This is a genomic window from Phenylobacterium sp., from assembly GCF_965229015.1.
Classification (GTDB): Bacteria; Pseudomonadota; Alphaproteobacteria; order Caulobacterales; family Caulobacteraceae; genus Phenylobacterium.
Genome location: NZ_CBDDIM010000002.1, coordinates 492,502 through 600,591 on the forward strand (window position 1 = coordinate 492,502; position 108,090 = coordinate 600,591).

115 protein-coding genes, 1 other RNA gene and 1 pseudogene (2 of these 117 cut by a window edge) are annotated in these 108,090 nt (G+C 69.8%); 61 read left to right on the top strand and 56 right to left on the bottom strand.

The window, feature by feature from the left end; genetic code table 11:
• From ACO06I_RS18635 to ACO06I_RS18645, 3 genes are all read left to right on the top strand, one after another.
• Positions 1–174: the end of a ribonucleoside-diphosphate reductase subunit alpha gene (locus ACO06I_RS18635; RefSeq protein WP_421934119.1), read on the top strand. 1,692 nt of this gene lie to the left of the window's left edge; 174 of the gene's 1,866 nt are visible here — the last part of the coding sequence; its start codon lies off the left edge, out of view; the stop codon is at positions 172–174.
• 74 nt (positions 175–248) lie between these two features.
• Complete coding sequence (locus tag ACO06I_RS18640; RefSeq protein ID WP_421934120.1) at positions 249–1,208, top strand: lipid A-modifier LpxR family protein; 960 nt, start codon at positions 249–251, stop codon at positions 1,206–1,208.
• A gap of 137 nt (positions 1,209–1,345) precedes the next feature.
• Positions 1,346–2,194, top strand: a complete 849-nt coding sequence (locus ACO06I_RS18645) for a DUF2219 domain-containing protein (RefSeq protein ID WP_421934121.1) — start codon at positions 1,346–1,348, stop codon at positions 2,192–2,194.
• 2 nt (positions 2,195–2,196) lie between these two features.
• Here ACO06I_RS18645 and ACO06I_RS18650 read toward each other — a convergent pair whose 3' ends face one another.
• Complete coding sequence (locus tag ACO06I_RS18650) at positions 2,197–2,856, bottom strand: glutathione S-transferase family protein (protein ID WP_421934122.1); 660 nt, start codon at positions 2,854–2,856, stop codon at positions 2,197–2,199.
• A gap of 135 nt (positions 2,857–2,991) precedes the next feature.
• On the opposite strand from ACO06I_RS18650, the gene ACO06I_RS18655 reads away from it, so the two are divergent.
• Entirely contained in the window at positions 2,992–4,032 is a 1,041-nt protein-coding gene (locus tag ACO06I_RS18655) for a ribonucleotide-diphosphate reductase subunit beta (RefSeq protein ID WP_421934123.1), read from the top strand.
• 3 nt (positions 4,033–4,035) lie between these two features.
• Here ACO06I_RS18655 and ACO06I_RS18660 read toward each other — a convergent pair whose 3' ends face one another.
• Positions 4,036–4,644 (bottom strand): class I SAM-dependent methyltransferase, encoded by a 609-nt coding sequence (locus ACO06I_RS18660; protein WP_421934124.1) that lies wholly within the window; start codon positions 4,642–4,644, stop codon positions 4,036–4,038.
• A gap of 79 nt (positions 4,645–4,723) precedes the next feature.
• Here ACO06I_RS18660 and ACO06I_RS18665 point away from each other — a divergent pair, with 79 nt between their 5' ends.
• The gene (locus tag ACO06I_RS18665) at positions 4,724–4,963 is read left to right on the top strand and encodes a DUF2188 domain-containing protein (RefSeq protein WP_421934125.1); all 240 of its coding nucleotides are present in this window, start codon (positions 4,724–4,726) and stop codon (positions 4,961–4,963) included.
• Here the strand turns inward: ACO06I_RS18665 and htpX are convergent.
• The 3 genes from htpX to ACO06I_RS18680 all read right to left on the bottom strand — a co-directional run bounded on the left by htpX (position 4,960) and on the right by ACO06I_RS18680 (position 8,791).
• The gene (gene htpX / locus ACO06I_RS18670; RefSeq protein ID WP_421934126.1) at positions 4,960–5,895 is read right to left on the bottom strand and encodes a zinc metalloprotease HtpX; all 936 of its coding nucleotides are present in this window, start codon (positions 5,893–5,895) and stop codon (positions 4,960–4,962) included. The genes ACO06I_RS18665 and htpX overlap by 4 nt on opposite strands.
• Before the next feature lie 61 nt (positions 5,896–5,956).
• Positions 5,957–7,471, bottom strand: a complete 1,515-nt coding sequence (locus tag ACO06I_RS18675; protein WP_421934127.1) for a putative bifunctional diguanylate cyclase/phosphodiesterase — start codon at positions 7,469–7,471, stop codon at positions 5,957–5,959.
• A gap of 72 nt (positions 7,472–7,543) precedes the next feature.
• A complete protein-coding gene (locus tag ACO06I_RS18680) occupies positions 7,544–8,791 on the bottom strand; it encodes a dicarboxylate/amino acid:cation symporter (protein ID WP_421934128.1) in 1,248 nt (415 codons plus the stop codon).
• A gap of 114 nt (positions 8,792–8,905) precedes the next feature.
• On the opposite strand from ACO06I_RS18680, the gene ACO06I_RS18685 reads away from it, so the two are divergent.
• Both ACO06I_RS18685 and ACO06I_RS18690 read left to right on the top strand, forming a co-directional pair.
• Complete coding sequence (locus ACO06I_RS18685) at positions 8,906–10,360, top strand: AMP nucleosidase (protein WP_421934129.1); 1,455 nt, start codon at positions 8,906–8,908, stop codon at positions 10,358–10,360.
• A gap of 119 nt (positions 10,361–10,479) precedes the next feature.
• A complete protein-coding gene (locus tag ACO06I_RS18690) occupies positions 10,480–10,653 on the top strand; it encodes an oxidoreductase-like domain-containing protein (RefSeq protein WP_421934130.1) in 174 nt (57 codons plus the stop codon).
• Here ACO06I_RS18690 and ACO06I_RS18695 read toward each other — a convergent pair.
• A complete protein-coding gene (locus ACO06I_RS18695; RefSeq protein WP_421934131.1) occupies positions 10,650–10,874 on the bottom strand; it encodes a hypothetical protein in 225 nt (74 codons plus the stop codon). The two genes, ACO06I_RS18690 and ACO06I_RS18695, sit on opposite strands and share 4 nt — an antisense overlap.
• A gap of 118 nt (positions 10,875–10,992) precedes the next feature.
• On the opposite strand from ACO06I_RS18695, the gene ACO06I_RS18700 reads away from it, so the two are divergent.
• The 3 genes from ACO06I_RS18700 (at position 10,993) to ACO06I_RS18710 (ending at position 15,653) form a co-directional block, all read left to right on the top strand.
• Positions 10,993–11,769 carry a tyrosine-protein phosphatase gene (locus ACO06I_RS18700; RefSeq protein WP_421934132.1) on the top strand — a complete coding sequence of 259 codons (777 nt, stop codon included), beginning with the start codon at positions 10,993–10,995 and terminating at the stop codon, positions 11,767–11,769.
• Between the two features lie 224 nt (positions 11,770–11,993).
• Positions 11,994–13,169 (top strand): pyridoxal-phosphate-dependent aminotransferase family protein, encoded by a 1,176-nt coding sequence (locus tag ACO06I_RS18705; protein WP_421934133.1) that lies wholly within the window; start codon positions 11,994–11,996, stop codon positions 13,167–13,169.
• A 267-nt stretch (positions 13,170–13,436) separates the two neighbouring features.
• A complete protein-coding gene (locus tag ACO06I_RS18710) occupies positions 13,437–15,653 on the top strand; it encodes an autotransporter domain-containing protein (RefSeq protein WP_421934134.1) in 2,217 nt (738 codons plus the stop codon).
• 92 nt (positions 15,654–15,745) lie between these two features.
• Here the strand turns inward: ACO06I_RS18710 and ACO06I_RS18715 are convergent, their stop codons facing one another.
• On the bottom strand, positions 15,746–16,384 hold the full coding sequence (locus tag ACO06I_RS18715; protein ID WP_421934135.1) for a hypothetical protein: 639 nt from the start codon (positions 16,382–16,384) through the stop codon (positions 15,746–15,748).
• 17 nt (positions 16,385–16,401) lie between these two features.
• Positions 16,402–16,947, bottom strand: a complete 546-nt coding sequence (locus ACO06I_RS18720) for an endonuclease domain-containing protein (protein ID WP_421934136.1) — start codon at positions 16,945–16,947, stop codon at positions 16,402–16,404.
• 160 nt (positions 16,948–17,107) lie between these two features.
• On the opposite strand from ACO06I_RS18720, the gene ACO06I_RS18725 reads away from it, so the two are divergent.
• From ACO06I_RS18725 to ACO06I_RS18735, 3 genes are all read left to right on the top strand, one after another.
• Positions 17,108–18,541, top strand: a complete 1,434-nt coding sequence (locus ACO06I_RS18725) for an MFS transporter (RefSeq protein WP_421934137.1) — start codon at positions 17,108–17,110, stop codon at positions 18,539–18,541.
• Positions 18,542–18,768: 227 nt separating this feature from the next.
• The gene (locus ACO06I_RS18730; RefSeq protein ID WP_421934138.1) at positions 18,769–20,109 is read left to right on the top strand and encodes an anthranilate synthase component I family protein; all 1,341 of its coding nucleotides are present in this window, start codon (positions 18,769–18,771) and stop codon (positions 20,107–20,109) included.
• On the top strand, positions 20,106–20,858 hold the full coding sequence (locus tag ACO06I_RS18735; protein WP_421934139.1) for an aminotransferase class IV: 753 nt from the start codon (positions 20,106–20,108) through the stop codon (positions 20,856–20,858). Before ACO06I_RS18730 ends, ACO06I_RS18735 begins: the two co-directional genes overlap by 4 nt.
• On the opposite strand, the gene ACO06I_RS18740 is transcribed toward ACO06I_RS18735, so the two are convergent.
• From ACO06I_RS18740 to ACO06I_RS18750, 3 genes are read right to left on the bottom strand one after another with little or no spacing between them, the layout of a single operon-like run.
• On the bottom strand, positions 20,855–21,376 hold the full coding sequence (locus tag ACO06I_RS18740; RefSeq protein ID WP_421934140.1) for a TadE/TadG family type IV pilus assembly protein: 522 nt from the start codon (positions 21,374–21,376) through the stop codon (positions 20,855–20,857). The two genes, ACO06I_RS18735 and ACO06I_RS18740, sit on opposite strands and share 4 nt — an antisense overlap.
• Positions 21,367–21,957: a TadE/TadG family type IV pilus assembly protein gene (locus ACO06I_RS18745; RefSeq protein WP_421934141.1), complete on the bottom strand. Its 591-nt coding sequence runs from the start codon at positions 21,955–21,957 to the stop codon at positions 21,367–21,369. Before ACO06I_RS18745 ends, ACO06I_RS18740 begins: the two co-directional genes overlap by 10 nt.
• A 57-nt stretch (positions 21,958–22,014) precedes the next feature.
• Positions 22,015–22,518: a pilus assembly protein N-terminal domain-containing protein gene (locus tag ACO06I_RS18750; RefSeq protein WP_421934142.1), complete on the bottom strand. Its 504-nt coding sequence runs from the start codon at positions 22,516–22,518 to the stop codon at positions 22,015–22,017.
• Between the two features lie 306 nt (positions 22,519–22,824).
• Between ACO06I_RS18750 and ACO06I_RS18755 the strand changes: the two genes are divergently transcribed.
• From ACO06I_RS18755 to ACO06I_RS18805, 11 genes are all read left to right on the top strand, one after another.
• Positions 22,825–22,992: a Flp family type IVb pilin gene (locus tag ACO06I_RS18755; protein ID WP_293495417.1), complete on the top strand. Its 168-nt coding sequence runs from the start codon at positions 22,825–22,827 to the stop codon at positions 22,990–22,992.
• Positions 22,993–23,120: 128 nt separating this feature from the next.
• On the top strand, positions 23,121–23,642 hold the full coding sequence (locus tag ACO06I_RS18760) for an A24 family peptidase (protein WP_421934143.1): 522 nt from the start codon (positions 23,121–23,123) through the stop codon (positions 23,640–23,642).
• 148 nt (positions 23,643–23,790) lie between these two features.
• Positions 23,791–24,651 (top strand): Flp pilus assembly protein CpaB, encoded by an 861-nt coding sequence (gene cpaB, locus ACO06I_RS18765; RefSeq protein WP_421934144.1) that lies wholly within the window; start codon positions 23,791–23,793, stop codon positions 24,649–24,651.
• The gene (locus ACO06I_RS18770; protein WP_421934145.1) at positions 24,648–26,237 is read left to right on the top strand and encodes a type II and III secretion system protein family protein; all 1,590 of its coding nucleotides are present in this window, start codon (positions 24,648–24,650) and stop codon (positions 26,235–26,237) included. Before cpaB ends, ACO06I_RS18770 begins: the two co-directional genes overlap by 4 nt.
• 2 nt (positions 26,238–26,239) lie before the next feature.
• The gene (locus ACO06I_RS18775; protein ID WP_421934146.1) at positions 26,240–26,923 is read left to right on the top strand and encodes a CpaD family pilus assembly protein; all 684 of its coding nucleotides are present in this window, start codon (positions 26,240–26,242) and stop codon (positions 26,921–26,923) included.
• 16 nt (positions 26,924–26,939) lie between these two features.
• Positions 26,940–28,403: an AAA family ATPase gene (locus ACO06I_RS18780; protein ID WP_421934147.1), complete on the top strand. Its 1,464-nt coding sequence runs from the start codon at positions 26,940–26,942 to the stop codon at positions 28,401–28,403.
• A complete protein-coding gene (locus ACO06I_RS18785) occupies positions 28,404–29,945 on the top strand; it encodes a CpaF family protein (protein WP_421934148.1) in 1,542 nt (513 codons plus the stop codon). It abuts the gene before it with no gap.
• A 2-nt stretch (positions 29,946–29,947) separates the two neighbouring features.
• Positions 29,948–30,940, top strand: a complete 993-nt coding sequence (locus ACO06I_RS18790) for a type II secretion system F family protein (protein WP_421934149.1) — start codon at positions 29,948–29,950, stop codon at positions 30,938–30,940.
• Positions 30,941–30,945: 5 nt separating this feature from the next.
• Entirely contained in the window at positions 30,946–31,929 is a 984-nt protein-coding gene (locus tag ACO06I_RS18795; protein WP_421934150.1) for a type II secretion system F family protein, read from the top strand.
• Positions 31,930–32,056: 127 nt separating this feature from the next.
• Positions 32,057–32,800, top strand: coding sequence for a lysophospholipid acyltransferase family protein (locus tag ACO06I_RS18800; RefSeq protein WP_421934151.1), 744 nt, complete (start codon positions 32,057–32,059; stop codon positions 32,798–32,800).
• Between the two features lie 49 nt (positions 32,801–32,849).
• Entirely contained in the window at positions 32,850–33,956 is a 1,107-nt protein-coding gene (locus ACO06I_RS18805) for an acyltransferase family protein (RefSeq protein WP_421934152.1), read from the top strand.
• Between the two features lie 4 nt (positions 33,957–33,960).
• Here the strand turns inward: ACO06I_RS18805 and ACO06I_RS18810 are convergent, their stop codons facing one another.
• Positions 33,961–34,776, bottom strand: a complete 816-nt coding sequence (locus ACO06I_RS18810) for a tetratricopeptide repeat protein (RefSeq protein WP_421934153.1) — start codon at positions 34,774–34,776, stop codon at positions 33,961–33,963.
• A gap of 101 nt (positions 34,777–34,877) precedes the next feature.
• Between ACO06I_RS18810 and ACO06I_RS18815 the strand changes: the two genes are divergently transcribed.
• Both ACO06I_RS18815 and ACO06I_RS18820 read left to right on the top strand, forming a co-directional pair.
• Positions 34,878–36,263, top strand: coding sequence for a leucyl aminopeptidase family protein (locus ACO06I_RS18815; protein WP_421934154.1), 1,386 nt, complete (start codon positions 34,878–34,880; stop codon positions 36,261–36,263).
• Entirely contained in the window at positions 36,260–37,093 is an 834-nt protein-coding gene (locus ACO06I_RS18820) for an NlpC/P60 family protein (RefSeq protein ID WP_421934155.1), read from the top strand. The genes ACO06I_RS18815 and ACO06I_RS18820 overlap by 4 nt, the downstream gene beginning before the upstream one ends.
• 19 nt (positions 37,094–37,112) lie before the next feature.
• On the opposite strand, the pseudogene ACO06I_RS18825 reads toward ACO06I_RS18820, so the two are convergent.
• A pseudogene (locus ACO06I_RS18825) lies at positions 37,113–37,210 on the bottom strand (hypothetical protein); the annotation flags it as partial.
• Positions 37,211–37,295: 85 nt separating this feature from the next.
• On the bottom strand, positions 37,296–38,003 hold the full coding sequence (locus tag ACO06I_RS18830; protein WP_421934156.1) for a c-type cytochrome: 708 nt from the start codon (positions 38,001–38,003) through the stop codon (positions 37,296–37,298).
• Between the two features lie 136 nt (positions 38,004–38,139).
• Between ACO06I_RS18830 and ACO06I_RS18835 the strand changes: the two genes are divergently transcribed.
• From ACO06I_RS18835 to ACO06I_RS18845, 3 genes are read left to right on the top strand one after another with little or no spacing between them, the layout of a single operon-like run.
• On the top strand, positions 38,140–38,886 hold the full coding sequence (locus ACO06I_RS18835) for a 3-deoxy-manno-octulosonate cytidylyltransferase (RefSeq protein ID WP_421934157.1): 747 nt from the start codon (positions 38,140–38,142) through the stop codon (positions 38,884–38,886).
• Positions 38,883–39,728, top strand: coding sequence for a prephenate dehydratase (locus ACO06I_RS18840; RefSeq protein WP_421934158.1), 846 nt, complete (start codon positions 38,883–38,885; stop codon positions 39,726–39,728). Before ACO06I_RS18835 ends, ACO06I_RS18840 begins: the two co-directional genes overlap by 4 nt.
• Positions 39,728–40,033 (top strand): hypothetical protein, encoded by a 306-nt coding sequence (locus tag ACO06I_RS18845; RefSeq protein WP_421934159.1) that lies wholly within the window; start codon positions 39,728–39,730, stop codon positions 40,031–40,033. Before ACO06I_RS18840 ends, ACO06I_RS18845 begins: the two co-directional genes overlap by 1 nt.
• Positions 40,034–40,182: 149 nt before the next feature.
• Here the strand turns inward: ACO06I_RS18845 and ACO06I_RS18850 are convergent, their stop codons facing one another.
• The 3 genes from ACO06I_RS18850 to nudC all read right to left on the bottom strand — a co-directional run bounded on the left by ACO06I_RS18850 (position 40,183) and on the right by nudC (position 42,246).
• Positions 40,183–40,815, bottom strand: coding sequence for a glutathione S-transferase family protein (locus tag ACO06I_RS18850; protein WP_421934160.1), 633 nt, complete (start codon positions 40,813–40,815; stop codon positions 40,183–40,185).
• 63 nt (positions 40,816–40,878) lie between these two features.
• Complete coding sequence (locus tag ACO06I_RS18855; RefSeq protein WP_421934161.1) at positions 40,879–41,265, bottom strand: VOC family protein; 387 nt, start codon at positions 41,263–41,265, stop codon at positions 40,879–40,881.
• Between the two features lie 57 nt (positions 41,266–41,322).
• Positions 41,323–42,246 carry an NAD(+) diphosphatase gene (gene nudC, locus ACO06I_RS18860; protein ID WP_421934162.1) on the bottom strand — a complete coding sequence of 308 codons (924 nt, stop codon included), beginning with the start codon at positions 42,244–42,246 and terminating at the stop codon, positions 41,323–41,325.
• Between the two features lie 60 nt (positions 42,247–42,306).
• Between nudC and ffs the strand changes: the two genes are divergently transcribed.
• The 3 genes from ffs to ACO06I_RS18875 all read left to right on the top strand — a co-directional run bounded on the left by ffs (position 42,307) and on the right by ACO06I_RS18875 (position 44,601).
• Positions 42,307–42,405: signal recognition particle sRNA small type (gene ffs / locus ACO06I_RS18865), an RNA gene on the top strand.
• 39 nt (positions 42,406–42,444) lie between these two features.
• Entirely contained in the window at positions 42,445–44,247 is a 1,803-nt protein-coding gene (locus ACO06I_RS18870; RefSeq protein WP_421934163.1) for a DNA polymerase III subunit gamma/tau, read from the top strand.
• Positions 44,248–44,274: 27 nt separating this feature from the next.
• On the top strand, positions 44,275–44,601 hold the full coding sequence (locus ACO06I_RS18875) for a YbaB/EbfC family nucleoid-associated protein (RefSeq protein WP_304701198.1): 327 nt from the start codon (positions 44,275–44,277) through the stop codon (positions 44,599–44,601).
• Here the strand turns inward: ACO06I_RS18875 and ACO06I_RS18880 are convergent.
• A complete protein-coding gene (locus ACO06I_RS18880; protein WP_421934164.1) occupies positions 44,598–45,116 on the bottom strand; it encodes a GNAT family N-acetyltransferase in 519 nt (172 codons plus the stop codon). The genes ACO06I_RS18875 and ACO06I_RS18880 overlap by 4 nt on opposite strands.
• Positions 45,117–45,193: 77 nt before the next feature.
• On the opposite strand from ACO06I_RS18880, the gene recR reads away from it, so the two are divergent.
• Positions 45,194–45,796, top strand: a complete 603-nt coding sequence (recR, locus tag ACO06I_RS18885; RefSeq protein ID WP_421934165.1) for a recombination mediator RecR — start codon at positions 45,194–45,196, stop codon at positions 45,794–45,796.
• Here the strand turns inward: recR and ACO06I_RS18890 are convergent.
• Positions 45,793–46,311 (bottom strand): GNAT family N-acetyltransferase, encoded by a 519-nt coding sequence (locus tag ACO06I_RS18890; protein WP_421934166.1) that lies wholly within the window; start codon positions 46,309–46,311, stop codon positions 45,793–45,795. The two genes, recR and ACO06I_RS18890, sit on opposite strands and share 4 nt — an antisense overlap.
• A gap of 57 nt (positions 46,312–46,368) precedes the next feature.
• Here ACO06I_RS18890 and mtnN point away from each other — a divergent pair, with 57 nt between their 5' ends.
• The 4 genes from mtnN (at position 46,369) to ACO06I_RS18910 (ending at position 50,079) form a co-directional block, all read left to right on the top strand.
• On the top strand, positions 46,369–47,103 hold the full coding sequence (gene mtnN, locus ACO06I_RS18895; protein ID WP_421934167.1) for a 5'-methylthioadenosine/S-adenosylhomocysteine nucleosidase: 735 nt from the start codon (positions 46,369–46,371) through the stop codon (positions 47,101–47,103).
• 10 nt (positions 47,104–47,113) lie between these two features.
• A complete protein-coding gene (rmuC, locus tag ACO06I_RS18900) occupies positions 47,114–48,370 on the top strand; it encodes a DNA recombination protein RmuC (protein WP_421934168.1) in 1,257 nt (418 codons plus the stop codon).
• A 15-nt stretch (positions 48,371–48,385) separates the two neighbouring features.
• Positions 48,386–48,895, top strand: a complete 510-nt coding sequence (gene def, locus ACO06I_RS18905; RefSeq protein WP_421934169.1) for a peptide deformylase — start codon at positions 48,386–48,388, stop codon at positions 48,893–48,895.
• A 302-nt stretch (positions 48,896–49,197) separates the two neighbouring features.
• Complete coding sequence (locus ACO06I_RS18910; protein ID WP_421934170.1) at positions 49,198–50,079, top strand: hypothetical protein; 882 nt, start codon at positions 49,198–49,200, stop codon at positions 50,077–50,079.
• A gap of 39 nt (positions 50,080–50,118) precedes the next feature.
• Here the strand turns inward: ACO06I_RS18910 and ACO06I_RS18915 are convergent, their stop codons facing one another.
• Positions 50,119–50,454, bottom strand: coding sequence for a hypothetical protein (locus ACO06I_RS18915; RefSeq protein ID WP_421934171.1), 336 nt, complete (start codon positions 50,452–50,454; stop codon positions 50,119–50,121).
• Positions 50,455–50,540: 86 nt separating this feature from the next.
• On the opposite strand from ACO06I_RS18915, the gene fmt reads away from it, so the two are divergent.
• Entirely contained in the window at positions 50,541–51,467 is a 927-nt protein-coding gene (fmt, locus tag ACO06I_RS18920) for a methionyl-tRNA formyltransferase (protein ID WP_421934172.1), read from the top strand.
• On the top strand, positions 51,467–52,204 hold the full coding sequence (truA, locus tag ACO06I_RS18925) for a tRNA pseudouridine(38-40) synthase TruA (RefSeq protein ID WP_421934173.1): 738 nt from the start codon (positions 51,467–51,469) through the stop codon (positions 52,202–52,204). The genes fmt and truA overlap by 1 nt, the downstream gene beginning before the upstream one ends.
• 12 nt (positions 52,205–52,216) lie before the next feature.
• Here the strand turns inward: truA and dapE are convergent, their stop codons facing one another.
• The gene (dapE, locus tag ACO06I_RS18930; RefSeq protein ID WP_421934174.1) at positions 52,217–53,362 is read right to left on the bottom strand and encodes a succinyl-diaminopimelate desuccinylase; all 1,146 of its coding nucleotides are present in this window, start codon (positions 53,360–53,362) and stop codon (positions 52,217–52,219) included.
• Between the two features lie 303 nt (positions 53,363–53,665).
• Between dapE and ACO06I_RS18935 the strand changes: the two genes are divergently transcribed.
• Positions 53,666–54,172: a hypothetical protein gene (locus ACO06I_RS18935; RefSeq protein ID WP_421934175.1), complete on the top strand. Its 507-nt coding sequence runs from the start codon at positions 53,666–53,668 to the stop codon at positions 54,170–54,172.
• Positions 54,173–54,235: 63 nt separating this feature from the next.
• Here ACO06I_RS18935 and ACO06I_RS18940 read toward each other — a convergent pair whose 3' ends face one another.
• The 5 genes from ACO06I_RS18940 to argB form a co-directional block, all read right to left on the bottom strand.
• A complete protein-coding gene (locus ACO06I_RS18940) occupies positions 54,236–54,733 on the bottom strand; it encodes a hypothetical protein (RefSeq protein WP_421934176.1) in 498 nt (165 codons plus the stop codon).
• 325 nt (positions 54,734–55,058) lie between these two features.
• Positions 55,059–55,556, bottom strand: a complete 498-nt coding sequence (locus tag ACO06I_RS18945; protein WP_421934177.1) for a hypothetical protein — start codon at positions 55,554–55,556, stop codon at positions 55,059–55,061.
• Between the two features lie 300 nt (positions 55,557–55,856).
• Positions 55,857–56,687, bottom strand: a complete 831-nt coding sequence (dapD, locus tag ACO06I_RS18950) for a 2,3,4,5-tetrahydropyridine-2,6-dicarboxylate N-succinyltransferase (RefSeq protein WP_421934178.1) — start codon at positions 56,685–56,687, stop codon at positions 55,857–55,859.
• Complete coding sequence (locus ACO06I_RS18955) at positions 56,687–57,349, bottom strand: pyrimidine 5'-nucleotidase (protein WP_421934179.1); 663 nt, start codon at positions 57,347–57,349, stop codon at positions 56,687–56,689. The genes dapD and ACO06I_RS18955 overlap by 1 nt, the downstream gene beginning before the upstream one ends.
• Positions 57,346–58,260, bottom strand: a complete 915-nt coding sequence (gene argB / locus ACO06I_RS18960) for an acetylglutamate kinase (RefSeq protein WP_421934180.1) — start codon at positions 58,258–58,260, stop codon at positions 57,346–57,348. The genes ACO06I_RS18955 and argB overlap by 4 nt, the downstream gene beginning before the upstream one ends.
• Before the next feature lie 135 nt (positions 58,261–58,395).
• Between argB and ACO06I_RS18965 the strand changes: the two genes are divergently transcribed.
• Positions 58,396–59,667 carry an amidohydrolase family protein gene (locus ACO06I_RS18965; protein ID WP_421934181.1) on the top strand — a complete coding sequence of 424 codons (1,272 nt, stop codon included), beginning with the start codon at positions 58,396–58,398 and terminating at the stop codon, positions 59,665–59,667.
• Between the two features lie 9 nt (positions 59,668–59,676).
• On the opposite strand, the gene ACO06I_RS18970 is transcribed toward ACO06I_RS18965, so the two are convergent.
• The 6 genes from ACO06I_RS18970 to rpmH all read right to left on the bottom strand — a co-directional run bounded on the left by ACO06I_RS18970 (position 59,677) and on the right by rpmH (position 64,120).
• Complete coding sequence (locus ACO06I_RS18970; RefSeq protein ID WP_421934182.1) at positions 59,677–60,432, bottom strand: Crp/Fnr family transcriptional regulator; 756 nt, start codon at positions 60,430–60,432, stop codon at positions 59,677–59,679.
• A 93-nt stretch (positions 60,433–60,525) separates the two neighbouring features.
• Positions 60,526–61,020, bottom strand: a complete 495-nt coding sequence (locus ACO06I_RS18975) for a hypothetical protein (protein WP_421934183.1) — start codon at positions 61,018–61,020, stop codon at positions 60,526–60,528.
• Positions 61,021–61,085: 65 nt separating this feature from the next.
• Positions 61,086–61,763, bottom strand: coding sequence for a ribosome biogenesis GTP-binding protein YihA/YsxC (gene yihA / locus ACO06I_RS18980; RefSeq protein WP_421934184.1), 678 nt, complete (start codon positions 61,761–61,763; stop codon positions 61,086–61,088).
• A complete protein-coding gene (gene yidC / locus ACO06I_RS18985; RefSeq protein ID WP_421934185.1) occupies positions 61,760–63,556 on the bottom strand; it encodes a membrane protein insertase YidC in 1,797 nt (598 codons plus the stop codon). The genes yihA and yidC overlap by 4 nt, the downstream gene beginning before the upstream one ends.
• A gap of 13 nt (positions 63,557–63,569) precedes the next feature.
• Entirely contained in the window at positions 63,570–63,962 is a 393-nt protein-coding gene (rnpA, locus tag ACO06I_RS18990) for a ribonuclease P protein component (RefSeq protein WP_421934186.1), read from the bottom strand.
• 23 nt (positions 63,963–63,985) lie between these two features.
• Positions 63,986–64,120, bottom strand: a complete 135-nt coding sequence (rpmH, locus tag ACO06I_RS18995) for a 50S ribosomal protein L34 (RefSeq protein WP_215343146.1) — start codon at positions 64,118–64,120, stop codon at positions 63,986–63,988.
• A 96-nt stretch (positions 64,121–64,216) separates the two neighbouring features.
• Between rpmH and ACO06I_RS19000 the strand changes: the two genes are divergently transcribed.
• A complete protein-coding gene (locus tag ACO06I_RS19000; RefSeq protein ID WP_421934187.1) occupies positions 64,217–64,894 on the top strand; it encodes a hypothetical protein in 678 nt (225 codons plus the stop codon).
• Here the strand turns inward: ACO06I_RS19000 and ACO06I_RS19005 are convergent.
• Entirely contained in the window at positions 64,891–65,673 is a 783-nt protein-coding gene (locus tag ACO06I_RS19005; RefSeq protein ID WP_421934188.1) for a M15 family metallopeptidase, read from the bottom strand. The two genes, ACO06I_RS19000 and ACO06I_RS19005, sit on opposite strands and share 4 nt — an antisense overlap.
• 4 nt (positions 65,674–65,677) lie before the next feature.
• Positions 65,678–66,424 carry a type I methionyl aminopeptidase gene (gene map, locus ACO06I_RS19010; RefSeq protein WP_421934189.1) on the bottom strand — a complete coding sequence of 249 codons (747 nt, stop codon included), beginning with the start codon at positions 66,422–66,424 and terminating at the stop codon, positions 65,678–65,680.
• A gap of 116 nt (positions 66,425–66,540) precedes the next feature.
• On the opposite strand from map, the gene ACO06I_RS19015 reads away from it, so the two are divergent.
• Complete coding sequence (locus tag ACO06I_RS19015; protein WP_421934190.1) at positions 66,541–67,779, top strand: hypothetical protein; 1,239 nt, start codon at positions 66,541–66,543, stop codon at positions 67,777–67,779.
• Here the strand turns inward: ACO06I_RS19015 and ACO06I_RS19020 are convergent.
• The 8 genes from ACO06I_RS19020 to ACO06I_RS19055 form a co-directional block, all read right to left on the bottom strand.
• The gene (locus ACO06I_RS19020) at positions 67,776–68,246 is read right to left on the bottom strand and encodes a DUF6882 domain-containing protein (protein ID WP_421934191.1); all 471 of its coding nucleotides are present in this window, start codon (positions 68,244–68,246) and stop codon (positions 67,776–67,778) included. The genes ACO06I_RS19015 and ACO06I_RS19020 overlap by 4 nt on opposite strands.
• 4 nt (positions 68,247–68,250) lie before the next feature.
• Positions 68,251–69,234: an NADPH:quinone oxidoreductase family protein gene (locus ACO06I_RS19025; RefSeq protein WP_421934192.1), complete on the bottom strand. Its 984-nt coding sequence runs from the start codon at positions 69,232–69,234 to the stop codon at positions 68,251–68,253.
• Positions 69,234–70,280, bottom strand: a complete 1,047-nt coding sequence (locus ACO06I_RS19030) for an alpha/beta hydrolase (protein ID WP_421934193.1) — start codon at positions 70,278–70,280, stop codon at positions 69,234–69,236. Before ACO06I_RS19030 ends, ACO06I_RS19025 begins: the two co-directional genes overlap by 1 nt.
• Position 70,281: 1 nt before the next feature.
• Positions 70,282–70,905, bottom strand: a complete 624-nt coding sequence (locus ACO06I_RS19035; RefSeq protein WP_421934194.1) for a TetR/AcrR family transcriptional regulator — start codon at positions 70,903–70,905, stop codon at positions 70,282–70,284.
• Between the two features lie 81 nt (positions 70,906–70,986).
• Complete coding sequence (locus tag ACO06I_RS19040; RefSeq protein ID WP_421934195.1) at positions 70,987–71,397, bottom strand: hypothetical protein; 411 nt, start codon at positions 71,395–71,397, stop codon at positions 70,987–70,989.
• Positions 71,398–71,431: 34 nt separating this feature from the next.
• Positions 71,432–71,776: a hypothetical protein gene (locus ACO06I_RS19045; protein WP_421934196.1), complete on the bottom strand. Its 345-nt coding sequence runs from the start codon at positions 71,774–71,776 to the stop codon at positions 71,432–71,434.
• A 43-nt stretch (positions 71,777–71,819) separates the two neighbouring features.
• Positions 71,820–72,731, bottom strand: coding sequence for an SDR family oxidoreductase (locus ACO06I_RS19050; protein WP_421934197.1), 912 nt, complete (start codon positions 72,729–72,731; stop codon positions 71,820–71,822).
• A gap of 121 nt (positions 72,732–72,852) precedes the next feature.
• Positions 72,853–74,814: a methyl-accepting chemotaxis protein gene (locus ACO06I_RS19055; RefSeq protein WP_421934198.1), complete on the bottom strand. Its 1,962-nt coding sequence runs from the start codon at positions 74,812–74,814 to the stop codon at positions 72,853–72,855.
• 236 nt (positions 74,815–75,050) lie between these two features.
• On the opposite strand from ACO06I_RS19055, the gene ACO06I_RS19060 reads away from it, so the two are divergent.
• A complete protein-coding gene (locus ACO06I_RS19060) occupies positions 75,051–75,359 on the top strand; it encodes a hypothetical protein (RefSeq protein ID WP_421934199.1) in 309 nt (102 codons plus the stop codon).
• A 145-nt stretch (positions 75,360–75,504) separates the two neighbouring features.
• On the opposite strand, the gene ACO06I_RS19065 is transcribed toward ACO06I_RS19060, so the two are convergent.
• Both ACO06I_RS19065 and ACO06I_RS19070 read right to left on the bottom strand, forming a co-directional pair.
• Positions 75,505–76,308, bottom strand: a complete 804-nt coding sequence (locus tag ACO06I_RS19065; RefSeq protein WP_421934200.1) for a DUF72 domain-containing protein — start codon at positions 76,306–76,308, stop codon at positions 75,505–75,507.
• Between the two features lie 13 nt (positions 76,309–76,321).
• The gene (locus ACO06I_RS19070; RefSeq protein ID WP_421934201.1) at positions 76,322–77,980 is read right to left on the bottom strand and encodes a M28 family metallopeptidase; all 1,659 of its coding nucleotides are present in this window, start codon (positions 77,978–77,980) and stop codon (positions 76,322–76,324) included.
• A gap of 304 nt (positions 77,981–78,284) precedes the next feature.
• Here ACO06I_RS19070 and ACO06I_RS19075 point away from each other — a divergent pair, with 304 nt between their 5' ends.
• The 4 genes from ACO06I_RS19075 to ACO06I_RS19090 are packed head-to-tail and all read left to right on the top strand — an operon-like array spanning position 78,285 to position 84,984.
• Positions 78,285–79,715 (top strand): efflux transporter outer membrane subunit, encoded by a 1,431-nt coding sequence (locus ACO06I_RS19075; RefSeq protein WP_421934202.1) that lies wholly within the window; start codon positions 78,285–78,287, stop codon positions 79,713–79,715.
• Between the two features lie 2 nt (positions 79,716–79,717).
• On the top strand, positions 79,718–80,833 hold the full coding sequence (locus ACO06I_RS19080; RefSeq protein WP_421934203.1) for an efflux RND transporter periplasmic adaptor subunit: 1,116 nt from the start codon (positions 79,718–79,720) through the stop codon (positions 80,831–80,833).
• The gene (locus ACO06I_RS19085) at positions 80,830–83,970 is read left to right on the top strand and encodes an efflux RND transporter permease subunit (RefSeq protein WP_421934204.1); all 3,141 of its coding nucleotides are present in this window, start codon (positions 80,830–80,832) and stop codon (positions 83,968–83,970) included. The genes ACO06I_RS19080 and ACO06I_RS19085 overlap by 4 nt, the downstream gene beginning before the upstream one ends.
• A gap of 60 nt (positions 83,971–84,030) precedes the next feature.
• Positions 84,031–84,984, top strand: a complete 954-nt coding sequence (locus ACO06I_RS19090; RefSeq protein WP_421934205.1) for a hypothetical protein — start codon at positions 84,031–84,033, stop codon at positions 84,982–84,984.
• On the opposite strand, the gene ACO06I_RS19095 is transcribed toward ACO06I_RS19090, so the two are convergent.
• From ACO06I_RS19095 to ACO06I_RS19105, 3 genes are all read right to left on the bottom strand, one after another.
• Positions 84,981–87,011, bottom strand: a complete 2,031-nt coding sequence (locus tag ACO06I_RS19095; protein ID WP_421934206.1) for an ATP-binding protein — start codon at positions 87,009–87,011, stop codon at positions 84,981–84,983. The two genes, ACO06I_RS19090 and ACO06I_RS19095, sit on opposite strands and share 4 nt — an antisense overlap.
• Before the next feature lie 148 nt (positions 87,012–87,159).
• Positions 87,160–88,137 carry a threonine ammonia-lyase gene (locus tag ACO06I_RS19100; protein WP_421934207.1) on the bottom strand — a complete coding sequence of 326 codons (978 nt, stop codon included), beginning with the start codon at positions 88,135–88,137 and terminating at the stop codon, positions 87,160–87,162.
• On the bottom strand, positions 88,134–88,553 hold the full coding sequence (locus ACO06I_RS19105) for a VOC family protein (RefSeq protein WP_421934208.1): 420 nt from the start codon (positions 88,551–88,553) through the stop codon (positions 88,134–88,136). The genes ACO06I_RS19100 and ACO06I_RS19105 overlap by 4 nt, the downstream gene beginning before the upstream one ends.
• Before the next feature lie 217 nt (positions 88,554–88,770).
• Between ACO06I_RS19105 and ACO06I_RS19110 the strand changes: the two genes are divergently transcribed.
• Both ACO06I_RS19110 and ACO06I_RS19115 read left to right on the top strand, forming a co-directional pair.
• Entirely contained in the window at positions 88,771–90,057 is a 1,287-nt protein-coding gene (locus ACO06I_RS19110; protein ID WP_421934209.1) for an adenylosuccinate synthase, read from the top strand.
• Between the two features lie 115 nt (positions 90,058–90,172).
• The gene (locus tag ACO06I_RS19115; RefSeq protein WP_421934210.1) at positions 90,173–91,006 is read left to right on the top strand and encodes a response regulator; all 834 of its coding nucleotides are present in this window, start codon (positions 90,173–90,175) and stop codon (positions 91,004–91,006) included.
• A gap of 42 nt (positions 91,007–91,048) precedes the next feature.
• Here ACO06I_RS19115 and rpoH read toward each other — a convergent pair whose 3' ends face one another.
• From rpoH to ACO06I_RS19130, 3 genes are all read right to left on the bottom strand, one after another.
• Positions 91,049–91,936 (bottom strand): RNA polymerase sigma factor RpoH, encoded by an 888-nt coding sequence (gene rpoH, locus ACO06I_RS19120; RefSeq protein WP_421934211.1) that lies wholly within the window; start codon positions 91,934–91,936, stop codon positions 91,049–91,051.
• Between the two features lie 204 nt (positions 91,937–92,140).
• On the bottom strand, positions 92,141–93,133 hold the full coding sequence (locus tag ACO06I_RS19125; RefSeq protein ID WP_421934212.1) for an RluA family pseudouridine synthase: 993 nt from the start codon (positions 93,131–93,133) through the stop codon (positions 92,141–92,143).
• Between the two features lie 19 nt (positions 93,134–93,152).
• Positions 93,153–93,470 carry a ferritin gene (locus ACO06I_RS19130; protein ID WP_421934213.1) on the bottom strand — a complete coding sequence of 106 codons (318 nt, stop codon included), beginning with the start codon at positions 93,468–93,470 and terminating at the stop codon, positions 93,153–93,155.
• 69 nt (positions 93,471–93,539) lie between these two features.
• Between ACO06I_RS19130 and ACO06I_RS19135 the strand changes: the two genes are divergently transcribed.
• Positions 93,540–95,222, top strand: coding sequence for an alkaline phosphatase D family protein (locus ACO06I_RS19135; protein WP_421934214.1), 1,683 nt, complete (start codon positions 93,540–93,542; stop codon positions 95,220–95,222).
• Here the strand turns inward: ACO06I_RS19135 and ACO06I_RS19140 are convergent.
• On the bottom strand, positions 95,219–95,845 hold the full coding sequence (locus ACO06I_RS19140) for a LysE family translocator (protein WP_421934215.1): 627 nt from the start codon (positions 95,843–95,845) through the stop codon (positions 95,219–95,221). The genes ACO06I_RS19135 and ACO06I_RS19140 overlap by 4 nt on opposite strands.
• Entirely contained in the window at positions 95,842–96,243 is a 402-nt protein-coding gene (gene hisI / locus ACO06I_RS19145) for a phosphoribosyl-AMP cyclohydrolase (protein WP_421934216.1), read from the bottom strand. Before hisI ends, ACO06I_RS19140 begins: the two co-directional genes overlap by 4 nt.
• 45 nt (positions 96,244–96,288) lie before the next feature.
• On the opposite strand from hisI, the gene ACO06I_RS19150 reads away from it, so the two are divergent.
• Positions 96,289–97,167 carry a DUF817 domain-containing protein gene (locus ACO06I_RS19150; RefSeq protein WP_421934217.1) on the top strand — a complete coding sequence of 293 codons (879 nt, stop codon included), beginning with the start codon at positions 96,289–96,291 and terminating at the stop codon, positions 97,165–97,167.
• Here the strand turns inward: ACO06I_RS19150 and folE are convergent.
• Entirely contained in the window at positions 97,164–97,793 is a 630-nt protein-coding gene (gene folE / locus ACO06I_RS19155; protein ID WP_304698303.1) for a GTP cyclohydrolase I FolE, read from the bottom strand. The two genes, ACO06I_RS19150 and folE, sit on opposite strands and share 4 nt — an antisense overlap.
• Before the next feature lie 179 nt (positions 97,794–97,972).
• Between folE and cysS the strand changes: the two genes are divergently transcribed.
• Genes cysS through ACO06I_RS19185 form a run of 6 tightly spaced genes read left to right on the top strand, consistent with a single transcriptional unit; the run spans position 97,973 to position 103,610 of the window.
• On the top strand, positions 97,973–99,367 hold the full coding sequence (gene cysS / locus ACO06I_RS19160) for a cysteine--tRNA ligase (RefSeq protein ID WP_421934218.1): 1,395 nt from the start codon (positions 97,973–97,975) through the stop codon (positions 99,365–99,367).
• A complete protein-coding gene (locus tag ACO06I_RS19165) occupies positions 99,367–99,918 on the top strand; it encodes an SRPBCC family protein (RefSeq protein ID WP_421934219.1) in 552 nt (183 codons plus the stop codon). The genes cysS and ACO06I_RS19165 overlap by 1 nt, the downstream gene beginning before the upstream one ends.
• On the top strand, positions 99,915–100,364 hold the full coding sequence (locus ACO06I_RS19170) for an iron-sulfur cluster assembly scaffold protein (protein WP_421934220.1): 450 nt from the start codon (positions 99,915–99,917) through the stop codon (positions 100,362–100,364). The genes ACO06I_RS19165 and ACO06I_RS19170 overlap by 4 nt, the downstream gene beginning before the upstream one ends.
• Positions 100,365–100,423: 59 nt before the next feature.
• Positions 100,424–100,693: a membrane protein insertion efficiency factor YidD gene (gene yidD / locus ACO06I_RS19175; protein WP_421934221.1), complete on the top strand. Its 270-nt coding sequence runs from the start codon at positions 100,424–100,426 to the stop codon at positions 100,691–100,693.
• Positions 100,690–102,675, top strand: a complete 1,986-nt coding sequence (thrS, locus tag ACO06I_RS19180) for a threonine--tRNA ligase (protein ID WP_421934222.1) — start codon at positions 100,690–100,692, stop codon at positions 102,673–102,675. Before yidD ends, thrS begins: the two co-directional genes overlap by 4 nt.
• Positions 102,672–103,610 carry a glycosyltransferase family 2 protein gene (locus ACO06I_RS19185; protein ID WP_421934223.1) on the top strand — a complete coding sequence of 313 codons (939 nt, stop codon included), beginning with the start codon at positions 102,672–102,674 and terminating at the stop codon, positions 103,608–103,610. Before thrS ends, ACO06I_RS19185 begins: the two co-directional genes overlap by 4 nt.
• A 6-nt stretch (positions 103,611–103,616) precedes the next feature.
• Here the strand turns inward: ACO06I_RS19185 and ACO06I_RS19190 are convergent, their stop codons facing one another.
• Together ACO06I_RS19190 and ACO06I_RS19195 are read right to left on the bottom strand one after the other, a co-directional pair.
• On the bottom strand, positions 103,617–104,516 hold the full coding sequence (locus ACO06I_RS19190) for a hydroxymethylglutaryl-CoA lyase (protein WP_421934224.1): 900 nt from the start codon (positions 104,514–104,516) through the stop codon (positions 103,617–103,619).
• A complete protein-coding gene (locus ACO06I_RS19195) occupies positions 104,513–106,192 on the bottom strand; it encodes an ArnT family glycosyltransferase (RefSeq protein WP_421934225.1) in 1,680 nt (559 codons plus the stop codon). The genes ACO06I_RS19190 and ACO06I_RS19195 overlap by 4 nt, the downstream gene beginning before the upstream one ends.
• Positions 106,193–106,247: 55 nt before the next feature.
• On the opposite strand from ACO06I_RS19195, the gene ACO06I_RS19200 reads away from it, so the two are divergent.
• The 3 genes from ACO06I_RS19200 to ACO06I_RS19210 all read left to right on the top strand — a co-directional run bounded on the left by ACO06I_RS19200 (position 106,248) and on the right by ACO06I_RS19210 (position 107,959).
• Positions 106,248–106,985 (top strand): glycosyltransferase family 2 protein, encoded by a 738-nt coding sequence (locus ACO06I_RS19200; RefSeq protein ID WP_421934226.1) that lies wholly within the window; start codon positions 106,248–106,250, stop codon positions 106,983–106,985.
• A gap of 96 nt (positions 106,986–107,081) precedes the next feature.
• Positions 107,082–107,510: a hypothetical protein gene (locus tag ACO06I_RS19205; protein WP_421934227.1), complete on the top strand. Its 429-nt coding sequence runs from the start codon at positions 107,082–107,084 to the stop codon at positions 107,508–107,510.
• Between the two features lie 140 nt (positions 107,511–107,650).
• Positions 107,651–107,959, top strand: a complete 309-nt coding sequence (locus ACO06I_RS19210) for a DNA-binding protein (RefSeq protein ID WP_421934228.1) — start codon at positions 107,651–107,653, stop codon at positions 107,957–107,959.
• On the opposite strand, the gene ACO06I_RS19215 is transcribed toward ACO06I_RS19210, so the two are convergent.
• Positions 107,956–108,090, bottom strand: partial view of a hypothetical protein gene (locus ACO06I_RS19215; RefSeq protein ID WP_421934229.1) — the 3' end only. 198 nt of this gene lie beyond the right edge of the window; the window shows 135 of its 333 coding nt (coding positions 199–333); its start codon lies off the right edge, out of view — the gene reads right to left on this strand; its stop codon occupies positions 107,956–107,958. The two genes, ACO06I_RS19210 and ACO06I_RS19215, sit on opposite strands and share 4 nt — an antisense overlap.

Genomic DNA, 108,090 nt, shown 5'->3' on the forward strand with positions numbered 1-108,090 from the left:
TGGGACCTGCACATGCTGCACTGGCAGGCGTGGGAGCGCGGCTGCAAGTCGCTCTACTACCTGCGTTCCAAGTCGGTGCAGCGCGCCGCCCACGCCGGCGGCGAGGGCCTGGTGATGATGGACCAGGGGCCCAGCGAAAAGACCGACTACGACGAGTGCCTCGCCTGCCAGTAGAACCCAGCCGCCAAGTCGCTCGGCCTGCGTTACAAGGTTAATCGACCTAACGGCGCAGGTCTTTCGGAGAGGCTATGCGACTGCTCGCGGCGACGGCTTTGACGATCGGATGCGCGGCCACCACGGCCGCGGTCGGCGCCGCCGTCTTCCCCGCGCCCGCGGTCCAGACCTCCCCGGGCGACCGGGTCGTCCAGCAGGAGTGGAGCAGCCTGAAGGCTGCGGTCTTCGCCCCGGCCGCGACGGCCGCGGCCGACTTCGTGCGGCCCCCCACCCCCGAGTTCGCCGGCGGCGCGGCGGCGGAGGCGGGGATCGAGCCCGACTTCCGCCAGCCGGCCGTCACCGGCACGCCCCTGGACGCCCCCACCGCCTTCGCCACCGAGACCTACGTTCCCGGCGAGGGTGTGGCCCGCTGGAAGGTGAGCGAAATGGCCATTGCCCGGCCCGCCGCCCGCGCCGTGGACGCCGTGCGGATCTCCATCGGCCAGATCGCTCGCACGCCGGGCGCCCTGCCGCCGCGCCCCGGCCAGGCGGTCTCGGCCGACACCGAGGCCTATGAGGTCAGCTACACCCGTGGCTGGCCGGCCCTGGTGGCGCTGGACGCCGGCCCGTACGACCTGGACCTGACCCCCCACGCCGGGGTCGGCATCTCCAACGCCGGTGGCGAGGCCGAGGCCGGGGCCATGGTCCGCCTGCGCCGCAAGGCCGAGGGCCTGGCGGACCGCCTGGGGGTCAGCGACGGCGCGCGGTTCGGCGACCGCGGCCGCTGGTACCTGTTCGCCGCGGCCAGCGGCCGGGCCGTGGGCCTCAACGTCCAGCGCTCCAACGGCGACTGGTCCAACCGCGGCCTCTCCACCGACGCCGCCAGCGCCCTGGTCAGCGACGTCCAGGCCGGGGTCGGCTGGCGCAAGGGCTCGGTCCAGGCCTCGCTGGCCTGGATGCGGCGCAAGGTGAAGGCCGCCCAGACCCTCATGGGCTGGGACCATCGCGACGATTCGATGGTGGCCTTGACCATTTCCATCAAGCCGCGCCGCTGATCTTGCAGGGAAATCTCCAACAGCGACGGGTGCGGCGGTTAAGCACGGGAACCGAATTTCCCGTTGCGTCCTTCTCAGGGCGTGGAAGGATGTCGTCGGGCCGCTCGCCAGACGACGCGGCAAGGGGAGATCGCCTCATGAGGTCGATGGCTGGGCTGGCCACCGCCTTGGGCATTACCGGTATGTGCGTGGCGACGAACGCCGCGGCGCAGTCGACACCGCTCACCCTTGAATCCGGCGCCGCGCAACTGATGAACGCGGCCTTCGATCCCAAGGCCTATTCGCCCCGCGACGACGACCTCATCGCCCACCTGCTGGACCGGGAAACCTACAGCCCCGGGGTCGGCCCGGTGCGCTGGGACAACAGCAATGTGCTGCTGGGCGACAACGGCGTGGCCGTCGACTCCCTGCGGCTCTCGGTGGGCGGGACTGTTCGCGCGCCTGGCGGCCTGCCGGTCAATTTCGACCGCGCCGAGTTCGAGGCCCAGGCCTACGAGATCTCGCTCACCCGCAACTGGCCCGATGCGGTCAGCTTCGCCACCGATCGCTACGACGTCTCGCTGACGCCCCACGCGGGTCTGGGCATGTCCAGCGCCGGCGGTTCGGCCGAGGCCGGCGCCATGCTCACCCTGGGCCAGAAGGCCTCAGACGGCTTGAAGTCGCGGCTGGGCGCCCTGGGCGTCCGCGACGGGGCGGCCTTCGGCAATGAAGGGCGCTGGTATCTGTTCGCCGCCGCCAGCGGCCGCGCCGTGGGCCTGAACATGCAGCGCAACAATGGCGACTGGAACGGCGCCGGCTGGTCCACCGACCCCTCCAGCGCCCTGATCGGCGACGCCCAGCTCGGCGTCGGCTGGCGCAAGGGCGCCATGCAGACCTCGCTCGGCTACATTCACCGCGAGGTGAAGGGCCAGCACATGGTCTGGGGCCAGGAGACCAAGGACGACTCGATGGTCGCCTTCTCGCTCTCCATCAAACCCCGGCATTAGGCCTAGCCTTCCCACCCCTCGTGGAAGCCCATGCGCTCGGCCCACAGGGCGTGCAGGCGCGGGTCGTCGTCCACCCGGCGCACCACCTCGCCCATCCTCGGCGCCACCTCGTAGAACCGCTTCCGGCGCGGCCGGAACCGCGAGACGGCGGCGACATAGAGGTCCAGCACGGTGAGGTCGTCGCCCAGGACATAGCGGCCGGGCGTGACCTGGCGCTCCATCATGCCCCAGCAGTCGGCGATGCGGTCCAGCACGCGGGTCTCCAGGGCGGCGTGACCCGCCGGGTCGGGGACGAGGCGCGAAGGGTCGTCCTTGACCCAGTAGAGCGAATAGACGGCCGAGGAGACGAAGCTCATCCAGCGCAGGAACTGGGCCCGCTTCGGATCTCCCGGCGCCGGCGCCAGCCCGGCCTTCGGATAGGTCTCGGCCAGCCAGATCAGGATCGCCGCGCTCTCGGTGACCACCTCGCCGGAGGCCAGCACCAGGGCGGGAACCTGGCGCATGGGATTGGCCTTCAACACCTGGTCGCCGCTGGCCGGGTCGTCATGGTCCCAGGTGTAGGCGTCGATCAGGGTGTAGGGGACCTCCAGCAGGGTCAGGGCCGCCTCGACGGGAACCGCCCCGGAGCCCCGTGCGCCATAGAGGGTGAGGCCTGCGGCCATTGGTCCGTCCCCATGCAATTCACAACATCTTGGGGGCCTGCGTTAACTCGCCGCTAGATGTTGTCGTGGATCGATGGCTAAAGTTAACCCGCTAACGCGTCGTTCGTCGATTCCGCCTTGCTGGAAAGTCCGCCCGTGACCGCCTCGAAAATCGCCCTGCCCGGCCTGCTCACCCCGTCCTACGCCTACAAGCCCTTCCGCTATCCGTGGGCCTACGAGTTCTGGAAGAAGCAGCAGCAGGTCCACTGGATGCCCGAGGAGGTTCCGCTCGGCGAGGACTGCAAGGACTGGGCGACCAAGCTCAACGACCGCGAGCGCAACCTGCTCACCCAGATCTTCCGCTTCTTCACCCAGTCGGACGTCGAGGTGAACGACAACTACATGGAGCGCTATTCCCGCGTCTTCAAACCGACCGAAGTGAAGATGATGATGTCGGCCTTCTCCAACATGGAGACGATCCACATCGCGGCCTACGCCCTGCTGCTCGAAACCATCGGCATGCCCGACTCTGAGTTCACCGCCTTCCTGGATTACCAGGAGATGCGCGACAAGCACGACTACATGCAGAAGTTCGGGGTCGACACCAACGCCGACATCGCCCGCACCTTGGCCATGTTCGGCGGCTTCACCGAGGGCCTGCAGCTGTTCGCCAGCTTCGCCATGCTGATGAACTTCCCGCGCCACAACAAGATGAAGGGCATGGGCCAGATCGTCTCCTGGTCGGTGCGTGACGAGAGCCTGCACTGCGAGGGCATCATCAAGCTCTACCACGCCTTCAACGCCGAGACCGGCGTGGTCACCAAGAGCGTCGCCGACGACATCATCGACTGCTGCAAGACGGTGGTGGGCCTGGAGGACAAGTTCATCGACCTGGCCTTCTCGGCCGGCGAGGTCCAGGGCATGACGCCTGAGGACATCAAGGCCTATATCCGGTTCATCGCCGACTGGCGCCTGCGTCAGCTTCACCTGCCCGAGGTGTTCGGCGGGGTGAAGGAAAATCCGCTGCCCTGGCTGCAGTCCATGCTGTCGGGGGTCGAGCACGCCAACTTCTTCGAGGCCCGCTCCACCGAATATTCCAAGGCCGCCACCAAGGGCCAATGGCACGGGGAAGCCGGCGTCTGGGCCGAGTTCGACCGGTCCCTGTCGCGCCGCAGCGAGAACGTGCCCGCCGAATAGGACTCAGGCGGGCCTGACCACGGCGACGTGCAGCCAGGTCCGCGCCTCCTGCTCATAGCTGTGGCCGGCGGCCTGGCCGATCGTGAGGTCCGTCCAGGATCCCGCCTGGCCATAGGCGGCCCTCAGCTCGGCCTCCGACGGGAAGTTGAAATAGCGTCCCAGGGTGTCGCGGCCGCCGCCCTCGCCGGCCTTGTAGCTGGCATGGAAGAGACCGCCCGGCTTCAGGGCGCGGCGCACCCGGCCCAGCACCAGCGGCAGCGCCGGCGTGGGCACATGCAGCAGGGAGGCGTTGGCCCAGACCCCGTCGAAGGCCATCTCGTCCTCAATATCCTCGAACAATTGCACCCGGACCGGTCGTCCCAGCCGCGCCTGGGCGATCCGGGCGAGGCCCGCCGATCCGTCCAGGGACGTCACCTCGAACCCCCGGGCCAGCATCACCTCGCTGTCCTGCCCGCCGCCGCAGCCGAGGTCGAGAACCGCGCCGCCGGCCGGCAGGGCGGCCAGGAAGTCCGACAGCCTCTGCGAGGCCTTGGGCAGCCGACGCCCGGCATAGGCCGCGGCCTCCCGGTCATAGAAGGCCAGGGTCTGGGGATCGTGGGTTTCGTCGGCCATCGCTTGCGCTTCTCACCCTATGGATCGACCTTGCCACCTTGGCCGTTCAGGCGGCGGGATCAATCCATCGGAGCGGGTCATGAGCAAGGTTGTCTACGAGATCGTCCAGCATGACGGCGGCTGGGCCTATCGGTCCGACGGGGTCTATTCGGAGACCTTCCCCAGCCACGACGCCGCCCGCGCCGCGGCCATCCGGGTGGCCCGCGAGCAGAAGGTCCCCGGGACCGACGCGGCCATCTCCTTCGAGACCCCGGACGGCAAGTGGCATGAGGAACAGGTGGACGGCCATGACCGGCCCACCACCGAGGTGAAGGGCTAGCTCCAGGGCCCGCGCGCGGCTGGGGTCACCGGAACCGCCGTGCCCGCCCGGCGCGGACCGCTGACGGCGGCCCCGCCGCCCTCGGCCAGCTTCATCAGGGCCGCCACCCGGTTCCGGGTCGCCGGGTGGGTGGAGAACAGATTGTCCGCTCCCTGGCCCGACAGCGGATTGATGATGAACATGTGGCTGGTGGCCGGATTGCGCTCGGCCTGGTGGTTGATCATGCCGCCGCGGGCATAGGCCTCGATCTTCTGCAGGGCCGAGGCGAGCGCCTGGGGATCGCCGCTGATCTCCGCCCCACCCGCGTCGGCGCCGTATTCGCGGTGGCGGCTGATGGCCATCTGCACCAGGGCCGCGGCGATTGGGGCGAGGATGGCGAGCGCGATGGTCCCGATCACGCCGCCGGGCCGGTCGCGATCGTTTCCGCCGAAGAAGAAGGCGAAGTTGGCGAGCGCCGAGATGGCCCCGGCGATGGTGGCCGTCACCGTCATGGTGAGCGTGTCGCGGTTCTTCACATGGGCCAGCTCGTGGGCCATCACGCCGCGGATCTCGCGGCGGTCCAGCATGCGCAGCAGGCCCAGGTTCGCGGCGACCGCGGCGTGCTCGGGGTCGCGGCCGGTGGCGAAGGCGTTGGGCTGCTCGGAATTGATCAGATAGACCCTGGGGCGCGGCAGGCCGGCGCGATCCGACAGCTCGTGGACGTCGGCGGCGAAGTTGGCGATGAGGCGGTCGGGGTGGCTCTCGTCCACCTCGGTCGCGCCGTACATCCGCAGCACGATCTTGTCGGCGTTCCAGTAGCTGATGGCGTTGAGGGTCACCGCCATCAGGAAGGCGATGGCCATCCCGCTCGGCCCGGCGATCAGATAGCCGACGCCGACGAAGAGCGCGGTCAGGGCCGCGAGCAGCACGAAGGTTCGAAGGTGGTTGCGCATGGGTCCTGTGGCGGCCTGGAAGGTCGACACGGATATGGGGATCGCGCCCCGCCCCGCCAAGCTATCTCGAGTTGCGCAAGGGGATGGGGGTGACCGCCGGCCCCAATGGGACCCGCGCCGCGGCGCTCTCCAGCAGGCGGGCCTCCACCGCCTCGGCGGGCATGGGACGGGCGAACAGGTAGCCCTGCAGGCGGTCGCAGCCGGCGGCGCGCAGGAACAGGGCCTGACCCTCGTCCTCGACGCCCTCGGCGACGATGCGGCAGTCGAGGGAGGTGGCGGCCTGCAGCATGGAGCGCACCAGCTTGGAGACCCGGGGATCGCGGCCCACGTCGCCGATCAGGGACTGGTCCAGCTTCACCGTGTGGATCGGCAGCTGCATCAGGGCGCGCAGGTTGGAATAGCCGGTCCCGAAGTCGTCCAGGGCCACGCGCACCCCACAGGCCGCCAGCCGCTCGATATGGCGCCGCGCCAGGTCCAGGTCGTCCACCAGGAAGGTCTCGGTGATCTCCACGGTGAGCGCCGTGGCCGGCAGGTCGGTCGCCCGCAGGCGGCGGATCAGGTTGCGGGAGAAGGCCGGGTCCAGCAGTTCGCGGGGTGAGACGTTGCAGGAGACGGTGTCGATCAGCCCCTGGGCCACCCAGGGGGCGGCGCGCTGGCAGGCGGCGGCGAACACCGCGGCGTCCATCTGGCCGATCAGGCCCAGCTCCTCGGCCAGGGGCACGAAGACGCCGGGCAGCAACAGGCCCTGCTCGGGATGGTTCCAGCGGGCCAGCACCTCGACGCCGACGATGCGGCTGTCCTGGGCGTCCACCACCGGCTGGAACCAGGGGACGATCTCCCCCTGCGGGATGGCGCGGCGCAGGTCGCCTTCCAGGCTGTTGCGCCGGTCGCTGGCCTCCCGCATTTCGCGGTCGAAGATCGAGAACCGGCGTCCGCCCCCGGCCTTGGCGCGGTAGAGGGCCATGTCGGCGAAGCGTTGCAGATCGGTGGCGTCCACCGCGTTGTCGGGGAAGACCGCGACCCCCACCGAGGCGCTGGGGGCGACGGTGCGGCCATAGATCCAGTAGGCCTGGGCCAGGGCGGTGGTGAGTTGCTCGGCGCGCGCCGCCACGTCGGGGGCGGCGGTGATCAGGGCGAACTCGTCGCCCCCCAGGCGGGCCACCAGGTCGCCATGGCGGGCTTGGCCGCGCAGACGCGTGCCCATCTCGTTGAGCAGCAGGTCCCCGGCGTGGTGCCCCAGGGTGTCGTTGAGGTGCTTGAAGTGGTCCAGGTCGATGACGAAGAGGGCCACCCGCTCCCCCGACTCGTGGGCGTCCTCCAGCCGTTCGATCAGCGCCGAGGTGAAGGCGCCGCGGTTGAGCAGGCCGGTCAGGCCGTCGGTGCGGGCCAGGTGCAGGGTGAGGGCCCGTTCGGCCTCCAGCTCGTCGACCCGCCGCCCCAGGGCGGCGCTCAGGCGCTCGAACTCCTCGGTGGCGCGGCGCAGGTCCTCGGTCTTGGCGGCCAGCAGGGTCTCGGCCTCAAGGCGCGCCAGGCGGGCGCCTCCGAACTGGCGTGTGTGCGCCCTGGCCTCCGACATCTCGTCCCCCGCTATCCTCATTTCGGGGAGATATTGGCCGACGAGGCCGGAATCGACCGTTAACGGCCAAGCTTAGGCGGCCTGGGGCTCGGCCTCGGGGTTTTCGATCTGGCGCTCCCACTTGGCGACCACGGCGGCGGCCACGGAATTGCCCACCACGTTGGTGGCCGAGCGGCCCATGTCCAGCAGGTGGTCGACCGCCAGGATCAGGATCAGACCGGCCTCCGGCAGCTTGAAATAGGCCAGGGTGGCGGCGATCACCACCAGGGAGGCCCGCGGCACGCCGGCCATGCCCTTGGAGGTCACCATCAGCAGGGCCAGCATGGTGATCTGCTGGCCGATGGAGAGGTCGATCCCGTAGGCCTGGGCGATGAACAGGGTGGCGAAGGTGCAGTACATCATCGACCCGTCCAGATTGAACGAGTAGCCCAGCGGCAGGACGAAGCTGGCCACCTTGCGCGACACGCCCCACTTCTGCAGCTCCTCCAGGGTGCGCGGATAGGCGGCCTCCGAGGAGGCGGTGGAGAAGGCCAGCAGGGCGGGCTGGCGGATGCCGGCCACGAGCTTCAGGCCGCGGGGGCCGACGATCAGGACCAGCACCCCGATCAGCAGGGCCCAGAGGATGCCCAGGGACAGGTAGAAGCCGCCGACGAACTCGGCATAGGTGGCCAGGATGTCCAGGCCCTGGACGGCGATGGTGGCGGCCAGGGCGGCGAAGATGGCCAGGGGCGCGGTCTTCATCACATAGCCGGTGACCTTCAGCATGATGGCGGCGATCTGCTCCACCAGGGCCAGAACCGCCGGGGCCCGGTCGTCGATGGCCGCCACGGCGGTGCCGACGAAGACTGAGAAGATGACGATCTGCAGGATCTCGTTGTTGGCCATGGCCTCGACGATGGACTTGGGCACCAGGTGGGTGACGAACTCCCGCAGGGTGAACTTCGACATGTCCACCGCCGCGCCGGCCGCCAGGTCGGGGTTGGGCAGGGCCAGGCCCGAGCCCGGATGCAGCAGGTGGGACATGATCAGCCCGATGGTGAGCGAGACGATCGAGGCGGTGATGAACCAGCCCAGCGCCTTGACGCCGACCCGGCCGATGGTGGCGGCGTCCTCCATGTGGGCGATGCCGGCCACCAGGGTCGAGAAGACCAGGGGGGCGATGATCATCTTGATCAGGCGCAGGAAGACGTCGGTGATGATGGACAGGTTGTCGGCCACCGCCTTGGCCTGATCGGGGCTGGCGTACTGGTTCACGGCCCAGCCGACGGCGACGCCCAGGACCATGGCGCCGACGATGAAGGCGGTGAACAGGCGATTCATGGCAAACCCTTGCGAAGGACCGATAGCCGACCTTTGTCGCCGGGATGGGGCCCCGCGTCCATACCGGCGCGTGCGGTGTCTCGAAACCTTGGCCGGGCTGCGCTAGGTTGGGTCATGAACCCTGACACCGAGGCGGCCGCGATCGTCGCGAAGCTGAACGCCGAATACCAGCGGAGCGTCGACGCTCTGCGCGACGCCCTGAAGATCTTCCTGGCCGGCGGCCCGCCGCCCGACCCCGCGGTCCGCGCCGACGGCGCCTTCGTCTATCCCGAGCTGCGCCTGACCTGGCCGCCGGGCCAGAGCTTCCCCCGGCTCAGCCGCGCCTACGCCCGGCTCTCAGCGCCCGGCAAGTACGCAGTGACGGTGACCCGGCCCGACCTGTTCGGCGACTACCTGATCGAGCAGATCACCCTGCTGCTGACCGACTTCAAGGTGGAGATCAGCGTCGGCCGCTCCACCCAGGAGATGCCCTTCCCCTATGTGCTGGACGGGGCCGTGGACATCGCCATGGCCGACATCGGCTCGGCCGATATCGCCCGGCACTTCCCCACAACCGAGCTGTCGGCCATCGGGGACGAGATCGCCGACGGCTTCTGGAGCCCGGCCCTGGAGGACGCCCGGCCACTGGCCCTGTTCGACGGCCTGAGGACCGACTTCTCGCTGGCCCGCCTGACCCACTACACCGGGGCGCCGGCCGAGCACGTGCAGCAGTACATCCTGTTCACCAACTACCACCGCTATGTGGACGAGTTCGTCCGCTGGGGCTGCGAGCAGCTGAAGGTTCCGGGCGGGCCGTTCACGGCGCTCTCGGCCTCGGGCCGGGTGCTGGTGACCGCGCAGAGCGAGAACCCCGAGCAGCAGATCGCCGACGGGCCCTGGCGCCGCCACCAGATGCCGGCCTACCACCTGATGGCCGAGGGCCGCGCCGGGATCACCCTGGTGAACATCGGGGTCGGGCCCTCCAACGCCAAGACCATCACCGACCACCTGGCGGTGCTGCGGCCCCAGGCCTGGCTGATGATCGGCCACTGCGGGGGCCTGAGGGGCTCACAGACCATCGGCGACTATGTGCTCGCCCACGCCTATCTGCGGGACGACCACGTGCTGGACGACGTCCTGCCGCCGGCCATCCCGATCCCCCCCATCGCCGAGGTCCAGGTGGCCCTGGGCAAGGCCGCCGAGCAGGTCACCGGGGAGACCGGGGAGGTGCTGAAGAAGCGGCTGCGGACCGGGACGGTGGTCACCACCGACGACCGCAACTGGGAGCTCCGGTTCTCGGTCAGCGCCCTGCGGTTCAACCAGTCCCGGGCCGTGGCCATCGACATGGAGAGCGCCACCATCGCCGCGCAAGGCTACCGGTTCCGGGTGCCCTACGGGACCCTGCTGTGCGTCTCCGACAAGCCGCTGCACGGGGAGATCAAGCTGCCGGGCCAGGCCAACGCCTTCTATGAGCGGGCCATCGGCCAGCACCTGCAGATCGGCATCGCCACCATGGCGCTGCTGCGCAAGGAGGGGGCGCGGCTGCATTCGCGCAAGCTGCGGAGCTTCGACGAGCCGCCGTTCCGCTGAACATGTCGGTGGTCGCGGATGGAGGAAAACGGGTTTGGCCGCGCTTGGCCGCGACCCCTTGGCCGACAAGGCTTTCCGGCCCGCCAAGCCGACCGACACGCGCCAATATCTGACCGACCATGACCGACCAGACCCCCGTGCCCAAGCGGCCCAAGACCCCCGACCCGATGGAGTGCTGCCGGCGCGGCTGTTCTCCCTGCATCTTCGACTATCACGACACGGCGATGGAACGCTGGGCGGCGCGGGTGCGGGCCCTGGGCCTCGATCCGGACGAGATCCCCGCCGACGACTAGGGCCGCCAGCGCCAGCCGCCGTCGGTGGTCTTGGCGCAGATCACCACCAGGACGCAGACCAGGGCGGCGATGGCCAGGGGACGGGCGGGGCCGTGGAGGTAGGCCAGGCAAAGCGCCAGGCCCGCGAAGAATCCCACCAGCACCGCCCAGCCCTGCCAGGCGATCGGCCAGCCGGCGCCGTAACCAAGGACCTTGGGGGCGAACCAGGGGCGTCTGGGCATGGCGGGCTCCTTCCGTGGGCCGAAATCTAGCGCCGTGCGACCGCCCGGCCAACGGGTGAAGATTGATCGGCGCCGCTCAAGATTGCCTTCCGTGGGGCTGCGGCGTTAGAGGGTTCGGATGACCCGACACATCGCCTTCGAAGGCATCGAGAACTTCCGCGACTTCGGCGGCTACGACACCGTCTGCGGGCGGGGCCTGAAGCCCGGCGTCCTCTACCGCTCGGCCAATCACGGCCAAGCCACCGACGCTGACCTGGCCAAGATGGCCGAGCTCGGCATCACCACCATCGTCGACCTGCGCCGCCGCCGGGAGCGCGACCGGGAGCCGTCGCGGCGCTGGCCGGGCTTTTCCGGCCAGGTGATCGAGAACGACATCGAAGGCGTGGAGACCGACTGGGCCGAGGGCATCGCCGCCGCCGAGCGGGTGGACGCCGAGTGGTTCCGCCAGGACAGTCTCGGCTTCTACCGTGAGGCCCCCCACGCCCCGCGCCACGTCGACCTTTTCCGCCGCTACTTCCGGGCCATCGCGGAGACGGACGGCGCCCTGGTGGTGCACTGCGCGGCGGGCAAGGACCGCACCGGCCTGATCTGCGCGCTCACCCACCACATCGCCGGGGTCCACCGCGACGACACGCTGGCCGACTACCTGGCCACCAACAACGAGGAACGGATGGCCGCGCGGATGGACTTCCTGCGCACCTACATCCTCGACCTGACGGGCAAGCTGGTGGACGACGACGGCCTGCGGCAGGCGGCGAGCGTGCACCCGGACTATCTCGACCACGGCCTGTCGGTGATCGAGGCCAGCCACGGCGGCATCGATCAGTATCTGGAGGAGGTGCTGGAGGTGGACAGCGTGCTGCGCGGCAAGATCGAGGCGCGGATCTTGCGGTAGGGCGGAGGTCTCGCGGCCGCTCCTCCTCTCCCGCTTGCGGGAGAGGGTAGGGTGAGGGCTCTTTCTGAAGCTCCGTTGTTGCTCCGGCGTCGTGACGCGCAGCCTTGCTGCGCGCCCCCTCACCCATCCTCTCCCCCTGAAGGGGGCGAGGAGGTGGCCGTCCCGACATTGCGCTGACGCCCCTCGCGGCCTAATCGTCCCCCGCCAGTTTCGAGGGGAATTCCATGCAGAGCTTCCAGCCGCCGCGCCGCATCCTGATGGGGCCCGGCCCCTCCGACGTCAGCCCCCGCGTGCTGGCGGCCTGCGCGCGACCCACCATCGGGCACCTGGATCCGGCCTTCCAGGACCTGATGGAGGAGATCAAGGCGGGGCTGTCGCGGCTGTTCAATGCGGGCGGCTATGCCTGCGTGCCGCTGCCGGCGCCGGGCACCGCCGGGATGGAGGCGGCCATCATGAACCTGCTGGAGCCCGGCGACCGGGCGGTGATCGCCATCAACGGCGCCTTCGGCGGCCGCATGGCCGACATGGCCGACCGGGCCGGGGCCGAGGTGATCAAGGTCGAGTTCGAATGGGGCCAGCCCGTCGATCCGGCCAAGGTGGAGGCGGCCATGGCCGGCGGCCCGGTCAAGGTCCTGGCCTTCGTTCACGCCGAGACGTCGACCGGCGCGAAGAGCGACGCCGCCGCCCTCTGCGCCCTCGCCCGCAAGTACGGCGCCCTGTCGGTGGTGGACTGCGTGACGTCGCTCGGCGGCATCGTGGTGGACGCCGCGGCCTGGGACGCCGACGTCATCTATTCCGGCACCCAGAAGTGCCTCTCGGCGCCGCCCGGCCTGTCGCCCATCTGCCTGTCGCCGCGGGCCCAGGCGGCGATCACCGGCCGCAAGACCAAGGTCCGCAACTGGCTCTTGGATTTCAATCTGCTGATGGCCTACTGGGGCGGCGAGGGCGGCCGCACCTATCACCACACGGCCCCCATAAACGCATTGTATGGGCTCCATGAAAGCCTGGTGGCCCTGTTCGAGGAGGGCCAGCAGGCTGTGCTGGTCCGCCACGCCCGCAGCCACGAGGCCCTGGCCGCCGGGATCGAGGCGGCGGGCCTGAAATTCCTGGTGGACCCCGCCCACCGTCTGCCGCAGCTCAACGCCGTGATCGTGCCCGAGGGAATCGACGAGGCCGCCGTGCGCGCCCACGTCCTGGCCAAGTGGGACCTGGAGCTGGGGGCGGGCCTCGGCCCCCTGAAGGGCAAGATCTGGCGCATCGGCCTGATGGGCGCCTCGGCCACCCCCTGGCACGTGCGGGTCTGCCTGACGGCGCTCTGCGAGGCGTTGAACGCGCAAGGCTTCAAGGCCGATGGGGCCGCGGCGGTGGCCGCGGCGGAGCATAGGCTCACGTCAGCCTAGCGGTTCGACGGCCCCCTCACCCATCCTCTCCCCCGCAAGAGGGGGAGAGGAGGAGGAGGAAGCCTAGCGTGTGTTCGTGTTATGTTCCCGGTCGCGGAGCGTGCTGGAGGACGCCATGGAACCGACGTGGGCGCGGGGCGCTTAGGAAGCGCCACGTTTCCGCCTTCTGGCGAACAGCGAGGCTCCGGCGGTGCTTTTCAGGCAGCCCGCGCGACCCAGCGGCAAGACCTCATCGAAGACTGCCTACGGACCCTGGAGGGGCCCGCCATGAAAAACATGTTCCTGATTCCGCCGCTGAGCCTGGCGCTCGCGGCCCTTTCGACGATGGCCGTGGCGCGCGAGGTGGTGGTGCTGCCCGGGGTGGTCAGCCCGGTGGGGGTGCTGAGCGGGGTCGACACCCAGGGGCCGGGGACGCTGACCGTCGGGAACCAGGACATCAACACCAGCAATGACGCCGGCGGCGCCATCACCAGCTCGGCGGCCAACACGGCCAATATCCGCTTCAACAACAGCTCCACCGTGACCGGCTTCGTCGGCTCGACGGGCACGACCTTCCTCAACATCGCCGCCGGCGCGGGCGGCAATACGGTGACCTTCAACGGTCCGGTCTACGCCACCACCTTCACCGTGACGGGCAGCGGCACGGTCAACTTCAACCGCGGCTTCACCAGCAACACCGGCTCGACCCTGGACTTCGCCGGCGACGGATTCCTGAATGTCGGGGCCGGTCAGACCGTCAAGGCGGCGCTGACCAACACCGCCGGCGCCAACACCGGCACCCTGACCCTCAACAACGGCAGCATCTTCGACGGCGCGGTGGGCGCGGCCAGCGGCCTGAAACTGGTGCGGGTCACCGGCGGCAACGCCCTGATCACCGGGCAGGTGAAGGCGGGGACCTACACCCTCGACACCAACACCTTGAACGTGGCCGGCGCCTTCGCCATTCCGGTCGCCGGCACCATCAACACCACCATCTTCAGCCCCTCCCTCTACGGCAAGATCGTTCCGGTGGGCGCGGCCACCATCGGCGACGGCCTGAAGGTGCTGGTGACGGTCACCGGACCGATCGCCAACGGCACCAGCTTCAACATCGTCGACGCCACCAGCGGCACCACGGGCAGCACGGTGACGGCCACCAGCAACACCCTGCGCTACGCCTTCTCGGCGGCGCCCACCACGGCGGGCCTGGTGCGGATCACCACCACCCAGATCCCCCTGGTGGACGTGGTGGCCCCGGTGGTGACGCCTCCCGTGGTCCCCGGCGTGCCCGCGGTTCCCGTCCCGCCGGCGGTCAACCCGGCGCTGCCCATCGTCATCGCCCCGGTGATCGACGCCCTGCCGGTGACCCCGACCAATCTGGGCGTCCTGACGGCCATCACCCTGCTGCCCAACGCCCCGGCGATCGCCGCGGCCCTGGCCCAGCTCGGCCCGGGCACCGCCAGCCTGGCCTCGCCCCAGGTGGCCTTCCGGGCGACTCAGCGGTTCCAGGATCTTTGGGCCTCCCACCTCGAGGGCCAGCAGTCCTGCAGCCAGGACAGCCAGATGCGCGACCGGGAGATCCGCCGCGCCGCCGACGCCTCGGCCTGCCAGGTGGACGACGACCGCCGTCCGCACCTGTGGATGACCGGATTCGGATATGAGCGGTCCCCCTTCAGCTCCGACCGCCAGGGCGACGTCGCCGGCTACGAGGGCAACGAGTCCCGCATCGCCGGGGCCATGGCCGCCTATGACGCGCCGATCGGCGAGAACGCCCGGGCCGGCCTCGGCCTGCGCTACGCCCTGTCGTCCATCGACGGCAACAACGGCGACGCCGGGGTCAATCCGGCCCGCAGCCACGGGAACATCAGCTCCTACCAGGCGACGGCCTATGTCGGTTACGCCCCGGGCCCCTGGTTCGTGAACGGCTCCATCGCCTATGGCTTCGACAACTATTCGGGCTTCCGCCACGTGGCCTTCACCGGCGTCGACAGCACGGCGGTCGCCGACTACAGCGGCAGCCAGTTCACCGCCTTCGGGACGACGGGCTATCACCTGCGCCTCGGCGACGGGCGGACGGTCGTCACCCCCTATGCGACGCTGCAGTACACCGACCTGCGGACCGAAGCTTATACCGAGACCGGCGACCCCGCGCTCAACCTGAAGGTCGCCGCCCAGCAGTACGACTTCCTGCAGACGGGCCTGGGGGTGAAGGTCTCCCGCGACATTCCGCTTTCCGGCTCGCGGGTCTTCCGGCCCGAGGTCCACGGCAAGTGGCTGCATTCGCTGAGCGAGGAGATGATGACCAACACCTCGGCCTTCGAGGGCGGCGGCCCGGCCTTCACCATCAGCGGCCTGAAGGCCGATCCCGACACCTTCAATGTCGGGGCGGGCTTCACCTACAAGAGCCCCGGCGCCTGGTCGGTGGGCGGCGGCTACGACTATCTGTGGCGCGACCAGAACTATTCGGCCCACCAGCTGATGGTGAGCTTCCTGCTGCGGCTCTAGGGCCAGACGGAGGGCTCCGCGGCGCGGGGCCCTCCAGTCCCTGGAGTTTGGGCGTGACGGAAGCCAGAGCCGGCGTCCGCCCCCAGGCTATCCTACATCGGCGGCGCCTTGCCCTTTTCGCCGGTGGAGATGGCGTTGGTGACCAGGCCCTTGGCGCTCGACTGGGCGACCAGGAAGACCGAGACCCCGGCCTTGATCATGGTCCGGTCGCCCGGCGTGATCTGGACGATGGGGACGTTCTTGGGCACCACGATGTGGCGGGTCCCGTAGGAATAGGTGACGTCCAGCTCCTGGCCGTTCTTGCTGGCCACCACCTTGCCCACGGTGCCGTTGGTCATCATCGAGCCCTTCTTCAGGTCCCAGGCGTAGTGGCCCTCGCCCATCTTCACGCCGGGCGGGAAGATGTGGACCTCCAGGGATTTCCCGCGGCCGTCCTTCTGGGGCATCTCGGCGGTGCCGATGAAGCTGCCGGGCTGGATGGCGGCGACGGTGATGGGCTTCATCACCGAGACGGTCCAGCTGGGCGCCAGGTTCACGGTGACCTCCTTGCCCTCCTTGGTCTTCAGCACCAGGGCGTCGACCTTGGCCACCTTGACCACGCCGCGCACGATCTGCGGGGCGATCTGGGCGGCGGGCATCTGGCGCACGATGGCCGGCGACGGCTGGGCCAGGGCGGGGCCGGCGGCCAGGGCGAGGGCGGCGGCGAGGGCGGCCCGGCGGGGATGCGTCATGGAGCGGGTCTTTCGGTTCAGGGTTCGGCGACGGTAGCAGCCTGGGGGCGCGAGTCACGGGGCGGCGAGGATGACGTTGGGGCCGCTGACCCTCGGCGCGTTGCGGTTCGACGGCCCCTCACCCATCCTCTCCCCCGCAAGAGGGGGAGAGGAGGAGGTCGCTGGAGATTGGCCCTGGAGTCCTCCTCTCCCCCCCTGGGGGAGAGGTCGGGTGAGGGGGTCTCGCCGCCGCAGGCGGCGAGGATGACCTCGCAGGCGTCGGTGCGGAACTCCAGGATGTACGAATTCCAGAAGCGGATCACCCGGAATCCCTGGGCCTGGAGATAGGCGGTCCGGCGCGCGTCATAGGCGGTGGTTTCTGAATGCTGGCCGCCGTCGAGTTCGACGATCAGGGCGGCCTCGATGCAGAGAAAGTCGGCGAAGTAGGGTCCGACCGGGACTTGGCGGCGCCACTTCCAGCCGCCGAGCCGCCGCGCGCGCAGGACGTGCCAGAGGCGGGCCTCAGCGCGGGTTTGAGTGGCGCGCAGGCTGCGGGCCCTGGCTGTCGGCGCGCCGCGGCTCATCGGCCCCCTCACCCATCCTCTCCCCCGCAAGAGGGGGAGAGGAGGAGGAATGTTAGCTGAAGTTCTTGTTATGTTCCATCGAGAACTTTCGACTCTACATCGCCGTCCAAGGGGCTAACCTCGGACCCAGCCGCCGTCAGAGCGGGCTGGGAGGACGCTGGTGAGTGAGACGCACGGGGCCTCGGCCATTCTCGATCCGCCGGCGATCGCCGGCGTCGGCGGGGACGCGCCGCTGAGCAAGGGCGGGGCCGCCTGGGCGGTCTTCGAGGGGGCGCGGAACCCCTATGTGGTGCTGATCACCATCTATGTCTTCATGCCCTATGTGTCCTCGACCATGGTGGGCGATCCCGTTCGGGGCCAGCAGATCATCTCGTCCTGGAGCCAGTACGCGGGCTGGATCGTGATGGCGACGGCGCCGTTCCTGGGCGCCTCCATCGACAAGCTGGGGCGGCGCAAGGGCTGGCTGGCCCTGGTGGTGATGACCATGGTCCCGGCCATCTTCGCCCTGTGGTGGGGCAGGCCGGACGGGTCGGGCCTGTCGGTCACCGCCGTCATGGCGCTGTCGCTGCTGATCGGGGTGCTGTTCTCCTATTCGGAGGTGCTGCACAATTCGCTGCTGGTGCGGGCCGCGGGGCTGGAGGGCGCGCACAAGGCCTCCGGCCTGGCGCTCGCCCTGGGCAATCTCGGCTCGGTGAGCGCCCTGATCTTCTGCGCCTGGGCCTTCGCCCTGCCGGGCCATGTGGATTGGGGCTTCGTGCCGGCCAAGCCGCTGTTCGGCCTCGACGTCGTGATGCACGAGCACGAGCGGATCGTGGCGCCCATCGCCGCGGTGATGTTCGCGCTCGGGGCCATTCCGCTCTTCCTGTTCACGCCGGACGCGCCGCGCAGCGACATCCCGGCCCTGAAGGCCTTCTCCAGCGGGGCGTCGGAGCTCTGGCGGATGATCAAGGCGATGGGCGGCTACCGGGAGGCGGCGATCTACCTGGCCTCGCGCATGTTCTATTACGACGGCATGACCGCGCTGCTGATCTACTTCGGCATCTATTCGGCCGGGGTGATGAAGTGGGGGGCGCTGGAACTGCTGATGCTGGGGATCATCCTCAGCGTGCTGGCGGTGCTGGGGGGCTTTGTCGGCCGCTGGCTCGACGCGGGGTTCGGCCCCAAGCGGGCGGTGCAGATCGAGATCGGCATGTCGCTGATTGGCATCGTCGCCCTGCTGGGGATGGCGCCGGACCGCATCCTCTACCTGTGGACCTTCGACCCCTCCGTACGGCTGTGGGAGGGGATGTTCGGGACCTGGCCGCAGGTGGTCTACATCCTGATCGGCTTCTCCAACGCCATCTTCGTCACCGCCCAGTACGCCTCGAGCCGCACCCTGCTGACCCGGCTGACCCCGCCCGAGCAGACCGGGACCTTCTTCGGGGTCTATGCGCTCTCGGGCACGGCCACGGTGTGGCTGGGGTCGTTCCTGGTCAATCTGGGGACCCAGGTGTTCAAGACCCAGCAGGGGGGCTTCGCGGCCATCGCCCTGCTGCTCTTGGTGGGGTTCGTGGGGCTGCTGTTCGTCAAGGGCGGGGATCGGCGGGTGGTCTGACGGTCAGGCTTGCGCGGTTCGGGAGCCCCCTCACCCACCCTCTCCCCCGCATAGGGAGAGGAGGTGGTCGCTGGAAGTTCGCCGTTGACGCTCCTCTCCCCCCTGGGGGAGAGGGTAGGGTGAGGGGGGCGCTCCGCCGCAGGGGCGCCTCCGATTCAATTCCAAGCGAGGGCGCCAAGCTCACCGACTCCTTTCCTTCGACCCTCCAGGCGGGTAAGGCCCGGCCCATGCGCGTCGCAGCCCAGCTTCGGACGTCCTGGCGCGAGCCGCTCCAGGTGCTGTCGGCCTTCGCCGGGGAGCCGTGGGCGATCGGCTTCCTGTCCGGGGGCGAGGGGCCGCGGGCGCGGTGGTCCTATCTGGCGCGCAAGCCCGAGGCCGTCCTGACCCTGTCCGCCAGCGACGCGGCCGACCCCTTCGCGTCGCTTTCCCAACTGCTGGGTCCGCCTGGCGAGACCGCCCGGGGCGGGCCGCCGTTCCAGGGGGGGCTGGCGGGCCTGGCGTCCTATGAACTGGGAGACCGGGTGGAGGCGCTCGGCCTGGCGCGGAATCCCGACTGGCCCGACCTGGCGGTGGGGCTCTATGCCAGCGTGCTCGCCTTCGACCACCAGGACCGCCAGGTGGTGGCCATCGGCCGCGGCTTCGACGAGGCCGACAGCGAGCAGGCCGCCTTCGAGGCGATGGGCTGGCTGCAGGACCTGCCCAGGCCGGCGACGCGGGGGACCCTGACGGCGGGCCTGACGGCGTCGGACGGCGAGGCCTACGAGGCCGCCGTCGCCGAGGTGGTGGGCCGCATCCATGCGGGCGAGATCTTCCAGGCCAATGTCGCGCGGGCCTGGACGGGGCGGCTGGCGGCGGGGGCGACGCCCTTCGACTTGCTGGCGCGGCTGGCCGGGCAGAGCGCGGCGCCCTTCGCGGCCTATCTGCGGCTGGCCGGCCGGGCGGTGGTCTCCAACTCGCCGGAGCGCTTCATCGCCGTGGAGGCGGGCGGCGTCGCCGAGACCCGGCCGATCAAGGGCACCCGGCCGCGCGGCGCCACGGCGGCGCAGGACGCCGACCTGGTGGCCGAGCTGGCGGCCAGCCTGAAGGACCGGGCCGAGAACCTGATGATCGTGGACCTGATGCGCAACGACCTGGCCCGAGTCTGCGACCCCGGCAGCGTGAGGGTGCCCGGCCTGTGCGCGCCCGAGACCTTCGCCAACGTGCACCACCTGGTCTCCACGGTGACCGGGCGGCTGGCGGCGGGGCGGACGGCGATCGACCTCTTGAAGGCGGCCTTCCCGCCGGGCTCCATCACCGGAGCGCCCAAGGTCCAGGCCATGAAGGTGATCTCGGGCCTGGAGACGCCGCGCGGGCCCTATTGCGGCTCGCTGTTCTGGGCGGGCGCCGACGGGGCTTTCGATTCCAGCGTGCTGATCCGCACGGCGGCCTGCGTGCAGGACGCGGACGGCTGGCGGGTCGAGGCCCGGGCGGGGGCCGGCATCGTCGCCGACAGCGATCCGCGCGCCGAGCGGCGGGAGACGGAGGCGAAGATCGCGGCCCTGCTCCGCGCGATGGAGGCGGGCGCGTGATCCCCCTCGACGATCGCGGCCTGCTGCTGGGGGACGGGCTGTTCGAGACCCTGCTGGCGACGGACGGGCGGCTGGTGGAGGCCCCGGCCCACCTGGATCGGCTGGCGGCGGGCTGCGCGGCGCTGGGCCTGCCGGCGCCGGAGGCGGGGGAGGCCGAGGCGCTGATGGTCCGGGCGCTGGCCGAGGCCGGGCTTACCCGGGGACGGGCGGCGGTGCGGCTGACCTATACGGCCGGATCGGGCGGGCGGGGGCTGGAGCGGCCCGCCGCCCTGTCGCCCCGGCTGCTGGCCACCGCGGCGGCCTCGAAGGTTCCGACGACGCCCGCGCGACTGATGGTGAGCACGGTGGCGCGCAACGCCGGCTCGCCGGCCTCGCGGCTGAAGACCCTGTCCTATCTCGACAATGTGCTGGCCCGGCGCGAGGCCCTGGCGGCGGGCGCCGACGAGGCGGTGATGCTGAACGGGGCCGGCGAGGTGGCCTGCGCGGCGGCGGCCAACCTGTTCTGGGTGAGGGGCGGCCAGGTCTTCACCCCGGCCCTGGCCTGCGGGGTGCTGGAGGGCATCGTGCGCCGCCAGGTGATGGCGGCGGTCCCGGTGATCGAGGTCGCGGCCGGCGTCGAGGTCCTGCGGGCGGCGCAGGCGGTGTTCCTCACCAACAGCCTGATCGGCGTGCGGGCCGCCGCCAGCCTGGACGGCCAGCCCCTGGCGGGCTCGGACCTCGTCGCGGAGATCGCCCGCGCCGTGCGCTAGGGGGTGAAGGTCACCTGGCTGGTCTTGCGCGGCTTGAGGTAATATTTCTGGCTGAAGGTCATGGGGGCCGGCAGGGCCTTCTGCACCGGGGAGGTGTAGACATAGCTGGCCTCGGCCAGGATGACGCTCTCATTGGCGGCCACCAGGCCGGCGGGCAGGGTGGGCGCCGATGTGGCCGCCGCCATGCTTCCATAGCCCTTCGACCACATCACCTGGGCGACGCCGCCGGCGTCCTTGCGGATGCTGGTGACCCGCATGGAGAGGGCCGAGGACGGGAAGGGGGCGACGATCGCCTTTCCGACATTGAAGATGTCGGTCATCTCGGTGGAGGTGATGTCGGTGTCCTGGGCCACCAGGTCGCCGATGGCCGAGGCCACGTGGCTGGCCCGGCGGTCGGCCATCATGCCCTGGGTCAGCTCGGCCATGCCGTAATAGATCAGGATCATCACCGGGGCGACGAAGGCGAACTCGACGGCCGCGGCGCCGCGGCGGTCGCCGATCAGGTTTCTCAGGAACATTTGGCGCCCACCGGAGTCTGCGAGGAGTAGGGCTCGTTGCGGAAGGTGGCGACGGTGGAGATCAGCCGCTTGCCCGAGCCGGTTCCCATGTTCACCAGGGCGGCGTTCAGCAGCGGGGTGAAGACGTCCCACTGGTAGTAGGACCGCACCAGGACGATGTCGCCGGGGGCGCCGGTGGAGAAGCAGGTGGCGTCGGCCGCGGCCTGGGTGAAGGCCGTGCCGGCCGTGGGGCTGGAGCCGCTGGCGGCGGTGAAGTTGGCGAAGGTCTCGACGGCCACGGTGAGCTTGTTGCCGCAGGAGCTCTGCAGCCAGGACATGCGGTCGCAGACCAGGGTCTTGAAGTCGCCCTTGGCGTTGGAGCCGCTGCTCTGGAACTGGCCGGTGCGGATCTGGCGGGCGGCGTTGTCGGTGGCGTTCTGCAGGGTCACCGAGACCATGAACACCAGGCCCAGCTCGATGATGCCGAACATCAGGGCGCAGAAGGGCAGGGCGACGATGGCGAACTCGACCGCGGTGGCGCCGCGGGTGGCGCGGGAAAACCGCGTCAGCCGGTCGGAGAGGCGGAGAAGGCGGCGGCGCATGGCGTCCTCGAAGGGCGATCGAGGCGCCAGCATAGCCAAGTCTGCTGAATCGAAGGTTTAGGGGCTGGGCGCCGCGCCGCCCATGGCCCGGCGGGCCTCGGCCGCGCGCATGGCGTAGGCGTTGAAGCCGATGCTGTAGCGATTGTACTCGATCTCGGTCTCGCCCGGCATCGGGGTGCGCTCGCAGCGGCCGGCGCAGGCGTAGTTGTCGACGTGAGGCACCTCGTTGCCGCCGCTGGGGCCGCGATAGACCGAGATGCGGTTCACGTCCGGCGCCGAGACCGTCACCTGGCGGTCGAGGATCGTGCGGCCGCGGGCGTCCACCACGATGAGGTTGGTGACGCCATAGGCGCGGCCCTGGACCACCGCGGTGCGGCTGTCGACCACGTTGATGTCGGCGATGGCCGGGTTGCCGATCATCACGTCGCGGGCTCCGGCCGGCAGGCTGATGCGGACGCCCTGGTCGATCGGGGCCGAGATCGCGCCCGCCGCGGCGGCGGCCGAGACGCCGAGGAAGGCGCTCAGGACGGCGAGGAGGGCGGCGAGCAGGGGACGGCGCATGGGGGACCCGAAAAAAAACCTGATCCGAACCTGGCCTCGAATGGTCAAGAAACGCTGAACAAAAGACCGACTCACGCGCGCGCGAGAATCATTATGCAAAAACCCCGATTCCGGGCCGAATCCGGGTGCATGGTTAACCGATGTTCACAGTAAACGAAAGTAAACCATAGAAAGTTCTCGTCGAATACTTCCGTGTTTACTCAGCATTAAGCGCGGTGGGCGAAATTGATCCTGCAATTCGGGGCGAGCAAGTCGGTGACTTGATCCCTCACTCACCAACTGGTTCGCAAACTCAAGGAGACCACCATGTCCAAGTTCGTCACCCGCTTCCTGAAGGATGAATCCGGCGCCACGGCCATCGAGTATGGCCTGATCGCGGCTCTGATCGCCGTCGTGCTCATCACCGCGATGAACACCCTGTCGGGCAAGATCGCCGGCACCTTCACCAAGATCGGGACCGCGATGCCGCAATAAGCGGCCTCGCTCCGAAACATTGCGGGGGCCGCGGTGCGAAAGCGCCGCGGCCCTTTCGCTGTCTGAAACCCTCCGTTCATCCGATGGCGCCAGGATCGCCCGGCACGCCGCTTCCGATGGTTCCTCCCATGCTCCCGATCCTGCAGGCCGCCCTGCTCTGCATCTTCCCCGCCCTGGTGATCGTCGGCGCCCTGCGCGACGCGGTGAGCTACACCATCCCCAACTGGATCTCCGGCGCCCTGATCCTCGCCTTCTTCCCCGCCGCCCTGGCGCTGGGGGTGGACGCCGGCGCCATCGGCCTGCACGCCGGGGTGGGCCTCATCGCCCTGGTCATGGGCATGGTGATGTTCTCCCTGGGCTGGATCGGCGGCGGCGACGCCAAGCTGTTCGCCGCGGCCGGTCTCTGGCTCGGCTGGCCGGCGGCCGCCACCTACCTGCTGGTGACCGGCGTGGCCGGCGGCGCCCTGGCGCTGGCCCTGCTGGCTCTGCGTTCGATGTGGGTGCGGCCTTATGTCCAGAGCGGCCCGGCCTGGGTCGGCCGCCTGGCCACTCCGGGGGAGAATGTCCCTTATGGCGTGGCGATCGCGGCCGGCGCGCTCGCCGCCTTCCCGGCCTCGACCCTGGCGCTGGCCTTTCCCGGGCTCTTCTGAAGCCATTCCTTTAGCCCGCGTTAACCATGCGGGCCCCAAAAGCGAGGCGCCGGCAGAAGGTCGGGAGTTTCGAATCGTGCGCGCCACTCGCGGATCGCGGGGCCGCCGGCCAGCCACCTGCTCACGCGGGAGCCTCGAGTAGTCGTTCATGGGCGCCGTCCGCATCGCCATCTTCGCCGTCGCCGCGATCGTCGCCATTGTGCTGGCGTTCCTCGTGCGCGGCATGGTGGCCCCGAAGAAGCCGCCGGCCCCGGTCGCCGTGGCCGCCGCGCCGGCCAAGCCCATGGCCAATGTCCTGGTGGCCAGCCGCGACCTGCCGGTGGGCGCCCGGCTCTCGGCCACCGACATGAGCTGGCAGCCCTGGCCCGTCGAGGCCCTGAACCCCCAATTCGTCACCGACGGCGCAGCGCCGGCCGCCCCCGTCCAGGGCGCCGCCCAGGTCGCCCAGAAAGCCGCCCAGACCACCAACGCCATGATGTCCCAGGGCCCGATGGCCGCCTTCGACGGCTCCATCGTCAAGGAGGCCATGCTGAAGGGCGAGCCGGTGGTGGCTCGCAAGGTCGTCCGCGGCGGCCAGAGCGGCTACATGGCCGTGGTGCTGGCGCCGGGCATGCGGGCCATGAGCGTGCCCATCAACGCCGAGACCGCGGCCGGCGGCTTCATCCTGCCCGGCGACCGGGTCGACGTGCTACAGAGCCGCCAGGCCCCCGACGGCCGCGCCTTCATCACCGAGACCCTGATGCGCAACCTGCGCGTCCTGGCCATCGACCAGAAGACCGATCCCGAGAAGGACGCCCGCACCATCGTCGGCGCCGTGGCCGTCTTGGAGGTTCCGGCCTCCGACATGGAGGTGCTGGCCCGCGGCAAGGCCCAGGGCGAGATGCAACTGGCCCTGCGCTCCTATGCCGACCTCGGCGGCTCGGCCTCGCGCGGCGTCGCCCGCCGCGGGACCAACCCCGGCCTGCGCGTCTTCCGTGGCGGCGCCGCCAGCGAGGTGCTCGTCAAATGACCCGTCTCGCCAGCCTCCTTCTCGGCGTCACCGTCGGCCTCGCCGCGGCCACCGGCGCCCTGGCCCAGGGCCAGCCCGGACTGGTCACCGGCTCGGCGGTGGTCCGCGTGGACCTCAACGCCCTGGGCGGCGCGACCCAGGCCCTGTCCCTGCCCATGGGCAAGTCGGCGATCATCGAACTGCCGGTGGACGCCCGCGACGTGCTGGTGACCAAGCCCGGCGTGGCCGACGCCGTGCTGCGCTCGCCGCGCCGGATCTTCATCCTGGGGATGAAGGCGGGCCAGACCGACGCCGTGTTCTTCGACGGGACCGGCCGCCGGATCCTGTCCCTCGACATCCGCGTCGACCAGGACACCTCGGCCATCGCCCAGACCATCAACCGCATCCTGCCGGGGGCGCGGGTGCAGGTGGACGGCATCAATTCCAGCGTCATCCTGTCGGGCCAGGTGGCCAATCTGGGCGACGCCGACAAGGCCATGCAGATCGCCCGGGCCTCGGTGGACAAGCCCGAGCAGGTCCTCAACATGATGACCATCGCCGGCAAGGACCAGGTGATGCTGAAGGTGCGCATCGTCGAGATGCAGCGCAACGTCATCAAGCAGCTCGGCTTCAATCTCAGCGCGGTGATGAACCAGCTGGGGGAGCCGCAGTACCTGCTGGGCACGGCGGCCAGCTTCGCGGTCAACGGCGCCCTGCTGGGGGGCATCTCCACCGGCTACAAGCTCAACACCACCCAGCAGCCGGTGGTGAACCGCAGCGTCGTGGTGCCGACCCAGGTCTATGACTCCAACACCGGCACCTATCACACCGAATATCCGCGCCAGAACTTCGACTTCGTCGACCGCAACGACCCGCTGTCGGCGAACAAGACCACGGCCGGCGACCCGGGCCTGAACCAGGCCGAGAGCACCCTGAAGGCCTTCGAGCGGGTGGGCCTGGTGCGCATGCTGGCCGAGCCGAACCTGACGGCGGTGTCGGGCGAGTCGGCCAAGTTCCTGGCCGGCGGCGAGTACCCCGTGCCCGTGGCCCAGGACGACACCGGCAAGATCACCATCGAGTTCAAGCCCTTCGGCGTGGGCCTCGGCTTCACCCCGGTGGTGATGTCCTCCGGCCGCATCGCGCTGAAGATCTCCACCGAGGTCTCCGAGCTCACCAGCCAGGGCTCCTTCAGCGTCACCAGCGCCTCCACCGGCACCGCCCTGACCATCCCGGCCCTCAATGTCCGCCGCGCCGAGACCAGCGTGGAGATGTCCTCGGGCGGCTCGATGATGATCGCGGGCCTACTGCAGGAGAAGACCAAGCAGAACCTCGACGGACTGCCGGGCATGACCACCCTGCCGGTGCTGGGATCGCTGTTCCGGAGCCGCGACTATCTGAGCGGCGAGACCGAGCTGGTGGTGATCGTCACCCCCTATATCGTCACCCCCACCAGCCCCGACCGGATGCAGACCCCGGTGGACGGGATGAAGGTGGCCAACGACGCCTCGACCCTGCTGCTGGGTCAGCTGACCAAGGCCTACAAGGCCAAGCCCGAGGCCCAGGCGGGCCGCGCCTACCAGGGGCCGTACGGCTACGTGATCGAATGAACATGCTGCTGAGATCCTCCCTGTCCCTGGCGGCCCTGGCGTTCAGCCTGAGCGCCTGCGCCAGTCCCAACGTCCCCGACCGCATCGCCGAGGCCCGCACCCCCACCGAGCACTTCGCCGCCACCGCCACCGGCATGGAGGAGGAGATCGCCCTGGCGATCCACGCCCAGGGCCTGTCCCCCAATCAGGCGACCGCCCTGCTGGACTTCCTGGACGGCTGGCGCGAGGCCGCCACCGGCGGGGCCATCACCGTGCAGGTCCCGGCCGGCGGCGCCGACTCTGGCTCCGCCTACCACTCTGGCGAGGCCGTGCGCAGCTTCCTGCAGGCCCACGGGGTCGCCGAGGCGATGATCCGCACGGCCGGCTACGACGCCGCCGCCGAGGCCGGCGCCCCGGTGCGGGTCGGCTACACCCGCTATCAGGTGACCCTGCCGCGCTGCGGCCGGGAATGGACCAATATCGCCCACTCGGCCAACAACGAGGTGCAGCCCAATTTCGGCTGCGCGGTGACCGCCAACATGGCCGCCCAGATCGCCAATCCGGCCGACCTGGTGCGTCCCGCCGAGATGGGTCCCTCCGACGCCCAGCGCCGCATCAACGTGCTGGAAAAGTACCGCAAGGGCGAGAACACCTCCTCGGCCGAGGACAAGCAGGCCAAGGGCGCCATCTCCTCGGTGGCGCCATGACCGGGACCTTCCGCGCATGAAGCCGCAGGCTGATCCCTTCGATCTGGAGTTCGAGGCCGACGACGAGTTCACCTCGCCGTCCAGCGACGCCTGGCGCGAGACGCCGATGGCGCCCGCCGGCTCGGCCGCCGATCCCTTCGCCGACTTCCCCCCGGCCCGCGAGCCCGACGCCCGCGATCCGCGCGGCGACGCCCTGGCCGACGACCTGCACCAGCCCGATCCGCCGCGCCCCCAGATCCCCAACCCCGTCCACGAGATGATCGCCGGGGCCGAGGCGGCGCTGGGCGAGCACACCCTGCCGCGCATCACCATCCACGTCTTCTGCGCCCAGCCCGAGACCGCCGACCTGGTGGAGCGGGCCGCCGCCGACCGCCGGATGGAGCGCGCCGCCGTGGTGGTGCGCATGGGCGGCCTGACCGGCGCCTTCGAGACCTATCAGAACCAGCCCACCCCCTCGCTCGTGATGGTGGAGAGCCTGGATCCCGCGCCGCAGCTGATCGCCCAGCTCGACCAGCTGGCCGAGGTCTGCGATCCCGGCACCAAGGTGGTGGTGATCGGGGCGGCCAACGACATCGCCCTCTATCGCGAGCTGATGCGCCGCGGGGTCAGCGAGTACCTGGTCCCGCCGCTGAACCCGCTGCAGGTGGTGCGCACGGTCACCAGCCTCTACGCCGACCCGTCCGCCCCCTTCGTCGGCCGCCAGATCGCCTTCTGCGGCGCCAAGGGCGGGGCTGGCGCCTCCACCGTGGCCCACAACGTGGCCTATTCCATCACCGAGCGCCTGCACACCGGCGCGGTGCTGGTGGACCTGGACCTTGCCTTCGGCACCGCCGGCCTCGACTTCAACCAGGACCCCCTGCAGGGGGTGGCCGACGCGCTCAGCCAGCCCGACCGCCTGGACCCGGTGCTGATGGACCGGATGATGGCCCGCTGCACCGAGCGGCTGTCGCTGTTCGCCGCCCCGGCCACCCTGGACACCGACTACGACATCGGCCCGGAGGCCTATGAGGAGGTCACCCAGAAGATCCGCTCGGCCGCCCCCTTCGTGGTGCTGGACCTGCCCCATCTGTGGACCGCCTGGACGCGCAAGATCCTGCTGTCCTCCGACGACCTGGTGATCGTGGCGACGCCGGACCTGGCCTCCCTGCGCAACGCCAAGAACATGATCGACCTGGTGCGCCGGGCCCGGCCCAACGACGCCCCGCCGCGCCTGGTGTTGAACCAGGTCGGCGTGCCGGGCCGCCCGGAGATCCCGGTGAAGGACTTCGGCGAGGCGCTCGGCCTGACCCCGTCGCTGAGCCTGCCCTTCGATCCCAAGCTGTTCGGCCAGGCGGCCAACAACGGCCAGATGCTGAGCGAGGTGGCGCCCAGGTCGCGGTCCGCAGAGGGCCTGGACTTCCTGGCCCAGCAGATCGCCCGCCGCGACCCGCCGCCGGTGCAGAAGACCTCCCTGTTCGGCAGTCTGTTCAAGCGCAAGTAGATGTTCGGCAAGCGTCCCACCGACGGCGATGCCTCCGCGGCCCGCAAGGCCCCGCCTCCGGCCGCGGCCGAGGGCGTGGCGATCGCCACCCGTCCCCAGAGGATCGAGCCCTCCGCCGCGCCGGCCCCCTCCGTCGCCCCGGTCAAGGGCGCCCCGGAGACGCAGCGGGCCGGGGGCCAGCCCACGGCCGGTCCCAAGGCGACCCTGGCCTTCGAGCAACTGCGCGCCGCCCAGGGCCCCGCGCCGGCCACCCAGGTCGTGCGCGAGCAGACCGACTACTACCACGCCACCAAGACCACGATCTTCAACGCCCTGATCAACACCATCGACCTGGCCCAGCTGGCCCAGCTGGACGTCAAGCAGGCCGGGGAGGAGATCCGCGACATCGTCGCCGAGCTGGTGGCGATCAAGAACGTGTCGATGTCGGTGGCCGAGCAGGACATGCTCGTCCAGGACATCATCAACGACGTCCTGGGCTACGGGCCGCTGGAGCCGCTGCTGGCTCGCGACGACATCGCCGACATCATGGTCAACGGCGCCGGCCGGGTGTTCATCGAAGTGGCCGGCAAGGTGCAGCTGACCAATGTCCGGTTCCGCGACAACGCCCAGCTGATGAACATCTGCCAGCGGATCGTCAGCCAGGTGGGCCGCCGGGTCGATGAGAGCTCGCCGATCTGCGACGCCCGCCTGCCGGACGGCTCCCGGGTCAACGTCATCGCCCCGCCGCTGTCGCTGGACGGGCCGACCCTGACGATCCGGAAGTTCAAGAAAGACAAGCTGACCATGAAGAACCTGGTGGACTATCAGTCCATCAGCCCCGAGGGGGCCCGGGTTCTCGGCGTGATCGGCGCCTGCCGCTGCAACCTGATCATCTCGGGGGGCACCGGCTCGGGCAAGACCACACTGCTCAACACGCTGACGGCCTTCATCGACCCCACCGAGCGGGTGGTGACCTGCGAGGACGCCGCCGAACTGCAGCTGCAGCAGCCCCACGTGGTGCGGCTGGAGACCCGGCCCCCCAACCTGGAGGGCCAGGGCCAGATCACCATGCGCGACCTGGTGAAGAACTGCCTGCGGATGCGGCCGGAAAGGATCATCGTCGGCGAAGTCCGTGGCCCGGAAGCCTTCGACCTGCTGCAGGCCATGAACACCGGCCATGACGGCTCCATGGGCACCCTGCACGCCAACTCGCCCCGCGAGGCCATCAGCCGGGTGGAATCGATGATCACCATGGGGGGCTACGGCCTGCCCTCGCGAACCATCCGCGAGATGATCGTCGGCTCGGTGGACGTCATCGTCCAGGCCGCCCGCCTGCGGGACGGCTCGCGTCGCATCACCCACATCACCGAGGTGGTGGGGCTGGAGGGCGACGTGATCATCACCCAGGACCTGTTCGTCTACGAGATCACCGGCGAGGACGCCGACGGCAATGTGGTGGGCCGCCACCGCTCCACCGGCATCGCCCGGCCGCGGTTCTGGGACCGCGCCCGCTATTACGGGCTGGAGCGCGAGCTGGCCGAAGCCCTCGACGCGTCGGAATAGGGATGGGCGCGACCCTCATCACCGCCATGGCCGCCCTGCTGGGCTTCCTGGTGATCGCCGGGCTGGGCCTGGCGCTGTCGGGCCCGGGGACCGGTCAGGCGCGGACCCTGAAGCGGGCCCAGGCCATCGTCGGCGGCCGCGACGCCCCGTCCCAGCGCGGCGGCCGGCGGCCGGCCGTCACCGCCCAGGACCAGCGTCGGCGCCAGATCCTCAAGACCCTGCGCGAGCAGGAGAAACAGCAGAAGAAGGCCACCCTGACCGTGGCCGCCAAGCTGCAGCAGGCCGGGCTGGCGGACAATGTCCGCGGCTTCTGGATCATCTGCGGCATCGTCGGCCTGGTGGTGATGGCGCTGGCCATGCTGCTGGGCCAGAAGCCTCTGATCGGCCTGGGCCTGGGCTTCGCCGCGGGCTTCGGCGCGCCGCGCTGGGTGCTCAGCTTCCTGGGGGCCCGGCGCACCAAGAAGTTCACCGAGGCCTTTCCCGACGCCATGGACATCATCACCCGCGGCATCCGCTCGGGCCTGCCGGTGCATGACAGCCTGCGCGTGATCGGCCAGGAGACCCAGGAACCCCTGGCCGGCGAGTTCAAGCGGCTGGTGGAGGCCATCGGCATGGGGGTCTCCGTCGACCAGGCCCTGGACAAGATGTACGCCCGCATGCCGACCCCGGAGGTGCGATTCTTCGCCATCGTGCTGGCCATCCAGGCCAAGACCGGGGGCAACCTGGCCGAGGCCCTGGGCAACCTCTCCAGCGTGATCCGGGCGCGCAAGCTGATGCGCGAGAAGATCAAGGCCATGTCCGGCGAGGCGGTGGCCTCGGCCATCATCATCGGCTCCCTGCCGCCCGGCGTGGTGGCCCTGATCAGCGTCACCAGCCCGGCCTATATGAAGCCGATGTTCGACGATCCCCGCGGCCACATGATGCTGGCGGTGGGCGCGTTCTGGATGGCGCTCGGCATCTTCACGATGCGCAAGATGATCAATTTCAAGATCTAGCGGCCATGAACCTGATCGCCGCCCTCACCAATCCCGACAACCTGCTCTCGGCCTTCGTGGCCCTGGTCTGCTTTGCGACCATCGTCTCGATCGCCATGCCGATGATCAACAAGTCGACCCTGGAGACCCGGCTGAAGTCGGTCTCCTCCCGGCGCGAGGAGCTGCGGCGCAAGTCCCGCGAGGCCCTGGCGGTGAAGAGCAACGGCGGCGGCACCCTGCGCCACGCCGACGAGGGGATGTACAAGAAGGTCGTGGACCGCCTGCAGCTCTCGCGGCTGCTGGAGGACCCCAAGGTGGTGGAGAAGCTGGCCCAGGCCGGGTTCCGCGGCCCCAAGCCGGTGTCCACCTTCTACTTCTTCCGCTTCGTCCTGCCCTTCGCCTTCGCGCTGGCCGCCGCCCTCTACCTGTTCCTGGTCAACGACTTCGGCCTGAGTCCGATGAACCGGGTGGTCTGCTGCGTCGTGGGCCTGACGCTCGGCTACTACGCCCCCAACATCTACATCAGCAACGTGGCCCAGAAGCGCCGGGAGAGCATCGTCGGCGCCTTCCCCGACAGCCTCGACCTGCTGCTGATCTGCGTGGAATCGGGGATGTCCATCGAGGCGGCGATCCAGAAGGTCAGCCAGGAGATCGGCGGCACCTCCATCGAGCTGGCCGAGGAGCTGACCCTGCTGACCGCCGAGATCTCCTACCTGCCCGAGCGGCGGATGGCCTATGAGGGCCTGGCCATGCGGACCAACCATCCCGGCATCCGCTCGGTGACCACGGCCATGATCCAGGCCGAGCGCTACGGCACGCCCCTGGGCGCCGCCCTGCGGGTGATGGCCAAGGAGAACCGCGACATGCGCCTGGCCTTCGCCGAGAAGAAGGCCGCGCAGCTTCCGGCCAAGCTGACCGTGCCGATGATCCTGTTCTTCCTGCCGGTGCTGTTCATCGTCATCCTGGGTCCGGCGGTGATCAAGGTCCAGGACATGGTCGCCCAGCACTAGGCCGCCGCCTCAGGACCGGTTGAAAAGCCGGAAACCCCAGCCTAGATCCCGCGTTTCAGAGGTTCCCGCCCGCTCGTGACCCGCCACGGCGGGGGGTTTTGGGGCGGCCGACCGCGTGAAGAAGCTGTTGCGTAGACCGAGCGTCCAGGCCGTCCTCGGCTGGACGCTCTGGCTGCACCTGGCGCTGGTGCGGCGCACCACCCGCTGGCGGCACGAGGGCCTGGAGCGGATGGCCCCGGCCCTGGTCACCGGCCAGCCGGCCATAGCCCTCTTCTGGCACGGCCGCATTCCCCTCTGCCTGGGCCTGGCCCAGGTCTGGTGGCGGCGGCAGGGCCTGCGCTGCATGGTCTCCCCCTCCGGCGACGGCGAATTCATCGCCCGCGCGCTCGCCCGCGCCCGCTTCCCCGCCATCCGCACCTCCTCGGCCCGCAAGGGCGACGCGGCCAAGGCCCGGGTCATCGTGGCGGCCTTCCGCGAGGCGGTGGCCTGGGTGAAGGCCGGCGGGGTGCTGGTGGTGACCCCCGACGGCCCCCGAGGCCCCGGCGAGGTGATCGCGCTCGGCTCCCTGCAGATCGCCCGGCGGACCGGGGCGCCGATCTATCTCATGGGGGTGTCGGCGGCCCACGCCATCACCCTCGACACCTGGGACCGGCTGACCTTCGCCTGGCCCTTCGGGCGCGGGGCGACGGTGTGGGACGGGCCCTTCCACGTGCCGGCCGAGGCCGACGACGCCGCCCTGCGGACCCTGGCCGAGGAGCTGTCGCGGCGGCTGAGCGCGGTGACCCGGCGGGCCGACCTGCTGGCGGGGGCGGGCCGGGCGCGGGAGGCCGAGGCCCAGGACTTCCGCGGCCGGGAAGGGCTGCCGGGCTAGGGCCGGGGCGTTTACCCGTCCTTGAGGCGTTTGGCCGCAGGATGGGGCCATGCCGCGTCCAGAGAACCTCAAGCCGCTCACGACCCTGCGCATCTTCGCCGCGGCCTGGGTGGTGCTCTACCACTACTGGCCGCAGCTGGTGGCCGGCGCGCGGCCCAATGCGGTGGAGAAGGGCTATCTGGGGGTGGAGCTGTTCTTCGTCCTCTCGGGCTTCATCCTCTGCCACGTCTATCTGCAGAGCTTCGGGGAGAAGCGGTTCTCCTACGGGAGCTTCCTGTGGGCGCGGCTGGCGCGGATCTATCCGGTGCACCTGGCGACGCTGGGAGGCCTGGCGGCCCTGATCGCCGCGGCCTCGGCGGCCGGCTTCTCGGCCGGGGACAATGTGGTGGTCTGGAGTTCGCTGCCGGCCCAGGTGCTGCTGCTGCAGGCCTGGGGCCTGGCGCCGGACGGGGGCTGGAACCATCCCTCCTGGTCGATCTCCGCCGAATGGTTCGCCTATGTGACCTTCCCGGCCTTCGCCCTGGCCTTCTGGCCCCTGCGGGCCCGGCCGTGGTTGGCGACCCTGCTGGCCGGCCTGCTGGTGGCGGCGCTGAACCTGATCTTCCCCTTGATCTCCGGCTATCCCCTCACCGAGGCCACCACGGCCTGGGGGGCGCTGCGGATCGTGCCCTGCTTCGCCTTCGGCTGCGCCGTCTACCTGCTGTGGCGCAACCGGGTGGTGACCTCCCAGGCCGGCGCCAAGGGTCTGGCCGCGGGCCTGCTGATCGCCATCGCCGGCGGGGCGGCCTTCGAGCTGCCGGACTTCCTGATGGTGCTGATGTTCGGCGGCCTGATCCTGGCGCTCGCCAGCATGGCCAGCACGGGCTCGAAGATCATGGGCTCGCCGCTGGGGGTCTATCTCGGCGAGGTGAGCTTCTCGGTCTACATGATCTGCATCCCCTGGGAGCTGGTCTTCACCCGGGTCGCCCGCGCGGGCCTGGGCCTCGACGAGGGGCCGCTGCCCTGGCCGGTCTGGGCGGCGATGTTCGCCGGCGTGATCCCGGCGGCCATGGTCCTGCACCACCTGGTGGAGCGCCCGGCGCGCAACGCCATGCGGGCCTGGGAAGTGTCCGGCTTCCGGCTCCCCGGCGCGCGGGCCGCGGCGGAGCCGACCTAGACCCCTACTGGGCCGTCCGCACCGAGTCCCAGGAGCGGGGCGGTCCGGCCGGGTTTGGCGCCACGGCGCGCAGGAAGGCCATGTTGTTGGCCACCGCCTCCGGCGGCAGGTCCTGGCGCACCAGTTTCTCGGCCTCGTCGAAGCGGCCCTGCAGCCCCAGGACCAGGGCCAGGTTCTGACGCACCGCCATGGGGGCGCCGGGCTTGGCGGCGGCGGTGCGCAGCAGGGTCTCGGCCTGGGGGGCGTCCCCGTGGCTGGCGTAGAACAGGGCCAGGTTGCAGAGGACGGCGGGGTTCTCCGGGGCCAGGGCCGCGGCCTGGCGGTGGGCCTCCAGGGCCTCCTCCGGGCGGCCGGCCTGCTCATAGGCCACGCCGAGCAGGGAGGCCGGGCGCCAGTCGCGGGGGGCCAGGGCCTGGGCCTGGCGGGCGGGCTCGATGCCGTAGAAGCCCTGGCCGGAGCCGACCTTGGCGCGGGCGACCTCCAGCAGGGCCTCGACGTTCTTGGGATCGATCACCAGGACCCGCTGGGCGGCCTGGGCGGCGTCGTCGTACTTGCCCATGGCGCGCAGGGCCTGGGCGAGGTTCACCCCGGCCTCGGCGTCGCGGGGATCGATGTCGGTCTCCCGGCCCCAGAAGGCGGCGCGGGCCAGGGGATCGAGGCGGGCGGCCAGGCCGCGTTCCTCGGCGGTGGCGCGCTGGACGGCGGGCGCGGCGGGGGCCGGCGCGGCCTTGACCTCCGGCGGCTTGGCGGCGGCGGCCGGCAGGGCGGCGGCGAGGCTGAGGGCCAGGGCGGTTGCGGCGAGGGCCGACATGCGACACATGGACAGACAGGCTCCGGGATGATCCTCGACACCATCCCCCAGCCGCTTAAAGGAAGCGTTAAGCATAAAGCGGGCGGCGTCGCCCGCGTCAGGGCCGATCCATGACCGAAGTGATCCTTGCGACCTCCGAGCGCGCCACCGTCCCGGTGCACGCCTTGTACGACAGCGAGCTGGAGGGGTTCCTGGCGGGGCAGGCGGCCTTCGCCAGGGCCTATGCCGAGCTCTCGGAGTTCAAGGCCAAGGCGGGCCAGGTCCTAGTCCTGCCGGGCGCCGAGGGGGCGATCGAGGCGGTGCTGTTCGGCCTGGGGTCCAGCCCCGCCGATCCGATGGTGTTCCGCGGCCTGCCGGCCAAGCTGCCCACCGGCGACTACGCCATGGCCACGACCCCGGCCGGGATCAGCCTCGACCAGATCGCGCTGGCCTTCGCCTTGGGCAGCTACAGGTTCGACCGCTACAAGCAGAAGAAGACCCATGACCGGCCGCGCCTGGTGGCGCAGGGCGCCGACGTCGCCGAGGTCAATTCCATCGCCCACGCCTGCGCCCTGGCCCGCGACATGGTCAATACGCCGGCCAACGACCTGGGCCCCCTGCAGCTGGAGACCATCGCCCGCGAGATCGCCGAGCAGTACGGCGCCGCCATCACCGTGGTGACCGGGGAGGGCCTGCTGGAGGCCAACTATCCCGCCGTTCACGCCGTGGGCCGCGCCGCCGTGGAGGCCCGCGCCCCCCGCATGATCGAGATGAGCTGGGGCGAGGCCGGCAAGCCCCTGGTCTGCCTGGTGGGCAAGGGCGTCGTATTCGACACCGGCGGCCTGGACATCAAGCCCTCGGCCGGCATGCGGCAGATGAAGAAGGACATGGGGGGCGCCGCCCACGTCCTGGCCCTGGGGCGGATGATCATGGCCGCCCAGCTGCCGGTGCGGCTGTCGATCCTGGTCCCGGTGGCGGAGAACGCCATCAGCGGCGACGCCATGCGGCCCGGCGACGTGCTGGACAGCCGCAAGGGCCTGACCATCGAGGTGGGCAACACCGACGCCGAGGGCCGCCTGATCCTGGCCGACGCCCTGACGCGGGCCTGCGAGTTGGAACCGGCCCTGACGCTGGATCTCGCCACCCTGACCGGGGCGGCGCGCGCGGCGCTGGGGCCGCAATTGCCGCCCTTCTACACCGACGACGAGGAGCTGGCGGGCCAGATCGAGGCGGCCATGGCCGAGGTCTCCGACCCGATGTGGCGCATGCCGCTCTGGAAGGGCTATGTCGACAGCCTCGACAGCGACGTGGCCGATATCAAGAACGACCCGGACGGCTGGGCCCAGGCGGGCTCGGTGACGGCGGCCCTGTTCCTGCAGCGGTTCGCGCCGGCCGGCGCCTGGGCGCACTTCGACATCTTCGCCTGGAACCCGCGCAACCGGCCGGGCTGGACGGCGGGCGCGGAGGCGCAGGCCATCCGGGCGCTCTACCAGATGATCCGGACGCGGTTTGCGTGAGCCTCGACCCGCGTAACACCCTGGCCCGTCCCGACCTCGCCGCCCGGTCCCTGGAGGGGCTGGCGGCGGCCAGCGCCTATGCCGATCCGACCCCGATGACGGCGGCGGCGCCCGCCGCCGCCCTGCGCGCGGCCCCCGACGGGGACGCCGAGCAGGTGGACCAGCTGCTGTTCGGCGAGACCTTCGAGGTGCTGGAGGAGAGGGCCGGCTTCTGCTGGGGCCAGGCGCCCCGCGACGGCTATGTGGGCTATGTGGCCCGGACCGACCTCGCCCCCCTGGCGCCGGCCCCGACCCACCGGGTGGCGGCGATCCGCACCTACGCCTTCAAGGATCCCAGCATCAAGAGCCGGGCGCTGGGGCCCTATTCCCTGGGCGCCCTGGTGGCGGTGGAGGCGCGCGAAGGCCGGTTCGCCAAGGCCGCCGGGTGCGGCTGGTTCGTCGAGGCGCACCTGTCGTCCATCGGGGTCTTCGAGACCGACTTCGTGGCGGTGGCGCAGCGCTATCTCGGCGCGCCCTATCTGTGGGGCGGGCGAGAGAGCCTGGGGCTGGACTGCTCGGGCCTGGTGCAGCAGGCCCTGCTGGCCTGCGGCCGGGCCTGCCCGCGGGACACCGACCAGCAGGCGCTCATGGGACAGGCCGTGCGAGCCGAAGTCCTCTTGAGAGGCGACCTGGTGTTCTGGCGCGGTCACGTGGCGATCCTGCTGGACCCGGCCACCATCCTGCACGCCAATGCCCACCACATGGCCGTGGCCGTCGAGCCCCTGGCGGAGGCGGTGGCGCGGATCGCGGCCACCAGCACCGGCCAGCCGACGGGATATCGGCGGATCTAGGGGGCGCCCTCCGCATATTCACGACGTCATCCCGGACGGCCGACAGGCCGATCCGGGACCCAGGGCGGAGGGCTGGGCCCCTGGGTCCCGGCTCTCCGCTGCGCTGCGGCCGGGATGACGGAGCAGCGCCCATACGAAAAGACCCCCCGCGATGCGGAGGGTCCTGTCGTCCGGCCTGTCCCCGAAGGGGCGAGGCGGTGTCTTACTTGGTGGCGGTGGGAGCCGCGGCCGCGCCCGTGGTGGGGGCCTGGCCGGCGGGGCCGCCGGCGGTGGCGGGCGGCGTGGCCGTCGAGCCGGTGGCCGTGGGGGTCGCAGCCGTGGCCGCCGCGCCTTCGGCCGGGGCGGCGGGCGCCGCGGCGGCGGCCGGGTTCGGGGCCGGGAACGGGATGGTGGCGCCCTTGGTGTGCAGGTACGCCAGCAGGTTGATGCGGTCTTCCGGCTTCTTCAGGCCGACGAAGCCCATCTTGGTGCCGGGCACGTCCTTGGCGGGGTTCTTGATGAACTCCGACAGGCGCTCGAAGTCCCAGACCGGGTTCTTGGAACCGTATTCGACCATGGCGGCCGAATAGGCGAAGCCGGCGTGACTGCCGGGCTTGCGGCCGACGATGCCCCACTGGTTCGGGCCGGTGCCGTTGGCGCCGCCCTGATCGATGGTGTGGCAGGACTTGCACTTGGCGAAGACCGCCTCGCCCGCGGCGACGTCGGCGGTCGGCAGGACCGTCCCCCAGTCGATGGGGGCCTCGACGGCCGGGCCACCGGGGCCGGCTTCGGCGGCCACCTCGATGGCGTAGCCGGGCTTCTCGGCCTTTTCGGTCGAGAAGATGCCGGAGGAAAGTTCGCGAAGGCCGACAATGGCCAGACCCGTCGCCAGCACGGCGCCGGCGACTTTGTTGAACGTAAGGTCGCTCATCGTCTTGAAATCGGCCCTCTAATCGGCCGGTCCGAAGACCGGCGGAAGCGCGGGAATCCCCGCCCCTTATTGCGCCCGCGTCTCTTACACGCTACCGGCGCTGGCGCAACCGGCCAGTTGGTTGCTCCAGGATACTATGAACCCGATCGTCCTTATTCCCGCGCGTCTTGCGGCCACCCGCCTGCCCAACAAGCCCCTCGCCGACATCGAGGGCGTGCCCATGATCGTGCGGGTTCTCCGCCAGGCCCAGGCCGCGAACCTCGGTCCGGTGGCGGTGGCGGCGGGTGATTCGGCGATCGTCGAGGCGGTGAAGGCGGCCGGCGGGCGGGCGGTGCTCACCGATCCGGACCTGCCCTCGGGCTCCGACCGGCTGGTGGCGGCCCTGGCGGAGCTGGACCCGCAGGGCGCCCACGACGTGGTGATCAACCTGCAGGGCGACATGCCCTTCGTGGCGCCGGCCGACATCGCCGCCTGCGCGGCCCTGCTGGCGGACCAGCCCTCCTGCGACATCGCCACCATCGTGGAGAAGGAGTCCTCGCCGGAGGTCCGCACCAATCCCGACATGGTCAAGGCGGTGCTGGCCATGGCGGCGGACGGCAAGACCGGCCGGGCGCTCTATTTCACCCGCTCGACCCTCTATGGCGACGGGCCGGTGTGGCATCACCATGGCATCTACGCCTATCGCCGGGCGGCCCTGGAGGCCTTCACCCGGGCCCCGCCCTCGCCGCTTGAACGGCGCGAGAAGCTGGAGCAGCTGCGGGCCATGGAGCTGGGGCTCTCCATCTGGGCGACGGTGGTCGACTCCGCGCCGATCTCGGTGGACAACCCCGCCGATCTGGAGCGGGCGCGGGCCTTTGCTCGCCAGCTTAGGGACAAGTCATGAACAAGGGACGGATCGCCTTCCAGGGCGAGCTGGGGGCCAATAGCCACGAGGCCTGCCTGGCGGCCTTCCCGGACATGGAGCCGGTGGCCCATCCGACCTTCGAGGAGGCCTTCGAGGCCATCAAGACCGGCGACTGCCAGCTGGGCATGATCCCGGTGGAGAACTCCATCGCCGGGCGGGTGGCCGACGTGCACCACCTGCTGCCCAACTCGGGGCTGAAGATCATCGGCGAGCGGTTCAAGCCGATCCACTTCCAGCTGATGGCCAATCCCGGGGTGAAGCTGGAGGACCTGAAGACGGTGTCCTCCATGCCCATCGCGCTGGCCCAATGCCGCCAGGTGGTGCGCCGCCTGAAGCTGCGCGCCGAGCCGGTGGGGGACACCGCGCTCTCGGCCAAGCTGCTGGCCGAGAAGCCCGACCCCACCAAGGCCGCCATCGCCCCGGCGCTCGCCGCCGAGCTCTACGGCCTGGAGATCCTGGCCCGCGACGTCGAGGACACCCACAACAACACCACCCGCTTCCTGGTGATGACCGCCGACCGCGATCCGCCGGCGCCGCCCTTCACCAGCCCCTGCATCACCAGCTTCGTCTTCCGGGTCCGCAACATGCCAGCGGCCCTTTACAAGGCCATGGGCGGGTTCGCCACCAACGGGGTGAACATGACCAAGCTGGAGAGCTACATGGAGAACGGCGCCTTCACGGCGACCTTCTTCTACGCCGAGGTGGACGGCCGGCCCGAGGACCGCAGCCTGGCGCTGGCCTTCGAGGAGCTGCAGTTCTTCTCCGAGCGGTTCGAGATCCTGGGGGTCTATCCCGCCGATCCGTTCCGGGCCCACGTCTGATGCGCACCATCGAGATGGACGGGGCGGCCTATCCCAGCATCAAGGCCTTCTGCGAGGACCTGAAGAGCGAGATCCGCGCCCTGCCCGGGCACGGGAACAGCATCGAGTCCTTCGTGGACTCGATGATCTGGGCCAACGGCATGAGCGAGCTTCCGCCCCCCTACATGATCCGGGTGCGCGGCCTGCACGGCGGGCCGCTGGCTGAGTTCGTCAAGGACCTGTCCAATGCGCTCGGCCAGGCCCGGATGGAGGTCCGCAATCGCCGGGCCGAGGACGTCGAGGTCATCCTGACGCTGCGGCGGTAGGGGCGCTCTTCTCCTCTCCCACTTGTGGGAGAGGGTAGGGTGAGGGCTCTTTCCGAGGTTCAGAAACTCACCACGTCAGCAACGCGCAGCCCTGCTGCGCGCCCCTCACCCTACCCTCTCCCCATGAATGGGGAGAGGAGAAGAGGTTCCTAGGCCAGGGCGTGCGCCGCAGCGATCAAGGCGTCGTCGATCTCGCGAGCGCGGACGGCGGCGGGGCGGGCGGCCATGCGGTCGGCATAGGCCTTGAACACCGGCCGCGCCTCGATGGAGCCGAACTGCAGGCCCCAGCCGAGATGGGCGCCGACATAGAGATCGGCAGCGGTGAAGCTGTCGCCGGCCAGGTACTCGCGACCGGTCACGGCCTTTTCCAGGGTATCCATCACGTCGCCATAGTCGCCCCAGCCGGCGCTGCGCTTGTTGTCGGGGGTAACCTCGAAGCCCAGGCTCTTGGCGGTGACGGCGGCCTCCACGGGACCGGCGGCGTAGAACAGCCAGCGGTAATAGTCGCCGCGCGCCTTGCTCCCCACCGGCGGGGCCAGGTTCGCCTGCGGGAAGGCGTCGGCCAGATAGGCGCAGATGGCGGCGCATTCGGTGACGACGGTGTCGCCGTGGGCGATGGCCGGGACCTTGCCCATGGGATTCACGGCAAGATAGGCCGGGTCCTTGATGGTCGCCCAGTCGAGGATGCGGGTCTCGTAGGGCTGGCCCACCTCCTCCAGCATCCAGCGGATGATCCGGCCCCGGGACATGGGGTTGGTGTAGAAAACGATCTGGTCCGACATGGCTTTTTCCTCCGGTGTTGGAGGCAGCCTAGACCACCCTGCTGACAGCAGTGTGGCAGCAGACTAGGGCGCGGTCACGATCAGCTGCCCGTTCGCGTCGAGCTTGCCCTTTGACTGGTCCAGCATGACCAGGACATTGCCCTGCGGGTCCATGACGACGGCGCAGCGGCCGATGGGGATGTCGAAAGGCTGGCGAATTTCCCGGCCCCCGGCGGCGAGGAAGCGGTCAAAGGCTTCGTCGACGTCCGCGACGAGAAGGTTGGCCTCGGGACCCAGCTGGGTGTGAAGGACCAGTTCGGCGTCGGTGTCCGGCATGGCCAGGCCTGCGGCGACCGGCGAGCGCCAGATCACCCGGTGGCCCAGGGCGTCGGTGTAGAAGGCGATGCCGGCGTCGAGGTCGGCCGCCTTCAACATCAGGCAGTCGAGCTTGCGGAAAAGCGGTTCAGCCATGGGGTCCTCCCGTTGGAGAAACCCTAGCGCGGACTGCCGCCAGCGCTATGGCAACAGTCAGCTCTCCGCCCAGGCCTTGATGAGCTGGTGGGCGATGGCCATGGGGCCGGGGGCGAAGGTGTTCTCCAGCTTGCCGGCCAGTAGCAGCCGGGCCTCGGCCTTGGTGAACCAGCGGACCTCGGAGAGCTCGGTCTGGTCGGGGGTGGCGTCGTCGTCCTCCACCTGGGCGATCAGGCCGATCATCAGGGAGGACGGATAGGGCCAGGGCTGGGTGGAGTGATAGACCACCGAGGAGGTCTTCAGGCCGGCCTCCTCGTGCAGTTCGCGGGCGCAGGCCTCCTCGATGGTCTCGCCGGGCTCTAGGAATCCGGCGAGGGAGGAGAACATGCCCTTGGGCCACACTTCCTGGCGGCCCAGCATGCAGCGCTCGCCGTGGACGGCCAGCATGATCACCACCGGGTCGGTGCGCGGGAAGTGCTCGGCGTTGCAGGCCGGGCAGGCGCGCTTCCAGCCGCCCTCGGCCACCAGGGAGGGCTCGCCGCAGTTGGCGCAGTGCTTGTGGCGGCGGCGCCATTCGAACATCTGCTTGGCCGTGGCCAGGATGGCGGCGTCGGTGTGGGGCAGGCGGGTGGCCAGCGCCCGCAGGTCCTCGAACCGGCCCAGGCCCGCCAGGGGCCCGTCGCAGGGGTCGGCCCCGCCCTCGATGTCGAGGGCGAAGACCGCGGTCTCCTTCCACAGGCCCATGAACAGCAGGCGCTCGGCCCCGCCGGCCATCTCGGCCACCATCTTGGCCGGCAGGTAGGCGATCTGCACGCCGCCGTCCTTGCTGGTCTCCACCAGGGGCTTGCCGTTCCAGATGGCCAGCCCAAGGGATTCGTCGGATTTCAGCCGTTCGGCCAGCCAGGCCTCGTCCTTCCGGCGCTCGCTGGCGCGGTTCAGGGGGTTTCCGGCGAAGGTGTTCTGGAAGGAAGAAAGAGCCATGAAACGTCTCATAGCGTCGCCCAAGCTTGCGCGCGAGCCTCAAGGTCGCGATATAGGGGGTGGAGATCGGCGACGGGCGGACGCCTCGCCAACCCGGTCAGGTCCGGAAGGAAGCAGCCGCAACGAGTTTCGCTCCGGGTCGTCGTTCGGTCTCCACCCTAGCTTTCAGAATCAGTGCGCTCTCGAGGCGCGGGGCGCATGGCCGACGAAGATCTCTCGCCCGATCCCGAGCTTCCCGAGCGGGACCCCGACACGGCCGACATGTTCGGCGCGCCCGTCGCGGTGACGCCCGCCCCGGTCGCGGAAGCCTCGGCCGCCTACACCGTCATCGCCCGCAAGTACCGGCCCCGCACCTTCGACGACCTCTATGGCCAGGAGGCCATGGTGCGGACGCTGAAGAACGCCTTTTCCACCGGCCGCATCGCCCACGCCTTCATGCTCACCGGGGTGCGCGGGGTGGGCAAGACCACCACCGCCCGCCTGCTGGCGCGGGCCCTGAACTACGAGACCGACACCGTCCACGAGCCGACGCTGGATCTCCACGTCGAGGGCCGCCACTGCAAGGCGATCATCGAGGGCCGGCACATGGACGTGCTGGAGCTCGACGCCGCCAGCCGCACCAAGGTCGAGGACATGCGCGAGCTGCTGGACGGGGTGCGCTACGCCCCCGTCGAGGCGCGCTACAAGGTCTACATCATCGACGAAGTGCACATGCTCTCCACCTCGTCCTTCAACGCCCTGTTGAAGACCCTGGAAGAGCCGCCGCCGCACGTGAAGTTCATCTTCGCCACCACCGAGATCCGCAAGGTGCCGGTGACCATCCTCTCGCGCTGCCAGAGGTTCGACCTGCGCCGGGTGGAGCCCGACGTGATCGTCAAGAACCTGGAGATGATCACCGAGGCCGAGGGCGTGCGCGTCGATGCCGAGGGGATGCTGCTGATCGCCCGGGCCGCCGAGGGCTCGGTGCGCGACGCCCAGTCCATGCTGGACCAAGCCATCGTCCAGGGGGAGCCCGGCCAGACCGTGCCGGCCACCCTGATCCGCGACATGCTGGGACTGGCCGACCGGGCCCAGACCATCACCCTGTTCGAACAGACCATGCGCGGCGAGCCCGGCCCCGCCATCGAGACCTTCCGCACCCTCTACGGCTATGGCGCCGATCCCGGCCAGGTGATGATCGACCTGCTGGAGCACGCCCACGCCGCCTCGGTGGCCAAGGCCATCGGGGTCCACGCCCTGATCATGCCCCGCGAGCAGGCCGGCCGGCTGGCGGCCATCGGGGCCTCGGTCTCGGCCGGCACCCTCTCGCGCATGTGGCAGATGCTGCTGCGGGCCCATGACGAGGTGCGGCGCAGTCCCGACCCCGCCGCGGCGGTGGACATGGCCCTGATCCGCCTGGCCTACGCCGCCGACCTGCCTGGTCCGGAGGAGGCCCTGCGGCGGTTGCAGACCGGCGATCCGGTCGGCGGCGCGCCGGGACCTTCCGGCGGCGGCGGCGGGGGTGGCGGGGGAGCGAGCCAAGGCGGCGGCGGGAGCGTCACGGCCCAGGCCCGCGTCCTGGCGCCCGAACCCCAGGCGGCCGAGGCGCCGCCGGTGCTGCAGTCCTTCGCCGACGTGATCGCCCTGATCGAGAAGAAGCGCGACATCTCCCTGCGGCTGGACGTGGAGCGCTATGTGCGCCCGGTCAGCTTCCGCCCCGGGGCCATCGAGTTCGAGCCGGCCCCCGGCGCTCCGGCCAACCTGGCCCAGCGGCTGATCGGCCGCCTGCGCGAATGGACCGGCCAGCCCTGGCTGATCGCCGCCCAGGGCGGCGGCGGGGCCGAGAGCCAGTGGGAGCGCCAGAAGCGCGAGGAGCGCGAGATCCGCGCCCAGATCGAGCAGGACCCCTTCATCCTGTCGGTGATGGAGAGCTTCCCGGGCGCCGAGATCGTCAGCATCCGCAACCTGCCGACGCCGGAGGCCTCGCCGGCCGACGCGCCGCCGGAAGAGGACGAAGACTAGTCAGATGAGCGACCGAGTGAGGGTTCGATGAAGGATTTGGGCGGCCTGATGAAACAGGCCCAGGCCATGCAGCAGAAGCTGGCCGAGGCGCAGGAGCGCCTGGCGCAGCTCTCCATCGAGGGCACGTCGGGCGGCGGCATGGTCAAGGTGGTGCTGAAGGGCTCTGGCGAACTGGCCTCGGTGGAGCTGGACGAGAGCCTGTTGGCGCCCGGCGAGGGCGAGGTGATCTCCGACCTGGTGGTGGCCGCCCACGCCGACGCCAAGCGCAAGCTGGACGCCGAACAGGCCCAGCTGATGCGCGACGCCGCCGGCCCGCTGGCCGGCATGGGCCTGCCGGGCATGCCGAAGTTCTAGAGCTTCAGTTCCAGCCGGGCGACCTGGTTGGTGCGATCCATCAGCTCCTGGGCAGCCTTTCCGATCTGGACGAAGCCGTGACGCAGCCAGAAGCGCAGGGCGTCGGGATTCTGATCCTGGACCACCAGCCGGATCGCCCGGCCGCCGTGGCCGCGGATCCAGGTCTTCAGCGCTTCGAGGATGCGTTCGCCAAGTCCTGAGCCGCGCGCTTCCGGCGCGACCAGCAGCAGGCCCAGGTACCAGATGTGTTGCGCGGGGAAGTCGCGCAGCAGATCGACGGCGGCGGTCAATCCGTCCTCAGTCCAGACGCCGATGACGAATTTGTCGCGCAGCGGGTGGTCGGGCGGGACCTCCACCAGCAGGTCGGCCGCCGCGTGGGGATCGGGCGGGTGTCCGGTCACCAGCACCTCGAAGTCCTCGCAGCGCTCCAGCAGCTCCTGCAATTCGGCCACGGCGCTGCCGCCGATGAAGGCCGTGAGCGCGCCCTCGACGACGGGAAGGTCGGGGGTGGTCATGGCGCGGGCTCCCCTCGACATCTACATAGGACCTACAGACAATCCCCTGAATCGCACCCGCCTCGCCAGGAGCCAGTTTGGCCGCCTCCGCCGGACCTGAAATCGAGCGCCTGATCGCGCTGTTGTCGAAGCTGCCGGGTTTGGGGCCCAGGTCGGCGCGGCGCGCGGCGCTGGCCCTGCTGAAGCGGCGCGAGCAACTGCTGCAGCCCCTGGCCGAGGCCCTGGCGGTGGCCGCCGAGCGGGTGAAGACCTGCCGGGTCTGCGGCTCTCTGGACACCCAGGATCCCTGCGCCATCTGTTCCGACCGCTCCCGCGACCCGACCCTGGTCTGCGTGGTGGAGGAGGTCGGCGCGCTCTGGGCCATGGAGCGGGCCAGCGCCTTCCGCGGCCGCTACCACGTGCTGGGGGGCCTGCTCTCGGCCCTGGACGGGGTGGGGCCCGAGGCCCTGAGGGTCAATTCCCTGGTGACCCGGGCCATGGAGGAGGGGGTGACCGAGGTGATCCTGGCCCTGCCGGCCACGGTGGACGGCCAGACCACGGCCCACTACCTCGCCGAACGCCTCTCCAACGCCCACGTCTCGGTGACCATGCTGGCCCGCGGGGTGCCGGTGGGGGGCGAGCTTGACTGGCTGGACGACGGGACCATCGCGCAAGCGATGCGGGCGCGGCGGCCGGCCTAGGGCCGCTTCGCCACCCAGACCAGGCCCGACCAGGTGTGGCCGTCGTAGGTGCTGGTGAAGTCGCGGGTCGCGTCGCGGTCGAGGCCCAGCTTGCGCATCACTGACTGGGAGCGGTGGTTGGTGGCCTCGGTATAGCTGAGCACCTCCTCGAAGCCGCAGCGGGCGAAGCCGTCGGCGAGGCTGGCGCGGGCGGCCTCGGTGGCGATGCCGGAGCCCCAGGCGCGGCGGACCAGGCGCCAGCCGACCTCCACATTGGGGGCGCGGGGATGCCAGGCGTCGATGGGCATGATCCCCACATAGCCGAGGAAGCCGCAGTCGTGGTCGGTCACCACCCAGCGGGTGAAGCCCAGGCGGTCATGGGCGTCGCGGTAGCGGGCCATCTTGCGAGCCGCCTCGTCGCGGCCCACGGGGCCGCCGGCGTCGGCCTGGACCTCCGGGTCGGCCAGCATGTCGGCGAAGGCGTCGAGATCGTCGTCGCGCCAGGGCCGCAGGATCGTCCGGTCGGTGGTGATCATGGCGTCGGCCTCCCGGGAATCTGGTAGCACGGCGGCAGGCCGATGAACGAGGCGCCCATGTACGGAATCCTTTGCGCGACCCCCGAGGAGCTGGCGGCCCTGCAGGGGCGGCTCGGCGTCACCTCGAGGCCGGCGACCTATGGCCCGACCCAGGTCTGGATCGGCGAGCACCACGGGCAGGCCTTCGCCCTGGCCCTGGCAGGAATGGGCAAGGTCAATGCGGCGGCGGCGGCGACCCTGCTGCTGGCGGTCTTCCATGCCGATGTGCTGATCTTCGCGGGCGTCGCGGGCGGGCTGAACCCGGCCCTGGGGGTCGGTTCGGTGCTGCTGGCCGAACGCCTGGACATCCACGACTACGGCCATGTCTTCGAGGGCGCCTTCACCCCCACGCGGTCCGGCGAGATGCCCATCGGGGCGCCGCGGCTGACGGCCCTGACCCCGGTCGCGCCCAAGGTGGCCGCCGATCTCGCGAGGCTGCGGGACGCGGTGGCGGCGAAGCTTGGCCATCCTATCGCGCTGGGCGGGGTGATCACCGCCGACTACTTCCTCAACTGCGCGGTGACGCGGGACCAGCTGCACGCCGCCTTCGCCGCCGACGCCATCGACATGGAATCCGGGGCGGTGGACCAGGTGGCGCTCGCCTGGGGCCGGCCGCTCTATGTGATCCGCACCCTGTCGGACCTAGCCGGGGCGGAGAGCCATCTGAGCTATCTGGAGATGGCGCAGATGGCCGCCGACAACTCGGCCCTCTGCGTCCCGGCCCTCCTGGCGATCCTCGCCGACTCCGGCTAAAGAACGGAGCATGAACTCGCTCCTGATCCTGCTCGTCGTCGCCCTCGTGGCCGCCGCCATTGGCTTCACCTGGGCCCTGATGGAACGGGGCCGGGCCAATCGGGCCGAGGCGCGGGCCTGGGACCTGCAGGATTCCGCCTCCCGTCTGAAGCTGATCGAGGAGCAGGGGGGCCGCAACGCGGCCATCATCCAGGCCGAGGCCGCCAACGCCATCGCCGAACAGGTGCTCAAGCGCGCCGACGAGACCTTCCAGAACCGCGAGCAACTGGCCCAGGCCCGCCTGGAGGCCCAGCTCAAGCCGGTGGCCGAGAGCCTGGCCAAGTTCCAGGAGCAGGTGGTGGCGGTGGAGAAGACCCGCGCCGAGGAGACCGGCGGGCTGAAGGCCCAGATTAGCCAGCTGCTGCTGGCCTCGACGGCGACCCAGGAAGAGGCCCGCAAGCTGTCGGCCGCCCTGCGCCGCGGGGCCGGGGTCCAGGGCCGCTGGGGCGAGCAGACCCTGCGCAACGTCCTGGAGGCCGCGGGCCTGCACAACCGCTACGACTTCGACGAACAGACCTCCACCGACACCGAGGAGGGTCGCCGGCGGCCCGACGTCACCGTGCGCCTGCCCGGCGGGGCGGTGTTCGTCATCGACGCCAAGTGCTCGCTGAACGCCTTCCTCGACGCCCAGGACGCTACCGACGAGGCGATCCGCGAGGCCTGCTATGTCCGCCACGCCCAGAGCGTGCGGGCCCACATGATCGGCCTGTCGGCCAAGACCTACTGGGACCAGTTCAACCAGGGCTCGCCGGACTTCGTGGCCATGTTCATCCCCGGCGACAGCTTCCTCGCCGCGGCCCTGGAACGGGCGCCCGAGCTGATGACCGAGGCCATGGACAAGCGGGTGCTGGTGGTGACGCCCACCACGCTCTTCGCCCTCTGCAAGGCGGTGGTCTACGGCTGGCGGGTGGAGGAGCAGGCGGCCAACGCCCAGGAGATCTCCAAGCTGGGGCGCGAGCTCTACAAGCGCCTGTCGGTGATGGGCGGCCACGCGGCCTCGGTGGGCAAGGCCCTGGAGGCGGCCGTGGGGCGCTACAATTCCTTCGTCGGCTCCCTGGAGACCCAGGTCATGACCCAGGCCCGCCGGTTCGAGGACCTGAAGGTGGACCACGAGGGCCGCGAGATGCCCGAGCTCGGCCCGGTGGAGACCGGGGTCCGGCCCCTGACCAAGCTGGCCCTGGATCCCGAGGAGGCGCCGCCCGCCGTCTTGACGCTCAAGGGCCGCTGACCTACCTGAAATCCCATGGCTCTTCGCGAAATCCTCGTTGTCCCCGACCCTGTGCTGAAACAGGTCTCCACCCCCGTCGAGGTGGTGGACGACGACCTGCGCGCCCTGATGGACGACATGCTGGAGACCATGTACGCGGCGCCCGGCATCGGCCTGGCGGCGATCCAGATCGGCGTGCCCAAGCAGGTGATCGTCATGGACCTGGCGCGCCCCGAGGAGCCGCCGCAGCCGCAGTATTTCGTGAACCCGGAGATCCTGTGGGCCTCCGAGGACACCGCCCCCTACGAGGAGGGCTGCCTGTCGGTCCCCGACATCTATGACGAGGTGGAGCGGCCGGCCCGGGTGAAGCTGAAGTACCTGAACTATCAGGGGCAGGAGGTCGTCGAGGAGGCCGAGGGCCTCTACGCCGTCTGCATCCAGCACGAGATGGACCACCTGAAGGGCGTGCTGTTCATCGACTACCTCTCGCGCCTGAAGCGCGATCGGGCGGTGGCAAAGGTGAAGAAGCAGGTCCGCGCCGCCTAAGGCCCGCGCCATTCCGATGAATTGATCCGAGGCCGAGAGCTTCCGATGGGGCCCGCCCGCGCGGGAGGGGACGATCAGGTTCTGGACGTGAACCTGTCGCCCCGACCAGACCCCCCCCGGGGCCCGGTCCCGACGATCCCGAATATCCTTTTCAGGGCCGCGGATTCGTCGGTCGCCAACGCGGACCGGTAAGCGCACCGGGCCTCGCATCCCGATAGCAGGGAGCCTAACACGGGGGCATGGCGTTTTCTGGTACGGCGCCCGCCGCGTTACCCATTCTGAGTGAGCACCCTGCGGCGATCATGACCGACGACCCGTTCCAAGGCCGCAGCTTTCCCTATGACGCCCTGGGGGCGATGCTGGCCCGGCCTGAGCTGGAGGACGCCATGCGCCGCTCCGTGCGCGGCGCCGTGGACTATTACGCCACCGCCCCGACCCTGCACCGCAACGTCAAGGACGTCAGCCGCTTCCTCCTGGGGGTGGTGGCGCTCTACCTGGACGCCAGCGGGGGGCTGACCCACCGCCGCCTGCGAGAGCTGTCGGGCAAGAGCGGCATCCTCAGCGCCGGCACCGCCACGGCCGTCCTGCTCAGGCTGCAGCTGATCGGCTACGTGACCCGGGGCGAGGCGCCCAACGGACTGCCGCGGCCCTACAAGCCCACCGCGGCCATGGCCATGGCGTTCCGCGATCGACTGCGGATCGAACTGGAGGCCGTGGCGTGTCTGGAGCCCGGCATCCAGGCCCTGCTGGACGACCTCGACGACCCGGCGACCTTCGCCGCCTTCATGGCGGTGATGGGCGAGCAGTCGATGCAGGCCGCCGCCGCGCCCAATCCCGACATCGCCCCCTTCAACGCCCTCTCCATCCGCTCGGCCGGGCTGCTGATCCTGTTTGACCTGATGATGCGCGCCGACCGCGGGGGCCCCTATCCGCCGCAGGGGGAGGTGGAGGTGTCGGTGGCCGCCCTGGCCCGGCGCTACGAGGTGTCGCGCAGCCATGTGTTGAGCGTCCTGCGGGACATCGAGGCCGCCGGCTGGATGACCAAGGGGGGCGTCGACGGGACCTGGTTGCTGACCCCGGCCCTGGGGCAGACTGTGCGGATCTTCTACGGGATCACCTATCTGGGCCTGATCCGGGCCGCCGAGATGGTGGCCGAGCGGCGGCCCGACCGGCTGGCCGGCTAGGTCGCGCGCGTGGCGGAGACCCCCGCCACGCCCGGGCGCCTATTTCTTGGCGTCGGCGGCGGCCTTGTCGATCTTGGCGTCGGCGGTGGCGGCGGCGTCCTGGGCCTTGTCGCCGGCCTTGGCCGCCCCGGCCTTGAGTTCGGCGCCGGCGGTGGTGAGCGCATCCTTGGCCACGGCGCCGGCCTCGACCGCGCCCTCCTTCACGTCGGTCCCCAGGTCCTTCATCTCCGGACTGGTGGCGACCTCCTTGGTGGCCTCGCCGATCTTGGCGGCGGCGGCCTTGGCGTGTTCGCCGGTCTGGGCCTGTTCGGACTTGGAGCAGGCGGTGAGCGCGAGGCCCGCGACGGCGAGCGAGATAACGATGGCGTGGCGCATGGAACTTTTCTCCGAATGAGGCGTGCGGGTAACGGTCACGCTTGAGGCCGGTTCCCTATCGCCCCGCGCGCCGCTAAACCCCCGCCATGCGCCTGGCCTTCCTTGGAACCCCCGACTTCGCTGTCGCCTGTCTGGCGGCCCTGGTGGAGGCCGGCCATGAGATCGCGGCGGTCTACTCCCAGCCGCAGGCCCCGCGCGGGCGCGGCCAGGACCTGAAGCCCTCGCCGGCCCATGCCTACGCCCTTGAGCGCGGCATCCCGGTGCGGACGCCTGCGTCCATGCGCGACCCCGCCGAGATCGCCGCCTTCGCCGACTTGAAGCTGGACGCCGCGGTGGTGGTGGCCTTCGGCCAGATCCTGCCCCGCGAGGTGCTGGAGGCGCCGCGGCTGGGCGCCTTCAACCTGCACGCCTCCCTGCTGCCGCGTTGGCGCGGGGCGGCCCCCATCCAGCGGGCGATCATGGCGGGCGACAAGGTCACCGGGGTGGAGGTCATGCAGATGACCGAGGGCCTGGACGAAGGCCCCGTCCTGGCCTCCGAGACCGTCCGCATCGACGCCCTGGAGACCGCCGGGACCCTGCACGACCGGCTGGCGGCGGTGGGCGCCGATCTGCTGACGCGCACCCTGGCCGCCGTCGAGGCGGGAACGGCCGTGGCGACGCCCCAAGCCGAAGAGGGCCTGACCTACGCCAAGAAGATCCGGCCCAAGGAGGCGCGGCTGCGCTGGACCCGGTCCGCCACCGAGATCGACCGCAAGATCCGCGGCCTGTCGCCCTTCCCGGGCGCCTGGTTCGAACTGGCCACCGACAAGGGGCCGGTGCGGGTGAAGGCCCTGCTGTCCCAGGTGGATGACGGTTCTGGAGCCCCCGGACAAGTCCTCGATGAAAGACTGCTGGTGGCCTGCGGCGAGGGCGCGGTGCGCCTGCTGCGGGTGCAGCGGGAGGGCAAGGGGCCCCAGGACGCCGAGGTCTTCCTGCGGGGATTCCCGGTGGCGGCGGGAACGAGCGCCCTCTGATGCCGCGCTACCGGATGACCATCGAGTATGACGGCCGGCCCTATAAGGGCTTCCAGGCCCAGGCCAGCCTGCCGACGGTGCAAGGCGCGATCGAGCGCGCCATCCAGGCCTTTTGCGGCGAGGACGTGCGGGTCAACGCGGCGGGCCGCACCGACACCGGGGTCCATGCGCTCGCCCAGGTGATCCATATCGACCTGGAGAAGGCCTGGCCGGCGGCGACCGTGCGCAACGCCATCAACGCCCACCTCATGCCTGAGCCGATCTCGGTGCTGGAGGTCAGCGTGGCGGAGGGGGACTGGCACGCGCGGTTCTCGGCCACGGAGCGGCGCTATCTCTACCGCATCCTCAATCGCGAGAGTCCGCCGGCCCTGGACCGAGGGCGGGTCTGGCATGTGAAGAAGCCTCTGGACGCCCAGGCCATGCATGAGGCCGCCCAGGCCCTGGTGGGCCATCACGACTTCACCACCTTCCGGGACCTGGCCTGCCAGGCCAAGTCGCCGATGAAGACCATGGACCTGGCCACGGTCCGCCGGGAGGGCGCCGAGGTGGTGCTGGAGTTCGCCTCCCGCTCCTTCCTGCACCGACAGGTCCGCTCCATGACCGGCACCCTCGCCGAGGTGGGGATCGGACGCTGGACCGCCGCCGACGTGAAGGCCGCCCTGGAGGCCCGCGACCGCACGGCCTGCGGGCCTGTGGCGCCGTCGGATGGGCTGTACCTGACCGCGGTGAGGTACTGAGGCCCGGGGGTCCTAGCCCTTGAAGGTCTCGAAATAGCGGGCGATCAGGCGTTCGTAGACCGCCTGGAGCTGGCGGATCTCGGCGACCGGTGCGCGTTCGTCCACCGAGTGCATGGTCTTGCCCACCAGGCCCAGCTCCACGACCGGGCACAGCGCGCGGATGAAGCGGGCGTCCGAGGTGCCGCCGGTGGTGGAGAGCTCCGGGCCCTTGCCGGTGACGTCGGCCACGGCGGCGGCCACCACATCGGTGAAGGGGCCCGGTTCGGTGAGGAAGGCCTCGCCGCTGATGGAGGGGGTCACCACGATATTGCCCTGGAAGCCGGCCAGGGCCACGCGGGCCTCGCCCTCGATCCAGTCGGCCAGGGCCTGGCCGGTGTGGTTGGGATTGAAGCGGATGTTGAGCCGGCCCCGCGCGGCCGCCGGGATCACATTGGTGGCGGGGTTGCCGACATCCACCGTGGTGACCTCCAGGTTCGAGGGCTGGAAGCCCAGGAAACCGGTGTCCAGCTCATGCTCCGTCAGGCGGTTCAGCAGGGCGATGAGGACAGGAATGGGGTTGGCGGCGCGGTGCGGATAGGCCACGTGGCCCTGGACGCCCTCCACCACGATGTCGACATTGATCGAGCCGCGGCGGCCGATCTTGATCATGTCCCCGAAGGTCTCGGAACTGGTGGGCTCGCCCACCACGCAGTGGTCGATAATCTCGCCCTCGGCCTGCAGCGTCTGGACGACAAGCTTGGTGCCGTGGGTGGCGATCCCCTCCTCGTCCCCGGTGATCAGGAAGGAGAGGGAGCCTGAGACCTGGCCCGCGTCGATGGCCTTGGCGGCGGCGGCGGCGAAGGCTGCGACGGCGCTCTTCATGTCCACCGCGCCCCGGCCGATCAGGACCTCGTCGACGATCTCGGCGGCGAAGGCCTCGGAGCTCCAGGCGGCGGCGTCGCCGACCGGCACCACGTCGGTGTGGCCGGCGAAGCAGAGGTTGGGCCGCGCGGTCCCGTAGCGGGCGTAGAGGTTCTCGATCTCCCCGAACTTCATCCGGCGGCAGGAAAAGCCCAGGCCCTCCAGGGTCTGCTGGACGATGTCCATGGCGCCGGCGTCGGCCGGGGTCACGGAGGGGCGGCGGATCAGGTCCTGGGTCAGGGCGACGGGATCGAGCATGGCCCTGCTGGTAGCGGCCCGCGCGCCGGCGGGCAATGGCGTCGGCGCGGGGGTGTCAAGGGCTTCTGCCCGAAACGGGCTGGTTAATTTCTGTATTCCATCCCGTAGTGGGAAGCAACTGCATCGACCTCTGGAGCATAAAGGAAGAAACTCCCAACTCAATTGAGGAGAACATCAATGCTCAGATCGTGGTTTGATTCAAATTCCGGACGCCAATCACGCCCGATGACTGACGAATCGCCCAACTGTGAAGGGTGGGTTATGGCCGAACGGCCGCATTTCGGGAAACGGCGTGAAGGCGCGGTGCGACAACTGTCGGCCACCAGTCATCTGTACTTCGCGATCCGGTCGATCTGCGCCGATGGACACCAGCACGTCATGCAGTACGCCTTCGTCGATGACCGGGGGACGGTGGTGCTCAGCGCGCTGGCCCGCTCGGCCAGTCCGGTGACCATGATCGCCGGCCAGCCGGCCGAGGACCTGACCATGGAGCCCCTGGACGCCGAAGCCTTCGAGTACCTGATGAGCCGCCTGTGCGGCGGCGCCACCCTGGTGGCCTTCCACCGGGTGCTGCAGGGCGGGCTGCTGCCCTATGTGGCGGTGGCCCAGGCCGCCAGCGTCGACTGCGCCTGGCGCCGGTTCCAGACGGTGGCCCGGCGGCGGGGCATCCGGCTCTCCCGCGGGGAGCCCCTGACCCTGGCCGACTGCCTCGAGCGGGCCGGCCTGCCGCCCCTGCAGTCCGACGACGCGGCCATGCGCGCCCTGGCGATCCGCGACCTGTGGCGGTGGATGGACGACCTGGACTCCTGAGGCCGGTGAGCCAGCCTGTCTCCCAGGCCTGGAGCCTGATGGGCGCCTGAAGCGGAAGCCGGTTCAGGCGCCCGTCCGCCCGGTCTCCGGACGGTCCCAGAACAGCGGCCGCAGGTCGCCGAAGAACTGGTCGAGGCCGTACTGGTCTCCCAGAACAAACAGACCCTCCTCGTCACGCACCAGATAACCCCGCTCCGCCAGGGCCAGGAGCTTGCGCCGCGCGCTTTCCCGCGGGATGCGGGTGATGTCGGCGAGGCTGAGGGCGTTGAGCCCGCGCGGGCGGCTGGAGATCCTGCGGGGTTGGGCGGCCTGGCTCATGGACTCCGAAAGGTCCGCCAACAGGAAGATCAGGTAGAGCAGGTACTGGTCCAGGTCGCCGTCGAACCGGTTGCGCGCGCGCACCAGGCTCGAGGACAGATGACCGCCCCACCGATAGAAGAAGCGCGAGACGTCCTGATCCAGATAGCCGGGATAGGGCTCCGCGCCCGCCGCGGCGAGGCTCGCGTTGTCGGGATCTCTGTGGGTGTTGTCTGGGTCGGCATGGAGGCGGGCCGGCAGCATTGGGAGATCCGTGATCAGGGTTAACGGTGTGTAAACGATCAAACTTGTGATTCAATAGTATCGAATGCTCAGAGGTGAGCTTCGAGGACAACCCCAGGTGCGATCGACTCGGCTCCGATACCAGAAAGTCGGCGTCGCACAACCGTCATTTATCTTAGGATTCGACTTTAAGGTGCGGTCGACATATATCCCCATAATGGGGAAATTGTGGCGATCCGAGGCCTGACGCGCGACCGGCTGGCCGCCCCCGCCGCAGGCTTTCGCCGGGGCCGCCCTCATGGGTCTGGAGCGTGACGGACGCCTGGACCGGCGACCGTGTCAGACTCTAGCGGTCGGCGTCGGGACGCACGGCGTCCCAGAACAGGGGCCGCAGATCGGCGAAGAACTGATCCAGACCGTACCGCTCGCCCAGCATGAACAGGCCGTCGTCGTCGCGCACCAGATAGCCCTGGTCGGCCAGGGCCAGCAGCTTGCGGCGGGCGGTCTCGCGGGGGATCTGGGTGATGTCGGACAGGCTCAACGCATTGAGGCCGCGGCGGCGCGCGAAGGTGCGCGGCGGGGTGGCCGACAGGGAGTCCGAGAGCTCCGACAGCAGGAAGATCAGGTAGAGCAGGTACTGGTCCAGGTCGCCGTCGAAACGGCTGCGGACCCGGATCAGGGTGGCCGAGAGATGGCCGCCCCAGCGGTAGAAGAAGCGCGACACGTCCTGGTCGAGATAGCCCGGATAGGGCTCGGCCCAGGAGGCGGGCTCGCCGTTCACGAGAGGCTGGGCCGTGTCCGTCTCGGCCGAAGCCTTCCGATCGTCATGAGACACGCTAAGCATCGAATTGGCCTCTCAGTAGAGTTAACGAATGTTAACTAAGTAATCCATCTCTGATATCCGGTCTTTGTAAATTGTTAACTTTTGTCCACCGACCGGATACATCGGAGATGGGGCCGGATTAGTTCGGCACAACCTCCTTTGCTGTTATCTAATCTATATATTCGCCTTTAAGGCGAGAAGGTGGCTTGCACCCAAAATGGGGTTTGAGCTGTGGGAGACGGTCACTTTCCTGTGCAGCGGGCATGAAAAAGCCCAGGGCGCACGCGCCCTGGGCTCGTTTCCGGCGGCTCGAGGACGGCCTTAGTCGCGGAGCAGTTCGTTGATCGAGGTCTTGGAGCGGGTGCGTTCGTCCACGGTCTTGACGATGACCGCGCAGTTGATGGACGGCAGGCCCTCGCCGAAGGGGCTGGGCATGGAGCCCGGCATGATCACCGAATAGGGGGGCACCTCGCCCTGGAAGACCTCGCCGGTCTTGCGATCGACGATGCGGGTGGTCGAGGTGATGAAGGTGCCCATGGACAGCACGCTGCCCTTGCGGACGATGACGCCCTCGGCGACCTCGGAGCGGGCGCCGATGAAGCAGTCGTCCTCGATGATGGTGGGGTTGGCCTGCAGGGGCTCCAGCACCCCGCCGATGCCGGCGCCGCCCGACAGGTGGACGTTCTTGCCGATCTGGGCGCAGGAGCCGACCGTGGCCCAGGTGTCCACCATGGTCCCCTCGTCGACATAGGCGCCGATGTTGACGAAGGAGGGGGTCATGATGACGTTGCGGCCGATATAGGCGCCGCGGCGGACGATGCAGCCGGGGACGGCGCGGAAGCCGGCGGCCTCGAAGCGGGCGGCGTCCCAGCCGGTGAACTTCAGGGGGATCTTGTCCCAGTAGGGATGCGGCGCGCCGGCGTCGATCAGCTGGTTGGCGCTGAGCCGGAAGGACAGCAGGATCGCCTGCTTGGCCCACTGGTGGGTGGTCCAGACGCCGTCGTCGCCGCGGCTGGCGACGCGCAGGGTTCCGGCGTCGAGCTGGTTGAGGGTTTCCTCGACCGCCTCGCGGACCTGGCCCTTGGTGGCGGTGTTGACCCCGTCGCGGGCCTCCCAGGCGGCTTCGATCACGGACTTCAGGTCTTGGGACATCAGGTGGGTTCCTTCAGACGCGCAGCCCCGAGGAAGGGCGCGAGCTTGGCGGTGCGGTGTTGGACGAAGGGGGCGGTGGAGGTTTCCGCGCGCGGGCCCACCAGGACGGTGGTCATGCCCAGGTCGAAGGCGGGCTTCAGGTTGCGCTCGGAGTCCTCGAAGAAGCTTGTGGTGGCGGGATCCAGGCCATGGGCGTCGATCATCCGCTGGAAGCCCAGGGGATCGGGCTTGGGCGTGAAGCCGAAGGAGTGGATGTGGAAGACGTCGTCGAACAGATGATCCAGGCCCAGATGGGCCAGGACCCGCTCGGCGTGCCGGTCGTCGGCGTTGGTGAAGATCAGCCGGCGTCCGGGCAGGCGTTCCAGGGCGGCCAGCAGGTCGGCGTCATGGGCCAGCAGGTCCAGGGACAGATCGTGGAACAGGGCGTGGAAGTCGGCCGGGTCCACCCCGTGGTTCAGCATCAGGCCGCGCAGGGTCAGGCCATGCTCGGCCAGGTACTTCTTCTGCAGGGCGTAGGCCTCGTCCCGCGGCAGGCCGGTGACCTTGGCCACGAAGTCGGTCATCCGCCCCTCGACCTGGCCCATGAAGCCCGACTCCTCCGGATAGAGGGTGTTGTCGAGATCAAACAGCCAGGTGTCGATGTGGGCGAGGTCGGGGCTCATCGGGTGATGAGGGTGCCCGACCCGTGCTCGGTGAACAGCTCCACCAGCATGGCGTGGGGCCGACGGCCGTCCAGGATGACCACCGCCTCGACCCCTGACTCCACCGCGGCGATGGCGGTCTCCAGCTTGGGGATCATGCCGCCCGAGGCGACGCCGGTGGCGATGGCGTCACGGGCCTGGGCGACGCTCATCTCGCGGATCAGCTCGCCGTCGGCGCCCAGGACGCCGGTGACGTCGGTGAGCAGCAGCATGCGCTTGGCCTTCAGCGCCCCGGCCAGGGCGCCGGCCACGGTGTCGGCGTTGATGTTGTAGGTCTGGCCCTCCTCGGAGACGCCGATGGGGGCGATCACCGGGATGTAGTCGTGGTCGGCGGAGATCAGGCCCTGGATGAGCTGCGGGTCGATGCGGGTCGGCTCGCCCACGAAGCCCAGGTCGACGGCCTGCTCGATCTGGCTGCCGGGGTCCTTCTTGGTGCGCTCCACCTTGCGGACGGTGATCAGCCGGGCGTCCTTGCCCGACAGGCCCACGCCACGCACGTCGGCCTCGGCGCCGGCCAGCGTGATCCAGTTGGCGATTTCCTTGTTGATGGCGCCCGACAGCACCATTTCGGCGACCTCCATGGTGGCCTCGTCGGTGACCCTCAGGCCATCGACGAAGGTCGACTTGACCCCGGCCTTGTCCAGCATGCGGGAGATCTGCGGGCCGCCGCCATGCACCACGACGGGGTGCAGGCCCAGCAGCTTCAGCAGCACGGCGTCGGCGGCGAACAGGCGGGCCACCGACTCCTGGCCCATGGCGTGGCCGCCGTACTTGATCACCACGGTCTCGCGATCGTAGCGCTGGATATAGGGCAGGGCCTCGGCCAGCGTCTTGGCGGTGGCCCAGCCTTGCTCTTCGGGGGTCTCGGTCACGTCGCTACGCACTCCGTCGGCTCGGAGGGGTCGATTAGCGGACAAGGGCGCCCCTGTCACCTTCGCGGCGGCTCGACGGCGCGCGCCGTCGTGTTAGCGTCACCGTCCGAGTCCAACCCCCGAAGGTATCCTCCCATGCGCCTGTCCGCCCTGTTCGCCTGCGCGGCCGTCCTGTTCGCCACCGCCGCCCAGGCCAAGACCGTCGCGGTCAGCGCCGAGCGCCTGGTGGACGTGGCCACCGGCAAGGTCACCGAGAAGCCCCTGGTGATCATCACCGATGGCCGCATCACCGCGGTCGGCAAGCAGGGGGACGCGACCCCGGCCGGGGCGCAGGCGGTGAACCTGCCAGGGGTGACCCTGCTGCCGGGCCTCATCGACATGCACACCCACATCACCTCGTCGCCGCTGTTCGGGGGCTACAACTATCTGGAGAAGTCCGACGCCTATTGGGCGGTGGCCTCGACCCGCTACGCCAAGGACACCCTCGACGCCGGCTTCACCACGATCCGCAACGTCGGCGCCGACTTCTATGACGATGTCGGCCTGCGGGAGGCGATCGACGACGGCCTGGTGGTGGGGCCGCGCATCATCACCGCCACCTACGCCATCGGCGCCACCGGCGGCCACTGCGACTCCACCTTCTTCCCGCCCTCCATGAACCAGGTGGCGGAAGCCGTGATCGACAGCCCCGACGAGGGCCGCCGCATGGTGCGCAAGCTGAAGAAGTACGGCGCCCAGGTGATCAAGATCTGCGCCACCGGCGGGGTTTTCTCCCACGGGGACGAGCCGGGCGCCCAGCAGCTGACCCTGGAGGAGATCAAGGCCATCGTCGACGAGGCCCACATGGCGGGCCTGAAGGTGGCCGCCCACGCCCACGGGGCGCCGGGGATCAAGGCCTCGATCCTGGCGGACGTCGACACCATCGAGCATGTCAGCCTGGTGGACGACGAGGGGATCAAGCTGGCCCTGCAGAAGGGGACCTACTTCGGCATGGACATCTACAACACCGACTACACCCAGGCCGAGGGCAAGAAGAACGGCGTGCTGGAGGACAACCTGCGCAAGGACCGCGACATCGGCGAGATCCAGCGGCAGAACTACGCCAAGGCCCTGAAGGCTGGGGTGAAGATGATCTATTCCACCGACGCCGGGGTCTATCCGCACGGCGACAACGCCAAGCAGTTCGCGGTGATGGTGCGCTATGGCGCGACCCCGCTGCAGGCCATCCAGTCGGCCACGGTCACCGCCGCCCAGGCGCTCGGCCAGGAGAAGGACGTCGGCCAGGTGAAGGTCGGCGCCTATGGCGACCTCGTGGGCGTGACCGGCGATCCCCTGAAGGATGTCACCGTTCTCGAGCACCCGGCCTTCGTGATGAAGGGCGGGGACGTGGTGAAGGCGCCCAACTGATCCGGGAGGCTAGAGCGTCACCTCGGGCAGGACCGTGGCGAAGTGGTGCTCCACGGCTTCGTAGCATTCGCAGGAGGCCTTCTCGAGACCGGCGCGGTCGAGGATCTCCACCCGGCCGCGGTGGGTCTTGAGGAGGCCGCGGGCGGCCAGCTGGGCGGTGACGGCCGAGACCGTGGTGCGCTGGACCCCCAGCATCTCGGCCAGGGATTCCTGGGTCAGGTGGATGATCTTGTCGCCGGCCCGGTCGTGGGTGGCCAGCAGCCAGCGGCAGCAGCGCTCCTCCACCGTGTGCAGGGCGTTGCAGGCCACCGACTGCATCATCTGGGCGAGTAGGGCGTCGGCGTAGCGTGAGAAGAGGTCGCCGAACCGGGCCGAGCCGAGCTTGGCGGCCTCCAGGTGGCTGGTGGAGATGGCGTAGGCCGAGCCGGCCACCTGCACGACGGCGCGGCCGAAGGCGGGCTTGTGGCCCTCGCTGACGATGCCGCCGACGGCGCCCTCCCGGCCAATGGTCGCGGCCTCCACCTCGCGGCCGTCTCGGGTGACGATCAGCAGGGAGGCCATGGTCTGGCGGCAGGGGAAATAGGTGGTGGCCACATCGTCGCCGGGCTCGAACAGCACCCGTCCGCGGGGCAGGGCGACGAGCTCCAGGTGCGGCTCCAGGATCGCGAAGTCCCGCAGGGACAAGGCGGCCAGCAGGCGATTGGAAAGGCGCGGATGCGGGCCCGACTGGTCCGTGCTGTCCGGCGCGGAGACGACCTTGTTCATGCGACAACTCCCCAGGTACCGACCTGGTAAGAACGCGCGATCGGCCGAACGGCTCCGCTTGTCCGATACCCGACGGAGTCAGAGGGAAGGGGCTCAGCCCTGCAGGACCACCAGTAGGACGGGGATCACCAGGCCGGCCGCCAGCAGGCCGCGGATCAGGCCCTTGCGGCGGGTGGAGGTCAGCGCCATCCAGAGGCCCAGGGCGGTGGAGGCGACCAGCCCCGCAGCCACCAGCAGGAACAGCCATTTCAGGGCGGTGACCGCCATGGGCTTGGCCTTGGCCGGGGCGGCGTGGTCGTCGTCATGGTCGGCGGCCGGCGCCTTGGCGGCCGCGGGCGCGGCGGTGGGCGGCCGCTTGGGCTTGGCGGCGAAGCGCTGGTTCTTGTGCAGCTCCCCCAGCTTCTCGACGACGGCGGCGGGCTGGTAGGCGCCGTGGGCCTCGTGCAGGGCGAAGAGCTGCAGGGCGCCGGTCACGGCGAAGAACAGGATGCTGGGGGCGATGAAGACCCCCAGATAGGTGTGCCAGCGGCGCACGGTCATCATCAGGGCGGCGGGGTTGCGCCGGGGCGCGGTGTCGGGAGCGGCCAAGTTCGGTCTCCGGAAGCTATGGCGAAGGTTCGCCCCCGGTCTTAGGCCGCGCCGGGCCGCGGCGCCTAATCGGTGACGGCGGGGGGCTCGGTGAGGGGCAGGACCTCGCAGGCCGCTGCCACCTCGGCGCGCAGCTCGGGGATGCCCGTGCCCTTCTCCGAGGAGGTGGCCAGGACGCGGGGGAAGGCCGCGGGGCGCTTGGCGATGGCCTTCTGGGTCGCCGCCACCAGGGCGGCGACCTCGGCGGGCTTCATCTTGTCGGCCTTGGTGAGGATGATCTGGTAGGAGACCGCGGCCTTGTCGAAGGCGTCCATCGGCTCGATGTCGACCTCCTTGAGGCCGTGACGGGCGTCGATCAGCAGATAGGCCCGCTTCAGGTTCGCCCGGCCGCGCAGGTAGTCGCGGCCCAGGTTCTGGAACTTCTTCGTCGTGATCTTGGAGGCGCGGGCCCAGCCGTAGCCTGGCAGGTCGACGAGGCGGATGGCGTCGTCGAGGACGAAGAAGTTCACCTCGCGGGTGCGGCCGGGCTCGTTGGAGGCCCGGGCCAGCTTCTTGTGTCCCACCAGGGCGTTGATCAGCGAGGACTTGCCGACGTTGGAGCGGCCGGCGAAGGCGACCTCGGGCATGTCCGACGGCGGCAGGCCGTCCACCGAGACGGCCCCCATAAGGAAGGTGGCCTGGCGCGCGAAGAGGACGCGCGCGGCCTCGATCTCGGCCTCGTCGAAGGTCCCGTCGGTGTTCACTCTTGGAGCCTGGGCTTGCCGGTGATCTTGGCGATCAGGCTGTCGATGGGGTTATCCACCTTGAAGCGCCGCATGATGATGTACTGCTGGATGATGGTCAGGATGTTGGACCAGGTCCAGTAGATCAGCAGGCCCACGGCGAAGGGGGCCATGATGAACGTGAAGATGATCGGCATGAACTGGAAGATCTTCTGCTGGACGGGATCTCCGGCCGGCGGGTTCATCGAGGTGGTGAGCCACATGGTCACGCCGTAGGCCAGCGCCAGGGCGCCGATGTGCAGGGTGGTGTCCAGCAGGCCGCCGACCATGGGCAGGCTGGCGGGGTTCCACGGGATCAGGCCAAACAGGTTCCAGACGGTGGAGGGGTCGCGGGCCGAGAGGTCCTGGATCCAGCCGAAGAAGGGAGCGTGCCGCATCTCGATGGTGACGGTCAGCACCTTGTACAGGGCGTAGAAGACCGGGATCTGCAGCAGCATGGGAAGGCAACCGGTGACCGGGTTGATCTTCTCCTTCTGATAGAGGGCCATCAGCTCGGTCTGCTGCTTGGTGGCGTCGTCCTTGTATTTCGCGCGCAGCGCCTCGATCTGGGGCTGCACCTTCTTCATCTTGGTGATCGACTCGTAGCTCTTGTTGGCGAGCGGGAAGAAGACCACCTTCACCGCCACGGTGAGCAGCAGGATGGCGATGCCGAAGTTGCCGACGTGGCTGTGGATGAACTCCAGGAACTGGAACAGCGGCCGGGTGAAGAACCAGAACATGCCCCAGTCGACGGCCTGGTCGAAGCGCGGCACGCCGAGATTGGTCTCATAGGCCTTCAGGACCGGAACGGTCTTGGCGCCGCCGAAGAAGCGCTGGGTCTCGGTGACCTGACGGCCGGGGGCGATGACGCGGGCGGCGCCCACATAGTTGGCCTCGAAGATATCGAAACCGCCGCTCTTGGTGACGCGGAACTGGCTCTGGACCGCCTCGGTCTGGGCCGGGATCAGGGCCGCCAGCCAGTACTTGTCGGTGATGCCGGCCCAGCCGCCGGTGGTGGGATAGGTCGAGCCGCCGTCCTTGGACCACTTCTTGAACTTGATCAGCCGCAGCTCATTGCCCAGCCAACCCACGGCGCCTTCGTGGACAATGGAGTTCTTGCCGATGTCGGCGGGCAGGCCCTGGCGCTGCACCGAGCCGTAGGGGGCCAGCGTCACCGCCGCCGTCCCGGTGTTGGCCACGGTGTCGGCGATGGTGAACATGAAGCGGTCATCCACCGAGATCTGCCGCGTGAAGGTCAGGCCCGCGCCGTTGGTGGTGGACAGCGTGATCGGGGCGCCGGGCGCCAGGGTCGCGCCCTGGGTCTGGGTCCAGACGGTGTCGGCGGTGGGCAGGCCGGGCACATTGGCGCCGGCCCAGCCGAACTCGGCGAACTGGGCGTGCTGGGCGCCCTCGGGACGCAGCAGCTCCACCGGCGGGGAGTCCTTGGCCACCGTCTCGCGGTACTGCTTCAGATAGAGATCATCCAGGCGGGCGCCGCGCAGGGAGATGGAGCCCGACAGCGCCGGGGTCTCGATGCGCACCCGGGGGCTGGCGGCGGCGGCCACCTGGCGGGAGACCAGGGCCTCGGCGGCGGTGGGCGGGGCCTTGGTGAGGTTCTGGGCCTGGACCTGGGCGCTGGCGGCCGGCGGGTTGCGGGCCAGCTCGGCCTCCCGCTGCTTGGCGCGCGGGCCCATGACCAGGAACTGGTAGGCCAGCAGCAGCGCCATCGCCGAGACCACGAAGATGATCGTGTTGCGGTTTGAGTTGTCTTGCATGAGGGGCGCGCGCTCAAACGGAAGGGGGAGGAGCGCGGTCGGGCGCGCGGGTGTCGCTATCGGCGCCGAGGCTTATCAGCGCGCTTTTCACATCGTCAAGCAAACGCGCCCAGGGGCGCGTCGGCGCGCCGCCCCGGGCGATGAAGACATAGTCGAAGCCAGGCTTGCCCAGGACCGGCACGAGGGCGCGGGCGGCCTCGCGCATCCGGCGCTTGGCGCGGTTGCGAACCACCGCGCCGCCGACCTTGCGGGTGGCGGTGAAACCGATCCGGACGAGGGGACGATCATCGGCCCGATGGCGGGCCTGCAGCACCACGGCGCCGCGGGCGCACGAGGGAGCCTTGGCCGCGGCCAGGAAATCAGGCCGGATCTTCAGATGTTCGATGGGAAAGACGGGGTCCGTCATGCGGACGCCCCAAGACCCTGGTATTAGGCGGTCAGGCGCTTACGGCCCTTGGCGCGCCGACGGGCGATCACCTTCTGGCCGTTCTTGGTGGCCATGCGCGAACGCCAGCCGTGCCGGCGTGCGCGCACGAGACGGGAGGGCTGGAAAGTGCGTTTCACGGGACTGGCTCCGGGTCGAAATCGAGCGGCGGGGAATAAGGGGTGGGGCAGGCGATGTCAACCGTTAGCGGTCAAAGGTTTAGGATCGATCACGTGGTGATCCGCGCGTTGGACCGTGACGGGGTGGCGGCCAAGGTCGTCGCCCTGTCCGGGCGGCCTCTGCTGGCGGGCTATCGGGCGGGGGACCCGCAGGGTTCGGTAGGGGTGCGGTTCGCCAACGGACCCTTCCTGGACATCTTCGGAGAGAGCGCCACCCCGGCCGCCCTGATCCTGCAGGGGTCCCTCTCCGACCTGGAGTCCCTGGCCGGCGCCAAGGGCTGGGCCTTCCGCAGCCACCGGCGCGAGACGATCACCGATCCGGCCCAGGACCAGCCCTGGTCCATGCTGATGTTCCGCCGCGGCCAGGGCCTGCTGACCCAGATCTCGGCCATCGAATATGCCGACGATCCGGCCCCCTGGGCCCTGCCGGACTTCTCAGGGCCCCTCTATCCTCCCGACAGCCCGCCGGACGCCGGAACGCGGCTGCGACGGGTCTGGGTGGGCGCCCAGGACCTGCCGGAGGCGGCGGGGAGCCTGGCGGCGCTGGGGTTCGTGGCCGCCGGACCCGTCCATTCGGAATTCCCGCCCCACGACGGCACCCTCTATCGCGGCCCCCGGGCCGACCTGGTGCTGTTTTCGGGACCCGACGGGGTGGCGCGGCTGGACATCGACGGGCGCGAACTGCAGCGGATCGCGCTGACCGCCGATCTCGCCCTGGTGGCCGGAGAGGCCTAGGGCCTGCGGCGGCGGGGCAGGAGCTCCGGGCGGTACTCGAAGTGCATGGTGTCGAAATGCCGCCACCGGCCGCCCCAGATGAAACCGTGGCGCTCGAAGACGGCGACGATCTCCGGGGGGATGCGATTGGCCCAGACCGCGTCCTCGCCGCCCTTCCACAGCCAGTAGTCGGACCAGGCGGTGGCGATGTCGATGGCCGCGCCATAGGCGTGCATGCTGCGCCGGCCGGTCCCCGCCACCACCCGGCAGTTGAAGGCGCCGGCGGTGGGCACAAGATACCGGGTCATCTCCGGCGGCAGTTTCTCCAGGTCGGCCACCACCGCCTCCAGGGCGCGGTCGACGCCGTTGACGGTGGTGACGTTGACGGTCCCGCCCTGGCGCGCGGGCATCCAGGCCACCCTGCGCATGTGGGCCTGGAAGGGGCGGGTCGAACAGTCGCCGTACATCTTCAGGAACAGGGGCTCGTAGCGCGCCCGGCCGGGATCGCCGCGGGGCGGCTTCCTCTGCGGGCCGCGGCGATAGGTCTGGGCGAACATGTCGGCGATGTCGGCCTGGTCCAGCCCCTGTTCGGAGGCCTCGCCCGGCCGCCCGTCGGAGATCGGGAAGACCGCGCCGTCGACCATCACCACCTGGCCGCCCCGCACCGCCTTCACCTGGTCCGGATAGGCCCAGGCCAGGGCCGAGGGCCGGTGGGGCGGGGCCAGGCGCGCGGAGAGGGTGGCGCACCCGCTCAGCAGCAGGCCCGCGGCGATGGCCAGTCCCGCCCCCCAGCGGTTCATGGCCTCAGGCTAGGGTGAGGATCACCGGCCCGCGGGCGGTGGCCACCAGGGTGTGTTCGTATTGCACCGTGGGCTGGCCGCCGGCGGGGCGCAGGGTCCAGCCGTCCGCCAGCTCCTCGACCCAGTCGGCGCCGAGGGACAGGAAGGGCTCGATGGTGAAGACCAGGCCCTCGGAGATGCGGCGCTCGTCGCGGGGCTCGTACCAGGTGGGGATGTCGCCGGGCTCGTCGTGCAGGGAGCGGCCGACCCCGTGGGAGGCCAGGTTGCGCACCAGGCTGTAGCCGTTCTTGCGGGCGAAGCCCTCGATGGACCGGCCGATCTCGTTGAGCTTGGCGCCCGGCCGCACCGAGCGGATGCCGGTCCACATGGCGCGGCGCCCGTCGCGGCACAGGCGCTCGATCTTCGGCGCGGTCGGCGGCACCGCGAAGCTGGCGCCGGTGTCGCCAAAGAAGCCGTCGATCTCGGCGGAGACGTCGATGTTCACCAGGTCGCCGGCCTTGATGACCGTGTCGTCGGGGATGCCATGGGCGCAGGCCGGCCCCACCGAGATGCAGGTGGCGCCGGGGAAGTCGTAGGTGACCTCCGGGGCTGAGCGCGCGCCCTCACGCTCCAGCATGGCCCGGCCGAGCTGGTCCAGTTCGCGGGTGGTGATCCCCGGCTCCAGGGCCGCGCCCATGGCCGTGAGCGTGCGGGCCACGAGGTTTCCGGCCGCCCGCAGTTTGTCGAGTTCGTCTTCGCTACCGATGGTCATGGGACGAAGATGGCGCCGAATGGGCTGCAGCCCAAGGGGCCGCGACATTGCCGCGTTGTAAGTTGTGACGCGGGCGACGCCCGGCATAGTTCGCCCGTCCTGAGGGGGAACTTCCGATGCGCGTCCTGTTGTCGATCCTGGCGGCCCTGGGCCTGGCGAGCGCCGCGGCCGCCCAGACCGCGGCGCCGGTGGACACCCGCGCCCTGCTGGCGGCCAACACCCGGCCCTTCACCTATGCGGACGGCAGGCTGGCCGGGCCGGGCGCCGACTTCCTGATGGGACAGATGGCCAAGGCCCAGTTCGTGCTGCTGGGGGAGAGCCACCACGACCACGAGGTGCCGATCTTCGCCGGCGCCCTCTATGGCCGGCTGCGGCAGGATCTGGGCTTCCGCTACCTGGCGGTGGAGCAGGACCCGCTGGCGATCGCCGACCTCAACAGCCCCGCCTATCGGGGCGACCTGAAGAAGATCGCCGCCTTCTCCCGCAGCCATCCGACCCATCTCGGCTTCTCCTCGGACCAGGACCTGGGCTTCCTGGCCCAGGCCACCGCCTCCGCCCGCCCGGGGGACCCCTCGGTCTGGGGCCTGGAGCAGGCCCAGGGCTCGATCCGCTACCTGGAGGAGCTGGTCGCCCTGGCGCCCAACGCCGGCGTCCGCGCGACCGCCCAGGCCCTGCTGGCGGAGGCCCGCGCAAAGGAGAGCCGGACCAGCCCCGGCGGCTTCATCCACGACGATCCCACCACCCTGCCGCGGCTCACCGCCCTGAAGGCCGCCTTCGCCGCCAAGCCGGGTTCGCGCGCCGACGTCCTGCTGACCGGGATCGTCACCTCGGCGGAGATCTATTCCTACAATCGCCGCGCCATGGCCGGGGAGCGGGTGGGGCTCTACAACAACACCGAGCGCGAGGCCCTCTTCAAGCGCGCCTTCATGGACCACTACCGCCAGGTAGCGCGGGCCGGCGCCCCGCCCAAGGTGATGTTCAAGTTCGGCAGCTGGCACATGTACCGCGGCCGCAGCCCGGGCGGCGCCTTCACCCTCGGCAATTTCGCCCACGAACTGGCCATCTCGAACGGACGCGAGGCCTATGGGATCGTGGTGGTCCCGGTGGGCGGATACAATTCCGACGTCACCGAGGAGGGGGAATGGATGAAGGCCCTGTTCCCCGACGGCCCGCCCAAACAGCCGGTGGTGGTCGACCTGCGGCCCCTGCATCCCTGGTCGCGGGCCTTCGCGGGCCAGGTTCCGGTCGAACAGCAGGCGGCCCTGCGGGACTACATCTTCGCCCACGACGCCATCGTGGTGCTGCCGAACAGCTCCAAGGCCACCTGGGACCTGACGGGGTTCCCGGTCCCCTAGCTCGCGAAGGCGATGTCCTTGATGAGCAGGAAGAGGGGCGTGTTGGCGTCGGGCGCGCGATAGGCCCCCATGGCGCCGGTGAGGTGAGCCGCGATCGCGGTCAGTTCCCAGGCCAGCTGCATGGTGTTGGCGGCCTGCGCATGCTGTTCGACAAGCTCCAGGATCCCATGCTCCTCCCCATGGCGGCGGGTGGCCAGCGCGTCCTCGCAGACCGCGTCGGGCCAGTGGGGGTTGGCCCAGGCCCACAGCCAGTCGCCGGCCTGGACCGAGACACTGCCCACGATCTGGATCGTCGCCACCACCTTGGGCCCGCTGGCGTCCGAGAAGGTCAGGGTTCCGGCCTCGAGGTCGTAGTCGTAGCGGGGCCAGTGGCTGAGCCTGAAGTCGCCATAGATGCGGGCGTTCTTCGCTTCCAGCGCCCTCCAGGCCGCCTGTCGCCAGTCGGCGTACTCCTGGGCGGCCACCACGCGCCTAGAGGTCCGGCCGTACGATGGTCTTGCCCACGACCTTGCGCTCGGCGAGGCTTTCGAACGCCGCCCGCCATTCCGTCAGCGGATATTCGTGGTCGACGCGGGGGTGGACCTTGCCCTCATTGGCCAGCGCCCAGACGGCGGCGATGTTCTCGCGGCCCTTCTCGGGGAACTGGCGGCCGTACTCGCCGGCCCGGACGCCCATCACCGAGAAGCCCTTGATCAGGGCCATGTTCACCGGCAGCACCGGCAGGCGGCCGGAGGTGAAGCCGATGGAGAGGATGCGGCCGTTGAAGGCGATGCAGCGGACGCTCTCGTCGAAGACGTCGCCCCCCACGGGGTCGTAGATCACGTCGGCCCCGCGGCCGCCGGTGATCTCCTTGACCTTCTCGCGGAAGCCGCCGGTGACGTTCACCGTGGCGTCGGGCGCGTATTCGCGGGCCACGATCGCCAGTTTCTCGTCCGAGGCCGAGGCGGCGATCACCTTGCAGCCGAGATGCTTGGCCAGGTCGACGGCGGCGAGGCCCACCCCGCCGGCGGCGCCGTGCACCAGCACCCATTCGCCCGGCTCCACCTGGGCGCGGCGGACGAGGGAGACATAGGCGGTCAGATAGGCGGTGGCGTAGCCGGCGGCCTGGCTGAAGGAGAGGTTGGCGGGCTTGGGCCGCAGGGCCGCGGCCGGAGTGACGGCATATTCCGAGAAGCCGCCGATGCGGGCGCCGCCGACGACGGCGTCGCCGAGCTTCCACTGGGTGACGCCCTCCCCCAGGGCTTCCACCTCGCCGGCGATCTCCATGCCGGGAATGAAGGGCAGGGGCGGCTTGTGCTGGTACTCGCCGCGGGTCTGCAGCAGGTCGGGGAAGTTGACGGCGGCGGCCTTCACGCGGATCCGCACCTCGCCCGGACCGGGGTCCGGCGTCGGGATCTCCTTGAGCACGCAGCCGCCATAGTCGGCGGCCAGGGCCTCCACCACCAGGGCGCGCATCAGTGGATCCGCCCTTCGAAGCCCTCGCGCACCAAGCCGGCGATCTCGCGGCCGGCGGTGTCGGCGCAGGGGACGGCCCCGGTGAAGGCGGTGAAGCCGTGGGCCAGGCTGTCATAGCAGCGATAGACGGTGGGGACCCCGGCGTCCTTCAGCCGCTTGGCGTAGGCCTCGCCCTGGTCCACCAGGGGGTCGAAGCCGGCGGTCACCACCACGGCCGGCGCCAGGCCCGAGAGGTCCGGCGCGCGCACCGGCGACAGGCGCGGATCGGCGGGGTCGGCCTCGGGGCCCATATAGTGTCCCATGAACCAGTCCATCATCGCCCGGCTAAGGGGGAAGGCCTCCGCATAGGTGGTCATCGACGCGGTTTCGCTGGCCACATCAGTGCAGGGATAGATCAGCAGCTGCAGGTCGGGCTGGGCCTCCCCGGCGCGCTTGAGTTCCTGGGCGACGATGGCGGCGAAATTGCCCCCCATGGAGTCGCCGCCGATGGCCGCGCGGCCGGCCGGCGCCCCGAAGCGGGCGGCGTTGTCGCGGCCCCAGCGGTAGGCGGCCAGCACGTCCTCCAGCCCGGCGGGGAAGCGGTGCTCCGGCGCCAGGCGGTATTCCACCGACAGCACCGGACAGCGGGCGATCCTGGCGAGGATTCCGCAAAAGGTGTCGCAGGTCTCCAGGTCGCCGATCACCCCGCCGCCGAAGTGGGCGAAGACCATCAGGGGCGCGGCGGGGTCCTGGTTGTCGGGGCGGTAGGCGCGGGCGGGGATGGATTCTGCGCCGCCCGGAATGCTGACGCTCTCGGTGCGCACCCCGGGCTCGGGGGGACCACCGAGGGCGGCCAGGCCCTGCGTGTTGGCCCGCCGGGCCTCCTCGGGGCTGAGGGTGGTCATGGCCGGGGCGCGGGCGGCGCCGGCGGCCAGGAACTGCAGGCGCGGATCGAGGGTGCGGCCGCCGCGATAGACCACGCCGCCGCCCGAGAGCAGGCGCAGGATCGGGGCGGGCAGGGAGAGCAGGGTGCGGACCACGAACCGCTGGGCTGAGACGCTGGCCATCCTAGACCGGAGACTTGGGCAGCCCCTTCACGCCCCCCTCGATGAGCGCGACCACGAAGTCGGCGGCGGCCTTGGTGTCGATGGGGCGGCGGGCGACCATCTTCTCGCCGACCTCGCGAGCGATGGCGATGCAGGCGGCGGCCAGATAGTCCGGATCGGCGCCGGGGGCGCCGCCGCGGGCGATCTCGTCGACGATGGCCTGGCGCACCTCGTTGAACACCGCGGCCATTTCCGGGGTCTCGCCGTGCACGTGAGGAATAGGCTCGTCCACCGGGCGCCGGGCCAACCAGCTTTTGTGCTCGTCGGCCAGGAAGCCGAAATAGGCCTCGATGGCGGCCCGTACGAAGCTCGACCAGTCGGCCGACTGCGCCCGCTGGGCCTTCAGTAGCGGGGTGAAGCGCCGGGCGCCCTCGTCGGAGAGGGCGACATAGACCTCATCCTTGGAGCGGTAATAGTTGTAGAAGGTGCCGGCCGCGAGGCCGGTGCGCCGGATGATGTCGCGCACCGTGCAGGCCTCGTACCCCAACTCCCCGAACACCTCGCGCGCGGCGTCGAGAATGGCCTGGCGATTCTGGACCTTGGTCTGTTCGCGTTTGCCGACCGGTAGATAAGCGACCTGGGACATCTATTCCTGAAATCAAATCGTGACGGGTGTCATACTAGACACTCGAACCCCGCCTCGCCAACCGCCACGCGTTGCGGGCGATCAGCCGGGCTTGGCCGCGCCCCAGGTGAGGATGGCGGTGGAGCCGCCGTTGGCCTCCGGCAGGGCCTGGATGCGCACCGTGCGGTCGCCGTCCTGGGCCGAGAACACCTTCGATCCGCCCTGGTCCAGGTCCAGGCCCGGGCGCAGGCCGGCGGCCGCCGCGCCGTCCTTGTAGAGGGCGACGATGGTGTCGGGGGCGTCGGGGCTGGTGAAGCCCACCGCCCCGCCGATCTTGCCGGGAGTCGAATCGCCCTGGGTGCAGAGGGTGACCTTGGCGCCGGGATAGACCGGGGCGTAGGCGGGCAGGCCGGCGCAGGCGATGGGGGCGGCCGCCGGCTTGGCCTGCTGGGCCGCCTTGGGGCCGCAGGCGGCGAGGGCCAGGAGGGCGGCGGCGGTGAACAGGGGCTTCATGGCGGGGGGCTCCGAGAGGTCGGCGGCCACGATGTCAGCCGGGGACGGCGCTCGCAACCGGGCTGGGGGCGTCGCACTTGGCCCGGCACTGACCCCAGGTGGGGGCGCAGTCCTCGGCCCCGTCGCTGGCCAGGCAGAAATAATAGGACTGGGCGCAGGTCAGACGGCATTGGCCGGCCTCGCCGGCCACGGGCGTCTCGGCCAGGGTGCGCAGGGGAATGGGGAGCTGGGGCGCGAGGTCGACGGCGGGGGTCTGCGGCGTGCTCACGCCGACGGGGGCCGGCGGGTCGGCCGACTGCGACCCGCGCAGGGCGGGCGCCGCCAGGGCCGGAGCGGCCAGGACCAGGATCAGCGCCACGAGGGGGAGGGCTTTGCGCATGCCCCACCCTCGCAGCGCGATCTTAAGACCGCGTTAACCATGATCAGACCGTTCGGGCGGCCCGGTCCTTGGCGTTGGTGGCCTGGATGGACTCCTTGGCGGCGGCCCACTGGTCGTCGGTCCAGGCCCGCAGGCCCGAGAAGTTGCCCCCCGAGGCCTGCCAGGCCGCGCCGTCGATGGCGATGGTCTGGCCGTTCACATAGGCCGACAGGGGGTGCAGCAGGTAGACCGCCAGATTGGCCAGCTCCCGCATCTCGCCGACCCGTCCCATGGGGTTGCCGGTGCGGCTGGCCTGGCCGTCGTCGCGCGCCTCGCCCGGATTGAGGCGGGCGCTCATCCCCTCCGTGGGGAAGGGGCCGGGGGCGATGTTGTTGAAGCGGATGCCGTAGGGACCCCATTCCACCGCCAGGGACTGGCTCATGGTGGCCAGGCCCGCCTTGGACATGGCCGAGGGCACGGTGAAGGGGCCGCCGTTCCAGATCCAGGTGGTGAGGATGGAGACCACCGAGGCCTTCCGGCCCTCGGCGATCCAGCGCTTGCCAGCGTCCAGGGTGACGAAGAAGGAGCCGCGGAAGACGATGTTGGCGATGGCGTCGAAGCCGCGCGGCGACAGGTCCTGGGTGCGGCTGATGAAGTTGCCCGCGGCGTTGTTGACCAGGCCGGTGAGCGCCCCGCCGTCGGCCCAGATCTGGTCCATCATGTCGGTGATCGCCTCGGGCACGCGGATGTCGCAGGCGATGCCCACCACCTTGCCCCCGTGGGCGGCCATCAGGTCCTTGGCCGCGGCCTCCACCACCCCGCCGCGGCGGCCGCAGATATAGACCTCGGCCCCCAGGATCAGGCAGGCCTCGGCCATCACCTTGCCCAGGCCCGTGCCGCCGCCGGTGATCAGGATCCGTTCGCCCTTCATCAGGCCTGGCCGGAACATCAGGTCGTCTTGGGTCAGTTCAGCCATGGCGGCGCTCCTCCTTATCGTTGGAGGAAGTGCGCGCCGCTGACGCCGGGTCGGTCAAATGAAAAGGGGGACCGCCTTGCAGCGGTCCCCCTTCAGACGCCCCTTTGGAAGTCAGAAGCTCTTAGAACTCTTCCCAGCTGTCGTCCTCGGCCTGGGGCTGTTGGGCGAGGGCGGTGTTCCCGCGGGTGGCCGGGGCGTACTGGGCCTGGGACCGCGGGGCCGGGGCGTGACGCGCCGGGGCGGCCTGTTGACGTTCGGGCGCGCGGCTGGAGGCCGCAGCCCCGCCGGAGACCCGGAAGCGGCCCACCAGGCGGGCCAGCTCCTCGGCCTCGTCGGCCAGGACACGGCTGGCGGCGGTGGATTCCTCCACCATGGCCGCGTTCTGCTGGGTGACCTGGTCCATCTGGTTGACGGCGGTGTTCACCTGGCCGAGGCCAAGCGCCTCTTCCTTGGCCGAGGCGGCGATCTCGCCCACCACGTTGGAGATCTCGCCGACCTGGCGCACGATGCGCTCCAGCGCCTTGCCGGTCTCGTCCACCAGACCCACGCCCTCGGCGACCTGTTGGGTCGAGGCCGAGATGAGCGCCTTGATCTCCTTGGCCGCTTCGGCCGAGCGCTGGGCCAGGGCCCGGACCTCGGAGGCGACCACGGCGAAGCCCTTGCCGGACTCCCCGGCGCGGGCGGCTTCCACCCCGGCGTTCAGGGCCAGCAGGTTGGTCTGGAAGGCGATCTCGTCGACCACGCCGATGATCTGGCTGATCTTGTTGGAACCTTCCTGGATCGAGTTCATGGCCACGACCGCCTTGCGGACGATCTCGCCGGACTGTTCGGCGTCGGTCTTGGCCGAGGCGGTGGCCTCGCGGCCGTGGGTGGCGCCCTCGGAGGTCTTGTTGACGGTGGCGGTGATCTGGTCGAGGGCCGCGGCGGTCTCTTCCAGGGTCGCGGCCTGGTGCTCGGTGCGGCGCGACAGATCGTCGGCCGAGTGGCTGATCTCGCCAGCGCCCGACTGGATGGAGGCCGTCGCGCCGGCGATGGCGGTCATGGCTTCTTCCAGCTTGGCCACGGCGGCGTTGAAGTCGTCGCGAAGCTTGCGGTAGTCGCCCGGGAACTCGGTCTCGACCCGGTAGGTCAGGTCGCCGGAGGCGAGCGCGTCCAGGGCGCGAGCCAGGTTGGTGACCACATTGGCCTGTTCCTCGGCGATGGCCGCCGCGGCTTCGGCGTTCTGGCGGCGGGCGGCCTCGGCGGAGGCCTCGGCGGTCTCGCTCTCCTGGCGCAGCTTCTCCAGGTGGAGCTGGTTGTCGCGGAAGACGGTCAGGGAGGAGACGATGGCGCCGAGCTCGTCCTTACGGGCCAGGGCGTCGAGATTGATGCTGTTGTCGCCGCGCGACAGGGCCTCGGTGGCGCTGGCGATCTTCTTGACGTCGCGGCGCAGGGTCAGGGTCAGGCTGACGGCCAGGGCGCCGGCGATCAGCAGGGTGGCCAGGGCGCCCACCATGGTCATGGTCTGGGCGGTCTTGGCGCGCTCGCCGCTCTCGGCGGCGCTCTTGTCGGTGACCGCCTGGCCGGCTTCCACGATCTTGTGGAGGGTGGCGCTCATCTTGCCGTATTCTTCTTCGAACGGGGCGGCGAAGCCGGCGGCCGTGCCGAAGTCGGCGGTGATCATGGCGCAGATGACGTCCAGGGCGTCGCGGGTGTTGCCGAGCGCCTTGATCAGTTCGTCATAGGATTTCTTCTGATCGGCCGGGGCGGTCTTGCGGGCGGTTTCCACCTCCTTCTTGATCGAGTCGATCTCGGCGAGCATGGCCTTGGAATCGGCGTCGATCTTCTCCACCTCGATGGAGGCCGCCTGGTGGGTCAGCAGGAAATAGAGCTGGCCGTGAACGGCGGTGATCCGTTCGGAGACCTTCTGCATCCGCAGACTGTTGGGCATGTCCACCTGGACCACCTGCCGCAGTTCGGCGGCCTGGCCGCGTTGCAGGATGATGGCTCCGGTGGCCAGACAGGCCAGCATGACCAGTGCGAAAGCGGGCGCGAAGCCGATCTTGATGATCAGCGGCGTATCCACGAGCCTGAAGCGCTTCACTCTAAAATCCCCCGTAAACACGGTTAGCGACGCGGTCACCATGCCGCGAGGTTGCTAACCAAACGTCACCGAAATGAGTTGGGGGCGAATTGGGGGTCGCGACTCCCACTATAGAGACTCGAAAATGTGATCTTGGCGTTTACTGTTGATTAACCACAAATCGGGTGGCCCGGATCAGACTCTCTTAACCTGAATGCTTCAACCTCCACTTGTCCAAATCTAGAAAGGAGTGGGGCATGAAAAATATCATCAAGATCTTGGGCGGTTGCGCCCTGGCTCTGGCCGTCGCCGGTTCGGCGTCTGCCGGGAGCTTCGAGGACAGCATGGGCCGTTGCCTGACGAAGAACGCTAATACGCGGGACGCGGCCATGGTCATGCTGGAATGCACCGCTGACGCCGGCAAGCTTTCGGGCTGCAAGGTGCTGGATAACACCCAACCCAACAAGGGGTTCGACAAGGCCGCGCTCTGCGTCGCCGAAGCGCTGCCCATGGGGTCGAAGACCGGGGTCGTTAAGGTCCCGATGCGCTTCCCGGGCGGCGGCTAGACCGCAGCTCCAAGAATCATCATTCTTGCAAATCACACCTCCGGCCCCCTGGGCCGGAGGTGTTTTGTTATGGGCCGAGCCCGCGCTGGAGACCTGAAATAACGCCGTGCGGCAGATTGTCGCAACCTGGACGGGTCGGCCCGGCCTAGCGATTCACGCGGCTGATGAGCGCCATGGCCGCGGCCGGGGCGCGGACCTTCCCCTCGTGGATGAAGTAGCTGAACACGTCCACCGGCTGCTCGGCCGGCGCCGTGCGGTCCACCGGCGTCAGGTCGTCGGGGCAGCGGCCCTGGGCGTACTGGCCAAACCGACGCGCCCAGAGGTCCAGGCCGTCGGCCGGATAGCCGGTCTCGATGTCGTCGGAGCCGTCCAGCAGGCGGGCGTAGACGAAGTCGGCGGTGACGTCGGGGATCATCGGATAGCGGTCGTTCTCCGACACGCAGATGGCGACGTTGCGATGGCGGCACATGGCGATGAAGGCCACGTCGAGGAAGCTGGCGTTGCGCACCTCCACCACGTGCCGCAGCTTCAGGCCCCCTTGGGTCCTGGGCAGCAGGTCGAGGAAGGCCTCGAAGTCGGCGGGCTCGAACGTCTTGGTGGGCATGAACTGCCACAGGATCGGCCCAAGCCGGTCCCCCAGCTCGACGATCCCCTGGTTCAGGAACTTGCCGATCGACTCCCCCGACTGGGCCAGGATCTTGCGGTTGGTGCAGAACCGCGAGGCCTTGACGGAGAAGATGAAGCCCTCGGGGGTGGCCGCCTTCCACTTGGCGAAGGTCTCGGGCTTCTGGGACGAATAGTAGGTGGAGTTGATCTCGATGGTGGTGAGGTGGCGGCTGGCGTAGGCGAGCTCGTCGGCCTGCTTGAGGCCGTCGGGATAGAAGACCCCGCGCCAGGGCTCGAAGGTCCAGCCTCCGATGCCGGCGCGGATGACGCCTGCCTTCGCCATGCCGCCCGCTCTCCTACTTGCGCGCCGAGGCGGTCTTGTCCCGCTCGGCCTTGAACTCCGACCCGGCCTTCCATTCCGGCCACTCGCGGGAATTGGCGAGCCTGGTCCCCAGGTCCAGCAGCATCTCGGCGTTCTGGGCCGCGCCGGTCAGGTCCCAGTCGGCGGAATATTCGTCGGCCGGCTGGTGGTACTTGTCGGTGGTGTAGGCCTTCTGCAGGGCCTCGCCGCGGGCCTTGCCGCCGTTCACCAGGTCCTGGCCGCCTCCGAAGGAGATGGCCGGCACGCCGCGCTTGGCGAAGGAGAAGTGGTCGGAGCGGAAGAAGCTGCCGGCGCCCGGACGCGGATCGGGGCTGTAGGTCATGTGGTAGCCCTTGGCGACCTCGATCAGATCGTCCTGCAGGGTCAGCGGCGCGTCGCCGGAGGTGCCGAAGTCCCGCGACGGGCCGTTGACCGATGCGCCATCCATGTTGATGTCGGCCACGGTGGTGGCGAGGGGATAAAGCGGGTTGGCGGCGTAGTATTCCGACCCCAGCAGGCCCTTCTCCTCGGCGGTGACCGCCAGGAACAGCATCGAGCGCTCGGTGCGCGGCTGGGCCGCGGCCGCCCGGGCCATCTCGATCAGCACCGAGGTCCCCGAGGCGTTGTCCAGGGCGCCGTTATAGATCCGGTCGCCCTTGGCGTCGGGCAGGCCGACCCCCAGGTGGTCCCAGTGGGCGGTGTAGATCACCTTGTCCTCGGGGTGCTTGGTCCCCGGCAGCAGGCCCGCCACGTTCTTCGACACGATCTTCTTGGCGTCGACGGCGATGTCGGTGGAGAAGGTCACGCCCTTCAGGGTCACCGGCTTGAAGTCGCGGGTCTGGGCCTGCTTCTTCAGGGCCTCGAAATCCAGGCCCGAGGCCTTGAACAGCTCCACGGCCGGATCACGTTGGATCCAGGCCTCGATCGGGGCGTGGGCCTTGGTGGGGTCGGCGCGGATGATGTCGAAGACGGTGTTGGTGTTGGAGTTCTTCACCGTGTTCCAGCCGTAGGAGGCCGGGGCCGTCTCGTGGATGACGATGAAGCCGACGGCGCCTTGGCGGGCGGCCTCCTCGTACTTGTAGGTCCAGCGGCCGTAGTAGGTCATGGCCTTGCCGCCGAAGTCGCCCTGGCCGGTCTCGAAGTCGGGGTCGTTGACCAGGACGAGCGCGATCTTGCCCTTCAGGTCCACGCCCTTGAAGTCGTCCCAGTTGCGCTCGGGCGCCTTGACGCCGTAGCCGACGAAGACGACCGGGGCGTCCTTCACGCTCACGTGGTCGACCCCGGTCTGGGGCGCGCGGATGGCGATCTGCTCGCCCTGGGCCCAGGTCTGGACCTGGCCATTGACGGTGACGCTGACCTTGATGGGGTCCTTGTTGTCGAACTGCGCCAGCGGCACGTCCTGGGTCCAGGCCCGCGCGCCGTCCTTCTGCAGGTCGCCGCCGGGCTGCAGGCCCGCGGCCTTGAACTGGTCGGTGAGGTACTGGACCGTCTTCACCTCGCCGGCGGTGGCCGGGCCGCGACCCTCGAAGGCGTCGGAGGCCAGGATCTTGACGTGGTCGGCGATCTTCGCCGGATCGATGTCGGCGGCGCCCGCGGGCGCGCCCAGGGCCAGAACCGCCCACGCGCATGCGCCGGCCAGGAGGAATTGTTTCATGAATACACTCAAGGAAGGACCAGATTTGCCCCGACCCTAGCGAGCCCCTGGCCCCGGCGCTAGAGCATGTTGGGCCAGGGGTCGGGCCGAATGTCATCCGGCGCGGGATGGTTCAATCTTGAACGATCCAACCCGGAATGAGTGTGACCCGCGCGCCGCACCGGCAAGCGCGCAGGCGGTTTGTAACGTCGCTGCAATCCGCCGGTCGGCTTGCTATGATCAAGGGAGCTTCAGCTAACCGCGTCGCGCCTCCCCAAAGCCGATACACTCGGCGGCGATTCGCGGTCTGACAACGACAGAGATCATGCGCCCCGCCACATTCGTAGCCGGACTGGCCTGTCTGACGCTTGCCGCATGCGCTTCGGCGCGCAAGCCCGACATCGCCCTGCCCGCCGCCTTCGAGGCGCCCCAGCCCGCCCAGGCGTCCATCGACGCCGCGGCCCTCGACCGCTGGTGGACCCAGTTCAACGACCCGGTGCTGACCAATCTGATCGAGCAGGCCCTGGTGGCCGCGCCGGATTCCCGCTCGGCCGCCGCGCGGCTGACCGAGGCCCGCGCCACCTCCTCCAACGCCCTGATCGCCTTCCTGCCCCAGGGCAACGCCGCGGGCTCCACCAAGGAGACCCACACCACCCAGACCTCCGGGACGGTGGTCAACATTCCGGGCTTCTCCACCAACGGGGAGAGCACCACCTCCAACGCCAGCCTGAACGTGAGCTGGGAGGTCGACCTGTTCGGCCGGATCTTCGCGGTGGCCAAGGCCGCCCGCGGGGACACCAACGCCGCCGAGGCCAGCTATGAGGGCGCCCGCGCCAGCCTGGCGGCCAATGTCGCCGACACCTATTTCCAGGCTCGCGGCCAGGCCATCCAGCTCGAGGACGCGCGCGAGACAGCCCGCATCCAGCAAGCGCTGCAGCGCGTGGCCAACACCAAGGCCGAGCGCGGCCTGGGCTCCGCCTCCGACGCCGACCGGGTGGCCGGGGACCTGGCCCAGGCCGAGGGCCAGGCCGCCAGCCTGGAGGCCGAGCTGAAGGCCACGCGCCGCACCCTGCTGGTGCTGGTGGGCCGCGGGATCGATCCCCTGGCCAGCATTCCCACCCCCGCCAGCGTCGGCGAGATCCCGCCGGTCCCGGCCACGGTGCCCGGCCAGCTGCTGGCTCGGCGCCCCGACGTGCGCCAGGCCGAGGCCGGGGTCCGCTCAGCCGCCGGCCGCCTGACCTACGCCAAGCTCGCCTTCTTCCCGACCTTCACCCTGACCCCGGGCATCGGCCTCTCCAAGACCGAGCAGCCGGGTTACGAGTCCTCGACCCGCAACTGGTCGATCGGGGCGGGCCTGACCCAGCCGATCCTGTCGATCCCCAAGCTGCTCCAGGACCTCAAGGCCCAGGACGCCCGCACCGAACAGGCGGTCATCGCCTATGAGAAGGCGGTGCAGACCGCCTATGGCGAGGCCGACAGCGCGCTGACGCGGCTGGAGTCCGATCGCCGCCGGGTCGACCTGCTCACCGACGGGGAGCGTCGCGCCGAGCGGGCCTACGAGGCCAGTCGCGTGCGCTACGCCGCCGGCATCGACGATCTTCAGACGGCGCTCGGCGCCGAGCAGTCCTGGCGCACGACGCGGTCGGCCCTGACCAGCGCCCAGGTCCAGGCCCTGCGCCGCGCCGTCCAGACCTACAAGGCCCTGGGAGGCGGCTGGCCCGCCACCCCGGCGCTCGCAAAGCAAGAGGCACGCTAGACGTGACGAGAACGCCCCAAATCCTCACGCTCGCCCTGATGGCGGCCCTGTCCCTGTCGGCCTGCGGCAAGAAGCCCGCGGTCAAGGAGACCGACGCCCAGCGCGCCCGCGCCGTGCGGGTGGTCAAGGTCGAGCCCCGGGCCATCATCGGCTCCCTCACCGCCTCCGGCGTGCTCACGCCCCGCGAGGAGGCCGCCGTCCTGCCCGAGGTCACCGGCTACCGGGTCGCCCGGGTGCTGGCCGACGCCGGCCAGTATGTCCGCGCCGGACAGACCCTGGTCCAGCTCGACGGCGCCCTGATCGCCGCCCAGGTGGAGCAGCAGGGCGCCCTCGCCGCCCAGAGCGCCATCCAGGCCGAGCAGGCCGAGGCCCAGGCCGCCCGGGTGAAGGGTCTCGACGGCCAGGGTGTGCTCTCCCAGGAGCAGCTCGACCAGCGCCGCTTCCAGGCCCGGGCCGCGCGGGCCACCGCCAACGCCCAGGCCGCGGCCTACAAGGACGCCCGCACCCGGGCCGGCAAGCTCGCCGTCACCGCGCCGGTCTCCGGCCTGGTGCTGGAGCGCAACGTGCGCCCCGGCGACCTGTCGGCCGGGGGCTCGACCCCCTGGTTCCGCATCGCCCAGGGCGGCGAGGTGGAGCTGCTGGCCGAACTTTCCGAAGAGGACCTGGCCCGGGTCCGCCCCGGCCAGCGCGCCAGCGTGGTGCTCGCCACCGGCTCCAGCGCCGAGGGTTATGTCCGGCTGGTCTCGCCCCAGGTGAACGCCCAGAGCAAGCTCGGCACGGTGCGCGTCCGCCTGCCGGTCCGCGCCGACATCCGCTCCGGCGGCTACGGCCGGGCCCTGTTCGCCGACGCCGTGGGCCAGAGCCTGGCGGTGCCGGAGACCGCCGTGCGCTATGACGCCGACGGCGCCAGCGTGATGGTGGTGGGCGCCGACAACCGCGTGAAGCGGGTGGCCGTGACCACCGGGCCCCGCGGCTCGGGCCTGGTGTCCCTGCTCAAGGGCCCGTCGGCCGGTTCCCGCGTGGTGCTGAACGCCGCGGCCTTCCTGCTGGACGGTGACGTGGTGCGCCCGGTCGAGGGCGCGGCTCCGGTCGCCAAGCCCGCGAGCGTCAAGAAATGAGCCCCGCGCCGCACGATCACGACTCCGGAGGCGCCTTCCAGATATCCTCCTGGGCGATCCGCAACCCCGTCCCGGTGGCGGTGCTGTTCATCGCGCTGGTCCTGGCCGGGATGATTTCCTACGGCGGGCTGCCGGTGAAGCAGTTCCCGAACGTCCAGTTCCCCATGGTCTCGATCACCGTGACCCAATCGGGGGCCGCGCCCGGCGAGATGGAGACCCAGATCACCCGGCCGGTGGAGGACGCCATCGCCGGCATCTCCAACGTCAAGAACATCTATTCGACGGTGAGCCTCGGGGTCTCCTCCACCAATGTGGAGTTCGAGCTCGGCGAGGATCTGCAGAAGAAGACCGACGAGGTCCGCTCCCGCATGGACCAGACCCGGGCCATCCTGCCGCGCGAGATCGACGAGCCGACGGTCACCCGGGTGGAGCTGGATAGCCAGCCCATCCTGACCTATGCGGTGGCCGCGCCGGCCATGTCGGACGCCGACCTCTCCTGGTTCGTCGACGACACCATCGCCCGCGAGCTGCAGACCGAGAAGGGGGTCTCCCAGATCGCCCGCGTCGGCGGGGTGAACCGCGAGATCAACGTCCTCATCGACCCCGACCGCATGGCGGCCCGGGGCCTGACCGCGCCCCAGGTGAACAACGCCCTGCGCGGCTTCGACATCGACGCCCCGGGCGGCCGGGTCTCGGTCGGCGGGCGCGAGCAGACCTTGCGCATCCTGGGGGCGGTCAACACCCTCAACGCCCTGCGCGAGCTGACCATCCCCACCGGCGGCGGGCGCTATGTGAAGCTCACCGACGTGGCCGAGGTCGGCGACGGCTCCAGCGAGGTGCGCGGCTTCGCCCGCTTCAACGGCGCGCCGGTGGTGGGCTTCCAGGTGATGAAGACCCGCGACTCCAGCGACGTCGGCGTCGACGACGCGGTGATCAAGGCGGTCGCCAAGATGGAGAAGGCCCATCCGGGGGTGAAGTTCACCCGCATCTTCTCCTCGGTGGACGAGACCCGGGCCAGCTTCCGCGCCACCCAGCACGTGCTGTTGGAGGGCATGATCCTCGCGGCCCTGGTGGTGTTCCTGTTCCTGCGCGACTGGCGCTCGACCATGATCACCGCCTTCGCCATGCCGATCTCGCTGATCCCGACCTTCTTCTTCATGAAGCTGTTCGGCTTCTCCCTGAACGTGGTGACCCTGCTGGCCCTGACCCTGGTGGTTGGGATCCTGGTGGACGACGCCATCGTCGAGATCGAGAACATCGAGAAACGGGTGGCCCAGGGCATGCAGCCCTTCCAGGCGGCCCTGCAGGGGGCCGACGCCATCGGCCTGGCGGTGGTGGCCACAACCATGGCCATCGTCGTGGTGTTCACCCCGGTCAGCTTCATGAAGGGCATGGCCGGCCAGTTCTTCCGGGAGTTCGGCCTCACCGTCTCGGTGGCGGTGCTGTTCTCCCTGGTGGTGGCGCGATTGCTGACGCCGCTGATGGCCGCCTATCTGCTGAAGCCCACCGCCCACCCGACGGCGCGCAAGCCCTTCGAGGGCTTCTACCGCAACGCCCTGGAATGGGCCCTGGACCACCGTATCGTGGCCTGCATCCTCGGCGGCGTGATGTTCGTCGGCTCCCTGTTCCTGGTGCCAATGCTGCCCCAGGGCTTCCAGCCGGCCGGCGACCCCGACTACATCTATGTCGACCTGCAGGGCCCGCCCGGCGCGACGGTCGAGGCCATGGAGGACGTCGCCCAAAGGGTCAGCGCCATCTTCGTGGGCCGCCCCGGCGTCCGCGGCGTCTTCGCCCAGGTCGGCTCCACCGCCAGCGGCGGCGGCCCGGGCTTCGGCGGCGGCGGTGGCGGCAGCGACCTGCGCAACGGCACCGTCACCGTCCTGCTGGACGAGCACCGCTCAATAACCGGCGACGAGCTCAAGGCCCAGACTCGCCAGGCCCTGCGCGAGGTGCCCGACGCCCGCATCACGTTCCTCGACTTCCAGGGCGGCGCCGGCCTCCAGGCCATCCTCGCCTCCAACGATCCGGCGGCGCTCACGGCCGCCTCGCTGGAGCTGGAAAAGCAGATGCGGACCATCGACATCATCGCCGATCCGCACGCCTCGGCGCCCCCCATCGGGCCCGAGCTGATCGTGCGTCCGCGGGCCGACGAGGCCGCTCGCCTCGGCGTGTCGGTGGACACCATCGCCCAGGTGGCCCGCGTCGCCACCGTTGGCGATATCGACGCCAATGTGGCCAAGCTGACCTCCGGCGAGCGCCGCATCCCGATCCGCATCCGCATGCCGGCCAACGCCCGGGGCGATCTGGAGCGCATCAAGGCCCTGCGCATCCCCACCGTCACCGGGGGGACCACCACCCTGGACGCGGTGGCAGATGTCAGCTTCCAGGCCGGCCCGGCCAAGATCGAGCGGCTGAACCGCAAGCGCCAGCTGACCATCCAGGCCGAGCTGAACGGCGCCGAGCTCGGGGACGCCTACAAGCGGGTCCGGGCCCTGCCGATCATGAAGCACCTGCCGGCCGGGGTCGCCCCCGCCGAGACCGGCCAGTTGGAGGCCCAGCAGGAGCTGTTCGGCTCCTTCGGCATGGCGGTGTTCGCCGGGGTGGCCATGATCTTCGGCGTGCTGGTCCTGCTGTTCCGCAGCTTCTTCAAGCCGGTGGTGATCCTCTCGGCCCTGCCGCTGGCGGTGGGCGGGGCCTTCTTCGGCCTTTTGGTGTTCAACCTGTCGCTCTCGATCCCGTCCCTGATCGGCTTCCTGATGCTGATGGGCCTGGCGGCGAAGAACTCCATCCTGCTGGTGGAGTACGCCATCGAGCGCGAGCGCGACGGCATGCCCCAGCGCGACGCCATCCTGGAAGCCTGCCGCGAGCGGGCCCGGCCGATCGTCATGACCACCATGGCCATGGCCGCGGGCATGCTGCCCACCGCCTTCGCCCTGGAGAAGGGCGCGGAGTTCCGTCAGCCCATGGCCGTGGCGGTGATCGGCGGCCTGATCACCTCGACCCTGCTGTCCCTGGTCCTGGTGCCGGTGGTCTACGAGATGATCGACGACTTCGAGATGTGGCTGCGGCCGCGTCTGGCCAAGCTGGTGACCCCCCGCGAGGCTCCGGCGGTCGCCGCCCCCGAGGATCGGCTCTAGGCTTTTCAACTCCACCTGGGCGGGCCTAAGCTCCGCTCGGGGAAGTTGAAGGGGCGGACGATGGTCAAGGTGTCGGGGCGCGAGGCGCTGTTTTCCGGTCTTGGCCTGATGCGGCGAGAGCCCCGGCTGCTCCTGTCCCTGGCCGCGGTCTATCTGCTGAGCGGGGTGCTGCCGCAGCTGGCGGCCTACTGGGCGGTCTGGCCCGAGCTAATCACCGCCCTGGATGCGGCGTCCAAGTCGGCCCTGACCGGGGGCAAGGCCGGAGAAGTCCCGGAAATGGCGCAGATGCAGGCCCATATGCTGCCCTACCAGCTGCTGGCCTTTCCCTTCAGCGTCGCGGGCATGCTGGTGATCTACGGCGCCATCTATCGGGCGATCCTGCGGCCTCAGGACCGCGGCTTCGGCTACCTGCGCCTGGGCCGGCGGGAGGGCGCCATGTTCCTCACCACCCTGACCGCAATCTTCCTGCTGATCGTGGCGATGATCGCCGCGGCCCTGGTCATCTTCATCCTGGTCATGGGTGTCCGCATGGCCGCGGGTCAGGACTCCGATATCACGGGCCTGGCCACCTTCGGTCTGATCCTCGTGGCGGCGATCCTGGGGGGCTGGTGCGTCATCCGCCTGTCCCTGGCCTATCCGATGGCCTTCGCCGACGGGCGCTTCCGGCTCCTCGAATCCTGGCCCCTGACCCGGGGTCACGGCTGGAAGATCTTCGGCGTTCAACTGGCTCTGGTGGCCATCATCATCGGCGTCGAGCTCGCGGTCGCCCTGGTGGTGATCCTGATCGCCATCGCCATCGGGATGGGCGTGTCGGGCCATGCCGACGCCATCGCCCAGGCCATGACCGCCAAGATGGCCCAGGGCGCGGAAACCTGGGCGCCTCAGTTCGCCGCGGCCTATGTCGGCGTGATGGCCGTGGCTTCGGTGATCGTCGCCGGCTTCTACATCTTCGTGACGGCGCCCTTCGCCGACATCTACCGCCAGCTCACCGCGGGGTCGACCGACCCGGCCTAGGCGGCCAGCACGCCCTGGAGCGCGGTCACCAGGGAGCGGGTGTCGATGGGCTTGGGTACGCAGTCGTCCATGCCGGCCGACAGGTAGCCGCGGGTCTCGTCGGGCTGCACGCTGGCGGTGACGGCGATGATCGGGGTCTTGTCGCGGCCCAGCTCGGCCTCCCGCCGGCGGATGTTGGAGGTGGCGGCCACGCCGTCCATCTCCGGCATGTGGATGTCCATCAGGATGGCGTCCCAGACATTGGCCTCCCAGGCCGCCACCGCCTCCACGCCGTTGACCACGCACTCGGCGGCCAGGCCGAGCTGATCCAGCAGGGCGCAGAGCACCAGGCGGTTGGTGGCGTTGTCGTCCACGACCAGGATGCGCAGCTTGTCGTCCATTGGCTCGGCGGCCTCCGGTTCGGCCGGAGCGGCGCAGGCGGGCAGGGGAACCTGGAGGGTGAAGCGTGAGCCGACCCCCAGCTCGCTGGTGAAGCCGATGGTCCCGCCCATCAGATCCGACAGCTCCCGGCAGATCGCCAGGCCCAGTCCGGCGCCGCCGAAGCGCCGGGTGGAGGAGCCGTCGGCCTGGACGAAGCGGTCGAACATGGCGGCCTGCTGGTGGGCCGCGACGCCGATGCCGGTGTCGGTCACCTCCAGGACGACCTGGTCGCCCCGCAGGGCGAAGGCGACGCGCACCGAACCCGCCTCAGTGAACTTCAGGCCGTTGGAGATCAGGTTGCCGGCGATCTGGCGCAGCCGCGCGGCGTCCCCGAGCCGCCAGCCACGGGCGGCGGGATCGACGGTCAACTCGAAGGTCAGCCCCTTGTCGGCGGCCATGGCGGCGTAGATCGAGGTCAGGTCGTCGGTCAGCCGGTCCATGTCGAAGGGTTCGGACAGGATCTCCAGGCTCCCGGCCTCGATCCGGGAGATGTCCAGGACGTCGTTGACCACGCTGACCAGGGCCCGGCCCGAGGCGCCGATGGTGGCCAGATGCGCCTGTTGCGCCGCCGTCAGCTCGGTCCTGCCCATCACGTCCACCAGGCCCAGCACGCCGTTGAGGGGCGTGCGCAGCTCGTGGGCCATGGTGGCCAGGAATTCCGACTTGGCGTGGTTGGCCGCCTGGGCCTGCAGGGCGAGCGCCTGGGCCTCTTCCCGGCGCACCTCCGCCTCGGCCTCCAGCCGCGCCTTATCCACCGCGGCGTCGCGGAAGGTGACCACCGCCTCGGCCATGCGGCCGATCTCGTCGCGGCGGGCCACCTCGGGAATCTGGATGGCGTGGTCGCCGTCGGCCAGGCGGCGCATCACCGTGGTCAGGGCCAGGATCGGCCGCACCATGCTTCGCCTCAGCGCCAGGCCCATCACCGCGGCGATCAGGGCGGCGAACAGCACGCCAAGGGCCAGGGCGGTGGTCATGGCCCGCATCGCGTGGTCCTTGCGGGCGCCGCTCAGCGCCAAGGCCCGTCGACTGTCGGCCTGTATGGCGTCGAGGGCGGTCTCGGCGGGCGCGATCAGGTCGTCGGCGGGGTTGGTCGGGCCCACCATCTCCGCGGCCAGGGACCGGGTCCGCCGCGCAGCGGCCAGTTCGAGGGCCCGGGCGACCGCCCAGTCGTCCCAGAGTTCATAGGCCGCCCGCGCCTTCGCCAGCTTGCCGCTCAACGCCGGATCGGAGCGTCCCAGGCGCTCGAGCTCGGCCATGCGCGCCAGGAAGGCCGGGCGGTGGATCGTCGCGATGCGTCGCGCATAGTAGGGGTCGCCCGAGATGATGTAGCCGCGCAGCGTGTCCTCCTGGCGCGTCAGGACCGAGCGGGCTTCATTGGCGACGGCGAAGACCTGTTGGGCGTGGCTGTCGGCGGCCTGCGCCCGCTTGACGACATCGAGATTGACCAGCAGGGCCGCGCCCATGGCGATGATGGCGCTGAGCACCACGGCGAAGGCCAGGGTCAGTTTCCAACTCGCCGGGAGATCGTTGAGGAGGGTGCAGAGCGCCCTCCAGCCGACCCGTCTGACCGGGCGCGCACCGGCGCGCATTTGATCGACCTGGTCCAAGCAGTCCATCCGCCTCTGCGCGCAACTTCGGGCTGCGACACATCGGAACAAACTTCACCGTGGACGGGTCAACAACCTGTTAAGCCGCAACCCTTTGGTCGCGGGTCAAAAGACCGCACCAGACCGGGGACACCCGCCCAGGACGGCGTCAGACCCCCGCCAGGATCTCGGCGAAGAGGGCCGGATCGACATTGCCGCCCGAGAGCACCAGGCCCGCGCCGTGGTCGCCCAGATGTTTCACCTTACCGGCCAGCAGGGCGGCCAGCCCCACCGCGCCGCCGGGCTCCACCACCAGTTTCAGGGTCGAGAAGGCGTAGCGCACGGCGGCGGCCACCTCGGCGTCGCTGACCACGGCGATGTCGGCCACCGTCTTCTGCAGCACCGGGAAGGTGAGTTCTCCGGGGGCCGGGGATTCCAGGGCGTCGCACAGGGAGCGGGTGGTGGCCTTCAGGGTCTGGCGCGATCCGGCCTGCAGGGAGCGCAGGGTGTCGTCGAACCCCTGGGGCTCGACCCCGACGACGGCCGTGGCGGGGGAGAGCGCCTTCACCGCCGTCGACAGGCCGGCCATCAGGCCGCCGCCGCCGACCGGGCAGATCACCACGTCGAAGCTCACCCCCAGGGCCCTGGCCTGGGCCACCATCTCCAGGCCAACCGTGCCCTGGCCGGCGATGATGTCGAGATCGTCGAAGGCCGGGACCACAACGGCGCCGCGCTGGGCGGCGATCTCCGCGGCGATGGCCACGCGGTCCTCGGTCAGGCGGTCATAGAGCCGGATCTCCGCCCCATAGCCGCGGGTGGCCTCCACCTTCACGGCCGGGGCGTCGGCGGGCATGACGATCAGGGCCGGGATCCCCAGCAGGCGGGCGGCCAGCGCCACGCCCTGGGCGTGGTTGCCGGAGGAGAAGGCCACCACGCCGGAGGCCTTCTGGGTGTCGGTGAGCTGGACCAGGCGGTTATAGGCGCCGCGGAACTTGAAGGCGCCGACCCGCTGCAGGGTCTCGGGCTTGATCAGCACCCGATGGCCCAGGCGGTCGTTCAGGGCCGGGCTCTCGATCAGCGGCGTCTCCACCGCGTGGCCCTTCAGTCGCGCCGCGGCGGCCTGGATGTCGGCGAGAATCACGCTCATTTGGCGAACACCATGGCGTCGTCGGCGAAGGCCTTGAACTCCAGGGCGTTTCCGGAGGGGTCGAGGAAGAACAGGGTCGCCTGCTCCCCCGGTTGGCCCTTGAAGCGGATCTGCGGCTCGATGACGAACCGCGTGCCTGCGGCCTTCAGCCGGGCGGCCATCGCCTCCCACTGGGGCAGGGTCAGGATGGCGCCGAAGTGGCGGACCGGCACGTTCTCGCCGTCGACGGCGCTGGTCGCGCCACAGCCCACCTCCTCCGGAGAGAGATGCGCCACGATCTGGTGGCCGTAGAAGTCGAAATCGATCCAGTCGGGGCTGGAGCGGCCCTCCGGGCAGCCCAGCAGGCCGCCATAGAAGGCGCGGGCCTCGGCCAGGTCGCGGACGGGGAAGGCGAGATGGAAGCGGGGCAGGGTCATGATCGCCTCATAGACCCAAGGGCTCGGCCCTGCGAAGCGCCGATTTGTCCGCCGCCAACTTGACGGCGGGGGCGCCCGGATGCTCTACACCCGACGAACACGACCCTGGCGCCCGCGAGGCCCGGTCTGGGTTCCTAAAATCGATCAAGTCCACCCGCCGAGAGCCTGTCGAAGGGCGTGGTTGGATCGCCTCGGCAGGCCGGGAGATCGTATCTGCATGGCCAATGTGACCGTGATCGGGGCCCAGTGGGGCGACGAAGGCAAGGGCAAGCTGGTGGACTGGCTGTCCAATCGCGCCGACGTGGTCGTGCGCTTCCAGGGCGGCCACAACGCCGGCCACACCCTGGTGGTGGGCAATCAGGTCTACAAGCTCTCCCTGCTGCCCTCGGGGGTGGTGCAGGGCAAGCTCTCGGTGATCGGCAACGGCGTCGTCGTCGATCCCTGGCACCTGCTGGAGGAGATCGCCAAGATCGGCGCCCAGGGGATCAAGATCACCCCCGACCTGCTGGTCCTGGCCGACAACGCCGCCCTGATCCTGCCCCTGCACCGCGACCTGGACCAGGCGCGCGAGGCCGCCGCGACCAACAAGATCGGCACCACCGGCCGCGGCATCGGCCCGGCCTATGAGGACAAGGTCGGCCGCCGGGCCATCCGGGTCGGCGACCTGGCCGACCGCGACGCCCTGGAGGCCAAGATCGACCGCCTGCTGGCCCACCACACGCCGCTGCGCCGCGGCCTGGGCCTGCCGGAATATGACGGGGCCGAGCTGCTGGCGGCGCTGGAGGAGATCGCGCCCAAGATCCTGCCCTTCGCCCAGCCGGCCTGGCGGCTGCTGGACCAGGTGGTGAAGTCGGGCAAGCGGGTGCTGTTCGAGGGCGCCCAGGGCGCCCTGCTGGACGTCGATCACGGCACCTATCCTTATGTGACCTCCTCCAACACCGTGGCGGGTCAGGCCGCGGCCGGGTCCGGCCTGGGGCCCAAGGGGCCGGGCTATGTCCTGGGGATCGTCAAGGCCTACACCACCCGGGTCGGCGAGGGGCCCTTCCCCACCGAGCTGTTCGACGAGATCGGCCAGCACCTGGGGACGGTGGGCAAGGAGTTCGGCGTCGTCACCGGGCGGCCGCGCCGCTGCGGCTGGTTCGACGCCGTGCTGGTCCGCCAGTCGGTGGCCCTCAACGGCATCGATGGCATCGCGCTCACCAAGCTCGATATCCTGGACGGCCTGCCCAAGCTGAAGATCTGCGTCGGCTACAAGCTCGGCGACAAGACCTTCGACTACCTGCCCGCCGGCCTGAAGGCCCAGTCGGCCCTGGAGCCGATCTACGAGGAGATGGAGGGCTGGAGCGAGAGCACCGCCGGAGCCACCTCCTGGAAGGACCTGCCGGCCAACGCCGTGAAATATGTCCGCCGGGTGGAGGAACTGATCGGCGCGCCCGCGGCCATGGTCTCCACCAGCCCGCAACGGGACGACACCATCATGGTGCGCGACCCCTTCCAGGACTGAGGGGCGGGTCTTCAGGCGCGGCTTAAGGCCACGCCGGGGGGCGGCGACGTCAAGGCGATCTTTACCGACGTCCCCCAGATTGGGCCCGAGTCGTCCCGGGGAGTCCGCCTGCCAGGTGTTCAACGAAGAGCACAAGCTGATCCAGCGCATGGTTCCCATGCTGCAGAGGGTGCTGATCGTCGATCCGGCGCCGGCCAGCGCGCGCCTGCTCGCCGACCTGGTGCGAAACATCTCCGCGGGCCAGATCTGGAACGCCCCCAGCAACAAGCGCGGCCTGATGGCCGCCGAGCAGGTCAATCCGCAGCTGATCTTCGTGGAGCTGTCGGGGGACAATGTCGACGGCATCGACTTCGCCCGCCGCATCCGGCGCGGGGACTTCAACTGCCGCCAGGCGCCGATCATCATGGTCACCGCCACCGCCACGGCGGGCGCCATCCTGGGCGCCCGCGACGCCGGGGTGCATGAATTCCTGCGCAAGCCCTACACCGCCAAGGACCTGTTGCGCCGCCTGGAGGCGGTCACCATGCGGCCGCGCGACTGGGTGGAGGCGGTGGACTATATCGGCCCCGACCGCCGGCGGTTCAATTCGGGGGACTACAAGGGCAAGCTCAAGCGCCGCTCCGACCTCAAGACGACGCCGGACGCCGCGCGCATCCTCCAGGCCCTGAAGATCCTGCGCTCGGCCCTGACCGCCATCGAGAGCGATCCGCGCCAGGCCCTGCGCTCCATGCAGGCTCAGGTGGCCGAGCTGCAGCGCGCGGCCGTGGCGGTGTCGGACATCAAACTGGTCACCTGCGTGACCGACTTCCAGCGCTACCTGAATTCCGCAACGGAACGCGGCGTGCTGATCCCGCACGAGGTGTCGGCCCAGGCCGCACCACTGCTGGCCTTCCTGCCGGCCGACGAACCGGCGCGCAAGGCGCCGCCCCGCGACGCCGTGGCCATCTAGGAAAGAGGCGGCCTCCTCCCGGTGGGGAGAAGGCCAAGGGGGTCAGGCGTCGATCAGGTTCCGCGCCTCGGCGGCGGCCTTCATCGACTTCTGCAGCTTCTCGAAGGCGCGCACCTCGATCTGGCGCACGCGCTCGCGGCTGACGCCGTACTCGGCGGCCAGCTCCTCCAGGGTGGAGGGGTCGTCCTTCAGCCGGCGCTCGGTCAGGATGTGACGCTCACGGTCGGTGAGTTCGGTCATCGCCTCCCCCAGCAGACCCATGCGCAGGGTGTGCTCCTGGCTCTCGGCGACCTGGGTCTCCTGGCTGACGGCGTTGGTGTCCTCCAGCCAGTCCTGCCACTCGCTCTCGCCGTCGGCGCGCATGGGCGCGTTCAGCGAGGCGTCGGGGCCCGACAGCCGGCGGTTCATCGAGATCACTTCCTCGTCCAGCACGCCCAGCTTGGTGGCGATCTGGCTGACCTGGTCGGGGTGCAGGTCCCCGTCCTGGAAGGCGCTGATCTGGCTCTTGGCCTTGCGCAGGTTGAAGAACAGCTTCTTCTGCGCCGCCGTCGTGCCCATCTTCACCTGGCTCCAGGTGCGCAGGATGTATTCCTGGATCGAGGCGCGGATCCACCACATGGCGTAGGTCGCCAGGCGGAACCCCTTGTCGGGCTCGAACTTCTTGACCGCCTGCATCAGGCCGACATTGCCCTCGGAGATCACTTCCCCGATCGGCAGGCCGTAGCCGCGATAGCCCATGGCGATCTTGGCCACGAGACGCAGGTGCGAGGTCACCATCCGATGGGCGGCCTCGGGGTCTTCATGTTCCTTCCAGCGCTTGGCCAGCATGAATTCCTCATCCTTGGCCAGCATCGGAAATTTCCGGATCTCGGTGAGATACCGGCTCAGGCCGCCATCAGGCGACATCACGGACAGCGCGTTCGTGGCCATGGACTTATCCCCTATTTCCCGGACATCTGGGTCGCCGCGCGCTCAGCGCGCGCGCGTCCGTCCGCCCCCTCAACCCATGAGATAGGTATCGGGTTTCGACTGCGGAAGGGCGTTGGGAGAACGACCTGTAAGTCCGACTGCTCAACTCAGGTATTTTTATCCCCGGACCTTGGCGCCTTCAAGGCGCCGGGGCCGCAAGCTTTCTCACAGGGCTGAGAGCAAAGCTTCCAGCGTGGCCATGTCGGGGGGCGGCGCGCTCTCGAATCTCAGGGTCTCCCCGGTCACCGGATGGACGAAGCCCAGCACCGCGGCGTGCAGGGCCTGGCGGGTCAGGCCGGCCTTGGCCATCGCCTCGCGCACCGCCGGCGCCGGCGGCCCGGAGCCATAGACCGGGTCCCCCAGGCAGGGGCTGCCCTTGGCGGCCATGTGGACCCGGATCTGGTGGGTGCGGCCGGTCTCCAGCCGGCATTCCAGCTTGGCGGCCAGGGGCTTTTTCTGGGGGCCGTAGATCGCGGTGACAGCGTAGTGGGTCACCGCCTCGCGACCGCCCGACTTCAGCACGGCCATCTTCTTGCGGTCGCTGGAGGAGCGGCCGATCTGGGTGGTGATGGTTCCCCGGGCCGGCGAGGGCGCGCCGCGCACCAGGGCCACATAGACCCGGTCGATGTCGTGGGCGGCGAACAGGGCCGAGAGCCCCTGGTGGGCGGCGTCGGTCTTGGCCACCACCACGATGCCGGAGGTCTCCTTGTCGATGCGGTGGACGATGCCGGGCCGCGCCACCCCGCCGATGCCCGACAGCGAGGCGCCGCAATGGGCCAGCAGGGCGTTGACCAGGGTGCCGTTGGGGGTGCCCGGCGCCGGGTGGACGGCCATGCCCGGCGGCTTGTCCACCACGATCAGGTGGGTGTCCTCATAGAGCACGGTCAGCGGGATCGCCTCGGCCTGAGGTTCGGCGGCCTCCGGGGGCGGGATCAGCAGTTCGTAGTCACCGGCCTGGGCCTTGGCGGAGGTGTCGGTCAGCACCACGCCGCCGCGGCTGACCAGGCCCTGGGCCATCAGGGCCTGGATGCGGGCTCGCGACAGGTCGGGCAGGCGCTCGGCCAAGGTCTTGTCCAGCCGTCCGCCCGCGTCCTCGGCGGTGAGGGTCAGGGCGACCACCTCCCCGGGCGGCGCGTCGTCGTCGTCGGGGATGATCACGCCGCCGCGCCTTCTCGTCCTACAGGCCGCTCTTCTCGCTCGAGGCTTCCTCGTGGCCGGTGATGGAGCCCTCGGAGAACAGGAATTCCTTGAGCTGCTCGGCGAACTGATCGTCGTTGCGACGGATCCACTCGAGCGCCATCGAGGCGTGCTCGATCTCCTCGTGGGCGTTGTGCAGCAGGATGGCCTTCAGCTCGGCGTCGTCGCAGTCGTCGGCGCGCTGCCGGTACCAGTCCACCGCCTCCAGCTCCTCGATGAGGGAGGTGATGGCGTAGTGCATGTTCAAGGTCTTCTTGGACAGCTTCTCGCGCGGGACGTGAAGGCCTTCGCTGGACATCTCATGCTCCTGTCGTAACTCCCTGCTCTATGGCATGGGCGAACGACAACGCGCGAGCGGGGAAGTAGGATGACCATCAATCGACGGGCGGCCTTAGCCTTTCTGGGCCTTGGCATGGCGACGCCGGTGCTGGCCCAGGCGCCGGCTCGCTATTCGGGCGCCGTGGCCTTCAGGCACGGGGTGGCCTCGGGCGATCCCCTGGCCGACCGGATCATCCTCTGGACCCGCATCTCCCCGGCGCAGGCCAACGCCGGCGAGATCGCCTACCGCTGGCGGATCACCCCCACCGGCAAGCCCCGCCGCTTCCGGCGCGTGAAGACCCTCTCGGGCGAGGGCGTCACCAGCGTGGCGCGCGACTTCACGGTGAAGGTTGATGTCGGCGGCCTGAAGCCGGGGACGGAGTACAGCTACGAGTTCGAGTCCAACGGCGTGGTGTCGCCGCCCGGCTGGGCCCGCACCCTGCCGGTGGGCAAGACCGCCGATGTGGTGCTGGCGGTGGCCTCCTGCTCTCTGCATCCCAACGGCTATTTCCACGCCTACAGCGCCATCTCGGCCCTGCCTCGCGTCGACGCGGTCATCCACCTGGGGGACTATATCTACGAGTATGGCGGTCCCGGCTCCTACGGCATGGACAGCAAGGTCGCGGGGCATCGCGGGCACCTGCCGGACCACGAGATCGTCACCCTGGCCGACTACCGGACCCGGCACGCTCAGTACAAGGCCGACGTCCAGCTCCAGGCCGCCCACGCCCGCGCGGCCTGGATCGTCGTCTGGGACGACCACGAGACCGCCAATGACAGCTTCGCCGGCGGCGCCCAGAACCACACGCCCATCGACGAAGGGCCCTGGAACGAGCGCAAGGCCACGGCCATCAAGGCCTATTACGAGTGGATGCCGATCCGAGAGCCGGAGGGCGGCGGCTTCGCCATCAACCGCACCTTCCACTTCGGCGACCTGGCCAGCCTGATGATGCTGGAGACCCGGCTGACCGCCCGCGACAGGCAACTCACCTACGACCAGGACCTCAACGGCCTGAACGGCAAGCCCGATCTGCCGGCTTTCCGCAGCAAGCTGGCCGATCCGTATCGCCGCATGATGGGGGAGGATCAGGAGGCCTGGCTGGCGTCGGAGTTGAAGGCCTCCGCGGCCGCTGGCCGCACCTGGCAGGTGCTGGGCAACGAGGTGGTGATGGGCCGTCTGAACATCCCCAGCCCCCGCAAGGAGATGGGGGAGGCCGCCTTCGCCAAGGCCCTGGCCGCCTCGTCGGACGCCGCCCGCAAGCGGGTCGCCCGCCTGGAGGAGTTCAACAAGATGGGCCTGCCCTACGGCCTGGACATGTGGGACGGCTATCCGGCCGACCGCGAGCGGCTCTACGCGGCGATCCGGGCGGCCCAGGCCCGCGCCATCGTGCTCTCCGGCGACAGCCACGCCTTCTGGGTCAATGAGCTGTTCGACCAGGGCGGCGCCCGGGCCGGGGTGGAGTTCGGGACGACGGGGATCACCAGCCCCGGCGGCGGCGACCTGCTCACCGCCTTCCCGATCGGGGAGGTGTTCGCCAGCGCCAACCGGGAGGTGGTCTACAACCACCAGAGCGCCAAGGGCTTCGTCCTGCTGACCCTGACCCCGGCCGAGGCCAGGGCCGATCTGATGGCGGTCTCCAACATCACCGAGCCGACCTATGAGACCCGGACTCTGAAGACCTACCGGGTGACGCCCCAGGCCGGAGGCCTGTCGGCGCCGGTCGAGGCCTAGCGCCGGTCCAGGGCCAGGCGCAGGCCGAAGGCCACGAACACCCCGCCGGTCAGCCGGTCCAGCCAGCGCACGACGGCGGCGCGCTTCAGCACCCTGGCGATCGGCTGGGTGGCGGCGATCAGCAGGCCCAGCCACACCACCCCCAGCAGGACGTGGATGGTGGTGAGCAGCAGCATGAAGGGGGCGGCCGGCACGCCCTGCGGCAGGAATTGCGGCAGGAAGGACACGTAGAAGACCCCCATCTTCGGGTTCAGCATGTTGGACAGGAAGCCGCGCCGCATCCAGGCTGTGTCGGAGCCCTGCGTGGCCGGCGCGTCGGCGACCTCGAAGCTGTCGCGGGGCCGCAGGATCAGGCCGATCCCCAGCCAGACCAGATAGGCCGCGCCGGCCCACTTCAGGAAGTTGAAGGCGATCGCCGAGGCCTGCAGGACGGCGCCCAGGCCAAAGGCCACCAGCCCGCCCCAGACGAAGCAGCCGGCCAGGACGCCCACCATGGCCAGGACGGCGCGCTTGGGTCCTTCCACCGCGGCGGTGCGGAGGATCAGGGCGGTGTCCAGACCGGGAGTCAGGGTCAGCAGGCCCGCCGCCACCGTGAAGGCCAGCAGGGCCTGGACGATCGTCACGGCAGCCGCTCCTTGAGCTTGCCGTTCTCCACCACCCGATAGAAGCAGGTGCGGAAACCGGTATGGCAGGCGCCGCCATCGCCCTCGGGGGTGACCTTCAGAAGGATGGCGTCCTGGTCGCAGTCGATGCGGACCTCCTCCACCAGCTGGATCTGGCCGCTGGTGGCGCCCTTGTGCCAGAGTTCGTTGCGCGACCGGCTGAAGTAGTGGGCCTCGCCCGTCGCCAACGTCCGCTCCAACGCTTCGGCGTTCATATAGGCGAGCATGAGCACCTCGCCGGTCTCGGCATGGGTGGCGATGGCCGGGATCAGGCCGGCGGAATCGAACCTCGGGGCGAGCAGGTCGCCGCGTTCGAGGATTTCCTTGGAGGTGGCGGTGGGGAAGGTGGGCTTGGCCATGGCCGCATATGGCGCCGTTCAAGCCCTTCGCGCTAGCCTCGCAGAATGAGTCTCAAGGACTGGATCAAGGGCCGGGTGGCGGAGATGGACCTGGCCGTCCGTCCCTGGGCGGCCCGCTCGCGGCTCAACGCCTTCGCCTACGAGTTCCTGCTGTTCGGGCTGAAACAGGCCTGGGCCTGTCTCTATGGCGGGGCGATGGTCGCCCTGCTCATCGCCAGCCATTTCTGGTGGCCGGCCGACGCGGCCATGTCCCGCTACGACTTCCTGGTGATCGCCGCGCTTGGACTACAGGTCCTGCTGTTGGCCACCAGGTTGGAGCGCTGGGACGAGGCGCTGGTGATCGGAATCTTCCACGTGGTCGGCACCATCATGGAGATCTTCAAGACCAGCCACGGGTCGTGGATCTATCCCGAGCCATCGATCCTCAGGATCGCGGGCGTGCCGCTGTTCTCAGGCTTCATGTACGCCGCCATCGGCAGCTACATCGCCCGGGCCTGGCGGCTGTTCGATATCCGGTTCCCGAACTACCCGCCGCTGTGGGGCCCATGGCTGCTGGCGATCCTCAGCTACGCCAACTTCTTCACCCACCACTATACGATCGATATCCGCTGGGGCCTGTTCGTCCTGTCGGTGGTGCTGTTCGGGGGGAGAAGCTTCCAGTTCACGCCGGATCTGAAGCCGCGCTCCATGCCCATGCTGCTGGGCTTCTTCCTGGTGGCGATCTTCATCTGGTTCGCCGAGAATATCGGCACCTTCACCGCGACCTGGACCTATCCGCAGCAGGCGGCGCACTGGCGGCCCGTCGGCCTGGCCAAGCTCGGGTCCTGGTACCTGCTGATGATGCTGAGCTTTGTCCTGGTCACCCTCGTCCACCGGCCGCAGCCGGTGGAGAGCGATGAGCCTCGGACGTCCCTGCTGGACTAGCGGTTGACGAAGTCCAGGAACCGCTGGCGCAGGGTCGGGTCTGTCTTGAAGACGCCGGTGAACTGGGTGGTGATGGTGGTCACGTGGCGGTGGTGGACGCCGCGGGTGGTCATGCACTGGTGGGCGGCGTCGATCAGGACGGCGACGCCGGCGGGGCGCAGGCTGTCGGTGATGGCGTCGGCGATCTGCTGGGTCATGGTCTCCTGGGTCTGGAGACGGCGGGCGAAGATCTCCACCACCTTGGCCAGCTTGGAGATGCCGACGACGCGGTTGGTGGGCATGTAGGCCACGTAGGCCTTGCCCAGGAACGGCGCCATGTGGTGCTCGCAGTGGCTCTCCACCTCGATCTCGCGCAGCATGACGATGTCGTCATAGCCCTGCACGTCTTCGAAGGTGCGCGAGAGTTCCTTGGCGGGATCGAGGCTATAGCCTTCGAACCATTCGCCATAGGCGTCGACCACCCGCTTGGGGGTGTCGATCACGCCTTCACGCCTCGGGTCGTCACCGGCCCAGGCGATGAGGGTGCGGACAGCCTCCATCGCCTCTTCGCGCGTCGGGCGCTTCACGGCTTCAAGATCAACGCCGGGCGTACCGACGAGGGTTCGGTCGCGAGCAACTGCGTCCATGTGAGATCGGTTCTTTCCAGGGCTGAGTTGCGCCGGGACGAAGGTCCCGGAAAATACGCGTGGCCACCCTTATACGTAAGGCGAAGCTTTCCGGATGCGAGACCCGTGGCTTCCCTGACGCCCCGTCTGTATATGGGGCGCAAGCCTTTCCCGGCAACTGTTACGCAGCGTCAGACCCTATGACTTTGAACCTTTACGACACCATGGCCCGCGCAAAGCGGCCCTTCGTCCCGCGCGATCCCAGGCGGGTGACGATGTATGTCTGCGGTCCAACGGTCTATAATTACGCCCATATCGGCAACGCCCGGCCCGTGGTGGCCTTCGACGTCCTGTTCCGCCTGCTGCGCCACACCTACGGCGCCGACAGCGTGATCTACGCCGCCAACGTCACCGACGTGGACGACAAGATCAACAAGAAGGCCGCCGAGGAAGGCGTCTCCATCGACGTCATCACCGAGCGCTATCTGGACATCTACAACGCCGACATGTCGGTTCTGGGCGCCCTGCGGCCCACCCACCAGCCGCGCGCGACCCAGACCATGGACGCCATCATCGCCATGATCGGCCGCCTGGTTCACAACAACGCCGCCTACGCCGCAGAGGGCCACGTCCTCTTCAACACCCAGGCCTATTCCGACTACGGCAAGCTCTCGGGCCATCCGATGGAGGACATGATCGCCGGCGCCCGCGTCGACGTGGCTCCCTACAAGCAGCACCCCGCCGACTTCGTGCTGTGGAAGCCGTCGAAGGAAAACGAGCCGGTCTGGGATAGCCCCTGGGGCCCCGGCCGCCCCGGCTGGCACATCGAGTGCTCGGCCATGATCGAGCAGAGCCTGGGCCTGCCCATCGACATCCATGGCGGCGGCATCGACCTGCTGTTCCCCCACCATGAGAACGAGATGGCCCAGGGCCTCTGCGCCGGCCACGGCCATGACGCCCCCACCGAGTACGCCCGCTACTGGCTGCACAACGGCTTCCTGAACATGGGCGCCGAGAAGATGTCCAAGAGCGTCGGCAACGTCGCCCTGGTGCACGAACTGATCGAGCAGGCGCCGGGCGAGGCCCTGCGCTGGGCCCTGCTGGTGGGTCACTATCGCGCGCCGCTCGACTGGACGGGCGACCTGATCGAGCAGTCCAAGAAGGCCCTGGACCGGCTCTACGGCGCCCTGCGCCGCTCCAGCGAGGTGAAGGCGGAGGCCACGGGTCCGTCGGTCGCCTTCCTGGCGGCGCTGGAGGACGACCTCAACACTCCGGCCGCCATGGCCGAGCTGTTCGCCATGGCCACCACCCTGGAGACCGCCCGCGGCGAGGACCGCGCCTACGCCAAGGGCGAGCTGCTGGCCTCGGCCAATCTGATGGGCTTCCTGTTCGCCGATCCGGAATACTGGTTCCAGGCCGGTGTCAGCGAGGAGCTGCGGGAGAAGGTCGACGCCCTGATCTCCGACCGGGTGGCGGCGCGGGCCGCCAAGGACTGGGCCGCCGCCGACCGCATCCGCGGCGAGCTGACGGCGTTGAACATCGAGGTCATGGACAATCCGACGGGGGCGACCTGGCGGATCAAGGAACAGGGCTGATGCCGGGCTACAACCAACCCAAGCACTTCACCGCCGCCGCGGGCCTCACCTTCAAGCGCAGCGGCGGGGGCGGCGGGCCGTCCGGCGAGAAGATCGAGCACCGGATCGGGGTCCAGGCCCCGGCCCGGGTGATCTGGGAGATCCTCGCCGACCTGCCCGCCTGGTCGGAATGGAATCCGCTCTACACCAAGGCCGAAGGCGTGCTGTCCATCGGCAAGCCCCTGACCTTGACCCTGCAACTGCCCGACGAGGCGCCCGAGACCATCCGCCCGGTGGTCACCGACTGGACGCCGGACTCCCTGCTGCACTGGAAGCTGACCATGGCCGGTGGCCTGGTGCGGACGGTGCGCTACCTGGAGATCGACGAACTGTCGGAGGAGAGCTGCGTCTTCGCCAATGGCGAGATCGTCGGGGGCCTGCTGGGGCGCTACGTGGCCCGGCGGATGGGCCGCAAGATGTACCGCGGCTTCGAGGCCCTGGGCCTGGCCCTGAAGGACCGCGCCGAGGCCAGGTGGCGCGCCCAAGGCGGAAAGCCTACATCAGCCTCATGATCGACGACCTCTACTCGGCCAAGCTGCTCAAGCTGGCGGCCAACATGCCGCACGCCGGGCGGCTGCCCGCGCCGGAGGGCACCTCGGAGAAGGTCTCCAAGCTGTGTGGCAGCAAGGTCACCGTCGACGTGGTCATGGACGGCGACCGCGTCGGCCAGTTCGCGCAGGACGTGAAGGCCTGCGCGCTCGGCCAGGCCTCGGCCGCGGTGCTGGGCGCCCACGTCATCGGGGCCACCCTGGCGGAGATCGAGATGGCCCGGGTTCAGTTCCGTGCTATGTTGAAGGACGGCGCGCCTGCGCCGGTTGGACGATTTTCGGACCTAGAGATGCTTGCGCCCGTGAAGGATTACCCGGCCCGCCATACCTCGACGCTGCTGGCGTTCGAGGCCGCGACCGACGCCGTCCGCCAAGCCAGCGCTCGAACTAGCCGCGCCGGCGCGGCTTGATCGCCACCAACCGTCGGCGTAATCGCTGCGGTTGATTTGCAAGGCGCTCGCGTCCCGGCATGACCTTTTACGAAACCTGCGTCAGAGGCGCGCTCCGCGCCTACAAGCTGACGCTATCGCCGTTGATCGGGCGCCAATGCCGGTTTCTTCCGACCTGTTCGGAATACGCCGCGGAGGTCCTGATCGGGCAAGGCCCGTGGCGCGGCTCCTGGCTCGCGGCCCGCAGGCTCTGCCGCTGTCATCCCCTGGGCGGTTCGGGATATGACCCGCCGCCCCCGCCGCGCGGGAAGCCCAAGGGCTCCGCCCGGAAATGGACGTGTGAAACATGATCGACCTGATTTTCCCCGACGGCTCCCAGCGCCAGTACGAAGACGGCGCCACGGGGCGTGACGTCGCCGCTTCCATCGCCAAGTCCCTGGAGAAGCGCGCCGTCCTCATCAAGCTGGACGGCAAGCTCTACGACCTGGACCGCGCCCTGCCCTCGGGCGGGGTGTTCGAGATCCTGACGCGCGACGCGCCCGAGGCCCTCGACACCATCCGTCACGACGCCAGCCACGTGATGGCCGAGGCGGTGCAGGAGCTGTTCCCCGGCACCCAGGTGACGATCGGGCCGGCCATCGAGGATGGCTTCTACTACGACTTCGCCCGCGACACGCCCTTCAGCCTGGACGACCTGGCCAAGATCGAACAGCGGATGAAGGAGATCGTCGACCGCGACGAGAAGATCGTCCGCGAGGAGTGGGATCGCGCCGAGGCCATCGCCCACTTCACGGCGATCGGCGAGGCCTACAAGGCCGAGATCATCTCCGACCTGCCCGAGAGCGAGCCGATCAGCGTCTATCGCCAGGGCGCCTGGAAGGACCTGTGCCTGGGGCCGCACCTGCCGTCGACGAAGCACGTGGGCAAGGCCTTCAAGCTGACCAAGCTGGCCGGCGCCTACTGGCGCGGCGACCACCGCAACGCCCAGCTCCAGCGCATCTACGGCACGGCCTGGGCGAGCGAGGCCGACCTCGAGGCCTATCTGACGCGCGTCGAGGAGGCCGAGAAGCGCGACCACCGCAAGATCGGCAAGGCCATGAGCCTCTTCCACTTCCAGGAAGAGGGGAAGGGGATGATCTTCTGGCATCCCCAGGGCTGGACCCTCTACCGGACCATCGAATCCTATATCCGGCGCCGGCTGGACGAGGATGGCTATGTCGAGGTCAAGGCGCCCCAGATCATGGATCGCGCGCTGTGGGAGCGTTCGGGCCACTGGGAGAAGTTCGGCCAGAACATGTTCGTCTGCGAGACGACGGAAGGCGAGGAGCTGGCCGTTAAACCGATGAACTGTCCGGGGCACATCCAGATCTTCAACGTCGGGCAAAAGAGCTATCGCGACCTGCCGCTCCGCATGGCGGAGTTCGGCGCCTGCCACCGCTATGAGCCCTCCGGGGCCCTGCACGGCATGATGCGTCTGCGCGCCTTCACCCAGGACGATGCTCACATCTTCTGCCGCGAGGACCAGATCGAGGACGAGACGACCAAGTTCGTCCGCCTGCTGAACTCGGTCTATTCCGACTTCGGCCTCCAACTCGACAGCGTGAAGCTCGCCCTGCGTCCCGACCTGCGGGCCGGCTCCGACGAGGTCTGGGACATCGCCGAGGACAAGCTCGACCGCGCCTCGCGCCAGGCGGTGAACATGCCGGTGGAGCACCTGCCGGGCGAGGGCGCCTTCTACGGCCCGAAGCTCGAGTTCCACCTGCGCGACGCCATCGGCCGGACGTGGCAGTGCGGCACCCTGCAACTGGACTTCGTTCTCCCCGAGCGCCTCGACGCCGAGTACACGGCCGAGGACGGCTCCAAGCAGCGGCCGGTGGTCCTGCACCGGGCGATCTGCGGCTCGGTGGAGCGCTTCATCGGGGTGGTGATCGAGAACTACGCCGGGGCCTTCCCCCTGTGGCTGGCGCCGACCCAGGTGGTGGTCGCCACAATTACGTCCGACGCCGATGATTATGGGATGCGGGTCGCCGAAGAATTGCGCGCGGCGGGCCTGCGGGTCGAAACCGATCTTCGCAACGAGAAGATCAACTACAAGATTCGGGAGCACAGTCTCGCCAAGGCCCCGGTGATCGCCGTGGTCGGCCGGCGGGAAGCCGAGGAGGGCAAGGTGGCGTTGCGGCGGTTTGGATCGGACGGGCAGGAAATCCTTTCGCTCGCTCAGGCCGCGAAGACGCTTGCCATGGAAGCTCTAGCGCCCGATGTTGCCCGTCGCACCACGGGCGCGGCCGCTGCTTCGCCTCGCGAATCGGTCGGGGCCAGGGAGGCTGGATGAACGGCATCGCCGCACCGATCGTCGCCTACGAACCCGCGCCAACGCCTGATTTCGTAAGGCCGCGCCGCAAGGTGTCGGTGGTGATGGTTGTCTATATGACCGGTGCGGCGCTCGAGGAGAGCATCGCCTGCGTCCTGGCCGATCCCATGGTCGACGAGTTCGTTATCGTCGACAACGGTTCGACCCGGACGGAGGCGGCGCGCCTGGACGGCGTCGCCGACCGCGACCGCCGGGTGGTGCTGATCAAGGGCCAGGGCAATGTCGGATTCGCACGCGGCGCGAATCTCGGCGCAAAGGCCGCCAAGGGCGACGTCATCGTCTTCCTCAATCCCGACGCCTTCCTGCAGCCGAGCTGCATCACCGAGCTGGTCCGCGCCATCGAGGGCCGGCCGGCGCCCTGCATCGTCGGCGGCCGGGTGCTGAACACCGACCGCACCGAGCAGCGCGGCGCGCGCCGCGGCGACATCACGCCCATCAGCGCCCTGATGAGCCTCAGCCACCTGGCCCGGCACGTGCCGGCCTGGCGCCGCTACGAGGTGCATTGGGAGAACGACGCGGCCCCCGACTGCGTGGCCGCCATCCCCACCATCTCCGGCGCCTGCTTCGCCATGCGCCGCGAGGACTTCGACGCGGTCCAGGGCTTCGACGAGGGCTATTTCCTGCACGTCGAGGACGTGGACCTCTGCTGGCGCGTGCGCCGGGCGGGGGGGACCGTGCTCTTCCAGCCGAAGGCCGAGGTCGTCCACCTCGGGCACACCAGCCACGCCAGCCCCATCAAGGTGGAGTTCCACAAGGGCGTGGGCCTGGCCCGCTACTTCCGCAAGCGGGCCGAGAACCTTTCGGAGACCCTGCTGGCCTGGCTGCTCTCGCCGGTCATCGTCTGCACCGCGGTCGCCCGCCCGATGATGTGGCGGGTGCGCGGCCGCGCCACCTAGAGCCCTTTAGGCGGGGAACAGCCCCGCCCGCGCCACCGATGAGGTCGGCGGCTTGCCCAGCAGGTCCGACACCCATTTCGCCGTGCTGATCAGGCCCGGCAGGTCGTAGCCGGTCGAAAATCCCGCCCGCTCCAGCATGTAGACCAGGTCCTCGGTGCCGATGTTTCCCGTGGCGTCGGGAGCGAAGGGGCAGCCCCCCAGGCCGCCGCAGCTGGCGTCCAGGATGTCGACCCCGGCCTCGACCCCGGCATAGGCGTTGGCCAGGCCGGTGTTGCGGGTGTCGTGGAAGTGCAGCCGCAGCTTGGTGTCGCCGATCACCTTCTTCACCGCCTCGACCCGGGCGCGCACGGTCCAGGGATCGGCCACCCCGATGGTGTCGGCGAGCGCGATCTCGGCGATGTTCAGGCTCGCGGCCTCGCGGGCCAGCGCCACCACCTGATCCTGGCTGACCTCCCCGTCGAAGGGGCAGCCGAAGGCCACGGAGAAGGTGGCGCTGATGGGCGGTCCGCCCTCGGCGTCGCGGCGTGCGGCGATGGCGGCCAGGGCGGCCATCTGCTCGGCGGTATTGGCGCCCTGGTTGCGGATGCCGAAGCCGTCGGTGGCGCAGACCACCACATTGGCCTCGTCGCAGGCGGCGGCCACCGCCCGCTCCCAGCCCTTCATGTTCAGCACCAGGCCGATGCGCGAGCGCCCGGCCTGGGGGGGCAGGCCCTCCATCACCTCCTCGGCGCCGGCCATCTGAGGCACGCGCTTGGGATTGACGAAGGAGACGGTCTCCATGCGCTTGGCGCCGGCGGCCTCCAGCCGGGCGATGAAGTCCAGCTTCTGCGGGACGTCCAGCAGGGCCTTCTCGTTCTGCAGGCCGTCGCGGGGGCCGACCTCGACGATCTCGATGAACCGGCTCATGGCGCGGTCTCCGGTTGGGGTGGGGGCGGGGCGTAGATGCGCAAGCTCGTCTCGTCGCCGTTGGAATAGTCCAGGCCGCGGACCTCGCCGATCTCCCGCGGTTTCAGGCCCCGCGCCTTCAGGGCCGCCTCGAAGGCCTTCTGCTCCCGGCCCTCCACCACGGCCGGCCGGTTGTCGGCCAGAGCCTCGGCGGCCTGGTCGGGGCCCCCCAGGTCGGTGGGGGTGCCGAGGGCGAAGACCAGGCTGGGCTCGGCGTAGCCGGCCACCGCCACCGGCGCCGGGGCGATCCCCTGGCGGGGCAGAAGGCGGGCTTGGGCCAAGGCTTGCTCCGTGCGTTGCGACAGCCACAGGGGCTCCAACCGGGGCGCCAGGCCCGCGGCCAGCGCCGCGTGGGCCGCGATCCCCAGGGCGCCGGCGGTCACCAGGGCGGTTCCGGCGCGCCCCTTCAGCAGCATATAGGCGCCCGCCAGGCCGGCCGCCGCCATCAGGGCGCCGGCGATCAGGGCCATGGGGATGTCGCTGCGGTCGCCGTACTCGCCCATCAGGTAGCCGACCCCGCCCGCCAGCAGCACGCCCACCAGGGCCGACAGGGCCGCGCCGGTCCAACGCACCCGGCTTCCCAGGGGCTGGCGCAGGGCCGCGGCGGCCAGCCAGGCCAGGGCGCCATAGGTGGGCAGGGTGTAGTGGACCAGCTTGGTGGGGGTCAGCTCGAAGACCAGGAAGGCTGGGATCAGCCAGGCCAGGGCGAACCGCACCCCGGGCTCGGCGCGGTTGCGCCAGCCGTGGACCAGGGCCGCCGGCAGCAGCAGGGTGACGGGGAAGAACAGCAGCGGGGTGGCCAGGGTGTGATAGCCGGGCAGGGCGCCATGGCTTTCCTGGCCGCCCGCCAGCTTGGGCGCCAGGTCGCCCACCAGGGCCGCGCTCCAGAAGCCGCCGTCGGTGGCCACCGTCACCGCCCAGGCCCAGGGCCCGATGATGGCGGCGAACAGGATCAGGCCCCAGCTCCAGCCCATGTCCCTCATCCAGGGCGCCTTGCGGTCCCAGATCCACAGGGTGACTGCGATGAGCGCCACCACCATCAGCCCCACGGGCCCCTTCACCAGCACGGCGGCCGAGAGACCGGCCCAGAACAGCAGCCGGGTCAGCCGTCCGGCGTGATTGGTTCCCTGGCGCGCCCCGTAGAGCCGGGCGAGGGCCGCGACGGCCAGGGTGGTGGTTCCGCACAGCACCGCGTCGGTCTTGGCGATGAAGGCCTCCGACGACAGCAGGAAGGTCGAGGCCAGGGCCCCGCCCGCTAGCAGGCCTGTGGGCCCGCCGAAGAAGGCGGCCGCCCCCCAGGCGCAGGCCGCCGCCGCCAGCATGGCCCCCAGCAGGGAAGGGATGCGGTAGGCCCAGATATCGCGGGCCTCGGCCTGTGACAGCAGGGCCACCGAGCCGGCCTGCAGCCAGTAGATTCCCACGGGCTTCTTGAAGCGCGGCTCGTCCTGGAAGCGGATGACCACGAAGTCGCCGGTCTCCAGCATCTGGGCCGTCGCCTGGGCGAAGCGTGATTCGTCGCGATCCAGGGGCGGCACGGCGAACACGCCGGGCAGGCCCGCCAGCAGGGCGATCAGGGCGGCCAGGGCCGGCCCGCGCCATCCCCGGCTCCAACGTTCGATATAGCCGTCCAGAGTCATGGCCGCTTGATAGCACGATCCTTTCAGGCGCCGACTTTTCCGGTATGGAGAGGTCATGGCCAGATCCGCAGCCTCAGCGCCCGACATCTCCGTGGTGGTTCCCGTCTTCGACGAGGAGGGCGCCGCGCCCGCCCTGGCCCGGGAGATCGCTGCGGCCTTCAAGGGCCGCGACTACGAGATGATCTTCGTCGATGACCGCTCGCGGGACGGCACCATCGCGGCCCTCACGGCCCTGAAGACCGAGATCCCGCAGCTTCGGGTCCTGGCCCACCGCGCCAATTCGGGACAGAGCCGGGCGATCCGCACCGGCATCCTGGCCGCCCGCGGCGACGTCATCGTCACCCTGGACGGGGACGGACAGAACGACCCGGCCGACGGTCCCATGCTCGTGGACGCCCTGCTGGCGGGTCCGCCCGACCTCGCCCTGGTGGGGGGCGAGCGGGTCAAGCGCCAGGACAGCCAGGCCAAGAAGATCGCGTCGAAGTTCGGCAACGGGGTGCGCAAGCGCCTGCTGAAGGACACCGCCAACGACACCGGCTGCGGCCTGAAGGCCTTCCGCCGCGAGGCCTTCCTGCGGCTCCCCTATTTCGATCACATCCACCGCTACATCCCGGCCCTGATGCTGCGGGAGGGCTACCGGGTGGACTTCCGGCCGGTGAACCACCGCCACCGCCAGACCGGGGCGTCGAAATACACCAATTTCGGCCGGCTGATGGCTTCGGCCTCGGACCTGCTGGGGGTGATGTGGCTGCAGACCCGCGCCCGCAATCCCGGCGGCGCCGACGAGGTTTAGTCCAGGCAACCTGGCGGTGAAGCGTCTTTGCGGCCCGCGGCAAAGCGGTTAACCCTTGGCGTCGCCGGAGCTTCACCGGCGAAGGGGGCTTCTGCGATGTTCGCCGCGTTTCCGCTGCTGGTCCTGCCGGTGCTGGTCTACAACCTGATCGCGCTCACCCTGAACGGGGGCTTCTCCGCCCTCGACGCCGGGACGCGGATGAGCGAGCAGCTGTTCACCATCCACATGACCTCGCGGGCCGACTGGCCGGTGAGCCTGGGCGACCTGCTGCTGGCGGCCGCCCTGGTGGTGCTGTTCATCGAACTGTTGAAATCCACGACGAGCCGGCGGATCGCCATCGTCAATCACTCGCTGTCGATGATCCTGTTCATCGTCTGCCTGGTGGAGTTCCTGCTGGCGCCGGCCTTCGCCACCTCCACCTTCTTCCTGCTGACGATCATGGTGCTGCTCGACGTGCTCGCCGGCTTCATCGTCACCATCGTCTCGGCCCGCCGGGATATCGACTTCAGTCCCGACGGCGCCTGATCCCCGACTAGGTCAGGGCCGTGAAGATCAGGGCCACGACGGCGACGTCGAACATGCGGATGAAAGCGGTCATGGGGCGCCCCGTCGGGATGGTTACCCAAAGGTTCAAGCAAGACCGGCGCCAGAGCGGGCGCGGCTGAATGGCCCTGTTCTTCGATCACGCCTGGTTCGACGCCCAGCTGGCCGAGCGGGGCCTGTCTCGCACCGTCATGGCGGCGGCCGCCGCCATGAGCGAGGCCGACCTCACCCTGGTCTTCAAGGATCAGCGGGAGCTGTCGGCGCGGGAGGTGGCGGCGTTCGCGGAGCTTCTTGGGGTCGCCCCGGCCGAGATCGCGCGGCATGCAGGGGTCTCGACCCCGGTCCCCGGCGGTGGAGCGGAGGCGCGCATCGCAGACCTGGAGCGGCGGGTGGCGGCCCTGGAGGCTGAGCTGGCCCGGCTGAAGCGCTAGATCTCGGTCTTGGTGGCCGAGCCCTTGCGGGCCCGCCGGTCGGCCTTGCCGGACCATTCGGTGCGGCCATAGGCGTTTCTTGCCGCCCCCAGGGTCTCGACCCCGCCGCGCAGGCCGCGCTTCTGGCCGTC

Coding starts and splice junctions, on each gene's coding strand:
- ACO06I_RS18640 (WP_421934120.1), top strand. CDS start 249: ATGCGACTGCTCGCGGCGACGGCTTTGACGATCGGATGCGCGGCCACC.
- ACO06I_RS18645 (WP_421934121.1), top strand. CDS start 1,346: ATGAGGTCGATGGCTGGGCTGGCCACCGCCTTGGGCATTACCGGTATG.
- ACO06I_RS18650 (WP_421934122.1), bottom strand. CDS start 2,856: ATGGCCGCAGGCCTCACCCTCTATGGCGCACGGGGCTCCGGGGCGGTT.
- ACO06I_RS18660 (WP_421934124.1), bottom strand. CDS start 4,644: ATGGCCGACGAAACCCACGATCCCCAGACCCTGGCCTTCTATGACCGG.
- ACO06I_RS18665 (WP_421934125.1), top strand. CDS start 4,724: ATGAGCAAGGTTGTCTACGAGATCGTCCAGCATGACGGCGGCTGGGCC.
- htpX (WP_421934126.1), bottom strand. CDS start 5,895: ATGCGCAACCACCTTCGAACCTTCGTGCTGCTCGCGGCCCTGACCGCG.
- ACO06I_RS18675 (WP_421934127.1), bottom strand. CDS start 7,471: ATGTCGGAGGCCAGGGCGCACACACGCCAGTTCGGAGGCGCCCGCCTG.
- ACO06I_RS18680 (WP_421934128.1), bottom strand. CDS start 8,791: ATGAATCGCCTGTTCACCGCCTTCATCGTCGGCGCCATGGTCCTGGGC.
- ACO06I_RS18685 (WP_421934129.1), top strand. CDS start 8,906: ATGAACCCTGACACCGAGGCGGCCGCGATCGTCGCGAAGCTGAACGCC.
- ACO06I_RS18690 (WP_421934130.1), top strand. CDS start 10,480: ATGACCGACCAGACCCCCGTGCCCAAGCGGCCCAAGACCCCCGACCCG.
- ACO06I_RS18695 (WP_421934131.1), bottom strand. CDS start 10,874: ATGCCCAGACGCCCCTGGTTCGCCCCCAAGGTCCTTGGTTACGGCGCC.
- ACO06I_RS18700 (WP_421934132.1), top strand. CDS start 10,993: ATGACCCGACACATCGCCTTCGAAGGCATCGAGAACTTCCGCGACTTC.
- ACO06I_RS18705 (WP_421934133.1), top strand. CDS start 11,994: ATGCAGAGCTTCCAGCCGCCGCGCCGCATCCTGATGGGGCCCGGCCCC.
- ACO06I_RS18710 (WP_421934134.1), top strand. CDS start 13,437: ATGAAAAACATGTTCCTGATTCCGCCGCTGAGCCTGGCGCTCGCGGCC.
- ACO06I_RS18715 (WP_421934135.1), bottom strand. CDS start 16,384: ATGACGCATCCCCGCCGGGCCGCCCTCGCCGCCGCCCTCGCCCTGGCC.
- ACO06I_RS18720 (WP_421934136.1), bottom strand. CDS start 16,947: ATGAGCCGCGGCGCGCCGACAGCCAGGGCCCGCAGCCTGCGCGCCACT.
- ACO06I_RS18730 (WP_421934138.1), top strand. CDS start 18,769: ATGCGCGTCGCAGCCCAGCTTCGGACGTCCTGGCGCGAGCCGCTCCAG.
- ACO06I_RS18740 (WP_421934140.1), bottom strand. CDS start 21,376: ATGTTCCTGAGAAACCTGATCGGCGACCGCCGCGGCGCCGCGGCCGTC.
- ACO06I_RS18745 (WP_421934141.1), bottom strand. CDS start 21,957: ATGCGCCGCCGCCTTCTCCGCCTCTCCGACCGGCTGACGCGGTTTTCC.
- ACO06I_RS18750 (WP_421934142.1), bottom strand. CDS start 22,518: ATGCGCCGTCCCCTGCTCGCCGCCCTCCTCGCCGTCCTGAGCGCCTTC.
- ACO06I_RS18755 (WP_293495417.1), top strand. CDS start 22,825: ATGTCCAAGTTCGTCACCCGCTTCCTGAAGGATGAATCCGGCGCCACG.
- ACO06I_RS18760 (WP_421934143.1), top strand. CDS start 23,121: ATGCTCCCGATCCTGCAGGCCGCCCTGCTCTGCATCTTCCCCGCCCTG.
- cpaB (WP_421934144.1), top strand. CDS start 23,791: ATGGGCGCCGTCCGCATCGCCATCTTCGCCGTCGCCGCGATCGTCGCC.
- ACO06I_RS18770 (WP_421934145.1), top strand. CDS start 24,648: ATGACCCGTCTCGCCAGCCTCCTTCTCGGCGTCACCGTCGGCCTCGCC.
- ACO06I_RS18775 (WP_421934146.1), top strand. CDS start 26,240: ATGCTGCTGAGATCCTCCCTGTCCCTGGCGGCCCTGGCGTTCAGCCTG.
- ACO06I_RS18780 (WP_421934147.1), top strand. CDS start 26,940: ATGAAGCCGCAGGCTGATCCCTTCGATCTGGAGTTCGAGGCCGACGAC.
- ACO06I_RS18785 (WP_421934148.1), top strand. CDS start 28,404: ATGTTCGGCAAGCGTCCCACCGACGGCGATGCCTCCGCGGCCCGCAAG.
- ACO06I_RS18790 (WP_421934149.1), top strand. CDS start 29,948: ATGGGCGCGACCCTCATCACCGCCATGGCCGCCCTGCTGGGCTTCCTG.
- ACO06I_RS18795 (WP_421934150.1), top strand. CDS start 30,946: ATGAACCTGATCGCCGCCCTCACCAATCCCGACAACCTGCTCTCGGCC.
- ACO06I_RS18805 (WP_421934152.1), top strand. CDS start 32,850: ATGCCGCGTCCAGAGAACCTCAAGCCGCTCACGACCCTGCGCATCTTC.
- ACO06I_RS18810 (WP_421934153.1), bottom strand. CDS start 34,776: ATGTGTCGCATGTCGGCCCTCGCCGCAACCGCCCTGGCCCTCAGCCTC.
- ACO06I_RS18815 (WP_421934154.1), top strand. CDS start 34,878: ATGACCGAAGTGATCCTTGCGACCTCCGAGCGCGCCACCGTCCCGGTG.
- ACO06I_RS18830 (WP_421934156.1), bottom strand. CDS start 38,003: ATGAGCGACCTTACGTTCAACAAAGTCGCCGGCGCCGTGCTGGCGACG.
- ACO06I_RS18835 (WP_421934157.1), top strand. CDS start 38,140: ATGAACCCGATCGTCCTTATTCCCGCGCGTCTTGCGGCCACCCGCCTG.
- ACO06I_RS18840 (WP_421934158.1), top strand. CDS start 38,883: ATGAACAAGGGACGGATCGCCTTCCAGGGCGAGCTGGGGGCCAATAGC.
- ACO06I_RS18845 (WP_421934159.1), top strand. CDS start 39,728: ATGCGCACCATCGAGATGGACGGGGCGGCCTATCCCAGCATCAAGGCC.
- ACO06I_RS18850 (WP_421934160.1), bottom strand. CDS start 40,815: ATGTCGGACCAGATCGTTTTCTACACCAACCCCATGTCCCGGGGCCGG.
- ACO06I_RS18855 (WP_421934161.1), bottom strand. CDS start 41,265: ATGGCTGAACCGCTTTTCCGCAAGCTCGACTGCCTGATGTTGAAGGCG.
- nudC (WP_421934162.1), bottom strand. CDS start 42,246: ATGGCTCTTTCTTCCTTCCAGAACACCTTCGCCGGAAACCCCCTGAAC.
- ACO06I_RS18870 (WP_421934163.1), top strand. CDS start 42,445: ATGGCCGACGAAGATCTCTCGCCCGATCCCGAGCTTCCCGAGCGGGAC.
- ACO06I_RS18875 (WP_304701198.1), top strand. CDS start 44,275: ATGAAGGATTTGGGCGGCCTGATGAAACAGGCCCAGGCCATGCAGCAG.
- ACO06I_RS18880 (WP_421934164.1), bottom strand. CDS start 45,116: ATGACCACCCCCGACCTTCCCGTCGTCGAGGGCGCGCTCACGGCCTTC.
- ACO06I_RS18890 (WP_421934166.1), bottom strand. CDS start 46,311: ATGATCACCACCGACCGGACGATCCTGCGGCCCTGGCGCGACGACGAT.
- mtnN (WP_421934167.1), top strand. CDS start 46,369: ATGTACGGAATCCTTTGCGCGACCCCCGAGGAGCTGGCGGCCCTGCAG.
- rmuC (WP_421934168.1), top strand. CDS start 47,114: ATGAACTCGCTCCTGATCCTGCTCGTCGTCGCCCTCGTGGCCGCCGCC.
- def (WP_421934169.1), top strand. CDS start 48,386: ATGGCTCTTCGCGAAATCCTCGTTGTCCCCGACCCTGTGCTGAAACAG.
- ACO06I_RS18910 (WP_421934170.1), top strand. CDS start 49,198: ATGACCGACGACCCGTTCCAAGGCCGCAGCTTTCCCTATGACGCCCTG.
- ACO06I_RS18915 (WP_421934171.1), bottom strand. CDS start 50,454: ATGCGCCACGCCATCGTTATCTCGCTCGCCGTCGCGGGCCTCGCGCTC.
- fmt (WP_421934172.1), top strand. CDS start 50,541: ATGCGCCTGGCCTTCCTTGGAACCCCCGACTTCGCTGTCGCCTGTCTG.
- truA (WP_421934173.1), top strand. CDS start 51,467: ATGCCGCGCTACCGGATGACCATCGAGTATGACGGCCGGCCCTATAAG.
- dapE (WP_421934174.1), bottom strand. CDS start 53,362: ATGCTCGATCCCGTCGCCCTGACCCAGGACCTGATCCGCCGCCCCTCC.
- ACO06I_RS18940 (WP_421934176.1), bottom strand. CDS start 54,733: ATGCTGCCGGCCCGCCTCCATGCCGACCCAGACAACACCCACAGAGAT.
- ACO06I_RS18945 (WP_421934177.1), bottom strand. CDS start 55,556: ATGCTTAGCGTGTCTCATGACGATCGGAAGGCTTCGGCCGAGACGGAC.
- dapD (WP_421934178.1), bottom strand. CDS start 56,687: ATGTCCCAAGACCTGAAGTCCGTGATCGAAGCCGCCTGGGAGGCCCGC.
- ACO06I_RS18955 (WP_421934179.1), bottom strand. CDS start 57,349: ATGAGCCCCGACCTCGCCCACATCGACACCTGGCTGTTTGATCTCGAC.
- ACO06I_RS18965 (WP_421934181.1), top strand. CDS start 58,396: ATGCGCCTGTCCGCCCTGTTCGCCTGCGCGGCCGTCCTGTTCGCCACC.
- ACO06I_RS18970 (WP_421934182.1), bottom strand. CDS start 60,432: ATGAACAAGGTCGTCTCCGCGCCGGACAGCACGGACCAGTCGGGCCCG.
- yidC (WP_421934185.1), bottom strand. CDS start 63,556: ATGCAAGACAACTCAAACCGCAACACGATCATCTTCGTGGTCTCGGCG.
- rnpA (WP_421934186.1), bottom strand. CDS start 63,962: ATGACGGACCCCGTCTTTCCCATCGAACATCTGAAGATCCGGCCTGAT.
- ACO06I_RS19005 (WP_421934188.1), bottom strand. CDS start 65,673: ATGAACCGCTGGGGGGCGGGACTGGCCATCGCCGCGGGCCTGCTGCTG.
- map (WP_421934189.1), bottom strand. CDS start 66,424: ATGACCATCGGTAGCGAAGACGAACTCGACAAACTGCGGGCGGCCGGA.
- ACO06I_RS19015 (WP_421934190.1), top strand. CDS start 66,541: ATGCGCGTCCTGTTGTCGATCCTGGCGGCCCTGGGCCTGGCGAGCGCC.
- ACO06I_RS19025 (WP_421934192.1), bottom strand. CDS start 69,234: ATGCGCGCCCTGGTGGTGGAGGCCCTGGCCGCCGACTATGGCGGCTGC.
- ACO06I_RS19030 (WP_421934193.1), bottom strand. CDS start 70,280: ATGGCCAGCGTCTCAGCCCAGCGGTTCGTGGTCCGCACCCTGCTCTCC.
- ACO06I_RS19035 (WP_421934194.1), bottom strand. CDS start 70,905: ATGTCCCAGGTCGCTTATCTACCGGTCGGCAAACGCGAACAGACCAAG.
- ACO06I_RS19040 (WP_421934195.1), bottom strand. CDS start 71,397: ATGAAGCCCCTGTTCACCGCCGCCGCCCTCCTGGCCCTCGCCGCCTGC.
- ACO06I_RS19045 (WP_421934196.1), bottom strand. CDS start 71,776: ATGCGCAAAGCCCTCCCCCTCGTGGCGCTGATCCTGGTCCTGGCCGCT.
- ACO06I_RS19050 (WP_421934197.1), bottom strand. CDS start 72,731: ATGGCTGAACTGACCCAAGACGACCTGATGTTCCGGCCAGGCCTGATG.
- ACO06I_RS19060 (WP_421934199.1), top strand. CDS start 75,051: ATGAAAAATATCATCAAGATCTTGGGCGGTTGCGCCCTGGCTCTGGCC.
- ACO06I_RS19065 (WP_421934200.1), bottom strand. CDS start 76,308: ATGGCGAAGGCAGGCGTCATCCGCGCCGGCATCGGAGGCTGGACCTTC.
- ACO06I_RS19070 (WP_421934201.1), bottom strand. CDS start 77,980: ATGAAACAATTCCTCCTGGCCGGCGCATGCGCGTGGGCGGTTCTGGCC.
- ACO06I_RS19075 (WP_421934202.1), top strand. CDS start 78,285: ATGCGCCCCGCCACATTCGTAGCCGGACTGGCCTGTCTGACGCTTGCC.
- ACO06I_RS19085 (WP_421934204.1), top strand. CDS start 80,830: ATGAGCCCCGCGCCGCACGATCACGACTCCGGAGGCGCCTTCCAGATA.
- ACO06I_RS19090 (WP_421934205.1), top strand. CDS start 84,031: ATGGTCAAGGTGTCGGGGCGCGAGGCGCTGTTTTCCGGTCTTGGCCTG.
- ACO06I_RS19100 (WP_421934207.1), bottom strand. CDS start 88,137: ATGAGCGTGATTCTCGCCGACATCCAGGCCGCCGCGGCGCGACTGAAG.
- ACO06I_RS19105 (WP_421934208.1), bottom strand. CDS start 88,553: ATGACCCTGCCCCGCTTCCATCTCGCCTTCCCCGTCCGCGACCTGGCC.
- ACO06I_RS19110 (WP_421934209.1), top strand. CDS start 88,771: ATGGCCAATGTGACCGTGATCGGGGCCCAGTGGGGCGACGAAGGCAAG.
- rpoH (WP_421934211.1), bottom strand. CDS start 91,936: ATGGCCACGAACGCGCTGTCCGTGATGTCGCCTGATGGCGGCCTGAGC.
- ACO06I_RS19130 (WP_421934213.1), bottom strand. CDS start 93,470: ATGTCCAGCGAAGGCCTTCACGTCCCGCGCGAGAAGCTGTCCAAGAAG.
- ACO06I_RS19135 (WP_421934214.1), top strand. CDS start 93,540: ATGACCATCAATCGACGGGCGGCCTTAGCCTTTCTGGGCCTTGGCATG.
- hisI (WP_421934216.1), bottom strand. CDS start 96,243: ATGGCCAAGCCCACCTTCCCCACCGCCACCTCCAAGGAAATCCTCGAA.
- ACO06I_RS19150 (WP_421934217.1), top strand. CDS start 96,289: ATGAGTCTCAAGGACTGGATCAAGGGCCGGGTGGCGGAGATGGACCTG.
- folE (WP_304698303.1), bottom strand. CDS start 97,793: ATGGACGCAGTTGCTCGCGACCGAACCCTCGTCGGTACGCCCGGCGTT.
- cysS (WP_421934218.1), top strand. CDS start 97,973: ATGACTTTGAACCTTTACGACACCATGGCCCGCGCAAAGCGGCCCTTC.
- ACO06I_RS19165 (WP_421934219.1), top strand. CDS start 99,367: ATGCCGGGCTACAACCAACCCAAGCACTTCACCGCCGCCGCGGGCCTC.
- ACO06I_RS19170 (WP_421934220.1), top strand. CDS start 99,915: ATGATCGACGACCTCTACTCGGCCAAGCTGCTCAAGCTGGCGGCCAAC.
- yidD (WP_421934221.1), top strand. CDS start 100,424: ATGACCTTTTACGAAACCTGCGTCAGAGGCGCGCTCCGCGCCTACAAG.
- thrS (WP_421934222.1), top strand. CDS start 100,690: ATGATCGACCTGATTTTCCCCGACGGCTCCCAGCGCCAGTACGAAGAC.
- ACO06I_RS19185 (WP_421934223.1), top strand. CDS start 102,672: ATGAACGGCATCGCCGCACCGATCGTCGCCTACGAACCCGCGCCAACG.
- ACO06I_RS19190 (WP_421934224.1), bottom strand. CDS start 104,516: ATGAGCCGGTTCATCGAGATCGTCGAGGTCGGCCCCCGCGACGGCCTG.
- ACO06I_RS19195 (WP_421934225.1), bottom strand. CDS start 106,192: ATGACTCTGGACGGCTATATCGAACGTTGGAGCCGGGGATGGCGCGGG.
- ACO06I_RS19200 (WP_421934226.1), top strand. CDS start 106,248: ATGGCCAGATCCGCAGCCTCAGCGCCCGACATCTCCGTGGTGGTTCCC.
- ACO06I_RS19205 (WP_421934227.1), top strand. CDS start 107,082: ATGTTCGCCGCGTTTCCGCTGCTGGTCCTGCCGGTGCTGGTCTACAAC.
- ACO06I_RS19210 (WP_421934228.1), top strand. CDS start 107,651: ATGGCCCTGTTCTTCGATCACGCCTGGTTCGACGCCCAGCTGGCCGAG.